The organism is Hafnia alvei (genome assembly GCF_964063325.1).
Classification (GTDB): domain Bacteria; phylum Pseudomonadota; class Gammaproteobacteria; order Enterobacterales; family Enterobacteriaceae; genus Hafnia; species Hafnia alvei_B.
Window position 1 is genome coordinate 1 of record NZ_OZ061316.1, and the last position, 109,260, is coordinate 109,260.

The window sequence follows — 109,260 nt, forward strand, 5'->3', positions numbered from 1 at the left end:
AGGCGAACTGGTTGATCCGGATGCTTACGAGCGTTGGCAAGCTGAGCATGAGGCTAACGGCCAGCGCACGATGCAACGCCGTGAAGAGGTCAATATCAATCACGGTCAGTCGTCTCTCGATGACGTTGAAGTAGGAGATACATTTTGAGGGTAACTAGATCCAATCTTCCAGCCGCAGACCAGAAACACGCTCAAACTCACGTGTATTGTTAGTGACAACGATAAGTCCACAACTCCGAGCATGACCAGCAATCATCAGGTCATAGGGGCCAATAGGTTTACCAAAGCGCGCTAGCTCAGCCCTAATTTGACCAGAATGTGCGGCTGCATAGCAGTCGTAATTAAGTACGGATAAACGTGCCGTAAAACCTTCAATGATGGCTAAGTTACGCTCAGGTGCGGTGCTTTTTTCCGCACCATAAATGAGCTCCATTAAAGTCACTGAACTAATACAAAGTTGATGACTGTGGCAATTGAATTTTTCGCGTACAGACTCCGGTTTATTTTTAATGGTGAAAATACAAATGTTGGTATCAAGCATGTATTTGAGCATTACAGGGCCTCACGCTCTTGCATTTCAGGTTGTTCGCGCTCAGACATAAAGTCATCTGTAACCGAATTTCCCTCAAACCAACTATCCCATGATTCTCCGGCTGGCGTAATTAAGCGAGTTCGACCTATAGCAATGATCTCTACACGTTTGACATCTTCGGGTAGTGCCACGGCTTTGGGTAAACGAACAGCCTGACTGCGATTGCTGAGGAATACGCTAGTTTCCATGTGTGTCTCCTTTGGATATACGAGATGTATATCCAGTGTAGTTTACTTGTTGGATATGTCAATGGGATATCCCTCTTCTATTTAAGATACAACAAACAAAAGGTTATCTGCGATGATGAGTTTTAGCCAGGTGAAGTCGGCAGGCGGAGCAGCAGGCTACTACACCGACAAAGACAATTATTACGTCTTGGGCAGTATGGATGACCGTTGGCATGGCGAGGGCGCCAAGCTGTTGGGTTTAGAGGGCTGCATCGATAAAGACACCTTCACCCGTGCGCTTAAGGGATTACTGCCTGACGGTTCCGATTTGTCCCGTCTGCAGGGTGGCAGTAATAAGCACCGTCCGGGCTATGACCTGACTTTCTCTGCACCCAAGAGTGTTTCGGTGATGGCGATGCTGGGCGGTGATAAACGCCTGATTGAAGCCCATAACCGCGCCGTTGATGTCGCGCTCAAGCAGGTGGAAGCATTAGCATCGACCCGTACGATGCGTGACGGCGTCTCAGAAACGGTGCTTACCGGTAATCTGGTGATTGCCCGCTTTAACCACGATACCTCGCGTGACCAAGACCCCCAATTACACACCCACAGCGTGGTGCTTAATGCCACACGCAATGAGGATAAGTGGCAGGCACTGAGCAGCGATACGGTGGGTAAGACCGGTTTTTCAGATAACGTTCTGGCCAACCAAATCGCGTTCGGAAAGATATATCGCCAAGCCTTACGCACTGACGTTGAAGCGATGGGCTATGAAGTCGATGTGGTTGGCAGGCATGGCATGTGGGAAATGCGTGATGTGCCGGTCGATGTTTTTTCCAATCGTCGCAAAGCGATTGAGTCTGCGGTGGGCGCGGATGCGTCCCTTAAATCGCGCGATGTTGCTGCTCTCGATACCCGCAAGTCGAAAGAAGTCCTTGAACCTACACAGAAGATGGCCGAGTGGCTGACAACGCTGAAAACGACCGGCTTTGATATGGAAGCGTATCGCAAGTTTGCGGATACGCGTGTTCAAGACGGTTTGACGCCAGCGCCACTGTCGCAGGAACCGGCCGATGTCGGGCTGGCGGTGACGCAGGCCATTTCACTACTCAGTGAGCGCAAAACCCAGTTTACCTATGCCGATGTGTTGGCCAAGACGGTCGGTCAGTTGCCTGCGCTCGATGGCGTTATTCAGCAGGCCCGAGAGGGGATAGATGAAGCCATTGCCCGTCAGCAGCTTATCCCGCTGGATAAAGAAAAGGGGATTTTTACCTCCGATGTCCATGTGCTCGATGAGCTGTCTATCGATGCATTGAGCAAGGAAGTGATGCGTCAAGGTCATGTCCAAGTGAGTCCGAACAGCAAAATAGACAGACCAGCGCCCTACAGCGACGCGGTTAGCGTACTGGCGCAGGACAAACCGCCGATGGCCATTTTGTCAGGGGGTGGCGGTGCATTGGTGCAATGCGACCGCGTGGCGGAGTTGGTGAATCTGGCACATGAGCAGGGCCGCGAGGTACAAATCTTAGCGGGCGATACCAAAGCGCGGGCCTATTTGCAGCAGGATGCACAGTTGGGCAAAGAGGCCGTGTTACCTAAGCGCAGTATGCTGGATGGCACGGCATTTGTGCCCAACAGCACCCTGATTGTGGAGCAGGGAGAAAAGCTGACGCTCAAAGAAGCGGTATCGCTGCTTGATGGCGCCGTGCGTAACAACGTGCAGCTGCTCGTGATGGATTCCCAGCAGCGAAGCGGGACCGGAAGTGCGCTCAGTGTTTTACGTGATGCTGGCGTGAACGACTACCGTTATCAGGGCGGAAAACAGATAGATGCGGTGGTTGTGGGCGAAGCGGATAAAAACCAGCGCTATGCCCAGCTGGCCCACGACTACGTGGCGCACCTTCAGGCGGGCGGAAAAGGCGTGGTGCAAACGTCGGGCGTGCGCGAGCAAGATATTCTGACGGATACCGTGCGTGCCGAGCTGAAGACTCAGGGCGTGTTGTCACAGCAGGACATCACCGTGCCGACATTGGTACCGGTATGGGTCGACAGCAAGAGTCGCACCGTACGCGACCATTACCGTGAGGGGATGGTGATGGAGAAGTGGGACGGTGAAACCAAAACCCATGAGCGCTTTGTGATTGAGCGCGTCACGGGAAAAACGCACTCGCTGACGCTGCGCAATGAAGCGGGAGAAAGCCAACAGATTAAACTGTCGGCATTAAATAGCCAGTGGTCGTTGTATCGCTCAGAGCAGATGCCGGTTGCCGTGGGGGAAAAGCTGAACGTGCTGGGGAAAATGCCGGAGCATAAACTGCGCGCCGGTGATGAGCTCAGCGTGGTGAGCCATGCCGAGGGCAAGATGGCCGTGGTACGTAATGGCAAAAGTGTCGCTCAGCCGCTACCCGTGGGCGATTCGCCGTTCTCTGCGATAAAGGTGGGGCATGCGTGGGTGGAAGGATTAGGCCGCTCGGTCAGCGATGATGCGACGGTCTTTGTGGCCGCAAGCAACCGCGACCTTGATAAGATGACCTTAAATCAGCTGTCGCGCAGCGGCGCACAGATACAGATGTACTCGGCGCAAAGCCCCGAAAAAACCGCTGAAAAACTCACGCGTCATCCGGCGTTTAAGGTCGTGACGCAGCAGATAAAAACCGTGGCGGGTGAGTCTGTTCTCGATGACGCCCTGCAGCACCAGAAAACGGCGCTGAATACACCGGTACAGCAGGCTATTCATTTAGCGGTCCCTTCGCTTGAAAACCAAAAGCTGGCGTTTTCACGCGTCTCTTTGCTGGCGGCGGCGCAGGAGTTTGGTGACGGTAAGCTCACGCCGCCAGAGATTGAGCAAGAAGTTCGAGAACAGGTCAAGTCAGGGGCGTTGATTGCCGTCGATGTCGCTCAGGGGCACGGCAATGATTTGCTAGTCTCGCGGGCGTCCTTTGAGGCAGAAAAAAGCATTATTCGCCATATTGCCGAGGGGAAAGAGGCGGTTACGCCGCTGATGAGTGACGTCCCCGAGAGTCTCTTGGCTGGGCTGACAATGGGCCAGCAGGCGGCGACGCGCATGATACTCGAAACGCCCGACCGTTTTGTGGTGGTGCAGGGCTATGCCGGCGTGGGGAAAACCACCCAGTTTCGTGCGGTGATGCAGGCCATCAATACCCTGCCTGAAGAGCGCCGTCCTCGCGTCATCGGGCTAGGGCCTACCCATCGTGCGGTGGGCGAGATGCGTGGCGCGGGGCTTGATGCCCAAACGCTGGCCTCTTTTCTCTATGACACCGCCCAGCAGCAGCGACAGGGTGAAACACCCGATTATCGCAATACGGTTTTTGTGGTGGATGAAAGCTCGATGCTGGGCAATACCGACATGGCCAAAACCTACGCGCTGATTGCGGCTGGCGGTGGACGGGCGGTCTTTAGCGGAGACCATGACCAGCTGCAGCCGATTGCACCGGGTCAACCGTTTAAGCTGCAGCAAACCCGCAGCGCCGCCGACGTGGCCATTATGCAGGAAATCGTACGCCAAACCCCTGTGCTTCGGCCTGCGGTATATCGCATGATTGAGCGTGATATCAGTGGCGCATTGACCACCGTGGAGAGTGTGGCACCGGTTCAGGTGCTGCGCCAACCCAACGCGTGGGTTCCTGACAGCTCGGTGATGGAATTTACCCGCGAGCAAGAAAATGCGATACGAGAAGCCATCCAAGAGGGGGGTGACGGTGTGCGTATTGATGAGGGCAAGCCAACGACTCTTTACGAGAGCATTGTCGCAGATTATATGGGGCGCACGCCTGACGCCCGCGCACAAACGTTGATTGTTACGCACTTGAACGACGACCGCCGCGCGGTGAACGCGATGATACATAACGCTCGTGAAAACGCCGGTGAACTTGGCGGTAATACCTCTATTCCGATTTTAGTCACGGCGAACGTACGCGACGGTGAACTCAGGCGACTGAGTACGTGGGAGGAACACCGTGGTGACCGTGTGCTCATGGACAATACCTACCATCAGATAGCCGATATTGATAAGCAGGCTGAGCTGATTACGTTGCGCGACAACGCCGGCAATACGCGGTTGCTCTCACCCCGCGAAGCCGCCAGTGAAGGGGTGACGCTGTATAAGCAAGACATGATAACGGTCGGTGTGGGCGACAAAATGCGGTTTTCCAAAAGTGACAATGAGCGCGGCTATATTGCCAACAGCGTGTGGACGGTCTCTGATATAGCGGGTGACAGTGTCACGCTAACAGACGGTCAACAGCAGCGCACGGTCACCCCTTATCGTGATGAAGCGCAGAGCCATATTGATTTAGCCTATGCGGTCACCGCACACGGTGCGCAGGGGGCCAGTGAGTCCTTTGCCATTGCGCTTGAAGGGACCGACGGTGGCCGCAAGCAGATGGTGAGCTTTGAGTCGGTGTATGTTGCCCTGTCGCGTTCTAAGCAGCATGTGCAGGTGTATACCGACAACCGCAAGGGGTGGGTTAATGCGATGGGCAAAACCCAAGCACGCAGTACCGCACACGATGTACTGGCACCGCGCGATGAGCGCACGGTCAACAACGCCGAGCGGTTGATGCGTCAGGCTACCCCGTTGCCCGAGGTGGCGGTGGGTCGAGCACTCCTCAAGCAATCGGGGCTGCAGGAGGGGCAATCACTGGCGCGCTTTATCGCACCAGGCCGTAAATATCCGCAGCCTCATGTGGCCCTGCCCGCCTTTGACCAAAACGGAAAGTCTTCCGGCGTCTGGCTTGCGCCGATGACACAGGGAGAGTCTCTGGACGCCCATGCCCTGAGCACCGAAGGGCGTGTCTTTGGCAGCGAGGAGGCGCAGTTTGTCGCCCTCCAAGCCAGCCGCAACGGCGAAAACCAGCTGGCCACCACGATGCGCGAGGGGGTGGCGTTGGCCGCTCGTCACCCTGAAAGCGGCGTGGTGGTGAGACTGTCCGGCGACGGTCGACCGTGGAATCCTGCTGCGATGACCGGTGGCAAGCTGTGGGTCGATAAGGTGGCTGAGGTGACAACGGGGACAGCAACGGATACGGCAGTGGACATCACACCGGCCGATGTGGGCGACAGTCGCCGTGCGGAAGACATCGCGCGTGAGGCGTTGGAAAAACAGGCAGAAAGAACAGCCCAAGAGATGTTGGGGACAGACAAGCCTGAGCAGGATGTGACCTTGCCTGATGAGAAGGTCAAAGCGTTGATTGGCGATGTTATCAAAGGATTAGCGGGCAACCGCGACGATAAGTCACCGCTGCCAGAACTGCCTGACGCGCGCGTGCAAACGGAGGCGGTGAATAAAGTGGTGGCAGAAAACCAACAGCGTGAACGCCTACAGCAGTTAGACAATGAGGTGGTGCGCGACCTGCAGCGTGAGAAAACGTTGGGTGGCGACTGACGCGCCGATGGCTTGTCGGCCCCGGCGTTTCCCACGATGGAACATCGTGACAACCGCCGGGGCTGGGATAAAGGGAATAACACCATGCATAAGATGAATTCAAAACGTACTGAGAATCTAGACATCTTAAGTCTTATGGGGCAAGGGTTAGCCCCTTACCTCTCCTGGACATCGGGTCAGTTGGATGTGATAAAAACCGTGGCGATGCTGCTGATGGTTATCGACCATGCCAACAGCATTTTGGGGCTCCATCACCCGTGGATGATGTGGCTGGGGCGCGGTGCCTTTCCGTTGTTTGGCGTGGTATGGGCATATAACCTGATGCGACATCCTGCCCTGCGACAGCCCTCCCTCAACCACCTGTGGGTGTGGGCGCTCTTTGCACAGCTGGGGTATGCGCTTGCCGGGCTCCCGTGGTGGCAGGGCAATATCTTGTTTGCTTTCGCAGTCGCCGGTCAGGCTATCCGCTTATGTGAAATGAAATCCCGCCTATCGGTATCGCTTGGGTTACTGCTCGTCGTTTTCTGGCTTCCCTTTGCCCAAACCAGCTACGGGTTGGCGGGAATAATGATGTTGGCCAGCGCGCGGTATCTATTTGCGGCGACATCCTCCGCTGAGTTGGCAGCGTGCTTCCTTTTGTGGTGCAGCATGGTGCTGATGCTCAATATCGAGGTTTCACCCATAGCGGCTATCGCCGGCTTAATACTCACAGGTATGGCGCTCGTATCGGTTCGCGCTATTAATGCGGGCATGCAGCGGTTCTGGCCCCGCGATTTTTTTGTGCTGTTTTACGTGGGGCATCTGGTGCTATTGGGTATGCTTGCTGAGGTTGCCTTATGAAAATACGTATAATGGTCTTTCTCGCGAGCCTGTTATGTACTATTGGGAGTCATGCGCATGTAATCGTGGGATTTTCGCCCGAGGGCAGTGCGCAGAAATTGGTGATGAACACGCTCAACATCGCTCGCCACTCTATTAACCTGATGGGATATTCATTTACCTCCCCGGAGGTGGTAAAAGCGCTTATAGGGGCGTTGATGTACGCGTGGTGCTCGATAGCAAAGCCAACCAGGGCAGAGCGAGCGTGACGGCTATCAACCTGCTGGTGAATGCGGGGATTGAGGTAAGAACGGTCGATAACTACAAGATAATGCATGACAAAGTGGCCATTATCGATGACGTCACAGTACAAACCGGTTCTTTTAACTATACGCGTGCAGCGCAGCGATCGAACTCCGAAAACGTGGTGGTGATGTGGCAGATGCCCGAGGTGGCACAGGTTTATCTTGAACACTGGCAAAGCCGCTGGTCACAGGGGCAAGCTTGGCAGTCCCGCTATTAATTCAATGAGGGAATATCAAAACAATGAGTGATGAAAAACGGAAAACCTTAACGCTAAAACGTAAATCACCTGAGACAACGGAGGGCGGGTCCGGCAGCTCAAATGGTATCCCTCCTACCTCGACGCTACAGGGAACTCGCGTGGTAGGACGTAAGAAGGTCATCACTGTCACTACGCCGCCGGCGTGGAAAGTGAAGAAGCAGGCACTCGCGGCAAAGGTCGCGCCTAAGCGTGAAACGCCGCCCGCGTCGCCGCCAAATAGCGTCAAAAAAGCTATAAAAGAAGCAGTGCCACGTCAACGGAAAGCCCCCAAGGGCGTAACGCTTATCCCCTTGGATGAGGCTATCAACGAGATGAAAACCTACTGGCCGGGCATATTTGACGGAGATGCCCCGAAACTGATGGCAGTGGGGACTTTCGAAAAGTTGGTGGCGGATAAGCAGCTTAACGCTTACCCGATATCGAATAAGCGCATTAAACGCTGCTTGAAAAGCATTACGCGTTCGAAAGTGTACCTCAGTCAAACCGTTGTCGGTGCGCCGCGGTATGACATCAAGGGTAATGCGGTGGCTACGGTCGAAGCGAATGAACAGCAGTACGCCATTGAGCGGCTAGGCCGCACAGTAAAAACCAAGCTATAGCCTCATCCTCAGGTGGGTTGTTTCACTATCCAACTCACCACCCTGTAAGTCCTCGTAAGTCTTAATGATCCGTGCGCCAACACGGATGCAATTTTTCATTGTAAAAAAACAACGTAAGCTATTGATTTGCAGTATTTGTGATACTTGTAGTATCCTTATCCTCAACGATCCTTTTTAGATCCTTGAGGAGGTAGAGATGTCACAATCCACAGATGCAGTAACCTCCTCATCAAAACGAGCTTACCGCAAAGGTACACCTCTTAGTGTAAGTGAGAGAAAAATGCGTTCAGTTTCTCGCAAAAGGGAGACTCATAAACCTGTTAATGTGTTCATCCAGAATGAACACAAAGCTAAACTGGACGCATTTTGTCAGGAAAATGGATTAACTCAGGCGGAAGCGATTGAACTGCTCATACAGCGAGAATTTTTATGTGAGTAGTCACATTTCTTGCTTGAACTGCTTTTGAGTGCTAAATTCCTGTTCGTGTGAAGAATTCTTGGTCGGCCACGCCGAAAGGTGGCAGGGAATAGGTTCGGTTGAGGGTGTTTGACTGAATCTAAAAAGCAAAAACCCCGATAATCTTCCTCTATCTTGGCGGACTGGAGAAGATTAACGGGGCCTTCATAAACTGCATAGAAGCTGTTGCTCTATGCAGGGAGTATAGTTTTATGCGTCGAGAATTTCAAGACCTCTCGTGCTTACTCCTTCTGCGCAACGTAAGCGTAGGATGGTGTGGTTGATGTAAGCACCGTTGAACAGCCTAAAAAAGAAGACCAACGCCACCGTGGGGAACATTCAACGGCGTGCAAATGTCCTTCTCCGCTTTATGTGCGCCCTGCGCACTATAAACCCTTGAGCAAACAGCACGGCCGTGCGCTGCGTAATCTGATGAGCGTGGATAAAACCACTGGCGAATGGGTGATACGACGTCGTGTGTCTGCCGATCCCTTATTTACTTTCCTTCGTCCTTACTGCGACCGCAAGCGTGCGTTTCGCGAGGTGCGTCGACGTCTGCTGGATTCACTTTTTGTGCTATTGATAAGTAAAGTGGACTTGGCCACGGGCATTGTGACCATCAATATCACGCGATTGGCTGAAGAACTCAGCCCGCACGATGACGATGGCCATGTGATTGCTGACAGTGCCGTGACCACCTCCCGTGTCTCTCGCCTTATTGATGAATTGGCCAAATTCAACGTGATCCTGTCTCCTGAAACCGAATGGGATTTTGTGAACGGTTGCCGTTTCCCTAAGCACATCATCATCACGGATATCGGCTGGCAGATGACGGGCGTCGACATGGATAAGCTGCGCGCCGAGCGTGACGAACGTCTACGTGCTATCAAGGACGGCGTCTTGCAGTCTGGGGAATTTCTGACGGTCAGAGAAGCGCGTAAGCGCTGGTATGAGCGCTGTCGTCAACAAACTATCCTCAGTCGCCGTACGCGTGCCATTGAGGGTAAACAGCGCCGTCAGCTGGAAGACCTGCCGTTTGATGAACGCAAACGCCAAGTCGCAGAGCAGATATTCCGCTCAATGAAAGGTCAGACACAGAACCTGACGCCACAACAATTCGAGAAAATGGTCTGGACGAAGCTTTACCAGTTGGAGCTGGTGAACCTCCAGCCGCCGGGTTCACCACCGCCACATTAACCCTGCCTACTTTTAAACCATCCGCTCCCTGCGGAGGCATCCTCACGTCTGCTGTCTTATTCTGGACAAAAAACACTCCCCCCCAACCCCGTAAAGGCTTCATCGATGCCTGAAATACGTCAGAAATGTCATCGCTATGATTTTATCCACATTTATCTGCAAACAGGCAGAAGAGGTTACCTGCAACCGACCCGTAATAACCTGCAATTCATTCAGGGTTTCACCCTTACGTATTCTCTTTAATAAATACGTTATTATTCACTGGATAAAATCAGTGGATAACGGAGACAACTAAAGACCAATAATGCCTTCGCTTACAACGGACAAGCCGTGCCGCTCAGAAGTTTAAGTTCCTCCTATCGCCATGCGACGGGCCCCATACAGAACCTCTTTAGTTACAACACACAAGACATCTACATCTGTCACCGTGCACATCGGCAACCACAGAGCGAAACTTATCCCACTGCAAAGCGGCTCGCCCCCGGCCCAAAGGGCCGGAAATGAGTCGCTTTTAAAGTGGATGTTGTAACTAGGGGGTTTGTGGTGCTGTAAGTAATGTAGCGGGTTGTTTCGGATACATGCTCGTAAGCGGCTCTACGCCCCGCTAACGCGGAGATACACCCCGACTACGGCTTAGCCTTGTCGTGGTCACTCCGACCGCATAATGAAAGTTCTACTTCGCTTTTGGTGGAGTTAGCTTTGCAGGGGGGGGGTGGTTGGTGATACCTATCAAAGCAGGGCGGCTACGCCGCGTCACCGGCGCCGTTTAACGTTAGTGTCATATCTAACAACAGCTGGCGCCTCCATGCCGCAAAGCGGCATCAGTCAGATGAAATATTCCACCGAATGTGCTACTATCCGTGTAAGTTACACACCTATATCTGGGGTATTTCTATCATGAACATTAAGCGTAATACACAGAATGTCACCGTGACTCTGGAGCGTAGCCTGCTGTCACGGGCTCGTGAAGCAGGCCTAAATATGAGCGCCACGTTAGCAGCTGCACTTGATACAGAACTCAAAAAAAATGCAGCGATGCGCTGGCTCGAAGATAACGCAGAATCTGTTGCTGTACTAAATCGTATTGGAGAAGAAACGGGATGTTTTTCTGACGAGTACCGGAGTTTTTAACAATGCAATTTACTGTATATCGAGGTGCCGGTAAAAACGCGGTTTTCCCGTTGTTAATCGATATTACCAGTGACATCATTGGCGATATTAATCGCCGTCTGGTTATTCCTTTAATGCCTGTAGAACGTTTTGGGCATCATCGGCCACCAGAAAGACTTAACCCGGTACTAGATATGACTGACGGTAAAAAATACGTATTGATGACTCATGAAGCAGCGACTATTCCGGTAAAAGCGCTTGGTGTAGAATTTTGTGATGCAACAGCATATAGGATAGTCATCAAAGGTGCTGTTGACTTCATGCTTGATGGAATCTGAAGCTTAGTTATCAAACGATATGCCTCCGCTTGATGGTTAAGACTCCATTTAGGAAACAGAATCTATGGTCACTCCCGTTTTTGCAACACCGATTTTGACGATAAGTTGGCTTGCTAGAATCTATCCTGCGTCTGAATGGAATTTTATTCACGAGCCTCGATGGTTAGTATTTTCAATTAGTTATTATTAACGTTATAAAGCCAAATCTCTGCCTGCAAGGTAGCGTTTTCTTTCATAAACAACGACAAAAATGCCTCGATAATTGACGGCTGATTAGAAAATGTTCAGCTTTGGGTATAAATCCAAATTTAAGGCAGATCTTTCCTACGCTGCGAATAACCATCGCTTCTTTTCTAGCTGCTGATGGCGTTGGGCCAGCAATGCTTCTGCTCGCGAACCGACTTCCGCACTCGAAAATACCATCCGAGCACCGCATAACACGCACTAACAGGGATCTACATTCGTAAATTGTTTCATCAACACGGCATAGTCAGGTTTAGCGGGTTTTGTTTTTACTTCCATCTCTAAAGTGGCATAGATTTTTGGCAGTAATTGGGGTTTGGGGAGCAACGGAACCATAACAACAGTTAACGGGTTAAATAGAATGGCTAAGATTTGTTAAATCAGTAGGTTACTCCAAAAAAACCAAAACCTAACCCCATCGGCGTAAACGCCTCAGGAGTAGTACCACTCGGCTAAAGCCTCGGGCAGTTAATATGGCATCGCAAAAATTTAAAATTTTAATTTTGAGATTTCACGATGCTGACAAGCGGAGCGCGTTCAGCAATACGCATTTCAACGTAATAGCTTTACGTCCTAAGGCGCTAAGTTTACGTCAGATTTATCCGCGAATTGTTGAGGAACCTGCTATTGCGTCCAAATTGCTAATGACGCTAGTATAATTCATTAGTTTTCATGGCTTGCATACTCTTGAAAACGACTCCCCCTAGATTAACGGGCGTTATCGGGGGGAGTAATCCAAAACGTTACGAGGAAAGGGATAAAAATGAAAAAAATATGGGTAGTAGGATTTTTTTTATTTCTGCATGTTTGCTAGCGGCGTGTGTAGATAATGGCGCTGCGTTGGCTGGGACGTTCGTAGGCGTTAAGAAAGGGAATGTATGGGTTTTTAGCTATGATAAAAGCCGTGATGAGTACAATCTGAAAAATTATTTCTACTCAGATAATAATTATGATTTTTCAAAAGATACCAATCATCTTAGACGTCATGGTGATTGGATCGAGAATGAAGAAAACCCTTATTACATCAAAGTGATTGATAAAAATACGTTGCAATATCTTGATATTCCAGACAATCTCTATAAAAGATTTGAAAAATAAATCTTGCTTAATGAACTTCAAAATTTAGAGCTGACATAGATATGCCAGCTCTAACAGTTGGGGTAAATCACCACCTTTTTTCCCTTATTGACTATATGGCATACCTACATAATAACGGTCTGAATAAAGTTTGTTATTAATCCAAAGTTTACCATCAAATTTATCTAATTTAGTTGAGTAAAAACCGCCAAATATAGCGGTTGTTTCTTTAGATTTAAAATCGAATTGACCTTTAGTACCATCCTGATATAAAACTATAACACTAAACGGTGATATTGGCTTAGTATACAGAACCATATCTTCACGTGAATTTTCAGAATCAACCATGTGTGGTGTAGCATATAAAACACGTTCTATCTTTCCTGTGTAATTATAAATAAAACCTTTGATAGGTTTTATTATAATTCCTGCATTTCTCAAATCTTGCCCAGAGTGCAATCCTACAAGAAGTTCATTGCTGGTAAATCCCATAGTATGTATGGTTAAGTCAGGATTAATTTTCGCCAGAAAAAAATCAGCTGGTAGTTCGTTTACAGGAAGTTTTTCAATATTTTTTATTTTTTGGAGATCTATTTTATTTTCATTAATGTCGAGTAATTCCTGAGATTCCTTTAGCGCGGTGATTACCATTTTTTGGGAGGGCGTAGGGTGCTTCAATCTTACATTTGCACAACCTACAATTGTGAAAATCATGAATATAAGGATGAAATTTTTTTTATTGAAAAACACTTTTGCCTCGACGGTGTATTCATAAGGTTTTCAATGATAATTAATCATTATAAAATTAGATATGGAAAAATGGGCTCTTTACCTTATGGTGTTTCAATCTTTGTAGATTCTAGTAACCCGTGATTTCGTTGGTTTTCATCCATGCCATCCCATGCCGCTTTCGTAGAGCTGGCATATCTATGCCAGCTCTACGACGAGTCAGATGTGAAAAATGCGACCACTACCTTCTCATCGCTCAGTGGCTTTCATACCGCAGGCGCTACAGCCTTTCCCTTTCAGCTGTAGCAAATGTATTTGGCATGTGTGCAATGAGGAGATGCGCAGCAGTATCGGTGTAATCCCATGCCAGGGGTACCACAGGCGAGCATGCGCTCGACGACCAATTGAGTCCATTCAGGTATGGCGTCACCGTATTTAGTGAGTAGCTTGCCCCAGCCATAATCTATCTGAAAGAAGAGTTTTTGAACTGACCCCTTAAAATTGCACAGGATTATAACGAGCTAGGAAAACTGAAAAAAGCACCTTAGTAACAGAGTCTTAGTTCCCGCCGTAGGCGGGCTATCGTTCACTGGTGAACTTTGGTATTACCCCTGTGCGCGCGGCGCTTGTGATCCTAGTAGATGATCGTGGCAGATTTCTTCCGCAGGGTAGCAAAGCCACCTTAAACGGTGGCATGCAAAGCTCTTCGTTTGTTGGTTTTGAAGGAATGGCATACTTTGATACGCTGGAAACACATAATCGGTTGCAGGTCTCTACAGAAACGGGGACTTGCAGTGTCCATTTTTATCTCCCTGAGAAAACAGAAGATATTCCGCAAATTGGCCCGTTGGTATGCCAATAAAGGGGTAAGTAAATGTATCAATCAAAGAGGTATAACCCATGAGGATTAAACTCTGGTTATTAATGGGATCTCTGCTGCTTTGTCAGGCTGCCAGCCACGCGGTAACATGCTCGTTGAGTAACGTCTCCACAGTCAATTTTTCCTCGGTAAACCCGCTTGCAAGTACCGGGCCGTCAACTTCTATGACCTTTAATTATTCTTGTACAAAAGAACTTGGTGATGTACTCGCGGGTATTAACCTATGCTTTAACATTGGTAACTCATCTGTCAGTGGCCAGATTGCTACGCGGACGATGTCTTCAGCAGGCCCTCCGGCCAACACCTTGAACTATCAACTGTATCAGAACGCAGGCAATACCATCATTTGGGGCAGTCAATACCAGCCTGGCACTACTTTTCCCATGGTTCAGATCCCCCTTTTAAACTTAACACCAGTGACCGGAAGTTTGACTGTCTATGGACAAATACCAACACCGCAACTCTCCAGCGTGCCTGGACGCTTTCAGGACAACTATACAGCTGCAACTAGCATCGTTACTCTTAATGTCGGATTACTTGCTCCGCCCACGACTTGTGGTAACACCATCGTTGCTACTTTCCCGTTTAACGTTACGGCTATGGTCCTGAAACAGTGCGATATCATCTACGCCAACAACATTAGCTTTGGCAGCGTGAATGCAAACCAAATTAACTTGGCGGCATTTAACACTCTAGGTGTCGCTTGTACTAACAACACGCCTTACACTATAGGGCTAGTGCCATCCAACAGTAATACAGCGGGCAGTGGAATAATGAAAGGCACTGGTAGTAATATTGATGCGGTTCCGTATCAGCTTAGATCCTCCTCGGGCTCAACAGGTACTGTGTGGGGGAACACGACGCAAAATACTGTGTCGGGTACTGGTAATGGCTTCACCATTCCTTATGTTATCTATGGCACCGTACCCAGCGCCAATTACATACCAGACAGTTATTCTGATACTGTGACAATTAATGTAACATATTAATAATATTTATATTGAGGCTACAAGTTAAAGGGGCCAACCGTAATGCTAGAGCGAAATTATCATCTGAAAAATAGATTAGAAGAAAACATTGCCAGATAAATATCTTTTAAAAGTCCCCTTTAAAAGGCGCTTCCATATCTATTATATTTCAATATCTCAGATAGTTACTTCACTGAGGTACGTTTTCTTAAAATTGGATTTCAGCCCCTAATATTAAGAGGCAACTATCCACAGTAATTTCAGATAACTGTGCGAGCCTGTAACAAGCAATATGCCCCTTTCCTTCATTACTGCATCTGTTTTGTTTGAGTCCTCTCGTCTGACGATCACTTCAGGATGGACAACCAGATCATGCTGTAGGGGGCAGTTTGTTTCCGTTAAATAGTGCTCTGTGGGGGCTGAAGCTCAACCGTGCAAAAAGCGGTTCCGTGCGCACTTCCTCTAAAAGTTCAATTTAATGTCTAAAAAACATTAATTATCATATTTTTAATCTATAAAGTCAGTATGTATTAGGTAAGCGAACTGTGAACTCGCCTTATTCGATTAAAATAATGTAATAAGATGGATACTATTATCTGAAGCGGTTTTCGACGTAAGGTAATAGTTCATTGATCCGGCTGTTGGGCTAGCTCGGCAAGCGAGTCAACACATCACGCAACCAAATATAGCGGGTTGATGACCAACAGAGCAAATACGTACGTTAAGAAGTCAATTAATTGTTTAAATTGAAATTTATCATCTCAATTTACTATCAGAGATATTCCAAACATTCTGAGACTAAAAAACACGTAAACCGTCAACAATTTGATTGGCTTTATTCTTGTGCCAAGACCTATGAGAGGTCAGGGAAACTGTGCCATTCACCTTTACATGCCTCAAAACATAGGCCGAGTAATTTTTCAGCTTAGCTTCCCAATTTTCACATCAATTTATGTGTTGTTTTATGTCGACTAATGTAGTTCTATGGTCCCTCGCATTTCAACTCGTCTTTTACGGTGCACATTCTTTGTGCTGTCTGGTTTATTCGTTTCGCCTATGTCACAACCGTGCTAGCTGTGCTCAGCAATTAGTAGGGCGTGACTAGCGCCATGACTTAATTGGATAACCTGCCGGACAGCCGCTCACCAAGCAGATTAAACGTGCCTTTGAACAAGGTAGCTTCACCACAATCATCGATCTAAGGGCCGTGAGTAATTGACATTGCTACGAACTATCGCCGGATTGCCCCTGCTTTTCTCGCGAACTTATTAGCTATGCTTTGATCTCTCGTACAAGCTAAATAGATTAATGTGAATCGCTTGAATCGTTGCTTTTCTTGTCATGGAATACTTGGGCACAATACTAATGAAATTCATTTCCCGTCGTATGCTGCTAATCGGTGCAGTCTTACTCATTATCATCATCGCCACAGTGAGCATTTATCTGCAGCGTCCACAGTTGTCGAACTACGTTACCGCTACGGCACGCCTGGGCGACATCGAAAATACCGTTCTGGCCACAGGGCGAATAGACGCGATTGAACGCGTCAATGTCGGTGCTCAGGTTTCCGGTCAGGTGAAGTCGCTTAAAGTAAAACTTGGCGATCATGTAACCAAAGGGCAGTTGATAGCTGACATTGATGATGTGCCGCAGCGTAATGATTTGCGTACCGCCTCGGCGGCGCTGAACGTTGTAAAAGCCGACTTGCAGGCTAAACAGGCGCTACTGAAGCAGGCTGATCTGCGCTTCAAACGTCAGCGAAGCATGCTGAGCGAAGATGCCAGCTCACGTGAAGATTTTGAATCTGCCGAGGCTACCCTAGCGACTACACGTGCAGAGCTGTTGTCCCTTAACGCTCGTCTGGTGCAGGCGCAGATTGAAGTCGACAAGAAAAATGTCGATCTGGGCTATACCCGAGTACTAGCGCCGATGGAAGGTATCGTGATTGCGGTGGTGACTCAGCAGGGGCAGACTGTGAACTCAAGCCAGAGTGCGCCAACCATCATCAAGCTGGCTCGGCTGGATATGATGACCATCAAGGCCCAAATTTCTGAGGCCGACATTACTCGTATTGCCGCAGGGCAAAAGGCATACTTCACCATTTTCTCCGACCCAGACCGCCGCTATGACACCACGCTGCGGAGCGTGGAGCTAGCACCTGAGTCGGTGATGAAAGATGATCTCCTTGCCAGCAATAACTCCGGCTCCGGAACATCGAATGCTTCCGTGTACTACAACGCGCTATTAAACGTGTCAAACCTTGAAAATAGACTACGCATCGCCATGACGGCGCAGGTAACGTTAGTGGTAGGTGAAGCCAAAAATACGCTGCTGGTGCCGATTCAGGCCGTGCATAAAGTTGAAGGGAATAAACAGCAGGTACAAGTATTGACCGGCGATAACAAGCGGGAACCCCGTGAGGTGAAAATCGGGATTAGCAACAGCGTCGATATTCAGATCCTCGAAGGCTTAAAGGCCGGGGAAACAGTGGTACTGTCGCAACCGGGTGAGAAACCGGCAGGGGAAGGACTCATCCTGTGAGCAATATTATCGAGCTAAAGGGCATCAGCCGCAGCTATACCAACGGCGGACATGCACTGACGGTGCTGAAGGATATCACCCTGACCATCGCCGCCGGGGAACTGGTCGCGATCATCGGCGCTTCAGGTTCTGGCAAGTCCACGCTAATGAATATTATGGGCTGCCTTGATGTGCCGGATAGCGGTGACTATTTCGTCAGCGGCAAGAATGCGGCTTATTTCTCCCCGGATGAGCTGGCAAGAGTGCGCCGCGAACATGTTGGATTTATCTTCCAGCGCTACCATCTGATGCCAGATTTGAGCGCACTCGGCAACGTTGAGATCCCTGCTATTTACGCAAACAGCCAGCGTGACCTTCGCCGACAGCGAGCCGCTATGCTGCTTGCCAGACTGGGGCTGGAAGGGCGTGAACACCATAAGCCAGGAGAACTCTCCGGCGGACAGCAGCAGCGTGTCAGTATTGCGCGATCGTTAATCAACGGGGGCGAGATTATTCTCGCAGATGAACCTACCGGCGCGCTGGATTCCCAATCTGGGCAGGAAGTACTTTCCATTCTCAGTGAGCTCAATCAGCGCGGGCACACGGTGGTGATGGTTACCCACGATATGAAAGTAGCGCAGCACGCACTGCGCATTATCGAGCTACGGGACGGAGAGATCATCTCTGACAGCGGCAGCCGAGTGACTATCACGGGATCTTTATCGCCGCCAAACCGCACCCGACAAAGTCGCTGGCAAAGCCTGCTTGATCGCACCAGAGAATCGTTGCATATGGCGCTGAAAGCGATGAACGCGCACCGTCTGCGCACGACGTTAACCATGACAGGCATTATCTTCGGCATCGCCGCAGTAGTGACGGTGGTGGCGCTGGGCGAGGGTGCCAAGCAGCAGACGCTGGAGAACATCAAGGATCTTGGCACTAACATGATCAAGATCTATCCCGGCAGTGACCTATTTGATGACAGCATCGACAATGATAGTATCCGTACTTTGGTCCCTGCAGATACGGATGCGTTGGCGAAGCAGCGCTTTGTTGACAGTGTGAGCCCTGAGGTTAGCGCTTCAGATAAAATCCGCTTTCGCGGAAAATCCGCCACCGCCTCAATCAACGGGGTTGGGCGTAATCACTTTCGCGTCAATGGCATTGAACTTTTGCAGGGGGCAACCTTCCGGGATGACCGCAATGGGTTGCAAGAAGTGATTATCGACGAAAACGCACGTAAGGCGTTATTCGATGAAGCAGGGCTGAAAGCGCTGGGACAAATTGTCCTTCTTGGCTCCGTGCCGGCGCGGGTTGTAGGCATCGCCAAAAGCAATAACTATGAGGCAAACCGCATTAACGTATGGATGCCCTACAGCACGGTAATGTACCGCATCATGGGCAAGCCGATACTGAGCAGCATTAGCATCCGGCTGAAGGACGATGTCGCTAATGAAGCTGCGGTCAGTGTGATTACTCAACTGCTCACCCAACGCCACGGTGTTAAGGACTTCCAGATTTACAATTTTGAGCAGATTCGAAAATCTATCGAGCGTACCTCGATGACCTTCAGCATTCTGATCCTGATGGTGGCGTCTATATCCCTTATGATCGGCAGTATCGGCGTGATGAACATTATGCTGGTTTCCGTCACCGAACGTACCCATGAAATCGGCATACGCATGGCCGTTGGTGCGCGGTGCAGCGATATTATGCAGCAATTCATGATTGAGGCTGTACTGGTGTGCCTGATCGGTGGCGCTTTAGGTATCGCACTGTCGTATGCTATCGCGCCGCTGCTTAACATGTTGGCGGGAGGGATGCTAACGGCTATCTACTCCTGGCAGGCCGCTGCCACCGCGCTTTTTTGCTCAACGTTAATCGGCATGATTTTCGGTTATCTCCCCGCCCGCAAAGCGGCAAAAATGAATCCGGTTGTTTCACTGGCCAGTGAGTAACCCATGAAAATTTTATCACCTTTAGCAGTCTGCCTCGCTGCTACGCTCAGCACCGGTTGCGGAAACAGCCTGAAAAGCGACTACCATACACCCCATGTTAATTATCCGGTCAGTTGGCTCAAGGATGACAATGCCAGCACGACGGTGCCGTTTGACTGGAAGGCGTTTCACGATACTCAGCTTGATAACTGGATCCGGCAGGTTATGGCAAGCAACAATGACGTTGCTGGCGCCGTGTTGCGTGTCTACCGTGCCAGGCTTAATGCGGAGCGAGTTGGCATCGTTAACGATCCCAGTTTGAACGCTGTGATGAATGCCAATAGTAATAACGAACTAAACCATTCCTCATCATGGACGAAAAGCAGTTCTGCTAGCCTTGGTACCAGCTATGAAGTCGACCTATGGGGAAAAATCGCGCGCCAGCGGGATGCTGTGGAATGGGAAAGCCAGGCGACGGAAGAGGATTTAAGAGCAGCGCGTCTAACGCTGCTCTCTGACGCCAGCAACAACTACTGGCGGATCGGCTTCATAAACCAGCAAATGAACGTGCTTCAGCAGAGTATTAGCTATGCCAAAGAGACCTTGCGGCTGGCTAACGTTCGCTACAGCGCGGGCGGCGCTTCGTCGCTGGATGTGGCCGACGCCGAACAGAGTCTGTTGATGCAGGAAAATCGCCTTATAGCACTCAAGCACGAGCGCCTTCAGGCACTTAATGAGTGCACTCTACTACTGGGTGCGCCGCCAGGTAGCTCGGTCGTTGAACCTGCACGGCTGCCAGCGGGACCCATGCCGCAGATAAGCGCGAGTATCCCGGCAAGCGTGTTGAGCCACCGACCAGATATTAGTGCCAAAGAGTGGCGGGTGCGCGAGGCGCTTGTGAACGTCGATATAAAACGAACAGAGTATTACCCGGCGGTTAGTCTGACGGGTTCTCTGGGAACCTCCAGCACCTCACTGCTGACGTTCCTACATAATCCTGTCGGCTCTGTAGGGACAAGTCTGACACTGCCGTTCCTAGAGTGGCGGCAAAGAAGGGTAGATATCAAGATCGTTCGCAACGATTACGAGCAACGCGTACTGGAGTTTAAGCAGGCACTGTACAAAGCCATGACCGGTATCGACGATGCGCTTTCATACCGCACCCAACTGTTGGCGCAGGAGACACATCTGCGTAATGTGCTTGAACTTGCGAGAAAGTCAGAACGGTTAAATGAAGTCCGCTACCGACAGGGTGCCGTGCCCATTACCTTCTGGCTGGATGCGCAGGAAAAACGCCGCCAGTCCGAGCTTTTACTTGATGAAAACCGCTTTAATCAGTACCAGAACCTGGCAAACATCTATCTGGAGTTTGGCGGTTCACAGCAATAGTTGGGTTTTTTGGCGCATTTCGCTGGAGATTGCATCTTTGTACTGGAAGGGCTTCTGGAGCAGCAGACTGGGCTGAATCCGGTAGAAATTATGACGGACACGGCAGGATCCAGCGATATCATTTTTGGCCTGTTCTGGTTACTGGGCTACCAGTTTTCCCCTCGTCTGGCCGATGCAGGCGGGGCGATATTCTGGCGGGCAGATAAAACGGCACATTATGGTGCCCTGAATGAGCTGGCCCGGGGATGTGTTGAACTGTCAAAAATCGAATCCCAATGGGATGAAATGATGCGAATGGCGGGCTCACTGAAGCTTGGGACCATCCATGCATCAGAGCTTATTCGTTCACTGTTGAGAAGTAGCCGACCATCTGGTCTGGCTCAGGCGATTATGGAAGTGGGCCGGGTCAACAAGACGTTATATCTTCTCAACTATATCGATGATGAGGATTACCGGCGTCGGATCCTCACTCAGCTCAACCGGGGAGAAGGACGCCATGCAGTGGCTCGAGCCATTTGCTACGGACAACGTGGTGAAATTAGAAAACGCTACCGTGAAGGGCAGGAAGATCAACTCGGTGCTCTGGGTCTGGTGACCAATGCGGTTGTGCTGTGGAACACACTTTACATGCAGGAGGCGTTGTCACATCTTCGCAAATCGGGGGAAACACCTGAAGAGGAGCATCTGGCAAGATTATCGCCGCTGATACATGGCCATATAAATATGCTGGGGCATTATACGTTTTCGTTACCGGAAGATATTCTGAAGGGCGAGTTAAGACCGTTAAATTTCAATACAAACAATGAATTAACCTCTTAGCGTGGTTTTTTACATCATTGGACCTCGACCCCCGTATACGCAAAAGACAACTTCAGCATCACTGCCAGTGACAGATTTTCACCGGCGGAACACGTTGATCTATTGGTGCCTAAAAACGGGCTGCGTACCTTTTCGCAACCTCTGTTGTGAATACGACAGGGATACACTTCCCCCCTACATCATCATGGTTTTTTTCCTGAGCTTGTGGTTTTTTTGGCCTGAAAATTCGTCTGACTAGATCTTTATTTTGTGATTTTAGTTTATACGATCTATTGATCTAATAATTTTTAATTTTTAGCATAATATGCTTTTTGATGTTGTTTTTTTGTGCTTGCAAGGCTTTATTTGTGAGAATATTCTTAATTTTAAGGAGTTTGTCGTTTTTTTAACACCCACGACATATTTGTGTTTATTTTTCATTCTATGTTCACTATATTTTAACTTATGAAACTTACATTATCTTACTCATTAATTTATAATTTTTATTCACTATGTTTGTAAGTCAAAATATCTTATTTTTTATCCAGAAAGTTTCTGGTGTTAAAGGGCTTTGTTATATGTATACATTTTTATGAATTAGATACCTATATGAAAAAGTTACCTCTACTGCATATTTAAAATAATTTGAATTATTTTATTCATACTATAAATTATCATGAAAGCTCAGGATGTTATTTTGTTATACTTTTTATTTATTACGTCTGCCTGTATTTTTTTATCTCTAGATAATAAAGGTTTAACCTAATGCCAAAAAAAATTATATTTTCAGTCGCTCTTATTACGACCTTTCTGTTCGGCTGTGATATGCATCAAAAAGCTGATGCAAGTACGGTAACCTCTACCTCGTTCAGTATTAATGTTTTACCTGTTATCATAAATGCAGTGGTCAACGAAATACCTGAAATAAAAAGTGAGAGGCGTGATGCCGTGCTTAATGGTATTTGTCGTGTAGCTTATGGTGAAATTAAACCAGCGGCACTCAGGGATGATATCAATCAAGCGGGGTTGACTCAAAAAATTAGTGGTAGCGCTGATGCCTTGACCAAGCTCATACAAAGTGAGGATGTAAAATCTTATCAGACAGCATGCGCTGCCTACATGATTACGTCAATTGAGGCTATCCCTGATGTGAATCAGTATGTGAGTCAGCGTAAAGATAAGAAAGGACAACCCGTTATTGAAGTTAACGAAGAGGCGGTTATCAATCTGATGCCTTTCAGGCTGGGCGTCGCAAGAGCTACAGCGGAGTTATATGGGAAACTCGCGGCGGACCTGCCAGATAAAAAGCCTCTGTCAGTAGACATATATAACCAGAAAATCCATCGTTTATTTGCACAATCTGCTGCAGCATTTTTGTATGCCGTCAGGAAATATAATCAGGAAGAGATGAATCATCATTATCAGTTGTTACTCTTACAAAAAGATAAGTTTAAATTTAAAAGTTCAACCGGATATTTAATGGATGTTGGTTTTGAAGGGGTAAGTCTATATCTATATGGTACGCCGTGGCTGGCAAATGGATATATTATGGGCGTCACGCAAAGCATTGACATGACACTCAAGTGATATTTAGTAAACACTCAGCTTGTTAATAATCATCTCTATATTATTAATTACTCTCTTATATTAAGGGTATGGTTGCTATGTCTATATCAAAGAGACTGACGAACTCCCGCCGTGCGGGAGTTGTTTCACTTTTTTCAGTGAAAAAAAATAAATTAAGCTTGTTGGTTAATGAAGTTATTTTACTTTCGCTCTGTGGTTGCGGGAACGCTTTTGCTGAAGCCACATTAAGTGATGGGTCTATTAAAGTGATTTCCATACAGGCATCTAGCGGGGTAGCTAGTTCTTCTGGACCCGGCTCGATAGCAATAGGTAGTTCCGCAACAGCAAATGCATCAGGTCAGGCAGCTCTTGCTGTGGGATATTTGGCTTCAGCCAATGGGTCAGGCGCTACCGCTATTGGGCGTGATGCTAGTGCGGCCGCAACTAATGCGTTAGCCCTCGGGAATGGCGCTTCATCGACGCTAGCGAACAGCGTTGCCCTCGGCAGTAACTCGACGGCCTCTGCTGTATCTAATACCACCGCAAATACCGTTGCAAACTCATTTATCAGCGGTAAAACCCTCTCCGTAGTACAGGCTCCCACCAATGGTGTGGTGGCTATTGGTAATCGGCAGATACAGGGGGTCGCGGATGGGCAGTTATCCAGCACCTCCACAGATGCCGTGAATGGGGCACAGCTTTACCAGGTAACGTCCGGGCTAAACAGCAATATTAATGCGTTTGGTTCTAGTACGGCCAGCGCACTGGGCGGTGGGGCAGCCTACAACAGCACGACCGGTGCGTGGACCGCCCCGAGCTACACCGTGCAGGGAAGCAGCTACAGCAATGTCGGTAGCGCGCTGGGGGGAGTAGACAGCAGCTTGACGAGCCTGAGCAATAGCATAGCATCCGGCGGCACCGGCGTGGTGCAGCGCACTGCCACCAGTAACGTAGCGACGCTGACGGCCATCGGAGGCACCGCGACAACGCCGGGCACGGCGCAGAAGCTGACCAATTTGGCTGCAGGCAATCTGGCGGCAGACTCCACTGACGCGGTAAACGGCAGTCAGCTGTTTGCCACCAATACCAATGTGGGCACGAATGCCACGAACTTAGCCAATCTAGGCACCAGTACGGCCAGCGCACTGGGCGGCGGGGCAGCTTACAACAGCACGACCGGTGCGTGGACCGCCCCGAGCTACACCGTGCAGGGAAGCAACTACAGCAACATCGGTGATGCCTTTGGCGGCGTTGACGGTAGCCTGACGGCGTTAACCAGCAGCATTTCAGAGGGAACCACCGGCGTGGTGCAGCGTACCGATACGGCGAATAAAGCCGTCCTGACCGCGGCCAACGGCACCGCCGCCGCCCCCGGAGAGACGCAGACGCTGGGCAATCTGACGGCAGGCAATCTGGCGGCAGACTCCACCGACGCGGTAAACGGCAGTCAGCTGTTTGCCACCAATACTAAAGTGGGTACGAATGCCACGAACTTAGCCAATCTAGGCACCAGTACGGCCAGCGCACTGGGCGGCGGGGCAGCTTACAACAGCACGACCGGTGCGTGGACCGCCCCGAGCTACACCGTGCAGGGAAGCAACTACAGCAACATCGGTGATGCCTTTGGCGGCGTTGACGGTAGCCTGACGGCGTTAACCAGCAGCATTTCAGAGGGAACCACCGGCGTGGTGCAGCGTACCGATACGGCGAATAAAGCCGTCCTGACCGCGGCCAACGGCACCGCCGCCGCCCCCGGAGAGACGCAGACGCTGGGCAATCTGACGGCAGGCAATCTGGCGGCAGACTCCACCGACGCGGTAAACGGCAGTCAGCTGTTTGCCACCAATACCAAAGTGGGTACGAATGCCACGAACTTAGCCAATCTAGGCACCAGTACGGCCAGCGCACTGGGCGGCGGGGCAGCCTACAACAGCACGACCGGTGCGTGGACCGCCCCGAGCTACACCGTGCAGGGAAGCAACTACAGCAACATCGGTGATGCCTTTGGCGGCGTTGACGGTAGCCTGACGGCGTTAACCAGCAGCATTTCAGAGGGAACCACCGGCGTGGTGCAGCGTACCGATACGGCGAATAAAGCCGTCCTGACCGCGGCCAACGGCACCGCCGCCGCCCCCGGAGAGACGCAGACGCTGGGCAATCTGACGGCAGGCAATCTGGCGGCAGACTCCACCGACGCGGTAAACGGCAGTCAGCTGTTTGCCACCAATACTAAAGTGGGTACGAATGCCACGAACTTAGCCAATCTAGGCACCAGTACGGCCAGCGCACTGGGCGGCGGGGCAGCCTACAACAGCACGACCGGTGCGTGGACCGCCCCGAGCTACACCGTGCAGGGAAGCAACTACAGCAACATCGGTGATGCCTTTGGCGGCGTTGACGGTAGCCTGACGGCGTTAACCAGCAGCATTTCAGAGGGAACCACCGGCGTGGTGCAGCGTACCGATACGGCGAATAAAGCCGTCCTGACCGCGGCCAACGGCACCGCCGCCGCCCCCGGAGAGACGCAGACGCTGGGCAATCTGACGGCAGGCAATCTGGCGGCAGACTCCACCGACGCGGTAAACGGCAGTCAGCTGTTTGCCACCAATACTAAAGTGGGTACGAATGCCACGAACTTAGCCAATCTAGGCACCAGTACGGCCAGCGCACTGGGCGGCGGGGCAGCTTACAACAGCACGACCGGTGCGTGGACCGCCCCGAGCTACACCGTGCAGGGAAGCAACTACAGCAACATCGGTGATGCCTTTGGCGGCGTTGACGGTAGCCTGACGGCGTTAACCAGCAGCATTTCAGAGGGAACCACCGGCGTGGTGCAGCGTACCGATACGGCGAATAAAGCCGTCCTGACCGCGGCCAACGGCACCGCCGCCGCCCCCGGAGAGACGCAGACGCTGGGCAATCTGACGGCAGGCAATCTGGCGGCAGACTCCACCGACGCGGTAAACGGCAGTCAGCTGTTTGCCACCAATACCAATGTGGGCACGAATGCCACGAACTTAGCCAATCTAGGCACCAGTACCGCCAGCGCACTGGGCGGCGGGGCAGCTTACAACAGCACGACCGGTGCGTGGACCGCCCCGAGCTACACCGTGCAGGGAAGCAACTACAGCAACATCGGTGATGCCTTTGGCGGCGTTGACGGCAGCCTGACGGCGTTAACCAGCAGCATTTCAGAGGGAACCACCGGCGTGGTGCAGCGTACCGATACGGCGAATAAAGCCGTCCTGACCGCGGCCAACGGCACCGCCGCCGCCCCCGGAGAGACGCAGACGCTGGGCAATCTGACGGCAGGCAATCTGGCGGCAGACTCCACCGACGCGGTAAACGGCAGTCAGCTGTTTGCCACCAATACCAATGTGGGCACGAATGCCACGAACTTAGCCAATCTAGGCACCAGTACCGCCAGCGCACTGGGCGGCGGGGCAGCTTACAACAGCACGACCGGTGCGTGGACCGCCCCGAGCTACACCGTGCAGGGAAGCAACTACAGCAACATCGGTGATGCCTTTGGCGGCGTTGACGGCAGCCTGACGGCGTTAACCAGCAGCATTTCAGAGGGAACCACCGGCGTGGTGCAGCGTACCGATACGGCGAATAAAGCCGTCCTGACCGCGGCCAACGGCACCGCCGCCGCCCCCGGAGAGACGCAGACGCTGGGCAATCTGACGGCAGGCAATCTGGCGGCAGACTCCACTGACGCGGTAAACGGCAGTCAGCTGTTTGCCACCAATACTAATGTGGGCACGAATGCCACGAACTTAGCCAATCTAGGCACCAGTACCGCCAGCGCACTGGGCGGCGGGGCAGCTTACAACAGCACGACCGGTGCGTGGACCGCCCCGAGCTACACCGTGCAGGGAAGCAACTACAGCAACATCGGTGATGCCTTTGGCGGCGTTGACCGCAACCTGACGGCGCTTAACAATAGCGTGTCGTCCGGAAGCACTGGGGTAGTGCAGCGTACCGGTACGGCTAACGTCGCGACCTTAACCGCAGCCGGTGGAACAGCCTCTGCGCCGGGAGAGGCCCAGACGCTAACTAATCTGGCTGAGGGGAAACTGACCGCGGATTCAACGGATGCCGTTAACGGCAGCCAGTTATATGCTGTAGCTGACCAAGTGTCTAAAAACACTACCGACATTGCTGGCCTAACCACCATTGTTAACAATGCGACCGAGAGCAATTTGGTGAAACAGAGCAGTGACGATAACAGCATTACTATCGGCTCCAGCAAGGCGGGTACAACCGTGTCAGTCGCGGGTACAGAGGGTAACCGAACCCTAAGCGGCGTGGCCGACGGAGTTGCAGCCAATGATGCCGCCACGGTGGGACAATTGCAGGGGGTAATGGGCAATATCAGTAGCCGAGATGATACTGGTTTGGGCGTGGCGAAAGCGACTGGTCAAAACGGATTAGCAGTCGGTGCGGGTTCGGTGGCTTCGGGTGATTTCAGCACGGCTAGTGGTGCGGGCGCGCAGGCTACGGCAGCTAACAGTAGCGCCAGTGGTAGTGGTGCCAAAGCAACGGCTGTGAATGCGACCGCGCTCGGCCAGGGGGCTACAGCCTCAGGGGCGAGTACGCTAGCGGCAGGACAGGGTAGTAGCGCTACGGGTTCACAGACTGTCGCATTAGGTGCGGGTAGTCATGCTAGCGGTGCTCAGTCTGTGGCGTTGGGCTATGGTTCAGTGGCGGATAGGGACAACAGCGTTTCAGTTGGTAGCGTAGGTCACGAACGTCAGGTAACCAATGTCGCCGCGGGTACGGCTAGAACCGACGCTGCCAACGTGGGTCAGGTCAATGACGCTTTCCAGAGTTTAGGCAAAAGCGTTAACAAAAAGATTAATGATCTGGATGATAAGCTGACCGGCGGGATAGCCTCGGCGATGGCGATGTCGGGTATTCCTCAGGCGTATCAACCTAACTCAAGTTTGGTTGGTGCCTCGGCTTCGACGTATAACGGTCAGTCAGCTATTTCGGTCGGTGTCTCTAAAACATCTGAAGATGGAACGTGGATTTTTAAAGTCAACGGCAGTGGTAATACCCAGAGTGACTTTGGTGCCTCAGTGGGGGTTGGGTACCAGTGGTAAGACGGTTCACCCACTCGCCATGACACCTGACATATTCACTTTGGGTTAGACGAACGGGCGGCTCATAGGTCGCCCGTTATCTCATTAACGCTGTGCCACTCGCATTAAAGTGTCGATAAAAAGGGTGTGCAAGGCCGACCGAGAGGAGCGCTTGGTACATCAGAGGATATCCTGACCATGAAGAACGTTACGATGGATAAATTAAATATCACCACGCTTGTGCCTGAGGGCAATTATGCACCTTACTTTCAAGAGGTCTCGGTCATTTCATCATGTACCTATACGTCTCAAGGTTTGGTTTATTTGTGTCAGAGCGTTAAGTGCGTCGCTCGCCCTTACCTGATTGACTTTTTTTCCGCTAACTATTTACCTAAAGACAGCGCCACACTGACGAGTAAAAAGTTCTTTACTCCCTATCATCACTATGTCGTCCATGTATCCATGGGACAGGAAACGATGTTTGCTGACTTGATGGCACTTATTGTCATTACTAATAATCTACCGTTAACTAGCACGATTACGGTATTGAGCGAGCTGCCGCCAGATTTTATTTATCACACGCTCCACCTCAATCTGCATAAGCGGATTACCCTTACAAAATGTCGATGGATGTGTGCCAAAAGCCCGCTGTCGTATATCAGCGCAACGATACCCTGCCCATCTCGTCACTCTACGGCGGTTATGTTGGAAAGGGGGGGGAGGAAGACGGCCGAAAACAGCCGTCATGCCGGTCTAACATGCATTGAAATCAATGTGTTAAAACTGTTTTTTCGCCACCCTCATCCGGGAAGAAGGAATGTGAAAATGAGAAGTAAACAATTCCACCATCATAAACTCTCTGGGCTCAGAAAACTGTCACAGCTTCCAGGCAAAGAAGGGCAAGTGTTTGCTGGATTAATTCATTCAAAAAAAAAGTCTCCATGCATCCTTTAGTTAGCGAGTCAGAGGCTTTTAAGGCATTAGCGGATGGCGCTATCTTTCCATTTTATCAACCAGTCGTGAACAGAGATAAACATATCCTAGGTTATGAGTTGTTGATGCGCTGGCAGATAGGGGATGACATTCTTTCACCTGCAGCGTTTATGGCGAACTTTCATTCTAGCCGGCTGTGGCAGCAACTCACGGAAATGATGGTGCATTCAGCGATTAATACAATTCTCCACTTTCGAGGTAGCATCACTTTTGCTGTCAACCTACCGGATTGCCTACTTTACGAGGATTGGATTGAACATATTATGGGGAAGGCACGATATCGTTTAGTGGACAAAGCTTTGATGTCACGCTTAGTGTTTGAGATTAGCGAGCAATCCATACTTACCGATCTATCCGAGGGCGCGAGGGCAATCGCCCTGCTGCGGGAGAATGGATGCCGTGTATATCTGGATGATTGCTTTGGGGAGACGAGCGTTATCTTTCCCGTGAAAAATATCCCGCTCGACGGATTTAAGATAGATAAAAGCATTGCCGACACTTTTCAGAACAACACTTATCATGAACATTTGATACGGTCGCTGATTTATTTCTGCTGTCTGAACCAGACAATTTGCATTGCAGAAGGCGTCGATGTTCAGGATAAATTTGAGGCGCTGGCGGCGCTCGGTATCAACGCTTTTCAGGGGTATCTGATAGGAAAGCCGGAGATGCTGAGTTTTGATTAGAAGCCCTGAGATTGACGAAAAATGGCGTTGTCGCATTCACAGCAGAGGTCGCCAAAAGGTATACCGCTCATTCGTATTTATTTCTATATATGAATGGATCTAAAGTCCAAGTGTTATTTTTTTTGCAAAAATCAATGTGGTTTTTACAATTGAACTTAATGATTATTTTGCTTCTAAACCTATAAGCATTTTTTGGATGTATATCTAAAATAGATGATATTGTATGTATGTCTTTCCCTTCAGATAACTTGTGCCTCACGATATGTCAGGAGGGTAATGGGAAAGTCAAATTTATCACTTGAGTACATAAAAATATTATTAACGGAAATTAAAAAAATCAGGTAACGATTGAAAGTAAGCGGCTCATCTGAACCGTATTGACGTTTATTCAGCAGTCAGGTCGATTTTCCATGGCAGCAGATCACGAACCCGATTAACTGGCCAGTCCTGGATATGGCCAATGACATACCGAAGCCATGCCTCCGGATCCACGTTGTTTAGCCGACAGGTACCGATCAGCGAGTACAGGATTGCTGCCCGTTCACCACCGCTGTCTGACCCTGCGAACAACCAGTTTTTTCGCCCCAGAGCGACACCACGCAGCGCGTTCTCTGCGATGTTATTGTCGATTTCCGCCCAGCCGTTACTGCAGTACTGGTTCAGCGCATCCCACTGTTTCAGCAGATAGGCGAACGCCTTCGCCGTATCTGAGTGGCGCGACAGCACCTTCATCTGTGCCTGTATCCAGTCGTACAGCGACTGCATCACCGGCACGGTTCTGGCTTTTCTGACCGCCAGCCTTGCATCCGCCGGGCTGCCGCGGATCTCCGCTTCGATGGCGTACAGCTCACCGATACGTTTCAGTGCTTCAGTCGTCATATCGGTGGGGATGCGGGCGTGGACGTCGTGGATTTTCCGGCGGGCGTGTGCCATACACGCCGCTTCGGTTATGCGCCCATCCTCGTAAAGCGCATTGTAGCCACCATACGCATCGGCCTGCAGGATACCGCTGTATCTAGCCAGATGTTGTTGTGGATGAACACCTTTGCGGTCCGGTGAGTACGCGAACCAGACCGCCGGTGGCATCTGTGAACCCGCATTGCGGTCATTGCGCACGTACACCCACAACCGGGCCGTCCGGGTTTTGCCGCTGCCCGGCTCCTGTACCGGCACCGGGATGTCATCGGTATGTACCTTCCCCGGCATCAGTACATACTGGCGCAGCAGATCCCAGAGCGGCTCCAGCAGTTCGCTCACCGCACCGGACCAACGTCCCAGCGTGGCACGACTCCGCTCCACGCCCTGTCGGCGGTATATTTCCGACTGCCGATAGTGAGGTGTGTGTTCCGCGAACTTCGCTGTGACGATGCGCGCCAGCAGACCGGGGCCGGCGTAGCTGCGCTCAATGGGTTTTGACGGCATGGAGGCCTGAACGATGTGGTCACACCGGCAGCAGGCCAGTTTTGGCCGCTGCGTTTCGATAACCTTAAAGGCGCTGCTGATGAGCTCCAGTTGCTGCGATATATCGCAGCCCAGCGGGCTGAGCTCCCCACCGCATGACGGGCAGGCCGTTTCCGCTGGCGGCAGCATGCAGGTTTCACGCGGAAGTGATGCTGGCAACGGTTTGCGGGCAGAAGACTGGCGCAGCGGCTGTGGTATAACCGGATCATGCTGCTCACCCAGCACCTCCGCCATCTCTTCCTGCAGGGCAGTGATACGCTCCTGCGCCTCACACACCTGACGTTCCGTTTTCTGGCGCAGTTTTTCCGAGCTTTTGCCGAACTGCATACGCTGCAGTTTGACGACCAGGGCTTTCAGCCGGTTGATTTCACTGGCATAAGCCGCCACCCGCTGTGAGAGCACGCGGTTATACTCCGCCATCTGGTGAAGGCTTTGCTGCTGAGCGTCCAGCAGTGCCCGAAGTCGGGCATTTTCGTCGAAGAGTGAGCGATCCATTCCCCTACATTACAGCAGGTTATATGCGTATTCCAGGGCGTTCTGTCCGTTGCGGATGTTTCCAGTTTATGCCTTCCAGCAGCATGGACAGCTGCGCCGGTGTCAGATGAACTTTGCCGTCACGGGTCACCGGCCAGACGAAGCGTCCGCGCTCCAGGCGTTTGATGAACAGGCACAGGCCATCCTCATCGGCCCACAACACTTTAATCATGTCGCCACGGCGGCCACGAAAGATAAAGAGATGACCACTGAAAGGGTTGTCTTTCAGGATATTTTGCACTTTTGAGGCCAGTCCATTGAAGCCATTACGCATATCCGTTATACCCGCGACTATCCAGATGCGTGTTCCTGCAGGCGGCGCGATCACAGAAGCGTTCCTTTCATTTCGGTGATGAGCATGCGAAGCAGTGCAGGCGTCAGCGAGCCGGAGATCCTTAGCGTACCGGCAGGCAATACCAGTTCACAACAATGACCTTCACCGGATGGCGACAACTGAATGGGAGGCCGGCACTCAGCGACTATGGCATTGCTGGTTTCAGACACCACGACAGGCAATATTGCTGCGGTATCTGTCGTGGCGACCAGTAAGCCTTTGCGGTAAAGATGACGCCAGTTGAACAGCAGATTGGCATTAATACCGTTCTCACGCGCCAGCAGTGCCACACTAACATCAGGTTGCAGAGAGCGTTCAACCAGGGCGATTTTGAATTCACGTGGGAAATTGGGCCGCCGCCGGTGTTTGCCAGAGGAGAGTGTTTCTGAGGGAACGGGAACGGCAATATCCGGGGCCAACGGTGAGGCAAGTAAACGTTGTGGATACAGGATTTTTTCAAGTTTCCGGCAGGTCATGCTGCCTGGTACTGGCCAGGTCAGATCGTGCCTTCTAAAACGAATAAAGAGATCACAGACCGTACTTTTTGGGATCCCAAGTCGTCGCCCGGCTTCAATTCGGGATAGATGCTCATCAAAATGTAATTGCAGTGCGTCGATTAACCATGTCCGGCGTTTCACAGGATAGTGTCCATTAAAAAAATGATGGGCACTATTTTTCCTGAACCGGAGGCTCCCGAACAGACGGTCTAGATGAGTCGCTTACGTTAAAAATAGTTACCCTTCATTCTTTGATAAAATCTCAATGCTGTCTCTGTATTTGCTTCTGGTGTTTATGGGGGCCACGGTTGGTGGGATCCCTGATATTAAGGGGCAACTCTCCGTCGCGGGCTTTAATGATCTGATCATTGCGTCAGATACATCGGTGATAACCTTTATTACCCTGGTCGCTGTAGGCAAGCTGAGTGGAGAAAAACGGCCTCCCCGTAATGCTTCACACCTGCAGAACAGTCTTTCAAATCTGCTGTCAATTTTTCTTCCCACGCTCTCTCAGTTCATCACGGTGGCGGCCGGCTTTATACTGGGGTTAAAAGGGTTAATGCCCGACCTGGACGCAGACCACATTATCTCTTTGCTTCTGTATCTGTTGATATTTTCCGTCGCGGTAAAATTATCGTATTCGAATATTAGTATAAAACGCGTGCTGTTAAATAAAACCAACCTGTGGCTAACGTTGGTCACGATATTGTCATCATTTATGGGAGCCGCGCTGGCATCATTGTTTATCAACGTACCGCTCCATGAAGTTCTGGCGATCGGATCCGGTTTTGTATGGTATACCCTTTCTGGAACGCTGTTCACAAAAATGGGCAATCCTCTGTTAGGAACCGTGGCTTTCTTAAGCGAACTGTTTCGCGGGATATCTGCGCTGATGCTCATTCCGCTGATTTCGCGGTTCGGTTACAGCACCGCTACCATCGCTATATCCGGTTCAACGGCTCTTGATGTGACGCTGCCGGTTGCGCGACTTATATCCCTTTCTTCTATTACCTTTAAAGAGGCCTTTTGGCAGCGGAGAAAGGACAGTAGAAAAACTTAACCACGGCGATTGACCTGATTTCATCGACTAATGACCTGTGAGCATGTCACGGCCCATCCCTTCCTCCTCTTATAGTAAAGCTACTCGCAGCCACCCAGCCTGATTATGCTAAACGCAGTAGCTGGGCTTCAAATCTAATGAATCACTGGAGCAAATAATGAAATTAACGCAAATCCGCAATGCCACTCTCTTGCTGCAATATGCCGGTAAAAAATTCCTTATCGATCCAATGCTCGCAGAAAAGGAAGCCTGGGATGGTTTTGCCGGAAGTGCCCGCCCGCACCTGCGTAATCCCATGGTTGCCTTGCCTGTGCCTGTAGAAGATTTACTGGCTGTTGATGCCGTTATCCTGACCCACACTCATACCGATCATTGGGACGAAGCAGCACAGCAGTCTGTTCCTAAAGACATGCTTATTTATACGCAGGATGAAAAAGATGCGGCGCTGATCCGTTCTCAGGGCTTTCTTAACGTCCGCGTTCTGAAAGATGAAAATCATTTTGTTGACGGACTGACGATTTATAAAACTGACGGCCAGCACGGCAGTAACGAACTATACGCCGATACCCAATTGGGTGATTTACTGGGTGACGCATGCGGTCTGGTCTTCACGCATCATGATGAAAAAACGCTTTATATCGCCGGTGATACCGTCTGGGTCAAGCCTTATATAAAAAGCCTTCAGCGCTTCAAGCCGGAGATTGTGGTACTCAATACCGGCTATGCGGTCAACGACCTGTACGGTCCGATCATCATGGGAAAAGAAGATACCTTACGCACACTTAAGATGTTGCCGACTGCGACCATCGTGGCGTCTCACATGGAATCAATCAATCATTGCCTCCTTACCCGCGCAGAATTACGCGAGTTCTCACTTGAACATGGCATTGAAGATAAAGTCCTTATTCCTGCAGACGGTGAAACAATGTCTTTCTGATAAGCCAATAAGATTTATTTGGGCGAAAAATGTATTCCGACAGGTCACCTGTTATCCTCTGGTCAATCGGAATCAGCAATACTGCCGCCGGTGATCTGGTGGCTCTCCTTTACGGCAAGGTTAACGTTATGTCTGTATTGACGGTCGCCGTGATTGCCACGGCCGGATTCAGCCCTTTTCACTTTTCAGTCCCCTGTATTATTTTCGGACAGTCTATGCCGCAGTCGGATTTATTCCGCGTGGAAATTTGTGCTGAAAAACCGGGCGTCGTCCTGTCAGATATTGGCCTGTCAATCAATGTGAAACATGGCCTCGAGCTACTTGACGTCGCAGACATTGTTATCGTGCCCTACTGGAATCATCCGGAAGAGCGACCTTCTCAGGCGCTACTTGACAAGCTGATAAGCGCATGGCAGCGTGGCGCAGAAGTGGTTGGGCTTTGTCTCGGTGCATACGTGCTGGCCTATTCTGGGTTACTGGATCAGCGCCGGGCGGTAACACACTGGGAGTTCGAACAGGACTTCGTTGAACGATTTCCAGCCGTTTGTCTGGACAGCAACTCGCTGTATACCAGCGATGAACGCCTTATTACCTCTGCCGGCACCGCCGCCGGTATTGACTGCTGTCTTAATATTATCCGGGATCATTACGGTTCAGCGGTTGCTAACCGTGTAGCAAGAAGAATGGTGGTTCCTCCTTATCGGGAAGGCGGCCAGGCACAGTTTATTGAACGCCCGGTCCCTGTATCTACGCGGGACGGAAAAATGAACGAGCTGATGGACTACCTGCGTCGCAATCTGGACAAGCCGCACGACCTCGACTCGCTGGCGGGATTTGCCAGCATGAGCAGGCGGACACTTACCCGTCATTTTTTTAAGGCAACCGGGACAACGCTGGGTGGCTGGCTAAACGCTGAGCGTCTTCAGAGAAGCCAGGAGCTGCTGGAAACTACGGACAGCAGTATTGAAAACGTGTCTGATATTGCCGGGTTTCAGTCGCCAATCTCTTTCCGCCAGAGTTTTAAGGCGAAATTCAGCGTCAGCCCAAGCGAATGGCGCCGGGCATTTCGCGGTCCTGTACCAGTTGATCACGGAAAGGCCTGAGCGGAAGCTAAGAAATCATAATAATTTTAGAAAACTGGCAGCCTGATACCGGAATAAAAATTTGTTCCTGAAATGAGTGAACTGGCTCATTCTTTAAGGGGGCCGCTTGGAAAACGAATCTATGGCCACTCCCGTTTTTGCAACACCGATTTTGACAATAAGTTGGCTTGCTTGAATCTATCCGGCGTCTGAATGGGATTTTATTTCCGCGCCTGATGAACCTCAGAAAATATACGGCTTCAATGAGCCTTTCCGTTTTACAGGTTCCTCAACAGGCCGATAGGCCGTTAGTATCATCAATATTAATATTCGCAAAACCAGATCAGTGATTCTTTAAACCGGTGTATTTCTGCCGTTATGCTACATAAGTTTGCTGTCGTGCAGTTAAGGCCTAGGCTATTCTGGCTAGCTTGTTTGCTAGAGCACAAGTGACGACAAAGTTCCTTTTCCGGCACAGTAAATCCCTGACCCAATCGGCCAATTTTCCAGACTGGTGTTCCAGTTTTTGTATGAATACCCTGGCACATTGAACCAACAAAGTTCGGATCTTTTTGTTACCTCGCTTACTAATTCCCAGCAATGTCGTCCGACCTCCCGTCGCCAATCTCAGTTGAAATAGTATTCGCTGTCAGTGTTCCGACGCCGGGAATGCTCAGCAAGCGCTGTCCAATCTCATCTTCGTCCAACTTTCGTTTCAACTGGGATTCAAAATCTTTAATCTGCTCAATAAGATAGTGATAATGCTGTTATAATTTCAGCAATAACTGGCTGAGGTAAAAAGGCAAACTATTGTCCTCAGTTGGCTAATAACGGCAGCTCCTCGGGGGAACGCTAATGCCAAATTCCAGCAGAAAAGCATGCATTTGATTACCTTATCCTGAACCAGGGATTAACGGATAGGGTGCAGAGCCCGCATTGCCTGCTGAGATTCCGTTCTAGGTTGCACAAAACGCATAGATGGACGCGATGCAGCTTCACAAATAGCTTCGGCGTCGAAAAAGTCGTTTTTGTTACTTTTAACGAATGGACGGACAAATTGTGGTGATATCAGCTTTGGAAAATGCCCCAATTCTTCCAACTTGCGAGCCATAAAGTGAGAGCCTTAGCAGGCTTCCATTGCGATGGTTGTAGCAGGGCATGTCGCCAAAAATTCGATTAACCTTGGCCGGGTAAATTTTTTACGGTAAACAGCCTTGCCGCGACGATCCTAGCAATGAATATGGAAAGAGTTTTTACCCAGATCAATACCAATGAGCGCAATGTTTTCCATGATAGTTCTCCGAATGAAAGCCTGTCCTCAGCATAGTAGCGGGAAGGAGGGAGTGGCCATCTCATTAAATATCCTACTCTAAGGCGATTTCTTAAGCAGACATGACAGGCAGCTCTGAGCGAGGAGCGGACGCTGCCCGACAGACCTGATGTGCAACTGAGCCGGTTAGAAAGCACCAGTTTGGTTAAAACACATACTTAGCGTACGTTTCCGTACGGTTGGGCTTCAGACCCCTACTAGCGTTATTTAAATCGTGAGTCCCAGTTTTTTTCCGATAACTATTGGCCCTTGTTACCATCGTGCAGAAATAACAATAATATCTGAATACTAAAAGAGTAACTATAAACCTAGAGTTCATAAAAAAAGCGACTTGATATGGACGTAGTAATATCAAGTCGCAAATGTTATATACACGTATATAACAATGAGTTTTCACATTCTCTGTAGTGCAAGGAAACTATACATAAATCAATACCAGGTTTCCTTAATGAATATTGTTTTATTTATGAAATATTGAAGTAAAAACTTAAAAATAAAAATCCAATAACAAACACATAACATTAATAATATATTTGGTTATTTTAACATTAGTAACTCTATGAAAGACTCGATCTTGCCTTAAAAGTTACATATTCCATATTTCACGACTCACACCTCGACAGGACATTTATTTAATTAAATGCTTCTAGGTATTATAAACATAAATACTATTTTTATAAAAACAGGATACAGTAAAGATGCGGTAATGTTATTTTTATCTCTGAGGGAAGAGGATTGCATAGGGTTTTACTTATAGCAATTAAATATCTAAGCTTCTAGGAGAGGGGGCTATTAAAAGTGGGTGTCTTTATTTATAATTTATGTAATGAGTTAAGCGCATTATTTAATGTAATTTAAAGTCATTATTTTGTAATGGTTTTTAAATATTATTTCTTTTACATGCATTGTATTAACTTAAAACATGAACGAAATTATTTATTGAGCTACGACATCACGAATGCCGTATGGTAATTTGAATCATGATTAAATACTATTGGTTTATAATCAAACACATTTCTGATAATTAAGTTGAGCGTATTGGTTAAAAATACACTGAGCGTTGATATAGCTAAATCGTATTGTATTCGTAGAAATACTATATATATCTAGAACTTATGGATATTTTATTTTTTAAGGTAATATATAATACAATGGTGAGTCGTTTTATCTTATTAATAATAAATCATTACTCTTGGAGTCTATATGCACCAGGTGAAATTAGATTAGATGACATATGGAATTATCTATCATCATACTAATACACGCGTTATTTTACTTGAGTGTTACTATCAGATTATTGTGAGTCTACCTAATATAAGGATTTAAAAAATAAGGTTATTTACAATGACTCTGCATCACAAGAGTCATTGTTATTTAAGGTTATCATCACCACTTAGTTGTATTTTACTTATTTATATCATAATTATATAAAGCAATCCATCAGATGGTTAATTACAAGGATTTTAGTGGGGTTTATTGTGACTAAATATAAGATAAATACTTATCTACTTTTTAAAAAGTATATTATTTACTGATAACTTTAAGACTTCAAACTGCTTAGCTAGCTCCAAACTTAGCCATATATAGCCATATACTGAAGCTTCATAATTATTAACATCAGTGTTATCATATAGCAAAGACTGATGGAGATTGCTTACACTATCACTTAGTTTTATATTAGTCATATCAATAGATGATAGCTGGCCAAGTTCTAATGTATCCTCTATATCCTGTAGTGCATTTACTGTCATATAAATAGACTCATGTAACTCTGATGAGTTAATTATTAAGAAATGACTTTTCCTTGATTCCCAGTGTGCATGGGCCTGTGACTCAAGAATACATATGATATTGGTGCATGTTTTTTGTATTAGTTCAAACTCCTCTTTACTTCTATGGCACTCCTTACATGCAGCTACAATCAAAGATCTTAAACTCACAATATCCAAAACAATTTTTTGGATTTCTTTATCTAAACAAGGCTGTTCAATTAGATTTCGGGAGTTGACTGTTTGATAAAGTTTAGAAAGTCGATTAATAATACATCCAAGTTTTAAACGCCAGTGAACGTATGCTCTCTGTGGATACAATCCAGTGAAAATTATAGCAAGAAAAGCGCCAAGTATTATATTAGCGCTGCGCCAAAAAGCCGTCATAACATCACCAGCAGGAGCACTAGATACAACGGATAATGTAATTCCAATTAGTAATGCTAAATATGGTTTTTTACCTAATGTTAGATAGCCACAAATGAACATACATATTGCACACCAAATTAACATATATGCAAATGAAAACATCTCGATTTTTAGTGCTATAATTCCTAGTATTGCACCAGCAAGTGTTCCACCTATACGTTCTAGCGCTCTTGGCACCGCACTACCTAGGAATGAGATAGGCCCCATGACAACAACAAGTGTAATTAATGGCCATGTATGATCTGGTAGATTAGCAAAATGCAATATTACAAATGTTAAGACAAATGAAATTGAAATACGAATGGCATGTACAAATCTGAAATGTTTATAAAGAAATTTCTCTCTTTTGGTTATTTTAACACATCCGCTCACTTAATCTCCAATTTCTATTAATAGAATATATGGAATTATTATATAAAAAACCAACCCACTCACAAACTATTAATTTTCTTATTATTGCAATCTAACAGTTAAAAACATTTAGTAATAAAGTTTTCGGGATTCCGCGCTAGTGATTGAGTGCCAATCCGAAATGTCGAATTTTTTAATGGGTGGTATCATTGACTTAAGAATAGAATGATATTTTAAAATTAATTATTGGTATTGTTAAAATCTAAAATATGAATGAGATCAGCTAAAAAAAATAGCGTATACGCCCTTATTATCTAAAGACAAGGACCTGGCACAGGCCTGCAGGGATTTAGGTGGGACTGCTGTCCCATCGACTATGGGTAATGATTCCAATTAGTAGAACATGTGTTTTTCAATGAAGGTCCCGGTGACCTTTTCATGTAGTTCAATTGAGCGTGAGAAGCAGATTGTTTTTCGGGCCAAACGCTTGATGCGGGTTCTTAGCGTCAGATTGTTACGCTCAATACGCTGAGTGAATATTTTGCCAGCCAGATGCTTCTCTTTCGGCACTTCTCTGGCATAACCTCCCCAGTCATCGCTTGTTATCATGCCGATATTAAACGGAGTGAGCAGGGTCAGCAGTTCACGACAGGTATCATCTGTCCGTGGTCCGAATGTATAAGCCAGAATGCCACTTGTTCTGGTGTTGTATGCGTACCAAAGCCAGTGCTGCCGGGCTTTACTGCCGACAAAGCTCCATTGCTCATCGAGTTTGCAGATAAGCGCCACATCTGCATGAGCGACCGGAGAGGATGCTATTCGCTTCAGCACGAGCTTTTTAAAGTATGAATGACGGTATTAATGCCGATTTTGAGCGTCCTTGCAGTATCCCGGACACCGACACCGTTGAATACCATTTAGGTAATTTGTCCTATGACGCCGAGCTTGCGGGCTTCATAAGTATAGATGAGCAGAAACACACGGGGCACTCACGACAGCGAAACCGGTCACGGCCTTTAGTAGGATTCTACCCATGACGGTAAACCTGAGCAGACTGACAATGGGGACAATGAACAGTAACGCTGGCCATGAGAAAACCTCAAAGCGGGCATTATATCTCAATTCAACTAATTAGATGCATAACCAACCTTTGGCGATTTCACACGTAACAGGATTATCCATATATTGGACGAAGCCGAACAAGGTCAAAATGGATTTAACTACCGTGCGGAACGTACCGATGATGAGGGAAAATCATTCCCTATTACAACGATAAATAGATGCGCATATACATCGTATTGACTCGATCGTAGGTATATAAATAAACACCAAAGTGGTAACTAGGTAACCTACTCTATTAGAATGGCTGGCGCATGCGACCTTCTAATAGGAAGCAGTTACCCGTCTCATTATTATAGTTGCAATATTAGTACAAGCCTAAAACCTTCCACCACATTAAGCCAAATATTAGGAATACTGCTTGATTAATGAGACTAATAATAAATCCTGTTCGCCACCACACACCGGTCGGAACATATCCGGCACCAAATAGAATAGGGCCACGAGCATGTGTGTATTGAGTCAGTGAACAGTAGAGGCTGCTGGAAAAGGCTAGCATAAGCGCAGTTGGTACAGTTGGAATACCTAAATTAATACTAACACTGAGGAATACCCCATATAGAGCAGCTATCTGAGCATTACCGCTGGCAAAGAAATAGTGTGTGTAAAAATATGCAGCATTTAATAATATTAGAATGATTATCCAGTTAGTTCCATGCATAGTATGACCAATGCTGTTACCTATAAGATTGCCAAACCAAGTTGTAAAGCCTAATCTTTTTAACTGGTTTGCCATCATAAGTAATGCTGCAAACCATATTAATGTATCCCAAGCATCCTTTTCATTTTTCACATCATCCCAATTGAGCACACCAGATAAAAGCAGAGCTGATAGGCCAACAAATGCAGCAATCGTTGGATCGATACCCCATCTGCTACCAAAGATCCATAGCACTAACAACAATAGAACGGTTCCAATCATCATATATTCACTGAGTGAAATCGAACCCATTTTCGATAATTCAGCACGTGCAATGCTCGGAGCATCAGGCGTTTTACGAATTTCTGGTTTTGTTAACCAATAAACCAAGGGAGGGATAAGAATCAAAGAAATTAGACATGGAATTATAGATGCCATTAACCATCCGCCCCAACTCAAGGTAACACCAGCGTTGGCTGCCAATTTTACCGCGAGCAGATTCCCAGTATAACCGGTCATGAACATGGCAGCAGTGACATCATTGACATTACCGATACAGGTAACTAAAAATGTTCCAATCTTACTTCGAGAAGCATCGTCAGGTCTCGAATCGAAACTGCGTGCTAGTGAATCTGCAATCGGATAAATGACACCACCGCATCGTGCCGTATTACTAGGCATAGCAGGAGATAAAATTAAGTCTGCAAAAGCTAAACCGTACGCCAAACCTAACGTGCGCTTTCCCAGTAAACGAATCATTAACAGTGCAATACGCCGACCTAATCCCGTTTTTATGAATCCTCTAGCAATCATAAAAGCAACAACAATTAACCAAATTAACGAACTATTAAGATCACTTAACGCTATTTTAACGTTATCAGCAGAGCTTGTATCTCCTGACGAATGCACCAAAGCAAAGACAGTTATTCCGATAAATCCAACTGCGCCAATAGGCAAAACTTTAACGACAATACACGCGATAGTGGCTATAAAAATAATTGTTGAATGCCAAGCGGGTACGCTCAATCCATTAGGTTGTCTTAGATACCAAAATATTGCAGCAATCATGATTATGATAATTAAAGGTAGCCATCGCACATTATTCTGCTGTTGACATGTCATAAGGCATCTCTTCTCATATGTATTATACGTTGGGCTCCCCCAACGTAATTTTTTTGGAAAACTTAATAATAAATATTTAATTAGAAAGAAATACGTTTGTAATTTTGATACTCAGGCTTCCAAAAGGTATTTTCTAATTCATCCTTAAGTTCAAAAACAGTCATTTGTTTTGCGACACCATCCTCTACGCCAGCTAATGCAACAGCAATGGCTATTTTTTTAGATATATCATGAATATTTGTCAATTCTGGTAATAGAGTACCCTCAGGATTTTCAATCATTGGAGATGATTCAGCAAGAACCTTACTAGCAGCAAGGAACATATTTTCCGTCACTCGTTTTGCTTTAGAGATCAAAACACCAAGGCCAAGTCCAGGAAAAATATATGAGTTATTACATTGGGATATAATATATTTTTTTCCATTATAGATTACTGGTTGAAATGGACTACCTGTAGCAATAATTACATTTCCATCGGTCCACTCAATAATATCTTTTGGTACAGCCTCCACACGAGATGTAGGGTTAGATAGTGGGAGTATAATCGGCATTGTGAAACTGGAATACATGGACTTAACAACCTCCTCGGTAAATAACCCAGGTACACCTGAAACACCAATCAAAATTGATGGCTGGATATGGGTTACCAGTTCTGCTAGATCCTTCCCATCAGGTGAGAATGAGAGGCTTTCCCTTGTGTGGGCTAATCTATATTGAAAGTCCGTTAGCACTGGGGTATCTTTTAATATCAAGCCATCTTTGTCGACTAGAAATATATGACTTCTGGCTACATCCTCATCTAACCCATCATTCCTAAGTGCTGCAATGATTAGTTCAGCAATACCGCAGCCAGCAGAGCCCGCTCCGACGAACATAATTCTCTGTTCAGATAGTCGTATGTTATTATGAAGGCATGCAGCAAGAATCGACCCTAACGCTACAGTTGCAGTTCCTTGAATATCGTCATTAAAACAACATAGTTTATCCTTATACATTTGAAGCAAAGGAGTTGCATGCTTTAGAGCAAAATCTTCAAACTGTAGCAGTACCCCTGGCCAACGACGCTCAATAGAGGAGATAACCGTATCGATAAACTCATAATATTCAGAATCTAAAATACGCGGATGACGAGCTCCCATATATAGAGGGTTATTTAATAGTTCTTGGTTGTTTGTTCCGACATCTAGCATGATAGGCAAGCATTGGTGCGGAGGTATACCACCGCAAGCTGTATATAAAGATAATTTTCCGATAGGGATGCCCATGCCACCGATGCCCTGATCACCTAAGCCAAGAATACGTTCACCATCTGTGATCACGATAATTTTTATTTCATCGCCAATAACATTACGAAGAATACTTTCAATTTTATTTCTATCTTCCCAAGAAATAAATAGCCCTCGATTCTTACGCCATATTTCTGAAAAATGTTGGCAGGCATAGCCGACAGTTGGAGTGTAAATTAATGGGAGTGAGTCATCTATGTTTGATGTTATATAGTGATAAAATAGAACTTCATTAGTATCTTGTAGATTCCTCAGAAAAATATGCCTAGCCTCATCAGTAGTAAACCGATTCAACTGAAATCGGATACGTTCACTTTGTTCATCTATCGATTCAACTACAGCAGGTACAAGTCCGTGAAGGTTGAATTCATCGCGCTCACTATTACTAAACGCGCTTCCCTTATTAAATGAAGTACAGCTTAGCAATGATTGGCCTGAAAGATGAGTGTATCGCATTATAACTCCTACCATATAAATTAATTAAATAGCTTATTTTCTAAAAGGTATATTCACGATTTTCTTTTAGCAAGTAGTTTATAGTGGCTACTAATTAACCTATATAGTAGAATTGCATTCAAATTATGATTAATATGCGCAAGTGAAATAATAGCTGTGTAAAGTTAACAAAATATCTCATGGAAAAACTATTTCTTATCATTTTTGATGTATGAATAAACAATTTCTTAGCATGTGTGTTATTTAAGGAGTAAGTGAAACCAAAAATGTATTTTTCTTGGTATATGGGATCGAGGGACAGTGATGTAAAAAAGCAAGTTATGGAGATAACTTATTGTTTGTAATGAAATTAATTGATGTTGACTCTCCATTCAGAATGTCATCCGATAACGAAAACGTATAGTGGTCTAACATATTTATATAACTATGTTTAAGCGGGGATAACCTCGCCAGATGTACCTCCTACGGTATTTCACCCCACCGTTCACTATTCTCCAGTCAGAGATCTCGACGGAACAAAGAATCCTGAAAACGTTCCAGCAGGCACAACGAATAAACCCGCGCGTAGAATCCGGCCATCTCTGCCATAGATTAGGCGTTCTAGGGGCCAGAAGTGATTTGCTCTGGAACATCGTCGAGCATGCGTATTTTTGAGCCTTTCAGCTCGGTCAGATAATGGATTATGGACAATGATTGTTGGCCCGCAGGGCCGGCTGAAAGTGTAAGTCACGCAACATCGCGGACAAGTGCTGGCAAAATGCCATATCTGATAACCCAGAAAACCTAGTTATGAAGCCTTGATTGGCCAACATGAATGTGGCGCCTAGAAGCCATATCTTCTCAGAACAATGACCTCGACTGATTAATGCGTTGGTTTGAAGGTGTTTCTGGCGAGAGGCAATGTTAAGCAACATCACCCTAAAAAGGACATTATTTGAATATTAGTCTAATGCGACAGAGTACAACGTATGTATTCTAATATCTGAGTAATGAATTTAAGCTATGAATTAGGAGTACTCTCATTTATACCACCTATGCTTAATTAAATTGTATCTTAAAAATTATTGAATTAAGTTTAACAAATGTTCATGATTAAATGTTAGATGTATGATATGAAAGGCTGAGATGGAATAGTTTACATTATTTTACAAATGGATCTTAACGTTAAAATATTCGTTATATATTGTTTTGTTAATGTGTGTTTTTTATTTATTTTTATGATTTTCTACTTTTCAGATCAGATAAAAAATAAACAAATGAAAAACGACTGTAATTGATTTTAAAACTCAGACAAACAAATAGAATATAACTTTCTTTTTTTTACAAAATCCTGTTACTTATCTAAAAACAAAAAAAAATAGCATCTTATCCTGTTTTTATCAAATTAATGGTCTGTATATTTGTTTTTTGTTTTTAATCATTATAATAAGCTAGACATGTGTCCCTTATGTCTATTGCATATATAGGTTCGAGAAAACAACAATGACAATACTGAGCTATATCCTCCCATGATATAGTGATATAAATATCAGATTGTTTTTCATTACAGAAACTTGCTATAGGGATATATATTTTTATCTATATTCATACTCTGGTGAGTGTATATGTAAATCGTAACTTCAATGTCAAAGAATGGGGCAGATGGTTTTAATTTTAAAATGCATTTTTCTTACTTAATATTCATTATTCTACATTATTAGCTATAGAGTTTTATATGAAAAAAGCCCCCCCTCCTTTTACCTCTGAAATCAAAATGGGTAGAAGATATATCCGCGCCATTGCACACCTGAATATCGGTATGCAGGTCGTATTTCCCTTGGCCCTGTCATTTACTCCGGTAATGGTTGCTCGAGCCGAAACAGAAGACAAAAAATTCCTCACGACCAGCGCCCCAGCGAAAACTATTCCCTATGTGTTACAACCTGGGGATTCGATTGCTCAGATAGCAGAAAAATTTCACCTCACCGTGGCACAGCTTAAAACGCTGAATCAATATCGAACCTTTGCCCACGGCTTTGAATCAGTGCGCGCTGGGGATGAGATCGACGTTCCCGTTCAATCCAAAAGCATCGCCACTGATGCTGGCAGTGATGACAGCGCAGCACTGGCTCAGCGTGCCCAGCAGGCCGGTCACTTTTTACAAAACAATCCCAACAGCGACAGCGCGAAAGATTTGGCGCGCAGCCAAGCGTTGGGTGCAGCGAACAGCAAAGCGAATCAAGAAGTGGCCAGTTGGCTGAACGGCAAGGGAAAAGCGCGGGTAAAATTGGATGCCGACCGTGATTTCTCACTAAAAAACTCTGAGCTGGATGTGCTGTATCCGCTGTGGGAAAACAACGCCCATCAGGTGTTTACGCAGGGTTCGGTGCATCATACCGACAGCCGCAACCAGTCCAATCTGGGGTTGGGCTACCGCTATTTTGAAGGCACCTATTTGCTGGGCGCCAACACCTTCTTTGACCACGACTGGTCACGCAGCCACTCGCGTTTAGGCCTCGGTGCCGAATATCAGCGCGATTTCCTCAAAGTGGCCGCCAACGCCTACATGCGTCTGACTAACTGGAAAAATTCACCGGACTTCGATAACTACGAAGAACGCCCAGCCAACGGGTGGGACATTCGTACCGAAGGCTATTTACCTGCCTATCCGGGCATCGGCGGCAAGCTGGTGTATGAACAGTATTACGGCGACCGCGTCGGACTGTTTGGTAAAGATAATCAGCAAAAAGATCCGGTAGCGGTGACGGCCGGCGTTAACTATTCGCCTTTCCCGCTGATGAAGTTCAACGTCGATCACCGCATGGGTAAAAGCAATCAAAACGACACCCGTTTCGGTATCGATCTGAACTATGTGTTTGGTGCGCCGTTAGGTCAGCAGTTGGATAGCAGCCTGTTGGCGGCGAGCCGCAGCTTGGCCGCGAATCGTTACGACTTTGTCGAACGTAACAACAACATCGTGTTGGAATACCGCAAAAAAGACACCATCAGCCTCCGGTTGGCCTCGCAAATCAGCGGCTACAGCGGTGAAAGTAAATCGCTGGGCGTGTCGGTCAACAGCACCAACGGCGTTGAGCGCATTGAGTGGACCGCGCCAGAACTGCTGAGTCAGGGCGGGCAGATTGTTCAGGTTTCTGAACAGCAGTTCAACGTGATCATTCCTGAATATCAATACGGCAACGATGCCAACAACAGCTATGTGGTGAGCGGCGTTGCCTATGATAAATCCGGCAATGCATCGCCAAAAGCGGAAAGCTTAGTGGTTGTTGCCTCGGCTGCGGTGAGTACGGTTAACAGCATGCTAACCCCGATGGAGCTTCAGTTACCGAACGACGGTACCTCTACGGCTAAATTGACGCTGGTATTGCGTGATGCGAACAATCATCTCATCAGCGGTGTCGCCGATGACATCAAAACCACACTAAGTCCCGTGGGTCGCGGCCAGCCAGATGTCACGGTGAGTGCTTTTAGTGAAGACATGACCCGCATGGGCACCTATAACGCCACCGTCACGGCGGGCGAAAATATGGGTGAATATAAAATTACGCCTGAAATCCATAATGCCAAACTTGCGTCAGCGACGCTGTATGTCGGCAGAGCACCGGTGATCAGCGGTTTAATCATGAGCGGCAAGCTGGCGTTAGGCGAGCAGCTATCGGGTCATTATCAGTTCGATAGTAACAGCGGCAATGCACAAGATGCCTCTCTTTACCAATGGGGCAATAAAGGGCAAACCACAGGGCTGAATGGCGCTGAGACCATCGTTACTTCAGGTAGCGTGCCGGGCTATACGCTGGTCGCCAGCGATGTTGGGCAGGTAAAAGAGCTGTCGGTTCAGGCGCGTAACGGGGTGGAAACCTTAGGGAATACGCTGACGGTCACTACGGCTCCGGGCGATAGCGGCAACAACACCGAAGGTGGCGGAGAAGGCGGTGCGATCGTGGATGAAACCGCAGCACCAAGCATCAGCGATGTGACGATAAGCGGTAAGCTTTCGCTAGGTGAAGCGCTGAGCGGTCGTTACACCTTTGTGCCGCACACCGGCAACACAACCGATACGTCGGAATACCAGTGGGGCGTGGAAGGCACGACCGCAAGCGTAGTGGATAACGGCGGTGGAAAAGCGATCACTCAAAGCGGCGTGGTACCAAGCTATACCCTGCAAAGCAGCGATGCGGGTCAGGTGTTGGAAGTTTCTGTGCGGGCTAAAAACGCTGCCGATGTGTATGGCAACAGCGCCACGGTGACCACCGCGCAAACTGGCGGCGGCAACAACACCGAGGGCGGTGGTGAAGGCGGCGTGATTGTTGATGAAACGGCAGCGCCAAGCATCAGCAGCGTGGCTATCAGCGGCAAGCTGGCGGTTGGCGAAGCACTGAGCGGCAGCTACACCTTTGATGCCAAGACCGGTAACCCAACGGATACTTCCGAGTATCAGTGGGGCGCGAAAGGCTCAACCGCAAGCGTAGTGGAAAGCGGTGAAGGCAAAGCAATCAGCCAAAGCGGCGTAGTGCCAAGCTACACCTTACAAAGCAGCGATGCGGGTCAGGTATTGGAAGTTTCTGTGCGGGCTAAAAACGCTGCCGATGTGTATGGCAACAGCGCGACGGTGACCACCGCACAAACAGGCGGTGGCAACAACACCGAAGGCGGCGATGGCAACGGCAGTATCACCGATGAGCAGGCTGCACCAAGCATCAGCAACGTGGCTATCAGCGGCAAGCTGGCGGTTGGCGAAGCACTGAGCGGCAGCTACACCTTTGATGCCAAGACCGGTAACCCAACGGATACTTCCGAGTATCAGTGGGGCGCGAAAGGCTCAACCGCAAGCGTAGTGGAAAGCGGTGAAGGCAAAGCAATCAGCCAAAGCGGCGTAGTGCCAAGCTACACCTTACAAAGCAGCGATGCGGGTCAGGTATTGGAAGTTTCTGTGCGGGCTAAAAACGGTGCCGATGTGTATGGCAACAGCGCCACGGTAGACACCGCGCAAACGGGTGGCGGCAACAACACCGAGGGCGGTGGCGAAGAAGGTGCGATCGTTGATGAAACTGTAGCGCCAACCATCAGCAACGTGGCTATCAGCGGTAAATTGGCGGTCGGCGAAGCACTGAGCGGCAGCTACACCTTTGATGCCAAGACCGGCAACCCAGCGGATACTTCCGAGTATCAGTGGGGCGCCAAAGGCTCAACGGCGAGCGTAGTGGAAAGCGGTGAAGGCAAAGTAATCAGCCAAAGCGGCGTAGTGCCAAGCTACACCATCGACAGCAGCGATGTAGGTCAGGTGCTGGAAGTATCTGTGCGGGCTAAAAACGGTGCCGATGTGTATGGCAACAGCGCCACGGTAGACACCGCGCAAACGGGTGGCGGCAACAACACCGAGGGCGGTGGCGAAGAAGGTGCGATCGTTGATGAAACTGTAGCGCCAACCATCAGCAACGTGGCTATCAGCGGTAAGCTGGCGGTCGGCGAAGCACTGAGCGGCAGCTACACCTTTGATGCCAAGACCGGTAACCCAACGGATACTTCCGAGTATCAGTGGGGCGCGAAAGGCTCAACCGCAAGCGTAGTGGAAAGCGGTGAAGGCAAAGCAATCAGCCAAAGCGGCGTGGTGCCAAGTTACACCATTGACAGCAGCGATGTGGGTCAGGTGTTGGAGATGTCCGTACGGGCTAAAAACGGGGCTGATGTGTACGGTAACAGCGCTACGGTAGACACCGCACAAACAGGTGGCGGCAACAACACCGAGGGCGGTGGCGAAGAAGGTGCGATCGTTGATGAAACTGTAGCGCCAACCATCAGCAACGTGGCTATCAGCGGTAAGCTGGCGGTCGGCGAAGCACTGAGCGGCAGCTACACCTTTGATGCTAAGACCGGCAATCCTGCAGACACGTCTGAGTACCAATGGGGCGTGGAAGGCACGACCGCTAACGCAGTCGAAAACGGTGAGGGCAAAGCGATTAGCCAAAGCGGCGTGGTACCGAGCTACACCTTACAAAGTAGCGATGCGGGTCAGGTGCTGGAAGTCTCAGTGCGAGCTAAAAACGCTGCCGATGTGTATGGCAACAGCGCCACGGTGAACACCGCACAAACAGGCGGCGGCAATAACACCGAGGGCGGTGGTGAAGGTGGTGCGATCGTTGATGAAACCGCAGCGCCAAGCATCAGTGACGTGGCGATTAGCGGTAAGTTGGCGGTCGGCGAAGCGCTGAGCGGCAGCTACACCTTTGATGCCAAGACCGGTAACCCAACGGATACTTCCGAGTATCAGTGGGGCGCCAAAGGCTCAACGGCAAGCGTAGTGGAAAGCGGTGAAGGCAAAGCAATCAGCCAAAGCGGCGTAGTGCCAAGCTACACCATCGACAGCAGCGATGCGGGTCAGGTGTTAGAAATGTCGGTGCGGGCTAAAAATGGTGCAGGCATAGCTGGTAATGCTAAAACTATTAATACGGCTCAAGCTGGCGATGGTAATAACACCAATGGTGGTAAAGATGGTACGGTGGTAGAACCATATAAATTTACTGTAAATCCTAGTAGCAGAACTATTGGTGAAACACTGCAATATCAGTATTCGTTAACTGCTACTGCATATGGGGAACAAGTGAATGTACCTAACAGTGCTATTACATGGTCCTCTAGTAAAAATAATGTTGCGACAATTGATTCATCAGGGCTAGTTAGCGCTAAAACTGAGGGAAGTACAGTAATTACAGCTGTTGGCACATATAATTCCGAGCCTTTCAATGTCTCGTCAGATCTAACTGTGGCTCCACTAGAATATTCATCCCTATATGGGACTAGTGGTACAAACAATGCTACTGTTGTGGTGACTCCTCCAGACTACAGTATTGAAATGCAATGTGGTGAAATAGTCGATGGCATGGGCTCTATTGGAGGAACAGGTGGAGCACGAGAAATTATCGATAGTACAGATAATGTAACAAAAATTACGACAACTACAGGTAAGTGGGATAATAAATATATTGTTGGAAAGATTGTATTTACTTATAAAAATGGCTCAACCAAAACTTGCGGTCGTGCAGAGAACGTTATTGAAAATATCGAAAATGTTTACCAGATACCAGATAACTACAGACTACAAGGATACAAGGCACATGGTGATGCGTATGTTAATGGGGTTCAATATATTATTGTGTTGAAATAAGATAACTTCATTCTAGTCTGTTTTAAATCAAAGTAATGCCTAAAGAGTGGCCCTCCCTATGCTGATGTACAAAATTGCTTGGGAGGGCTATGAAAAAATGGCCTAATCGAAATTTTTTATTACACCACTTAAATAAGTAGGTGTTAAATGATTCAGAAATGAGTGTTAGTGTGAAAAATAAAATTATTTCGTTCCTGTTTATGGCAGCTCATTTCTCGTGCTTTGCCCAATCCGATGTTAATCTAGCCTTTCATATGGGACTCGGTGCCAATGGGCATTATGAAATTGGCGGAACTATGGAAAATAACAGCTCAGAAACGTTGCCATATAGCGCGGTGACTTATATCACAATTGATAAAAACTGTGTGCCAAGCGGTGCGAAAATAGCGAATCTTGGCCCAATAAAAGCCAATGGCTCGTTGGAATTTAGGATCCCCGTTAAGGGCATATTATCCTCATACCGCATTTTAAGCGTATCGGCTTGGAATGATATGGGGGTTCCCGTCGATGTTGATGACAAAACGGCGGAGGTCATTAAAAGCCGAGATGCGGAGTTTATGAAGAGCTGCAAGATAAAACGAAAATAATAGCTAATTGAATTGCAATATTATTCTTATAAGGGATAAGTACACTACATTGAAAATATAGCATTATTTAAGATTGTTAATGGGAGTGATTTTTTAATGCTAAAAAAGTAATTTTCAGCAAGATTAACTATTAAATATTCACTTATGGAAAGAAGGTGTGAATGCTGTCATAACTGATAGTTATATAACAATGAGTGGATGAGATAATATTGAAAATAGAACATATAATATGTAATAATGTGGTCTATAATGTTTTTGACAAATTAACGTCTCACGACCACTAGAGGAGCTAACTATAAAATAGTTAGTACGTAAAAACGATCATTTATAGAACTTGATAATGATACAATCAATTGAAAGCAATGAGTTTTTTCAATATATAAACACTACGTTTCTAGATGGTGATATACCAGTCATCCGCGTAGTGATCATTTTTATTGTATTGCATTACTTTGCGCATTATATAGTCTTCCCATACTTAAATAGAAAAGCGGAGCAACATCAATCATCGCACCTTAAATTTGTTACTCATCATCATCTATTTCATTACGCGGTGCTAACTTTTCAGGGTGGGATTTTATCGGCTCAGCTATCACTGGTTCAAGTATCTGGGGGGAAAATTCTTGGTATCATTATAGCGGGTTCTCATATATGGATGCTGACATTTGCACTACTTACGTTTTACTCTTTTATAGATCTTAGCTTCGATTTATTAAATAACAACAAAAAAATTAGAGTATTACCTTATCGTGGTATTGAGCAGACTCTGAAGTTAGTTGGTGCGCTTCTTTATATTATTTTCTTGGTTTCAATTCTATTGAATAAGTCACCATTTATTCTTCTTAGTGGATTAAGTGCTGTCGCTGCAGTATTGTTATTAGTATTTAAGGATCCCCTCCTTGGTTTAGTTGCGGGTATACAACTCTCCGCCAACAATATGCTAATTACGGGGGATTGGATTGAACTTGATAGACTTGGGGCAAATGGGGTTGTCCAAGATATTGGATTGACTACGGTCAAAGTTCTTAATTTCGACAATACAATTACAACAATTCCAACTTACACATTGGTCTCGGAAGCTTTCAAAAATTGGCGTTATATGGACGAAAACAGGGCTAGGCGGATACAGCGATACATAAATATAGACATTAAAACCATAAAATTTTTGAGTCCTGAAGAAAAAAATTCCATCATCAATAAAGCAGAGTTAACACTGCTAAATGATATTGATTTAAATATCTATAATACCAATATTGAACTATTTCAGAAATATACAAATGAATATTTGACCCAACATAAGTCTATCCATCAGAATATGACCCTAATGGTTCGTCAGTTACAGCCGACGATATATGGACTTCCAGTTGAACTATATGCTTTCACCGAATTGACAGAATGGGTGGCTTACGAAAAATTGCAGACAGAAATCCTATCCCATATAATTAGTGCAATAACATTATTTAACCTAAAAGTTCATGATATTTCATAGCTGGAAATAATGAAAAAACGGTACTCTCTATTACCTCGGTGGAAAATAGCTCGGTCATTTTTTTTGTATAATTGAGCATATAATAACTCATGTTTTTTTAGTCAGTATCCTTCTTTGCATAATAAAAAGTAGAGATTTAATTGACAATGACGAAGCCACTAAGCATGCAAATTGCTGAGTAATCTTAAACGCATGATATGTGAGTTCACCACTATCTTTTCGATAAAGACATGCTCAGCTTATGTGATTTATATGTATACATAATTATTAGAGCAGTTATTTCAATGATATATAGCATTATCTTGGGTATCGTGGTAATTCTCAAGAGAAAAATAACACCAACTATCAATCAATTACGAAATGGGTTTTACTCCTTGCTATCAGTTTCATCGTTAATATATAGCATCAATGCAATATTTACATACTATTTTGTCAGTACGGATGCATGCGCTGGACAACTGACATCCTTTCACTGAATCGAATAGCTCATGTTCAATAGCCTCAATCTACAAATATATATATGGATGAACTTAGACTCCGAGTGTTACTTTTTTGCAAAAATCAATGTAGTTCTTACAACCAAACTTAGTTATGATATTACTTCTAAATCTATACGTAGTTTTTGGATTTATCTGCAAGATAGATGATATCGAATATATACTTTTACCTTCCATTATTAAGGAAATAACTTGAGCTTCACGGTATGTCAGATAGTCAGATGGTGTCTCTAATTTATCATTTGTGAACACATCTATATTTTTAACAGAACTGAAAAAATTAGATAGCGGTTGGCGTGAAATAATAGTATGCATAAATGGTACATTCGTAATAGCTCTTTCAGAGAAAGAAATTCTAATTAACTTATCCTTTGATCTAAAATAGGTGCTTATAGCTAATACATTCACGTTTGCGATTCTGTCATCTACAAAAACGATCATTTCATCAAAAGACATGCATCTTAAATAAAACCCTATTTCATTTGACTTTATCCATGTTGGATTATCACAAATATGAGTGAACGCCTGAAATAATAAAATATCATCAGTTAGAACTAAATGTTTCATATCATACCTTGGGAAACATAATTTTTATAGAAAGAAACTCATATGATTTCATGCCATAAATTATTAATTTATCTTCAATTAAGAAATAGCACTTCTAACTATCTTAGTAGTATTAAATCTTGAGGAGAGTACAGAGCATCATCGTTACAGCATGAAATACACTTTGTAGCTCTTATTTTTGAAGTCGGAATATTATCATCATCAATTTTCTTTATCGTAAGCAGTTTGCATGTTCCATTTAAGATGACATTATCTCCGACATGCAACAAATTTCTATTTCTATCATAAGCATTCAACATAAAATCCCACCAAATAATTTATTAGTCATTCTCTATTGATACACGAAGCTTTCTTAACGCCTTATTTTCTAATTGCCTTATTCTTTCAGCTGAGACACCATATTCTTTTGCTAGCTCATGCAGCGTAAGTTTCTTGTCATTTAGCCAGCGAGAATGAATGATATGCTGACTTCGTTTGTCTAAATCATTCATTGCTGATCCTAGTTTATGTAATAAGTATTTTTTCCAATCATTAGCTTCGATATCACTAGCAAAATCTGAGTTCCTATCGTGTAAGTATGGAGACAAAATTAATACGTTGTCATCATGGCTACCTGTTTCAAATGCCATATCTGCTGCTGATAATCGCAATTCCATATCAATAACATCTTGTTCAGGTACTTCTAGTTTTTTTGAAATTATGTCTACTTCATCTTTAGTCATCCAACCTAGATGCTGTTGTGATTTCCGTAAGTTGAAAAATAATTTCCGGTGAGATCTTTTAGTTACAACTTTAATAATTCGCCAGTTCCGAAGAACATATTCATGAATAGCTGCTTTTATCCAATGAATAGCGAATGAGGCTAGACGAATACCTAGTTTTGGATCAAAGCGATCAATCGCTTTCATTAGTCCTAAATTTCCCTCTTGAATCAAGTCTATCAGCGGAAGATGATACCCTTTATAATCCTTTGCAATATATACGACAAAGCGTAGATGTGATAACACAAGCCTTTTAATTGCGTATGAATCGCCATGTGAATAGGCCTCTTCGACTAACGCTCTCTCTTCATCGGCACTTAATCTAGGATAGTATTTTATCGTGTTCATATATAAATAAAGAGAGTCGTGGTTTTTAACAAATAACTCACCATTCAGTATACACATTAAAAAATCCTATATGGTTATGCTTGTACCATGCACTAAGATTATGAGTGCTAATAATTATTAACTTTTAAGGAATGAATCATATTCATGGTTTATTCATCGCGTTTTATTCATGTAAAATTCAACTCTTAATCTATATGGTGCTGGCATTATATTAATTGCTCCTATGAATACAAACTTGTAATGCTCATATTTATGATGTGCTAACACTTGAACATAATTATAAATATATATTCGGGATTCCGTTCTTTTATTTTACCGGTAATTCGAAATGCCGGAAATATTGATATCTGTTTTATAGGTAGTACGGTTTTTTTGATTCCGATCAATAACTTTAATATTTACATCAATATTATTGGCGCGCAATTAGTGTATGCGATGACAATTGTTTTTTTAATTTAAAAATTAAAACCACTCTAAAACTTCTGGTATTTGAGTGGTTAATTTACTGATGCAGGCTGAGATGAACAATAAAACTATCGATAAAACAAAAATTAATGAAACATCTATGTGGTATAAGACATGCAGAGATCTGTTGTCTCAAGCTGGGATAAAGATTAATGGAGATAGGGACTATGACATCCAAGTATATAATGATGATTTTTTCAAAAGAGTAATTCAGGAAGGCTCACTAGGATTAGGTGAGAGCTATATGGATGGTTGGTGGGATAGTGATAAACTCGATGAATTCATGTGTAGAATAATAAAAAGTAAAGCTGATGAGTCAATAAAAATCAATATGAAAGATTTATTTAGAATCTTTGCTGCAAAAATTTTTAACATGCAATCTCGCAAAAGGGCCTGGATAGTAGGGAAAGAACACTATGATTTGGGTAATGATTTATTTAACAAAATGCTAGATCCTTATATGCAATACTCGTGTGGTTATTGGAATAATGCCAATAATCTCAAAGATGCGCAGTCGGATAAGTTAAAGTTGATTTGTGAAAAATTAAAGCTAAAGAAAGGAATGACATTACTCGACATCGGTTGTGGCTGGGGGGGGCTTGCTGCCTATGCCTCACAAAACTATGGAGTAAAAGTCTTTGGTATTACTATTTCAAAAGAGCAAAGAGACTTGGCAATTGAGCGCTGTAAATGTCTAGACGTTTCTATTGAGCTTATAGATTATAGAGAGCTAGATATGGAGTTTGACAGAATAGTTTCTGTTGGCATGTTTGAACATGTAGGGCCAAAAAACTATGATGAATATTTCACCATGGTAAATAAAAACCTAAAACCAAATGGAATTTTTTTATTACATACAATTGGTTCGAATGAAACTAAAATTAATGTAGATCCTTGGATTAATAAGTATATTTTCCCTAATGGATGTTTACCTTCAGTAAAGCAAATAGCTGAAGCAAGTGAGCCATTTTTTGTTATGGAAGATCTGCACAATTTCGGCTCTGACTATGATAAAACGCTGATGGCATGGTATGAAAATTTTGAATTTATATGGCCTGATATAAAGGATGAATATAGTGATAGATTTAGACGCATGTTCACATATTATCTTAAGTCATGTGCAGGAGCATTTAGGGCTCGAAATATTCAGCTATGGCAAGTTGTTTTTACCCGAGGTATTGATGGTGGATTACGTGTCCCAAGATAAATACTTTTTAAAATAAAGCTTAATAACATCATTACAGTGATGATTGACCGGAGTAACTGCTCACCGCCGTTTATAGCGCTGAGTGGTTATTGTCCGTGAGTGCCACTACATGACAGTACGGAATTTAGTTTCAGGTATACTTCAGATGGGGACTCTTACAAGACGTACGGCGGAATTTTTAAAATATCTAGTTATTCTGCTTGAAACGTGAATTCTTGTGCTAAGTGCTCTTGTAGTGGCACAGTAAATTTGGGAACCTGAGTAAAGGTGATATTCTTACCTCAACATAAAACAGATGATTTAATGAACAAGAAAACTAAGCGTACTATTGTCATTCCCGTTTTTGCAACACCGAATATGACGATAAGTTGGCTTGCTTGAATCTATCCGGCGTCTGAATGAGATTTAATTCCCACGCTTCGATGAATTCCACGCCTGATAAACCTCCAGAAAAAGAACCGCCACAGACTTCCATTGCGATGGTTATAGCGGAACATACCACCAAAATTCGATTAACTTTGGCCGGGTAAATTTTTTACGGTAAATAGCCTTTCCACGACGGTCTTGGCAATGAATCCGGATCCATACCAATGAGCGCAATGTTTTCCATGATAGTTCTCCGAATGAAAGCCTGTCCTCAGCATAGTACTGGGAAGGAGGGAGTGACCATCTCATTAGTATTAATAAACATCGCAAGCCATCTAACCGCATGCGGCTTTGCTGTTTTACTTTGCTATTTGTGAAGGCCAGAATTTCTTCCAGACAAAAGTATTTCACCTCACGACGGAGTTGTCTCCCGTCTAGCGGCTCATTTAAAACTTCAGTATGATCTTTGGGCTGAGTACACATCAAGAGAGGTCACACGCTGGGAGCATCTGGCTGAACTCTACCGCTGTCCGGAATGATCTCCCTTTAACTGGGGGCAGCAAAAAAACTGTATTCGCCACCTGTATCCCCACGCCATGCGGATAGACAGATTTTTTTACTCGCGGAGGAAATGCTCCCCTGGCTCCACAATAGTAAGGTTATTTTTCCCTCTATTGAGGTGATTGAACGAACCCTAGCTGAAGCAACAACGCTTGCCGACAGGGCTGTTTTTTCAGCGCTGACCGCGCAGGGCAGCGGCACCGGACCGTCTGCAGGTATCTGAGGTGGAACAACCTTCACGGGTGGTCTGACTGCTTCATCCTAGGGGAAAATAAACGGTAAAAATGTTCTGCAACATATCGACCGGCTAAATACGATAGAGTCGCTGGCACTACCTGACGGTATTGCGCTTTCCGTGCACCAGAATCGGCTCCTGAAACTCGCACGCGAAGGCAGGAAAATGAGTCGTCGGGATCTGGCAAAATTCACGAATGTTCGCCGTTATGCCTCACTGGTTTGTATCATATTTGAAGCCAGAGCCACATTGACTGACGAAGTTATTGATCTACACGAGCATATTCTGGGCAGTCTGTTCAGCAGGGCAAAACGCACTCAGGCCGAACGACTCCAGCAAAATGGAAAGCTGATTCAGAGCAAACTGAAATAATACGTTACCGTCGGGCAGGCAATAGGGCTCTGTCGCATTACCGTAGGCAAGTCAGCAAAAGTTACGCTGCCTTTTTTATGCAGCCAACAGATCAAATTGTTCCGCGGGTGATAAACTCCCTCCAGTGGAATATTGACGATGCTTTTTGCGTATCATGTGGACTAACTCAATGCCCGCTAATATCGTCTGTGCTCGACGAAATGATTTGAATTCCAACATTGATCGGATTCGACATTTTATATTCGGTGATCCTGTTCAACCAGATTATTCAGGTATTTGCTCTGCCTGACGGTAATCATCCCTTTCGCCGGTGTACGATATTGAGTGTGGCCAGTGCTAACGTCGATTTTCTTCCTGTTGTATCAAAAATGTTGATAGTGAACTCAAACAAGGAGGTGGAATTACCTACTATTGTAATATGTTCGCATTATCTCTGGGAAATCAGAAATGAAAGTCTATGTGAAGTGGAATACTAAATCTGGCCACCTGAATAGAGGTGATATCATCGCCTCATAGTCAAAACAGGTGACATTATGACCGGACGTAACAGACGCAATTTTAGCCCCGAGTTTCGCCTCGAAGCTGCCCAGCTTGTACTCGATCAGCACTACAGCGTTGCCGCCGCTGCAACAGCAATGAATGTCGGTAAATCCACGATGGATAAATGGGTTCGCCAGCTTAAAGAAGAACGCGCAGGGAAATCCCCAAAGGCCTCTCCGATGACGCCTGAGCAACTTCGCATTCGTGAATTAGAAAAACGACTACAACGTGTTGAAATGGAAAACGATATATTAAAAAAGGCTACCGCGCTCTTGATGTCAGACTCCCTGAACAATTCTCGTTAGTTGAGAAACTCAGGACGCGGTTTCCTGTTGCCTTTATTTGCAATGTGTTCGGGATCCATCGCAGTAGCTATCGGTACTGGCTAAGCCGACCGCAGAAACCTGATGCAAAACACATCGTTATACTTAGCCTGGTTCGTGAAGTTCATCATGCCAGTAATGGCTCTGCGGGGGCCCGGAGCATTGCCGATATGGTCAGCGCAAAAGGTGTTCCGTTGAGTCGCTGGCGGGCCAGTAAGATAATGAAAGAGCTGAATATTATTAGTTGCCAGCAACCGGAGCATCGCTACAAAAAAGCCACAAAAGAGCATGTGGATATCCCTAATCATCTGGATCGCCAGTTTGCAGTAACGGAACCTAATCAGACCTGGTGCGGCGACGTGACCTACATCTGGACGGGCAAACGCTGGGCTTATCTGGCGGTTGTTCTGGATTTATTTTCTCGCAAGCCAATAGGCTGGGCGATGTCGTTTTCTCCGGACTCAGTTCTGACAGGAAAAGCATTAACGATGGCCTGGGAAACCAGGGGAAAACCGGCTGACGTTATGTATCATTCTGACCAGGGAAGTCACTATACCAGCAGGGAATTCAGACGGTTATTGTGGCGTTATCGTATAAAGCAAAGCATGAGTCGACGAGGGAACTGCTGGGACAACAGCCCAATGGAACGATTTTTCCGCAGCCTGAAATCAGAATGGGTCCCGAACTGTGGATACGTTAATTTTAGCGAAGCAAATAGATCAATAACGAATTACATCATTGGTTATTACAGCCAGCTCAGACCCCACCAATATAACGGTGGCTTAACACCCAATGAATCAGAGCGATTGTTCTGGAAAAACTCTAAAACTGTGGCCAGTTTTTGTTGACCACTTCACCCCATTGTCAGTCTGCTCAGGTTTACCGTCATGGGTAGAATCCTACTAAAGGCCGTGACCGGTTTCGCTGTCGTGAGTGCCACCGTGTGTTTCTGCTCATCTATACTTATGAAGCCCGCAAGCTCGGCGTCATAGGACAAATTACCTAAATGGTATTCAACGGTGTCGGTGTCCGGGATACTGCAAGGACGCTCAAAATCGGCATTAATACCGTCATTCATACTTTAAAAAGCTCGTGCTGAAGCGAATAACATCCTCTCCGGTCGCTCATGCAGATGTGGCGCTTATCTGCAAACTCGATGAGCAATGGAGCTTTGTCGGCAGTAAAGCCCGGCAGCACTGGCTTTGGTACGCATACAACACCAAAACAGGAGGCATTCTGGCTTATACATTCGGACCACGGACAGATGATACCTGTCGTGAACTGCTGACCCTGCTCACTCCGTTTAATATCGGCATGATAACAAGCGATGACTGGGGAGGTTATGCCAGAGAAGTGCCGAAAGAGAAGCATCTGGCTGGCAAAATATTCACTCAGCGTATTGAGCGTAACAATCTGACGCTAAGAACCCGCATCAAGCGTTTGGCCCGAAAAACAATCTGCTTCTCACGCTCAATTGAACTACATGAAAAGGTCACCGGGGCCTTCATTGAAAAACACATATTCTACTAATTGAAATCATTACCCTTTTGCTGACTTACCTACGGTAATGCGACAGAGTCGATGAACACATATCTTTATTTTAAAGAATATTTTTTTATTTTATCTGAGAGTGTGCTTTTAGGTATTTTTAACGCTTCAGCAGTTTTAGTTAAACTTCCTCTTTGACGATTTATTTCAAGAATAATGAGACTGCGTTCAAAATGTTCAACCATTTGAATAAGTGAATTAGCACTTTCATCAAATGAAGTGTTATGCTCATCCTTGATCCCAAGCACAAACCGCTCGGCATAATTTCGTAGTTCACGTATATTCCCAGGCCACTGAGCTGCCATTAACTTATGAAGCAATACAGCCTTAATTTCAGGTGCAGGACGATCAAAACATGCTGATGCTTGAGAAACAAAAAGATTGAAAAGCAAAGGAATATCTTCAATTCTATCACGTAGTGCTGGTAAATGAAGATTAATAACACTCAACCGGAAATGAAGATCAGCACGAAAAAGGTTATTTTCGCTAAGTTCAACTAAATTAGTTTTACTTGCACTAATAATACGAATATCAATAGGTATAGTTTTATTTGAGCCTAACCTCTCAAAACGCCGCTCTTGCAAAACACGCAAAAATTTTACTTGCATACTGAAAGGCATACTCTCTACCTCATCGAGAAATAGCGTCCCCTTATCTGCATATTCCAGCTTCCCAATCCGGGTTTCCGTTGCACCGAGAAATGCACCAACCTCATGACCAAAAATTTCGCTATCAAACAATGATTCAGGTAGTCCGCCACAATTAAGTGCAACGAAGGGGCCTGATCTACCACTAAGGTCGTGTATACAGCGCGCCGCAAGTTCCTTACCGGATCCTGTTTCGCCATAAATCAAAATATTTGTCGGCGTCATCGCAATATCTTTTATTGTCTCACGAACCTCAGTGATAGCCGATGAATTCCCAATAAGACGGCTCTCAAGTGCGCTTGCATCAGCAAGTTTACGACGTAATTGGTTGTTTTCATAGATGAGACGTCGCTTATCAAGCGCTCGGCGTACTATATTCAGCAATTGTTGAGGAGTGAAAGGTTTTTGCAAAAAATCATATGCACCATTATGCATAGCTTCTACGGCAGTTTCTACATCACCATGACCAGTAATAATAATGATAGGAACATCAGGATTTATGGCGTTGAACTCTTTCTGGAATGTAAGTCCACTCATGCCAGGTAGTTTCATGTCCGTCACAATTATACCGTGCTGCTTCAGCTCAGGCAGTAAAAAACGTGCGTCTTCGACAGAGCCAACTCCAATAGCGCGTTTATTATCTAATTTCAGCGCCTGAACGCAGCCATGTTGAATATCTTTATCATCTTCAATGATTAAGATGTCTATATCGTTCATAAATGTTCTCCAATTAATTATCTTTATGCAATGGTAGACGAATGATAAAGCGTGCCCCTGTTTCGACATTAACCGCTGATAATGAACCTTTAAAAGATTTTATGATATCAGCAGAAATAGCGAGGCCCAATCCTAATCCATGTGATATTTTTGTTGTAAAAAAAGGTTCGAAAATATGTTCAATAACGTTGAGCGGAATGCCTGGGCCATTATCTTCAATTTCAATAACAGCGGAATCACCATCCTTATACCATTTGGCCGTTATATTACCCGCCGAATTTTCATGCGAAATAGCATCAAGGGCATTACTGATTAAATTGACTAATACTTGCTCAAGTCTAAGGTTATTACATAAGCAATAAATCTCACTCGATGGTGGTATGCGAGTAAATGTAAAGTTATTTTTTTTAAATTTATGACTCAATAACAACATTGCATTGTCTATACTGATTTTTAACGAAACTGAGCTTATTGAATCATCACCCACACGAGAGAAAGTACGTAACTGATTGCTTAACTGACCGATAAAATCAACTAATCGAGCGATTCGCGCTAAATTTGATCGAGCTTCTTCCCATTCTCCTATTTCGATAAAACGCATCGTATTTGCTGAAATCATGCTAATTGCTGCTAATGGCTGATTAATTTCATGTGCTAATCCGGCAGAAAGCTGCCCAATAGCTGCGAGTTTTTCATTATGAAGCAACTCTTTTTGCATATTTCGAAGAATATTTTCACTATTGACTCGCTCTTTTATTTCCGCCTCAAGATTAATTGTTTTTTTTGCAAGTTCATACGTTCTTAGCATGACAAGATTTTCAAGCGATCTATTTTTTTTCTTTAATGCTTGCTGTTTTTCAATTTTCAGAGATAAAATTTTATTACGTTGGACAATTATTTTGAATAGTATTGCACAAAAAGCAAACGTAGCGATGATTCCCCCTATTTTAGGCCATATTGCCTTAAAAATAGCACTCATGGGTAAAAGCCTTACTAATGTCATATTGATATCGCTAACATAACTCTCACTTGCCATATAGTACTTTTTGGCTACGCTAACAATCCATGAGTCGTCATTTTCTTTTATTATATTCCTATAATCTAGCATAGGAATATCATTGACCCGATATCTCTGTTCTTCCGATATTTTCTGATACTGTAACTTAGGTAATGGTGAGATTGAATGATAAAACCAATTCGGATTGCTAGAACTTGCGATAATGTCATGTTGATCTAAAAGAATTATCTCACCTTCACCGCCTCTAGTATTGATAAGATCATCTAAATTAACTTTAACTGAAATAGCCCCTATCTTCTCGCCATTCCAACTTATTGAGTTAACTAAAAAGTAACCTGGGATACCGTTTGAGACCCCAACACCAAAGTATCCAATAGTATTATCTGTATCTGCATTTATAAAGTAAGGTCTATGTGAAACATTGCAGCCAATAGCGCTTTCGCATTGTCCAAAGTCACTTGATGAGATTATGTTACCGCCCAGGTCAATGATATAGATAGAGAGGGCGCCTGTGCGCACTTGGATAGACTTTAAATATCTATTCATTTCTTTTGTTTGCTTTTTAGCGTCTTTTTCTCTGAGTAAGTTAATTATTTTTTCGTCACGAGATAATGAGTACGGCATAAATTCGTAGCGTTGTACACTTAAATTCAGTGCTAAGCCTATCTCATTGAGTTGTTGCCTCAAGAGTATTTTTTGGTTTTTAACCTCGTTTACAATAACATAGCAACTATAAATCAGCACCAAAGAAAATATGATAACGATTAAGACAAACTGTTGTAGCTTAGGGTCACGCAAAATCTGGTTGTGCTGATGATGTTGTGGCATTTTGTTTATCTCGCAGAGTCACTGACGTCCAACATAACAGCATGAAGTTAAAACACATAAAGGTAATCCAGTCAATAATAATACATCGATGTTAAACAGAATACTAACGGATATTTAGTCATTACCCATAAAATTAATGCGTGTATTTGTCTTTGGTCAGAAATAAAAAATAAATAAGATATGAAATCCGAATTACCGTAGATAATAAAACCCATTATTTCGGGTTTTCGAAAAAGTTATTTTACTAGTGGTTTTTTAAATTTAATAACATCTAATTAAATTGACTCAGATCATAAATTAAAGCACGTCTTACTGAATATACTCAGCGCCGTTGAAGATCACTGAGTTAATGTTCGCATATGTACTTGTAAAAAATACTCTATGGAAATGATATTTTTTTAATTTATAACTTCTTTCTCTTATGAAGAGGGTTGTCGTGTGTTTCTAATTCATTCAATTTTTCAAATGTCACCTGAGATAGCGCTATTTCTTTCTCTAGCTATTGGTACATGGATAGGGAAATTCAAATTCGGTAAATTTCAGCTTGGTGGTGTTGCCGGAGCACTTGTTATCTCTGTTGCTTTAAGTCAATTCGGTGTAACCATTGATGACGGCATTAAAGCTGTTCTTTTTGCTCTATTTATTTATGCAGTTGGCTTTGAAAGTGGGCCTCAGTTCTTTAAATCTCTAGGTTTGAAGTCGATAAGAGAAATCATACTTGCTATTGTCATGGCCGTGAGCGGACTCCTCACCGTTGTCATTCTTGCAAGAATGTATGACCTAGATAAGGGCACTGCAGCAGGCATTGCAGCCGGTGCATTGACGCAATCAGCTATTATTGGAACAGCTAGTTCTGCCATCGAAAAGCTAGGCCTTTCACCTGAATTATCCCAGCATTTACAGGCTAATGTTGCTATCGGATATGCTGTCACCTACATATTTGGCTCGTTGGGCGCGATTATTATATGTGTCAATATTCTCCCTTGGTTTATGCGCCGAGGTTTACGTGAGGATGCCATAAAAGCAGAAGCAACACTATTAAATGGCGCTAGAAATTATGGATTTGGCGAAACGCCTGCACTTCCTAATATTGTAGGCCGAGTTTTCAAAGTCACATCTGCTGCTGGGTTGACAATTTCTCAACTAGAGAAATCTGCGACTGAAGGAAAGATTACCGTTGAAAGGCTTAAACGCTCAGGTGATATCATTGGTTTAAGTGGTGAAACGACCTTAGAGCTGGGCGATATTATCCTCATTGTTGGTCGTCGCAGTAGCGTAGTCCAGTTGGATGAAATAGTTGGCCCTGAAACTAAAGATAATGATGGGATGGAAGTCGTTATTTCCACCCGAGATATCATTATTACCAATAAAGCCTATACGAATAAAAAGATTGCATACATTTCCAGCACAGCCACTCAGGAGCTACGTCACGGTATTTATTTCCTACAGCTCAAGCGCGGGGAAGGTTCACTTCCTTTAGTCGGAGAAACGCTCATCAAGTCTGGTGATGTTGTCACTGTTTATGGCGTGAATGAAGATATCCAGCGCTTTGCAAAAGAGGTTGGTCCTGTTATCAGCGTTAGTGAAAAAACAGATCTCTTATTCCATGGGATTGGTGTTTCTGTTGGCCTGCTCATTGGTCTCGCCGTCGTTCATATTGGCTCTATTCCTCTCACATTAGGAGCCGGTGGTGGCGCGCTATTTTCTGGGCTTATTTTTGGCTGGTACCGTTCACGCCATATGGTGATGGGAAATATGCCAACGCCAGCATCTACGCTGCTAAAAGACTTAGGGCTTGCTGGATTTGTTGCTGTAGTAGGACTTCAGTCTGGTCAACAAGCCATTAGTACTATTGCCCAAAGTGGAATATCCATCTTTATGATCGGTGTCGCAGTCACCATCATTCCGCTATTTATTACCATGCTTGTTGGTCGATACATTTTGCATTACGACAATACCGCGATATTTGCAGGCGCCCTCTCAGGAACAAGGAGTGCAAATCCTGCTTTTGGCGAGGTATTAGAAAAATCCGGTAATTCTGTACCAACAGTTTCTTTTGCTATCACATACGCGCTTGCAAATGTATTCCTTACATTGCTTGGGCCATTAGTTGTTGCTTTTGTTTAACTATTAATAGAGATAATCATGACTGACTTTAAAGAACTTGCTCAACTTAGTCCATTTGAATTAAAAGATGAATTGATTAAACATGCATCAGGAAATAAAAATAAAACCATGTTAAATGCAGGACGTGGTAATCCAAACTTCTTGGCTACACTACCACGCCTCGCGTTCTTTCAATTAGGTCTATTTGCTTGTAGCGAATCTGAATTATCGTATTCATATATGAAGCAAGATATCGGTGGTATCCCTGATAATGAGGGTATGCTGGAGCGCTTCGAGCGTTTCATCAGCGATAATTTGCAACTGCCTGAAGTTTGCTTCTTACGTAATTCATTTAGCTATGTAAAAGATCAGTTAGGCCTTTCTGGTAAAGATTTCATTCAAGAAATGGTAGAGGGTATTCTTGGATGCAATTATCCAGTTCCTTCTCGCATGCTGACTATCAGCGAGCAAATTGTTCGCCATTACTTATTGCGCGAAATGTCCGGCAGCGATGCGTCTACCGACGACATTGAAGTTTTCGCTGTTGAAGGCGGTACTGCGGCAATGGCATATATTTTCGATACCTTAAAAGAAAACCGCCTGCTTTCAAAGGGCGATAAAGTAGCAATCGGCATGCCTGTTTTCACACCTTACATTGAGATCCCACAGTTAGAAGAGTATGGACTGGAGATCGTACCAATCAATGCTGAACCAGAAAACAACTGGCAGTACAGTGATGAAGAACTTGATAAACTGAAAGATCCAGATATTAAAATCTTCTTCTGTATTAATCCAAGTAATCCTGCATCGGTTAAATTAGATGACCGTTGCCTACAGAAAATTAGCTCTATTGTTAGCAATGAGCGAAAAGATCTGATTATTTTAACCGACGATGTTTACGGTACATTTGCAGATGATTTCAAGTCCTTATTTGCTGTATGCCCTTATAACACCATTCTGGTTTACTCATTCTCGAAATACTTTGGTGCAACAGGATGGCGCTTAGGAGCTATCGCGACACATAAAAATAATGTCCTTGATGATAAGCTCTCCGCGATGCCTAAAGATATCAAAGAGGAGCTACATAAACGTTACTCATCCATTATTACCAATGTAGAAGATCTGCATTTCATTGATCGTCTTGTTGCTGATAGTCGTGCTGTAGCGTTAAATCATACTGCCGGCTTGTCGTTGCCACAACAGATTCAGATGGTTATGTTTAGTCTGTTTGCTTTAATGGATGAACACGATGAATACAAAAAAATTCTCAAGAAAGTTATCCGCCAGCGTCAATGTGCACTTTATCGCGAGCTAGGCGTTGAAGTTCCACAGGATGGTCAGTCTGTTGATTATTATACGCTGCTGGATTTAGAGTCGATTGCCACTCAGCTTTATAACGCTGATTTTGCCCTGTGGCTTCGCAAAAACTTCTCTCATAATGAGCTTCTTTTCCGCATCGCAACTGAAACGGGCGTTATTCTGCTGCCAGGTAAAGGATTCGGCAGTCAACACCCATCTGCTCGAGCCTCTCTGGCAAATCTGAACGAATATCAATATGCTCAGATTGGTAAGATGTTACGCGAGATGGCTAAAGAATATTATGATAAATATTGTGCAATTAGCTAATTCTGTTTAATAAGTAAAATAGCACCTCCAGTGGAGGTGCTATTCGCCAATGCCGTAATATACCTAACCATTGAAGTGGAATACTAAATCTGGCCACCTGAATAGAGGTGATATCATCACCTCATAGTCAACACAGGTGACATTATGACCGGACGTAACAGACGTAATTTTAGCCCCGAGTTTCGCCTCGAAGCTGCCCAGCTTGTACTCGATCAGCATTACACCGTTGCCGCCGCTGCCACGACAATGAATATCGGCAAATCCACGATGGATAAGTGGGTCCGCCAGTTGAAAGAAGAAAGAGCGGGAAAATCACCCATAGCTTCACCAATGACACCCGAGCAGATTGAAATACGTGAGCTGAAGAAAAGAATTCAACGCGTTGAAATGGAAAGAGATATATTAAAAAAGGCTACCGCGCTCTTGATGTCAGACTCCCTGAACAGTTCTCATTAGTTGAGAAACTCAGAGCGCGGTTTCCCGTTGCCGTTGTGTGCAATGTGTTTGGGGTTCATCGCAGCAGCTATAAATACTGGCGGCAGCCAAAGAAGCCTGATGCCACACGTGTGACATTACTCAGTCTTATTCGTGAAAGTTATCGCGAAAGTAAAGGCTCCGCAGGTGCACGTAATATTGCCGCAATGGTCACCACTAAGGGCGTAAAACTGAGCCGCTGGCGGGCAACAAAGCTAATGAAAGAACTTAATCTCATCAGCTGTCAGCAGCCTGGCCATCGATATAAGAAGGCGTCTAAGGAACACGTTGAGATCCCCAATTATTTGGAACGCCAGTTTGCAGTAACAGAGCCTAATCAGGTTTGGTGCGGTGATGTGACTTATATCTGGACGGGTAAACGCTGGGCTTATTTAGCCGTTGTGCTTGATCTGTTTTCCCGTAAACCGGTTGGCTGGGCGATGTCATTTTTCCCGGACTCTGCATTGACAGGTAAAGCGCTGTCCATGGCCTGGGAAGCACAAGGAAAACCCGCTAATTTGCTGTATCACTCGGATCAAGGTAGCCACTATACCAGCAGGAATTTCAGACTGTTACTGTGGCGATATCAGATAAAACAAAGCCTGAGTCGCAGGGGGAATTGTTGGGATAATAGTCCAATGGAACGGTTCTTCAGAAGCCTGAAAACAGAATGGGTGCCGGAATATGGATACGTAAACTTCAGCGAAGCCAGCACAGCGATAACAAATTACATCACGGGATATTACAGCCAGCTCAGGCCTCATCAATATAATGGTGGTTTGACGCCGAATGAATCAGAACGATTGTTCTGGAAAAACTCTAAAGACGTGGCCAGTTTTGCTTGACCACTACACATCTACTAGATATGAATAGATGTGACTTAACCTATTCAAAGAATCAATAAAACCTTTCAAGGTAAATTTTGGCCTGATGGTAAATATTATGGTTTAAGTAAATTGAGTCATTTGATTTAAAGTTTCATCTATTTCACACAACAAGACATATAATATCATCTTATTGTATGGAATATTTTATTTATCACTATTAGTGGATATTTATGCCGAATAACTTTTATGTTTTCTTTAAATTACTGTGCTTTACCCAAACCCTAAATGTTATTAACAATAGAATGAAAAATGCCAGATATAATCCAAGGAAATCAAATTCTTGACTCAATTTGACGGTGATAAATGCTCCTAAAAAGAAATGGATAATGACCATAATGTAATGTCTTCCTTCATCAAGATCTTGTTTCCGTTGGGATATGTCATTCTTTTTGTTGCATGCCTTAATTATATGAGTGATCATCAAAATATAAACAGTCGTGACTACAGATGTAGTAGTTGGATAACTCGTCCCTCCACTTTTTATTATATAGTTTTGTATGTACATAAATACTAATCCAATAGTCACTAGTGGCATTACGGATGCATTTGGTGTTAAGTGTAGTAAGTTATTAGTATACATGTAATGACCTAGCTGCATGAATAATATAAGGAAAAAGCACGCAGTACTGAGGCCTATGGCATACCCATATAGAGGGCTACTTTTTTTAAAGGTATAACGGTCCGCAACAAATTGATGACCAGCACCTATTATCATCCATATAACAACGATGAGAATATGATATATAGATGAAAAATCAAATGAATTCTCAGCTAAGGAATTAATACCAAAAACCATATTTGATGTCATGTATCCAATAAGTGCTTTATAAAGGAATTTAAAACTAATGATTTCAATGCTGCCACCAATGAAACTCATCGCGTAATGGATTTCATGATTAACTGTTTTATATATGCTAATCTTATTCATTATTTTCTCGAAGTCATGGGATTATACTTATTTGAATTTATCATTATATATAGCTTAGTCAACTAATATAGCGAAAGGCTTTTTTTCAAAATATTTCAGTTCAATTTCATTTAATGTTTTAGTGAGCATAAAACAAAATAAAGAGAATATCATCAACAAAATAATAAAATAATCCAATTTTATTATTTAATACCAAAAATTTTAAATCCAGGGCTTACATTTAATTTCAAAGTGTCAAATTATATTTGATGCCTAGATATATTCGCTTAAGCACACTGTTTGCTGTTGATTGGCCACTTACGTCGTAATGTATCTTAACTTAACTTTTTCTCCATCATCTCTTACTGACTACTCACCTAGGTATCTCATTATCGGGTTATTCACATGCTTGCTCTTTGCACTACCTTGCTTTTATCTCACTGTTGGGTATTTCCGCCAGAATCCCCAAAGGCCATACGTAGCCTTGCAATTTGGCTGCAGGCCTTGCTGGCTGTGGGTTCGCAAACCTCATAGACTGCGTTAGCGCTGTTCTGGGCGTGCTACGGATATCGCTGCTGTTTTGTTTTTTACGCTTATTTCGTTTTTTCCCCAATCCTAGCACTGACCGATCACCGATTTATTCCCCTTCCCTGTTATCATCAAGCTCGGCAAAATAGTCACTAAGAAACTGTCTTTTGAATTTTGGCCACCTGCCAACGCGACACCATGGCAAGTATTGTGTGTTTTTTGTACCAAAATACACGAGATTGCGGAGATTAAAAAATTGAGCCTGATACCCCACAATCTAGAACAGATTTCACGTAGCGCGATCGGTTTGCCGGGTGACTATGCGCGCGCTGTTCGCTTACGTGAAATGGCCATCGCCGCCGATCTGGATGTGCCCCGCTATTTATTGGCGCCGGAAATTTCAGTGCTCCTTAGCTATCTTCCTGATTTGCGTCAGCGGGTATTGATTGAAACATTATGGAACACTGGTGCTCGGATCAACGAAGCATTGGCGCTCACGCCGAGTGACTTTTTTTTCAACGCGGATATGCCCTTCGTCAGACTGCGGACCTTGAAACAACGGGCTCCGCGAACTCGAGGACGTCCGACGAAAGAAGAACAGCAAGAAGTACCGTTTCGGGCGGTGCCTTTGCCCGATGAAGATTACGTTCGCCGACTGCAGGAATATTTTGCGACCTTTAGACTGCTGACGCGCCGAGCGACACCGATGTGGGATGTGGCCAGCCAAGAGACCCCCCGTAACTGGCTAAAAGCGGCGGTGGAAAGAGCAGAACGTGACGGCGTTACATTCTCAGTGCGGCCTATTACGCCACACACATTTAGGCACAGCTATGCCGTGCATCTGCTGATGAATGGCATACATATCAAACAGGTACAGGCATTAATGGGGCATAAGAGAATGGAGAACACGGAAGTGTATACGAAGATTTTTGCGCTCGATGTGACGCCTGATTTGAGTTTTTCGATGTCGCCGGCACAGGCCAAATTAATGTTGCGCTAGTCCGTCATACGAAGATGAAAAACGGAAAAGCCTTCATGCTCAGGTTGCTGTTGGGCGCGGAGGTGGCTCTGTTCTAATAGGGGGAAAATACCGGAGATATCCCCAGTGAATCGTACCGCGAGTGTTTTGATAAGTTTTCCATTCTCATCAAAAGAGGGCTGTAGATCCTCTTTGGGTGTATAGATTGCGCTGGCAGTATTAGAGCCCTTCCAATGCTGATCCCACTCTTTACGTGAGACCATAAAATCTAGCCAACCCATTGTTTTTAATGTCTCAACGAAGTACGTAAATCGAAATAAATCACTTTGGGCAGCTAATTCTTCAGCACTTGAACGGTATATATACTCTACTTTTTTGAGTAAGTTGGCCCCGAACCCATATTTTTTACCCTGAGCGAGCAGCCATATAATGTCTGGCGCAACGCTTTTTGGAAACAGCTTGCGCTTTTGGGCTGTTAGCAGCCATTGCATGACAAACACATGCTGCTCCAGCGATGAATGCGCTTTTCCTTCTTTTTGGGCTAGGCGTACTGATGTTAGAAGACACCAAGCCAGATGTGCTAATTCTGATGTGGGACGCGTGTGGTAAGGAACCGTCATATCAGTGCTTTGTGTTGAATGTAATGATGTGGAGAATATTAGCATAAGGATATAAACGTCGTGTAAATATAAGGGTTTATTTATATAAATCAGCCTATTGAGCATTCATCCATCTATTGGAGAGTCAGTATGGGGAAACAGAGTAGTGGCTTATTTGACGTCGAAGTGCTTAGTGGGGAATTTGTGCCAGCTGGTCTTCGGAAAGGCCGGTCATTTTCATAACGGTATTACGATCGAGACCGTTTTGCAGCATAGTACGAGCTATTTTAGGGTGGCTTCACGCTCACCTTTTTCAATACCGCGTTGTTCACCGAGTTGGATACCTTTCTCTATACCCTGCTCAATACCTTTTTCGATACCTTTTTCGATACCTTTTTGTTCAAGCTGTTGTGCGATGGTCATGAGTGCGTCTCCATGTTGTGGTACACGCTGTGCCTGTCGCGAAAAAAGGCTTCGGTGTCTCTATATACAAGCGATACAACCTGTGTGAATCGACGGAGGTATGAATGGTGATAACGCCAAGAAAAGAGAACGACTAGCGAACGCTAGTCGTTAAAATATTTAGTGACGGATCTGAGACAGATCATCCTCGGAAAGGCCGGTCATTTTCATAACCGTATTAAGGTCAAGACCGTTTTGCAGCATGGTACGGGCTATTTTTAGGGTGGCTTCACGCTCACCTTTTTCAATACCGCGTTGTTCACCGAGTTGGATACCTTTCTCTATACCCTGCTCAATACCTTGCTCGATACCTTTTTCGATACCTTTTTCGATACCTTTTTGTTCAAGCTGTTGTGCGATGGTCATGAGTGCGTCTCCGTGTTGCGGCACACGCTGTGCCAGTTCGCGAACAAAGGCTTCGGCGTCTGAAGCATTGCCTGCCTGTAATATATAGTGTACCAGCGATACCACCTGTGTTGAAGAGAGATATCCTGCTAACAGAGTTGTAGCCAGTTTGTCGATTAACTCCGCAAGATCCCGCTGATGGATATGTTTTTGCAGTAATGTCAGTGCGGCCATACGACGATGGTCAATAATCTCATCATCAGGAATAACAGTGACATCAACCAGTGGGAAAGCGGTGCTATAAAGTTTTGTTGCAAGCTCAGGGTTATCAAATTCATCCAGCCAACGAGTGGAGTACGGGTAAGGGCTACGCTTACCGACATAAAACAGCACGGGTATCACCAGCGGCAACTTTTTATGGCCTGCTTCAAGGTGGCGTTGCATAGCCGCGACAGAGTAACGCAATAACCTGAACGCCATATGTTTATCTGGTGATGACTGATGCTCAATCAACACATGCACATAGCCATCCCCTTCCATCGTTTTCACACTATAGAGCACGTCGCTGAAATACTGACGAAGATCATCCTCGACAAAAGAACCAGATTCCAACTTCAGCGTACTGAGGTCACAGATGGCCCGTAGCTCAGTGGGAAGGTGCAACTCCATAAAATCACGGGCAATATCAGGTTGTGCGAGAAATTGCCTGAATGTCGCATCATGAGGCGTTGGGGTCGTGCTTTTCTTTTTCATCGTTTCTGACTCTGAGAATGACGCCTGTATTTTACCATAAAGGCAGATGATGTCCTTTATCCCTCATACAAGCATGATGAGTTAACCTATGCGTTTTGCTTTCTCTTCTCTCAAGTTTAAAGGGAGAAGGTATGGGAAATAGCCCAACTTTGCCTATTCTTATCAAGAACAATAATCAGGGATTTTGGGGTAAGTTTGCGAGAATAGGATATGGAACGATCGAGCAACTTTTCAGCTAGTAACATCAGAAGCTATGACTAAATTAAAAACGGGGAATCTCTAGATGCCATTTTTTGTAAGCAGACTGCTGAGCCGAAGAGGACATAAAGAAAGAGTGTGGGAAACAGGCCAACTTTAGCCGTTCCTGTCAACAATAGTGAAAATCAGTTTTCCATCTTCATTTTGTGTCATAGCTGCTTTTAACGGTGTGTTTTCGTTGATTTTCTTCAGCGCAGGGTTGAGGAATGTTCGCTTCATTTCTGCAAAATTGTTGCGCTGAGATTCTGGGAGAAGGAATCTATCGGACAACCAATCTGGTGTTGTGATCCAAATACCAGATGAGCGGAATTGGCATAGACTTTCATATAAACGAATAACCCTTACACTATTGATTTTTCCGCAGTCATAAAGCGAATAAGTCGTGAACTGGCTCGTTAACCCCATCAAATAAGGCATGACTTTATAGTTAAATTCAATTTGCCATTTTCCCCTTCCCCGCTTCAACCCAGCTTCAGCCAACCATGGTCGTTTAACCTCTTCGAATTCACCTTCGCGAGGATAGAAAGTCACATTGCTGTCTGCTAGAGCACTTACACCTTTTTTAACGTCAGTGGAGGCGGTATCAACGCCAACCTTAAAAAATTTTTGGTAATCAGCCACCGTGATTGTGAATAACGGTGAAACAGATTCCGGCTCATCTTTTAAGTGGTAGCACTGCATCAAGCAAAGCCAAAGGACGCGCTTAGCTTGCAGAGGCAGGTAATACGCAGCTTCAGTCAATTCATTTGACTGACTGATATTTATCGGTTTTTTAGCAAGACGAGTGTTTTCAGTCATCGGCGTATGGGGTGAATTTGTAGTACCCATATACTGGCATGCCTTGTCGCTAGCGACAAGCAAAATGAAAGGTTATCCACTGCAGATTCAGAAAAATCAAACTTGGGGTATTTCCCATAGTAACTTGGGGCATTACCCATAATTACTTTGTGTATTACCCACATAAACTTGTGCTATCTCCCATATGTACTAGGTGTGTTTCCCATAGATAAAGCCTGTAAGCCCAGTAGGGACGCGCCTCGCAGGCTTCCTAAAAAGCTTTAAAAAGAGAAAAAGATTAAAAATGTTATAAAAACAAGATTGTGGATAAGTGGATAACCTTAGGCAAATAAACTTGGGGTATTTCCCATAGTGGCCATATCGGCAAAAATGTGAACGTGCCCAGTTGAGCATCGAGACTTTTACGCTTCCTCGCCGGCTCGCTCGCAACGCTCGGTCACTGGCTGCGGCGAGCGTTGATATTCAATTTCAATATATTTGCGTTATTTAAGTTGTTTTGCGTGTTTTTTGGTGTTTTACTATAAAAACGCAAATAACATAGAGATAATACTTATGGATCTAAAGTCAACTCTTGACCGCTGTATTGAGCGTGGGCAGTTCATGACTCAAGAAATTGCTAAATCGCAGTTTGGTAATGACAGCCCTGCCGCTCGAACAATTACTCGGCGCTGGCGTATTACTGAAGCTGCTGAACTTGTCGGAGTGACACCTCAAACGATCCGTAACTATGAAGACTCAGGCAAACTGCCGCCTCCTGAGACAGCTATGATTGGCCGTGTTGAGCAACGAACTGGGTATTCCATTCAGCAAATTAATGATATGCGGGATGTGTTTAAAACAAGATTATCCAAACCAGAAGGCGAAAACCCTGTTGTTCTTGCGATTGCAGCTCATAAAGGTGGTGCATACAAGACATCAACGTCTGTTCACATTGCTCAATGGATGGCGTTGCAAGGGCTGCGAGTTTTATTGATTGATGCGACCGATCCCCAAGCGACGGCCTCCTTATATCATGGCTATGTTCCAGACTTGCATATACATGAAGAAGACACTTTATTGCCTTATTACCTTGGACAACGAGATGATGCTGCCTATGCGATAAAGCCAACTTGTTGGCCAAATCTTGAAATCATACCGTCTTGTCTTGCTGTGCATCGTATTGAATCGGAAATTTATAGCTTGCACGACCAGGGGAAATTACCTGTCGCTCCTCATCTTTTATTACGAGCGGCCATTGAGTCAGTCTGGGATAGCTATGATGTTGTGGTGTTAGACAGTGCACCAAATTTAGGAATCGGAACTATCAATGTTGTGTGCGCTGCTGACGTTATCGTAGTGCCTACTCCGGCGGAACTTTATGACTATGTTTCCACGTTACAATTTTTCACCATGCTTAGAGATTTAATGTCGAATATTGATCTCAATGGTTTTGAGCCTGATGTACGCGTTTTAATTACTAAATTTAGTAATGCGATCGGTAGTCAGTCCCAATGGATGGACGATCAGATAAGGAATGCATGGGGAGGAATGGTGCTGAAAGAAGTTGTACGCGTGACGGACGAAGTCGGGAAAGGCCAAGTACGAATGCGTACTGTATTTGAACAGGCCGCTAACCAGCGATCAACACCCGCGGCGTGGCGTAATGCGGTTTCTATTTGGGAGCCTGTTTGCGCAGAAATTTTCAACCGGTTAGTTAAACCTCGTTGGGAGAATGCATAATGAAAAGGCAGCCCGTATTACGCAACGCACCTTCTATAAATTTTGATGATGCTAAACCGGCGATCGGCAATGTAGAATCTCCGGTATCTGCCCCAGCCGTTAGTCAGCTTGCTTCTCGAGTGAGTGGCATGAAAGGCAATACGATAGTATTGCCGGTAGCGGGTAAGGATGTCACGTTCGCGCTGAAAATTGTTTCTGCTTCTGATGTTGAAGACAAGACTACCGTTTTTGGTGGGAATGAACGTAATCAAGCATTGTTATGTGAATCATCATTAGACGACCTGATCCCTTCATTTTTAACAGCCGGTCAGCAGATCCCCGCGTTTGCCCGCGAGCATAACGGCAATATTGAGGTGGCTGATGGAAGTCGTCGTCGTAAGGCTGCAATACTTACAGGAAGCGACTATAAAGTTTTAGTCGGTAACCTTACAGATGAACAAATGTTATGGTTATCTCAAATTGCTAATGATTATCGCCCAACGAGTGCTTATGAACGCGGTCTGCGTTACGCTCAACGGCTAACATCTGAATATGAAGGTAATATTAGTAAGTTGGCTGAGGCTGAGCATATCTCACGCAAAATTATTCAGCGTTGTATTAAAACAGCTGATCTGCCACTTAAAACTATTCAGCTGTTTGCGAATCCGAATGAGTTGAGTGCACGCAGTGGCGAAGCATTAAATAGAGCTTATGAGAAGAACATTGATGCGCTGAAGTTGGTTACTCATAAGCTTATGAAGCAAAAACAGGAAGGTCGTCAGTTTACTACGGAAGAATTGATCGCCGCGTTGATGCCTGAGAGAAAACAGTCAGAGAAAATTCACAAAAAGAACTTTGGCAAAAATATAGAAGCGAAATATTCAAAAGACAGTGTATCTTTCCATCTCAAATCTGCACCAGAGCCTTTGGTTAAACAAATTGAAGCGCTCTTGTATACCTATGCGAAAGAAGATTCTTTGTAGTGCCTGAATGAGATCAAAATAAGGCGGGATATGCGTCCGCCTTTGCTCAGTACATGTCTATTGTTTCTAGCCCATCCTTCATATATCCCCTCCCCTTTCCAAATCTGGGCTATGGTCCAAACCTCTCATGTTGGCATTGGATATTCAAGTGGGACCGTGGTCCCAATCACCGACATCGGCGTTGAATATTTAAGTGGGACCGTGGTCCCAATCACCGACATCGGCGTTGAATATTTAAGTGGGACCGTGGTCCCAATCACCGACATCGGCGTTGAATATTTAAGTGGGACCGTGGTCCCAATCACCGACATCGGCGTTGAATATTTAAGTGGGACCGTGGTCCCAATCACCGAGATACCAACTTAACCTGCAAGTTAATATTGAAACTGAAACCGCTTTGTTTGAGGTAAGGAGGGCACATAAAAGTATGTCAAAGATGATTTCGGACCTAAACAATGATGTGGTAGCTATACTGAAAGGCAACAAAGGTTGATGAGTTCTTATCGAATTAAAGCTAACGGTAGCTCGGACCACTTTGTTGTATATGAGGGTGAAAGTAATTCCCGCTTCATCCTCCAGCCTTTCTCAATACCCTGTCCGCCAAACCATATTTTTCCGACACCTGTGCTATTAATGCGATCGACAACTTTCATCAGTTGTCCACCGTTCGCGCGCGGCAGCGTCTCATCAAACATGTCTATCTGGCCTGGACGACTGCAGAAATCATTGAGCATGATGCCCGCCTTTTGATAGCGATATCCATCCCGCCAGATTTGAGACAGCGCTTTCATCGCTGCAGCGACAATATCGCGCGTATCCTGTGTTGCCAACATCATGACCTGATTGGCACTGTTGCCGTACTGCGGCTCGTTGGCATACGGGCTGGTACGCAGAAACATGCTAACGTGGCGGCAATACTGCTTTTCCTCACGCAGCTTCTCAGCAGCACGTTCGGCGTACTGACATACCGCTTGTTTCATGTCCTGCAGCTGCGTGATGCGATCTCCAAAACTACGGCTGCAGATGATTTGCTGTTTTGCCGGCAGCGCCTCAATCGATATACACGGTATACCGTTTAACTCTCGAATGGTTCTCTCAACAACGACGCCAAAGGTTTTTTTCATCAACTGCAAGTTAGCGTCAGCCAGCTGCAGGACTATTTCAATGCCCATCATGCGAAGTTTTGCTGACAGCTTGCGGCCGCTCCCCCACACCTCGATGGTTAGGAAACTGAAAGTTGTTTTTACCCTGTTTTCCGGGCGTTAGCTTCTTATGCTGATGAGCGATCCTCTGTTTTATCCGGCTGCGGTTGTATAAATTCACAGTGCTTCGGTGGTTTATTATTCAATTTTATGAATTTTAAGCAGATCTTCCCTATGCCGCCTGTTGTAACCATCGTCGTTTCTTAAATTCCTGACGCCGCATCTCCAGTAATTTGTCTGCCCTGATACCCGCTTCCGCACAGTTGAAGACCATTCTGCTGCCACACAGCACACACTGGTACGGATCTATCCGGGTAAACTGCTTCATCAAAGACGCAAAGCCTGGTTTTGGCGGTTTCTCCTTCTCCTTTATGTCCAGTGCCGCATACACCTCCGACAGTAAAGTCCCCCGTTTCCGGTTGGCCAGAAAGCCGTAATACCGCACCATTTTAAAATGTCGTGAGGGGATATGGCTGATATAGCGCATCAGCATCTCCTCCTGGCTCAGATATTGGATTTTATGCTGACCTGTCCGGTGGTCATAGTAATGATGAACCACTGTCCCGCCACTGTAGTGGCGTAATTTGGAGGCTGCAACAGGTGGCCGTTTCAGGTAACGGCCGAGATAATTGACGTTTTGCCGTGCGTGCTTTGTCTTCTTGGCAAAGTGAATTTTCCATCGCCGCTGATATTGTGATTCTAAAAACAGGCACCATTCCCTGTAGTCGCGGATATGCCTGTAGCCTGCGGCGGCTAAATCCAGCGAAGCATAGTGCTGACGAAGCAGGGCAATGACAGCCTGACGCCAGTAACGCTCAGCCACCTTTTTTTTAAAGAAAACTGAGCGCCAGACGCCGTGTTTGCGGCATAACCCGCCACGGGTGACGGATAAATGGATATGCGGATGCTGGTTAAGCTGGCGTCCGTAAGTGTGCAGGGCGGCAAATAGCCCGATTTCAATGCCCATTTTTTCCGCCCATTTCAGGAGGGTATAGGCAGCACAAGCAAACAACTGATTGAGTAACGGCCAGTTAAGATTAAACGCCGGCCAGAGTTTATCGGGCAAGGTAAAGGTGATGTGCTGCCATTCGCAGTCGGGGAGGATGTGTTGCTGCTCTGCTATCCATTGCTCGGTGGCTTTCATGCCGCAGGCGCTGCAGCCTTTACTTTTGCAGCTCTGACAGAAATATTTGGTGTGGGTGCAGTGAGCAGACTCACAGCAATAACGGCGTATCCCCATGGCACCGGTGCCGCAGGCAAGCATGCGCTCAATGACCAGTTTGGTCCATTCGGGGATAGTATGACCGCGATTGATGAGAAGACGATCCCAGCCGTCATCAATCTGAAAGAGGAGTTTTGCGGGGCGAGGAATATACATGCACCGGATTATAACGGGAGATGGTTACTGAAAACAGCCATTGACTTACAGAGTCTTAGCTCCGCCGCAGGCGGCTATTGTTCTTTAGCATTTGATGATGATGGTTGGCAGGTTAATCCACTGATGGCACGTCTAAGTGGTCGTGTGGCTGACCTTGAAGGACTGCTAAATCTTTGTGGTTGGCAGGCGGAAACAGTGTGTGATATTTCCCTGCCTCATCAGTATGTGTTGATGGTCAGGCGGGGAGAAAAGAGTGGTAAATTGAATAATTAATAGTCAAAATAATGTCATTACATGGAAACCTTCAGCGGTTCGTCGTCGTTAGTGGTGATAGACAACTTGAAAGTTGGACGTTTCTCTGATGTTGATACCGTTATTAAGCCAATTACGAAAATTTCGCGGGGGATTTTGTGACAAAAAAATATTATATAAATAATATGTTTTGGGGATACTTTATGGCTGCTTGTATTCTTTACGCCAGTTATGGAGATGATGAGCCTAAAATGATTGCACTAAGAATCTTTGGTTTGGCTAGTGCTATTCTATTTCCTGTCTCTCGGTTTCTAATAGAGAAAGCAGCGCTTAGATATACGAAAAAAGAATTTTGGGAAACAGGTTTTTTTAAGGATGGTGTGCCAAAAACATATTTAATGACTTTGTATTTTATTTTTATTTTTATGACATCAATTCCTATTTGTGTTCTTTCTGTTTTTTTTGAAATAAAAAAATTGACCGCTAAAATATAGCGGTCATACAATCAAATTAAAGCCCAATGAACTTATTTGCCTCGTCAACTATTGTCTCGTTAACTAACGCCCCAACCCCAGCCATAATCAAACCATAACCTAAAATACCTATAGGCCCACCCAATACAGCACTGAATGCTAAGGCGGTAACATGGGTTGCAGCTAGCCCTACTGCAATAGCTTCAGTTTTAACATAAAGAGATCTCCAATTATCAGTTTTCACTGCTTTGTATAATTCCGTAAACCAATCAGTTATATCGATAGCTGGGCCAACCCAACCTAGTCCTTTGCTGAACTTGGCTATATTTTTTGCGGCTTTTCCTACATCCATAGACTCCAAAGCCTTGGCGATAGCTTCGCGATCTTTCGCATTGATTTTTTTGTTAATGTTAGCCTTGTGTTTTTCATAAGATTTCAATGCATCTTCTACATTGCGGATCTTTTTACCTTTAGCTTGATCAGCTAATAACTTAGCGAGCTTCTCGGCTTTTTCTCCGTAAACCTTAAAAACCTCTTTATAGAAATCTGCAGTAAATTTAACAGCGTCCTTAACTGCTTCTTTTTCATTGTTAATGGCATCCCTAACCTGTTTTTCCGCGGTTCCTTTATTATATTTAAAACTTTTAAGCGGGCTCCAACGAGTATCATCACTAGGTTCATAATTAACATACGCGGTATCAATGAGCTTACCCGTACCATCAAAAGTCAATTTGTAAACATGACCTTGAACATGAGTAATATAAGAGTGCCATGCTGAGTTTTCTGATTTAACCTCAATAACGGTCCATTTTGGAGGGTTTAACTGCCAGCTAGCATCTCCAATAGGTGGGAATCCTCCCGTGTTAGGATATTTACCCGTGTTATATTCTGGGATGGCAACTGAGCCCCCGCCGTTACCATGACCAGAACCACCACCCCAGTTGATACCAGCTCCCCCTTGACCTACTTCCTGTCCACCGGTGATTGTAATATGTGGATGGTTGTCCCAATATCCACCACCAGAATCAGGTCCACCTTTTCCTGACGTTCCATTAATGCTGCCGCCGGAATCATGTGCCCCACTGTTGTGGTCTTTACCGTCTCCACCGCTCATAGTCTTTTCCTCTTTGACTGAACTTAATTAAATAACTGTATATAAACACATTGGTATATATACAGTTATCGAGCATATTGTAAGCAGGTGGTATCGTCAATACAATTTGTGTGGTAATTTTATATACAGTGCAAAAGAGTAATAAAATGATTTAATATCAAGGATTTAACTTGAAACGTAGCTTTTTTATTCTCGCAGGTGGCTTCCTAACTCTCATGTTAGTGCTTGGTGGCTGTACCTCTACGCTTTCGAGCCCGGAACGACATGCTAAACATTTTGTTTATGCGTCAAATAGTGACTCTGACCCTAACTTTCGTACTCGGATGCAGGAGAGTGTCAGGACGTCTGTTCCCTTCTTTGAGCAGATTTACCAGCTAGGACAGAAAGACAACGCGGCGGGCATCAATCACGACCAAGCGAAGAAGCGGGCTGAGTATTTCTATGGGGATGATTTTTTGGATGGTATTCAACGGAAGGAAGACTTTGCCGGCAAATCTTATAGTCAATTACAAACGCAGAAATGGCGTATGTTGATGTCTCAGGAGGCCGCAGGTGCCTACATGGACGGCTATAATGGCGTGAAGTAAGCATTATCACCCATAGAAAATGGTATCAACGTGGAGGACGTATCAATGTCGCGTCGTGGTTTACGTTTATCGCAGCTGCCGCCGGTACGTTCGGTAAAGCCAAAGCCGGCCAAAACATCCGCGCAGCTCATGGCGGAAGATACGCTGCGTGAGTTAATCGCTGCCCGTTTTGCCGTGGGCAAGCCGGTTATCCACATTGATGCAAACTGGAATGATGCGCTACTATTGCGGGTGATGAAAGAAGCGATACGCCAAGCAAAAGGCCAGCCGTTTGTGGTAGTACCACCACTGGAGAAAGAGAACGACTAGCGAGCGCTAGTCGTTTAAAAGCTTAGTGGCGGATTTGCGCCAAATCGTCTTCAGAAAGGCCGGTGGCTTCTTGGACAGACTCAATTGGCATGCCCATTTTTAAAAGGCTACGTGCCACTTCGAGTTTGCCTTTCTGTTCACCGAGTTGAATTCCTTCCGTACGGCCTTCCATACGACCTTTTTCGATGCCCTTCTCGATGCCTTTCTGTTCAAGCTGTTGTGCGATGGTCATGAGTGCGTCTCCATGCTGCGGCACACGCTGTGCCAGTTCGCGAACAAAGGCTTCGGAGTCAGCAGACTCACCAGCCTGTAATAAATAGTGTATCAGCGCCATCACCTGCGGTGAAGAGAGATAGTCTGCCATCAGCAATGTGGCCAGTCTGTCCGTCAAGGTGGCGATATCACGTTGATGAATGTGCTTTTGCAGCAGCGTCAGTGCCGCCATGCTGCGGTGCTCCATAATATCATCGTCGGGAATAACCGTCACATCAACCAGTGGAAACGCACCGCTATAGAGTTTATGTGCCAACTCAGGGTCGTCAAACTCATCTAACCACCGCGTGGAGTACGGATAAGGACTGCGTTTACCCACGTAAAAGAGCACCGGTATTACCAGCGGCAGCTTCGTATGACCCGCTTCGAGATGGCGCTGCATAGCGGCGACCGCATAACGAATTAAGCGAAAAGCCATATGCTTATCGGGTGAGCTTTGATGTTCGATCAACACATGAACATAACCCTCGCCCTCCACGGTATCGAGGCTATAAAGCACATCACTAAAGTACTGACGCAAATCATCTTCAACAAAGGAGCCTGACTCCAGCTTTAACGTGCTGAGATCGCAGATTGCCCGAAGCTCTGCAGGAAGGTGTAATTCCATGAAGTCACGTGCAATTTCTGGCTGGGTGAGAAACTGCCTAAATGTGGCATCATGGGGCGTGGGTGTACTGTTTTTCTTCTTCATCAGTTCTGAATAGACCCGGGTTTCGTAGACACTTTTTTGCCTCATAATGGAGGCCTAATGAAGTAGTGTTTATGTCAGTCAAAACGTTCACTGAAGAATTCAAAATTGAAGCTGTAAAACAGATCACTGAGCAGGGGTACCCTGTATCTGAGGTCTCCTCTCGACTTGGTGTATCCACTAATAGTCTTTACGCCTGGGTTAAGCGCTACCAGAAGCCCGAGCCGCAGCGTAAGCAGGACGATGCACTTCAGCATGAAGTAAAGCGCCTCAGGCAAGAACTTAAGCGAGTAACTGAAGAGCGGGATATCTTAAAAAAGGCCGCCGCGTACTTTGCAAGAACGTCAGGCTGAAGTACGCCTTCATTAAAAAAATGTCGTCCTTTTATGCTGTACGCCGGTTATGCCTGGTTCTTGGCCTCCATCACAGCGGTTATTACCAGTGGCTAAAGCGGCCTAAATCTTTGCGTACCCGGCAAGATGAACGGCAAACAGGCTTGATTAAACAACTGTGGCTTGAAAGCGGTACGGTTTACGGCTATCGAAAAATCTGGCTCGATATGAAAGATCTGGGTGAATGCGTCGGACGTAACAGGATCGCGCGCCTGATGAGGCTCGCTGAACTAGCATCTCAGACTGGATACCGAAAACGACGCTATTACGGTGGCGGAAAGCCTTCTTTTGCCAGTCCAAATTACCTTGAACGCCAGTTCGTTGTCCCAACCCCAAATACGCATTGGGTGAGTGACATGACTTATATAAGGACGCATGAGGGTTGGCTGTATCTGGCTGTTGTTCTTGATCTCTTCTCACGCAGGGTTATCGGCTGGAGCATGGGCGGACGAATGACCGCTGAGTTAGTAATGGATGCATTATTGATGGCGGTATGGCGACGTAAACCAATGGCAGAAGTATTAATCCATTCAGATCAGGGCTCTCAATATACGAGCGAAAGATGTCAGCATTTTATGACAGCTCACAATTTAAAAAGCAGCATGAGTCGTCGGGGTAATTGCCATGACAACGCAGTGGCAGAAAGCTTTTTCCAGTTGCTAAAACGGGAACGCATAAAGAAACGGATCTATAAAAATAGGGAAGAAGCGAAGGCGGATATCTTCGATTATGTCGAGATGTTTTATAATGCTAAACGCCGCCACAGTGCCTGTGAGGATCAACCCCCTGCAGTTTATGAAAGTGCCTGGTTCATGAGGCACGGAACAGTCTAGGAAACTAGGGTCTATTCATTCGTATATCGGGGGGAGTTTAGAGAACGGAAATTATTGCTCGGTTAGAGCATTATTTGGGATGCTAATCCAAATTAGATGTGGAACGCCACACGTTTACCGCTTGGTAATGTCACATCGAGACTGAGTTCTCCGCCCAGCGCGGCTACATAGCGTTTTAGCGTCGAAAGGCGCGGATCATTGTCTGGCTGTTCCATCTTAGCTAAAGACGGCTGTTTGATGCCCATCGCCATTGCTAGCTCCGTCTGTGACACATTGAGTTCTGCACGTAGTTGAGACAAACCAACCTCGCGGCGCAGTTCTTCAACGCGCTCAGCTACCTGAGCTTGTACTGCTGGGGTTTCTTTCGCGAGTAATTCTCTATAGCTACTCATTTTCCGCTCTCCTGTTTAGCTAGGTGTTTTCTGTATTCAGTATCAGCAAGTTGGATCATGTCTCTGTAGAACCGCTTTTCTTTCAGTCCTGTTTTATCACCGGCACACAAAACAATGGCGTGACGAGCTGGATCGAAAGCGAAAAAGGCTCTTATTGGATTTCCCGCATACTGGATACGCAATTCTTTCATGTTCGGAAAATCAGATCCGTTCAGGGTGTCAACGTGCGGGCGTCCCAACTGCGGCCCAATTTCTTCAAGAATGCCCATCGCAGCATATATTGCTGTTCTTAGTTCATCGCTTTGTTTGAGAAATCACTCATCAAAACAATCTGTTGTTAATACTTCCCACATATCCATATAGCTTATAAGCTATGAATAATATAGCCTATTGGCTATAATTTCAATATACATAGCCTGATTTGGTCGATTTAAGCACTTTTTAACATAATGACCATTTAGCGCCCTACCTTTACAACTGTAGCAAATGTATTTGGTGTGGGCGCTGGGGTGAAGCGCAGGAGTATCGGCGTAATCTCATGGCAGGGGTACCGCAGACTAGCATGCGCTCGACGACCAGTTGAGTCCATTCAGGGATGGCGTCACCGTATTTAGTGAGTAGTTTTCCCCAGCCATCATCAATCTGGAAAAGAATTTTTGCCGGTCGATCTATATGGATGCAGGGATTATAGCGAGCGACGAAGCCTGAAGAAACTCATCTCTAACAGAGTATTAGCTCCCGCTACATGTGGGTTACTGTTCTATGGGGATATCGATTTATTTGCGCCAAAAAAAGCCCCGTAAACGGGGCTAAAGTCATCATGAGACGGTCTTTACAATGGAAGTCTGTCTGGTTTGATTGTTTTTTAATTAATCTAATCTCTGAGATTATACAAAACTCAGTTGTACAATTTGCACTTCGGCGCTTATCTCCGAACGTCTAACGTGTCAGCTCTTCAACAGTGGCAAAATGTAAAACCAGTTAACGTATCAGGTTTGTTTATTTTTTCGTTTCTTACTTATATTTTGATCGTCACTAGGATGTCTGGCTTCATACTTTTAACTCTTTATAGTTAACATCTTTCTTCATGACATCAGGTTCAGTCTTTTAATATTTTTGTCGATATATGGATTAATGATTACCTTTTCTTAACGATAGTAGGGTGTTGTTATGATGAAGGCAGCACTCATGCCTATATTGATTTTTTATCTATACGTGTTAGTAATTAGCAATACGTGCTTTGATTAAAAGTTGTTGGTTGCTGGAAACATTCAATTTTTTCATCATACTTCTCTTTTGCGAACTGATCGTTTTGACACTGAGGCCCAGTCGTTTTGCAATTGAAGCGGCCGGCATACCTGAAGATATATATCTCAAGACAAAACGTTCGCAGGGCGAAAGGATGATTTTCTCTGTTTGTATAGGGTACGTATTAATTTCTCGCCCCCCTTTAAGCATAAAATAAAGTTCATACTTGAGCTCATTGAGTGACTTTGATATATCAATAAATCCCTCCAGTTTCATTATTCCTGTACCATTTATCATATCCCAGGCAGCCGCAGTGCCAATAACAAAGTAAGTTTTTTTGTGGTCTAAATCATGGCAAAAGTGAGCGATGTTTAATAATGAAATGTTAGAAATAAGCAGGATGTTCAGCTTGTTATCTTTGAACGAGATATTCATGCTTAAGATTGAATCCAATAGCGATGAAATACCTACGGTAAGAAAAGCATCCTGGCTGTAAATACGGTAACTCGCCGTCATACCACTCCATTGTATTTCAGTCTAATAAATAGCCACACATTCTTTATGGTGCATGATAATAAAGTGTTTTAAAACATGTTTGTAACGATCAATACTCCTTTTATTGATAGTTTGCACCTATCGTATTGTGATCTTTGATCGTGTTTACCGATCAAGAATGTTCTGATATGCTTCGCTAAAAGTAACGTCTATGTACTCACCGATATTGACTCTGCGCCAACAGATTTAATTTAAATCGGGGAAGGAAAATCTGAAATCTTATTAAGAAAGGTATGTTTTGATTGCATGTTTCTTTTTAGCGCATGTGATTTCTAACTATGCATTTTCATGTTCTATCTAAATTTCAATGTGCCATGTGCACGCTGAGTGCGGTAGCTATTGCTTTATCGAATACCTCTTTGTGGGTATTAATTCGTATCCGTTGGGGTGCGAATAATCATATTAATCGCCTTGTTTTACAATGGAGTTATCATGTTATTACGTTCTATTCCTCTTTTATCTTTCATTTTCCTAGCAGCATGTTCGGCGAATTCCGTAAAACATGCTTCAGTGAAGCAGTCACCGAAGCCTACTATTAAGTATGCGCAAAATAACAGTCGTATTGTGCCGGTGAACGCGGTGGCCTCCAGTAATAATCTGTGTGTCGACCACTTTAATTTCCTGCGTCAGGCAGGGGATGATAAATACCAAAAATACTCGCGTGACTACATCCAGATTGGCGACGGTTACAGCTTCTTGAATACCAATAAAAACATCATGAACGGTGATGCAAAACGTCTCTATTCCAACACGCTCGATATGAAACTCAATACGCTGTGTTCGGAAGTGAACTACGCCGGATTCAAGGTTATCCAACAAAAGATTAATGCGCTCAGCAATATCTAATAAGTTCAATCTGTATCACTTAAGAAGGGAATGAAAGGATTTTCCTAAATTTACCCCTTCTTGAGTTTTTTTCTTTTTGTCGATGGAATCGAGTGAAAGTTATGTTCTCTAAATTACGCTTACGTAAGGGTATTGCCTACCTGCTTATCTGGCTGCAGCTATTGACGCCGGGATTATCCTTGCTCCCCATGGTGGCCCGCGCCAGCGAGCCGGCCGATATGCAGAGTACCATCCAGGGACTTAACGCACTCATTCTTGGCGCTGAGGCACCGGCAACATCGGCGCCAAAAGCGCCTGCGCCTTCGGTGACGCGGTCACAGGCACCGACAACATCGGCGCCGACGGCCTCATCCCGCTTGAGCGACTATTTCCACGTCCAAGCCCCGGTGGCTACGCCTGTGCCTGAGGCGGGATTACCTTCGCTGAGCTCACCGAAATCTTCCACCGACAAAACTGGCTCAGATGAAAGCGCTGCCTCATCGCCCCGTGGCGATGAGGGGGACAATCGTCTGGCGTCCGGCGCCATGCAAATGGGCTCGCTGTTATCGCAGGACAATACCTCCGATGCCGCCATTAACTATGCGCGTAGCATCGGCGAAGGCCTGATTAATCAGCAGGTGAATGATTGGCTGAACCAGTATGGCAACGCCAAAGTGTCACTAGGGACGCACCAAAACGTATCCGGTGATCTGTTAGTTCCCTTGACGGAGACGGATAAAAGCCTGGTGTTCTCTCAGGTGGGGGCACGCACTAATCAAGACCGAAACACCGTTAACCTCGGTTTTGGCTATCGCCAATATCTCAACGACTGGATGTTGGGTATCAACACCTTCTATGACTATGACTACACGGGAAAAAACAAGCGTATCGGTGTGGGTACCGAAGCCTGGACAGACTATTTAAAGCTGGCGGCTAACGGGTATATCCGTCAGACCAACTGGCATCAGTCCAAGCTCGATGACATGGAAGACTATGATGAGCGTCCTGCTAATGGGTTTGATTTACGCGCTAACGCGTATTTGCCTTCATGGCCGAACTGGGGCGGTAGCCTTAAGTATGAGCAGTACTTTGGCAAAGGGGTCTCTGTTGCCGAAAGTGCCAACCCTGACTCACTGAAAGATAACCCGGTTGTGGTCACGGCCGGCGTTGACTATACGCCATTCCCGTTAATGACGCTGTCAGCGAAACGTTCCATTGGGGATTCCAATGAGACCAACGTCGGGCTCGATTTCACCTACCGCTTTGGCGTGCCGTGGGAGCAACAGATTGACCCCGATTCGGTGGGCTTGATGCGCAGTCTGGTCGGCAGCAAGTATGATTTTGTCGACCGTAATTACAACATTGTCATGCAGTATCGCAAGCAGGAACTGCTGACGATTTCGCTTCCTGCCGCCACCACCGCACAGGCGGCGGAGACGGTGCCGGTCATTTTAACCGTTTCGAAAGCCAAATACGGACTCAAGAGCGTGAGCTGGAATGTTGATGCCACGTTGATGGCCCGCGGTGGCCGTTATCAGCAGGTGTCTCCGACAGAGTTGCGGGTGACGCTGCCGGCCTATGTCTTTGGTCAGCGGACGAACGCCGCACAAAACTACAAAATCAGCGCTGTAGCCACGGATAACAACGGGAACCAGTCCAATACGGCAGAAACGTTGATTGGGGTTGTGCCTTCAGAAAATACGGTCAGCAATCTGACTGTCTCGCCAAGTGAGAAGAACTTACCGGCGAATGACTCGGAGAGTTATACCCTTACCGGTACGGTCACTGACGGGAAGGGGGCGCCACTCACCAATCAAAAAGTCACCTTCGCGATAGAGGGTTTGATAAACGCGGCCGGTCAAGCGGGAACCACATTAGCCCCTATAGGGGGAGGAAAAGGCGACAGTCGTCAGTTGACGGTCACCACTGGAATGGACGGTAAGGCCACCATCACCCTACGCAGTAAGGTTGCCGGTGAAGGGAAAATTACCGCGACCATGGATAACGGTAATAGCAGTACGGCGAAAGTCACGTTTGTGGCTGATAGCGCCACGGCGACGGTACGTAAAGTGACATTGATGGATGACACGACCGCTAAGCCGGCGGATGGTAAAAATACCTTTACCTATACCGCGCTCGTCCAGGATAAATATGACAATACGCTGGCGAATGCGCCTGTCTCTTGGGCCGTTGATGCCACCGGTGTCACGCTGTCTTCCCCAATAACGCAGACCGACAGTAACGGTAAAACGACCGTTAAATTGCTCAGTGGTACCCGCGTTGTGACCAATATTACGGTCAGTGCGCACAGTGCTGCACAGGCTGCTGATATTGATGCCGATAAAAAGGTTAGCTTCACGGCCGGTGATATTGCGGCGGATAAATCCACTTTGGTGGCATCTCCTGATGGCATTACAGCCAATGGGCAAGCCTCATCGGCGTTGATGTTGAAGCTGGTTGATGCCAACAACAACCCGATCACAGGGGCGGCAAGTTCACTGCGTGCCTCAATTGCGGGATTAGATAACGTCAGTGTGAGCAACTTTGCTGAACAGGGCTCGACGGGAGTCTATGTTGCGTCGCTTACGGGAACCCGGGCGGGGATTGCCACGATCACCGCGTTTTCGGGCAGTAAAAAAGCGAGCACCCAAATGCCGAAGGTGACATTAAGTGCGGATAAAACGACGGCGCAGATAACGGATAATAATCTGGTTATTGCGCCTGACGGCGCGGCCGCTGATGGTAAGGCCGCGAACGGTGTTAAGGCCACGGTCACCGATAAGCAGGGGAACCCTGTTTCCGGCATGACCGTGACGTTTAGCGTCAATAACGGCGCCACATTGACCACGGTAAATGGGGTGAGTGATGCTAACGGGGTTGCCACTGCGACGGTCATCAGTACGAAAGTAGGGCGTTATACCGTTACTGCCTCTGTTAATGGTCAGGCGACCACGAAAGAGACGACGTTTGTTGCGGACGTTGCGACAGCCCATGTGAGTAAAGTGACCCTTGTCGGGAATACGAATAGCTTACCGGCTAATGGACAAAGTCGCTTCAGCTACATCGTGACCGTGGTTGATAACCAGGGTAATACGGTGTCGGGCGTGAAGGTGATAGCGAAAGCGGATAAAGCCGGCGTCACGGCGGCCGCAACCAACGCGACAGATACCAATGGTCAGACGACGATAACGTTGGCAAGTGGCACTGCGGCAGTGGCCGATATCACTGTGAGTGCGCAGGTCGGTACGACGACCAGTCAGAACGCTGATAAAACAGTGAGTTTTATTGCGGATGCGACAACAGCCCAGGTCACCACAGTGACGCTGGTTGGCAGTGATATCAAAAAAGTGGCGGATGGTAAAAGCACCTTTACCTACACCGTGACGGTCAAAGACAGCAACGGTAACCAGGTCGCCGGCGCCACTGTATCGCCGAAGGCAGATAAAGCCGGTGCAACGGCAGCATCGAATGGGATAACCGATGCCAACGGTCAAACGACTATTACCTTAACCAGTACTACTAAGGCGGTAGCGGATATCACCGTGAGTGCGCAGGTCGGCACGACAACGAGCAAGAACGCTGATAAGACGGTGACCTTTACCGCTGACAGCGCCTCTGCGCAGGTGAGTGCGGTGACGTTAACGGACTCGGTCGTGAGTAAGGTAGCGGACGGCAAAAACACCTTCACCTACACCGTGACGGTGAAAGACAGCAACGGCAACCTGGTCTCCGGCGTGACTGTGGCATCGAAGGCAGATAAAGCCGGTGCAACGGCAGCGTCAAACGAGGTAACCGACGCCAACGGTCAAACGACCATCACCTTAACCAGCAGCACCACGGCGGTCGCGAATATTACCGTGAGTGCGCAGGTCGGCACGACGGCGAGCAAAAACGCCGATAAGACCGTGAGCTTTACCGCTAACAGCACCACGGCGCAGGTAAGCACCGTGACCTTGGTTGGCAGTGATGTGAGCAAAGTTGCTGATGGTAAAAACGTCTTTACCTACACCGTGACGGTGAAAGACAGCAACGGCAACTTAGTCTCTGGCGCTACCGTGAAACCGAAAGCGGATAAGACGGGGGCGACAGCGACCGTCAATGGCGTGACGGATGCTACAGGTCAGGCGACGATAACGTTGACCAGCAGCACCACGGCGGTGGCAAACATTACCGTGAGTGCGCAGGTGGGCACCACGGCGAGCAAGAACGCCGATAAGACGGTGAGTTTTATCGCCGACAGCTCCTCTGCGCAGGTAAGCGCCGTGACCTTGGTCGGCAGTGAAGTCAGTAAGGTGGCGGACGGCAAAAATACCTTCACCTACACCGCGACGGTCAAAGACAGCAACGGTAACCCGGTGTCGGGCGCCATTGTGTCACCGAAGGCGGATAAGTCAGGCGTGAGTGCGAAAGCAGCGGGCGCGACCGATGCCAACGGTCAAACCACTATCATCTTAACCAGCACCACCACGGCGGTGGCGAATATCACCGTGAGTGCCCAGGTCGGTACAACGGGGAGTGTGAATGCCGATAAGACGGTGAGCTTTATTGCTGACAGCGCTTCCGCGCAGGTAAGCACCGTGACCTTGGTCGGCAGTGAAGTCAGTAAGGTGGCCGACGGCAAAAACGCCTTCACCTACACCGTGACAGTCAAAGACAGCAACGGCAATCTGGTCTCCGGCGTGACGGTGTCGCCGAAGGCGGATAAGTCAGGCGTGAGCACAAAAATCTCAGGTGCGACCGATGCCAACGGCCAAACCACTATCACCTTAACCAGCACCACCACGGCGGTAGCGAACATTGCCGTGAGTGCGCAGGTCGGGAGTACCGCAGCGAAGAACGCTGATAAGACGGTGAGTTTTATCGCGGACAGCGCGTCGGCGCAGGTGAGTGCGGTGACGTTAACGGACTCGGTCGTGAGCAAGGTAGCGGACGGCAAAAACACCTTTACCTACACGGTGACGGTCAAAGACAGCCACGGCAACCCGATCTCGGGCGCCACGGTATCGCCGAAGGCGGATAAAACGAACGTGACCGCAAAAGCCGCGGGCGCGACCGATGCCAGTGGTCAAACTACCGTGACCTTAACCAGCAGCACCACGGCGGTGGCGAATATCACCGTGAGTGCCCAGGTGGGAACAACGGCCAGCAAGAACGCCGATAAGTCAGTGAGCTTTATCGCGGACAGCACCACGGCGCAGGTAAGCACCGTAACCTTGGTCGGCAGTGACGTGAGCAAAATTGCCGATGGTAAAAACACCTTTACCTACACCGTGACGGTCAAAGACAGCAACGGTAACCCGGTCTTAGGTGCCACTGTATCGCCGAAGGCCGATAAGTCAGGCGTGAGCACAAAAATCTCAGGTACGACCGATGCCAGTGGTCAAACGACCATCACCTTAACCAGCACCACCACGGCGGTAGCAAACATCACCGTGAGTGCGCAGGTGGGTGCGACGACGAGTCAAAACGCCGATAAGACGGTGAGCTTTATCGCTGACAGCGCCTCCGCGCAGGTGAGTGCGGTGACGTTAACGGACTCGGTCGTGAGTAAGGTGGCCGATGGTCAAAACACCTTTACCTACACGGTGACGGTGAAAGACAACAACGGCAACCCGGTCTCTGGCGTGAATGTATCGCCGAAAGCGGATAAAACCGGGGCGACAGCAACGGTCAATGGTGTGACAGACACGAATGGTCAAGCCACTATCACCTTAACCAGCAGCACCACGGCGGTGGCAAACATCACCGTGAGTGCGCAGGTGGGCAGTACCGCAGCTAAGAGGGCCGATAAGACGGTAAGCTTTACCGCTAACAGCGCGACAGCGCAGGTGAGTAACGTCACTTTGGTTGGTACGAGTGAGAGTAAGGTGGCCGATGGCAAAAATACCTTTACCTACACCGTGACGGTGAAAGACAGCAACGGCAACCTGGTGGCCGGTGCTACTGTATCGCCGAAAGCGGATAAAACCGGGGCGACAGCAACGGTCAATGGTGTGACAGACACGAATGGTCAAGCCACTATCACCTTAACCAGCACTACCACGGCGGTCGCGAACATCACCGTGAGTGCGCAGGTCGGTACGACGGCGAGCAAGAACGCCGATAAGACGGTGAGCTTTATCGCGGACGTAGCGACGGCGAAAGTGGGTACCGTACTGTTAAACGACAGCGTGCAAATGAAGGTGGCCGACGGTAAGAATACCTTCAACTACACCGCTCAGGTCATTGATGCCCATGGTAACCCTGTTCAACAAGCTGGGTTAGCCGTGACATGGGGACAGAACAAAGCAGGAGATGTGTCGCTGCCGATAAGCAGTACAACCAATGCGCAGGGACAAGCGACTGTCACATTGACGAGTACCACCACCGCGGTGAACAACGTTCAAGTGAGTGCGCAGTACCTGACAACGCCGGCGGTGAATGCCGATAAGGTGGTGAGTTTTACTGCGGATAGTGCGGCGGCAAAAGTCAGCAGCGTCGTGCTAGAGGGCTCTGTGATAAGCAAGGTGGCGGACGGTAAAAATACCTTTACCTACACCGTGACAATTACGGACAACAACGGTAATCCGGTATCGGGCGTGGATGTGTCCTCCTCAGCAAATAAAGCGGGTGTTACGGTGGCAGCGAACGGGCTGACGGATGCCAATGGTCAAACAACCTTAACCTTGAGCAGTTCAACGACGGCGGCGATGAATATCACCGTGAGTGCACAGGTGGGCAGTACCGCCAGCCAGAACGCCGATAAGACGGTGAGCTTTATCGCTGACAGAACCACGGCGCAGGTGAGCACCGTGACCTTGGTTGGCAGTGATATCAGCAAAGTGGCAGACGGGAAGAATACCTTTACCTACACGGTGACGGTCAAAGACAGCAACGGCAACTTGGTCTCCGGCGTGACAGTGGCACCGAAGGCGGATAAAACTGGGGCGACAGCGACCGTCAATGGCGTGACGGATGCTACAGGTCAGGCGACGATAACCTTAACCAGCAGTACCACGGCGGTGGCAAACATTACCGTGAGTGCGCAGGTGGGCACGACGGCGAGCAAGAACGCCGATAAGACGGTGAGCTTTATCGCCGACAGTGCCTCTGCGCAGGTAAGCACCGTCACCTTGGCTGGCAGTGATGTGAGTAAGGTGGCGGACGGTAAAAATACCTTCACCTACACCGTGACGGTGAAAGACGTTAACGGCAACCTGGTCTCGGGTGCCACCGTGACACCGAAGTCGGATAAGACGGGGGCGACAGCGACTGCCAATAATGTGACCGATGCCAACGGTCAAACCACTATTACCTTAACCAGCACCACCACGGCGGTGGCGAATATCACCGTGAGTGCGCAAGTCGGCAGTACTGCGAGCCAGAACGCCGGTAAGACGGTGAGCTTTATCGCTGACAGCACCACGGCGCAGGTAAGCACCGTGACCTTGGTGGGTACAGATATCAGTAAGGTGGCCGACGGCAAAAACACCTTCACCTACACCGCGACGGTGAAAGACAGCAACGGCAACCCTGTATCGGGTGTGACTGTGTCGCCGAAGGCGGATAAGTCAGGCGTGAGCACTAAAATCTCAGGTGTGACCGATGCCAATGGTCAAACCACCGTTACCTTAACCAGCAGCACTCTGGCGGTAGCGGATATCACCGTGAGTGCACAGGTGGGCACGACGGCGAGCAAGAACGCCGATAAGACGGTGAGCTTTATCGCCGACAGTGCCTCTGCGCAGGTAAGCACCGTCACCTTGGTTGGCAGTGATGTGAGTAAGGTGGCGGACGGTAAAAATACCTTCACCTACACGGTGACGGTGAAAGACGTTAACGGCAACTTGGTCTCCGGCGCCACCGTGACACCGAAGGCAGATAAAACCGGTGCGACGGCAACGTCAAACGGGGTAACCGACGCCAGTGGTCAAAGCATCATTACCTTAACCAGCAGCACTCTGGCGGTAGCGGATATCACCGTGAGTGCACAGGTGGGCACGACGGCGAACCAGAACGCCGATAAGACGGTGAGCTTTATCGCCGACAGTGCCTCTGCGCAGGTAAGCACCGTCACCTTGGTTGGCAGTGATGTGAGTAAGGTGGCGGACGGTAAAAATACCTTCACCTACACCGTGACGGTGAAAGACGTTAACGGCAACCTGGTCTCGGGTGCCACCGTGACACCGAAGTCGGATAAGACGGGGGCGACAGCGACTGCCAATAATGTGACCGATGCCAACGGTCAAACCACTATTACCTTAACCAGCAGCACCACGGCGGTGGCGAATATCACCGTGAGTGCGCAGGTCGGTACGACAACGAGCAAGAACGCCGATAAGACGGTGAGCTTTATTGCGGACGTGACAACGGCTCAGGTCGATACGGTGACCTTGGTGGGGGCAGGCATCAGCAAGGTGGCCGATGGCAAAAACACCTTCACTTACACCGCGACGGTCAAAGACAGCAACGGCAACCCTGTATCGGGTGTGACTGTGTCGCCGAAGGCGGATAAGTCAGGCGTGAGCACTAAAATCTCAGGTGTGACCGATGCCAATGGTCAAACTACCGTCACCTTAACCAGCACCACCACGGCGGTAGCGGATATTACCGTGAGTGCGCAGGTGGGCACGACAACGAGTGTGAACGCTGATAAGACGGTTAGCTTTACCGCTGACAGCGCCTCTGCGCAGGTGAGTACTGTGACCTTGGTCGGCAGTGACGTCAGTAAGGTGGCGGATGGTAAAAACACCTTTACCTACACCGTGACGGTGAAAGACAGCAACGGCAACCTGGTCTCCGGCGTGACTGTGGCATCGAAGGCAGATAAAGCCGGTGCAACGGCAGCGTCAAACGAGGTAACCGACGCCAACGGTCAAACGGCTATCACCTTAACCAGCAGCACCACGGCGGTCGCGGACATCACCGTGAGTGCGCAAGTGGGCACGACGACGAGTGTGAACGCCGATAAGAGCGTGAGCTTTATTGCGGACGTGGCAACGGCTCAGGTCGATACGGTGACCTTAGTGGGGACAGACATCAGTAAGGTGGCTGATGGCAAAAATACCTTTACCTATACGGTGACGGTCAAAGACAGCAACGGCAACTTAGTTTCTGGCGCCACCGTGACCCCGAAAGCGGATAAGACGGGGGCGACAGCGACCGTCAATGGCGTGACGGATGCTACAGGTCAGGCGACGATAACGTTGACCAGTAGTACCACGGCGGTAGCGGATATTACCGTGAGTGCGCAGGTCGGTACGACAACGAGCAAGAACGCCGATAAGACGGTGAGCTTTATTGCGGACGTGACAACGGCTCAGGTCGATACGGTGACCTTGGTGGGGGCAGGCATCAGCAAGGTGGCCGATGGCAAAAACACCTTCACTTACACCGCGACGGTCAAAGACAGCAACGGCAACCCGGTATCAGGCGTGACGGTGTCGTCAAAGGCGGATAAGTCAGGCGTGAGCACAAAAATCTCAGGTGCGACCGACGCCAGTGGTCAAACTACCGTCACCTTAACCAGCAGCACTCTGGCGGTAGCGGATATCACCGTGAGTGCGCAGGTGGGCACGACGGCAAGCGTGAACGCCGATAAGACGGTGAGCTTTGTGGGTGATGTAGCTACGGCGCAGGTGGATACCGTAACCTTGGTGGGGACAGACATCAGCAAGGTGGCCGATGGTCAAAACACCTTCACCTACACCGTGACGGTCAAAGACAGCAACGGTAACTTGGTCTCCGGCGCTACTGTATCACCGAAGGCGGATAAGACCGGTGCGACGGCAACATCAAACGGGGTAACCGACGATAAGGGGCAAACCACCGTCACGTTGACCAGCAGTACTCTGGCGGTGGCGGACATCACCGTGAGTGCGCAGGTGGGTACGACGGCGAGCAAGAGCGCCGATAAGACCGTGAGCTTTATTGCGGGGGCAATCGCGAGTGCAAATTCACAGCTAGCCTTTGTCACGACATCATTTAGTACTGCTAAGGGCACTTCAGCAGTTACGCTGACGCTTAAAGACAGTAATAAAAATCCGATTACAGGAAAAAGCAGCGATGAAATAGCAAAATCATTTACCTTCACGAAAATGCTTGGCTCGGCGGCCACGAACCTGACCAACGATGATGCCGTAGGTTCACTGTCTGGCTGGAGTGAAAGTTCTGACGGTGTTTACACATCAACATATACACCGGGTAAATACAGTGGAACGATTGCTGCGAAAGTTGTTGTTGGAAGTTATACGTCTAACAGCGTGGGATTAACGACAAGCCCAGATATCAAATCAGCACAGGTCTTAAGCCAGACATCGTCATTGCAAAACACGGATTATAGCATCAGTGGCAATGCGATTGCGGGGTCAGGATATGGCTATGTAATAAATATGGCTATCGCCGATGCGAACGGAAATAAGTTCATCTATCCGGGTGATGGCGATTATGGTTTATCGCTCAATCTGGTTGGGGCATCGGGGATAAGCTTCTCGCCAAGTAGCCCGTTGGATATTGATAATACCTCCAGCGTCAGCGCTGTGGTGACATCAACGACCCTAGGCTCGCTAAGCGTGGCAACAAATGTGGTTCAGAGTACAGCAGCAGCGAAATCGACGAGCTATACATTTGTTGCTGATACCCGTAATCCGGTGATTACATGGAGTGGCGGAAATGTCGGTCAGGTTGATACTAATGTTACGAGTGTTGCGACATTAACTGATAAATACGGCAATAACCTCGAAAATGTAAATATTGGTTTTACAGCGGCACCTTCAGCAAGCAGCAAGATTGTTTCAATCAATGGCGCCGCTATCAATGCAGCACAAGGAAGTTTTGGGTTTACCACTGGAAATACTGTGACCGTGGTGACTCAGGGAAATGACGTAACAAATGGATATAGTGTTACACCAACCTTTAAAGGAAATGATATCGATAATGCATTGACCGTTTCTTTAGATGTCAACCCGACAGCACTGCGCTTTGACGCCTTATCAGCAACGGGCACGGCGATGGCGAACAATAGTGATGTGAATAAAATATCTGTTAGTGTTACCGATATATACGGCAATCCAATTGATGATGAGGCGATTATCAAGTTCAGTATTGCAAGTGGTGATGCATCCGAGTCTGGATTAAGCAAATCCAGTACGGCTGGGACGAATTCAGATGTTAGCATCCAAGTATCGAAGGGAAGTGCCGTTGCTTATCTCAATAGTTACTTGTTATCGCAGGTTATCACTGTGTCGATCTTGAACCCAGAAACCAGTGATGTGATTACAAGCAGAAATGTTACTGTTAAATTCAAGCGTTGGGTTGAGGTCGCACAAGGTACATTTAAAGCGGACAATAGTTCTAAAAATTATAATGTTTCATCAAAATGGCCAACACGTATTACAAATGGGAGTAATTATGTAGCACCAACGGCTGCAGGTGAAAATGCCAGCGACTATGATTATTATTTTGTAGATAACAATAATAATCAAACGAGTGTGTCATGGGCGACGTTAGATAGTTCGACGGGCTTGGTCACAATCACGGCAAAACCTTCATTGCCAACGACGTTGAAAACGTTTGCGAAATACAAAGGGAGTGACCATAAACCCGATCGCACCTATGCCCCGAATATATCTCAGTATTGGACTTTTGCAGGCTCCAGTTTCTATCTGATGTATTCCTGGTGTTCCGTCGATAGACCAGGATATAACTATCCTTATTCCGGTACTGTTCAAGGGTTTGTTAGTCAGCAGTCTAGTGTTATTCGATCAGTTAACGGGGGGTTGGTAAAATATTTTTATGGGGGAACTGGGAATAGAGATGGATTTGGGCGAGTTAATTGGGATGGAGGAAAAATTGGTCCAAACTATTCTAAGAATGGTGCCGTTTGGTGCTACACAAATAACTAAGTAATCATCCTTCTGTTGTAGATAATACTCAAAGCGCTCGATATACCATCGGGCGCTTTGTCGTTTTAAGGATAATGGCGCTCTTTCTGCCACGGGGGGAACGCGGGGCATCTACGGGGGGCGTTTCCAGGTGTTAATGTCTGGTGCGGCGATTTTATGGAATACGGGCAGGTAGCCCAGTATGACAAAATCATTATGAATCCGCCCTTTAACCATGCGCAGGATATTCGACATATACAGCGCGCCCTGTCGCTATTAAAGCCTGAAGGGCTGCTGACGGCTATTTGTCTCAATGGCCCCGCCAACAAAAAATACGCAAGCCGCTTTGCGATGTTTGGGAAGCGCTGCCGCGCAGCACGTTTTCATATACCGATGTGGCGACGGCGATAATCAGACTTCGTGCCTAACCGTCTTATTCGATATCAGGCAGGGGAAGTGTCCTCTGTCTGTCCGCACCGAAAAACCACGCGCCGTTGGCGCACGGGAATGCAGCGGTGCTAACGCACCGCTTATCTCCCCGTTTCGTGATGTCAGTGTAGTGTGTTGCGTTGTGTTTCTATACCGACTATAGCTGTTCTTCTTCCTCTCCATTCTCTTCTTCATCTTTTTCTTTATCTGCTTTGTCTTCATCTCGATATGCGTCGTCCTGCTGTAGTGCTTTTTCTCTTTATCTTTCAGAAAAATCAATAACGGCCTTTGGGGCACCCAAGGGCGTGCGCCGTTCCGACACACGACGACTGACACAACTAGTCGCGCCCAAACAAACGGGCACGCCAAGTTTTACGCAGCCACGCAACGTGTCTGCGCCCGTTCGGGGTAGAGCCGCTGCTTGGCAAGTCAACAGCACCGCTTGCTGTGACCAGTTGGTCACGCCGCTTTCACTGCCGGCGATGGAGCCGCCGGCGCTAAGGGGCAATGCCGTTTCGCGCCCGCGCGTTTCGTCATTGCGGCGGGTTCCTGCTCATCAACGCTGGCTGATTTCCCCCCTTTGAGTCCGAACGCCGGGGCTGAGATAACCACAGCGCGTCTTGCTGTCCAGGGACGCAAAAGCCTTTCGCAATAAATTTATGGCGGCCATTTCGCAAGCTTCATTAGACCGCAATAAATTTCACGCTCACCCCGGACAGCTTCACCACGCTGTGCTGATTGACGCCCTTGCGGCGTACGGCTCTCAAACGGGTGAAGGTAACAACCAGCGCGAGCGTGCAGCAGAACCCCGCAAAACGTCAAAACCGCGGCCCCGGCAACTCAGCGGGTGATGGTTTTTAAAGGCAAAAAATCAACGGATATCAGGAGAGACACTATGGCGAGCAAAGGCGTTAATAAAGTGATTTTAGTGGGGCATTTAGGCCAAGAACCCGAAGTACGCTATATGCCAAACGGGGGCGCGGTTGCCAATTTGTCACTGGCCACCTCAGAAACATGGCGTGATAAGCAATCGGGCGAACAAAAAGAAAAAACCGAATGGCATCGCGTTGTGGTGTTTGGCAAGTTGGCTGAAATCGCAGGGGAATACCTGCAAAAGGGCTCACAGGTCTATATCGAGGGGGCTTTGCAAACTCGTAAGTGGACAGACACGCAAGGGAACGAGCGTTACACCACCGAAATTATCGTCAACGTGGGCGGCACTCTACAGATGCTGGGCAACCGTCGTGAAGCCAACTCAACCCCAGCACCGCAGACCAGCGGTCAGCCACAACAACAGGCAGCAACTCCCACAGCTAAAAAGGCCAGCAAAGTCAAAAAATCCAAGACCGCCGTACAGCCAGAATCTCAGCCGCAGAGCGGGGACTTCCCGCCGATGGATTTTGACGACGATATCCCATTCTAGAGTTGACTTGCCCTGCGAGAGCGGGGCTTAAACAGGAGAAATACGATGTCAGACAATATCGAGGCCAAGCCCTTAAAATCCCTGTCCGATGGCACCTTCACCCGCGAACACGCAGTGGATGTAGCGGCGCAGTATGAGAACGTCGCTATCGAAGACGATCAGGGGACGCACTTTCGTCTCGTGGTTAGTCAGAATGGTGAAATGGTCTGGTGTACATGGAATTTTGAACCGGAGGGCGAGTATTGCCTTAACCGCTACATCGCAAATTATGACATTCGTAAAACGCAGTAAGCAGTAAGCGAGGTGCCGGATGCTAGGACATCCGGCAGACATTAATTAACACTATCGAGGTATCAACCATGTCAGAGAAGAATACTAAAGCAACCCGTAATGCGAGTAAAGCGAGCAAAAAATCTCCCCCAATGGCGCAGGCCGAAGCAGCCAACACCGCGCTGCGTGATATTCCCGTTTCTATGGTTAGCGTGAGTTCACTCGCCCATTCAACGCTGAACGTGCGCAAACAAGCCCCTGATGCTGCTAAATTGGCAGAGCTTGCCGAGAGCATTAGCGGTTAGCCTTTTGCAGAATCTGGTGGCGTTCGAACAGTCAGATAGCCTGTTAACGTCCATCAGTTTGCGGCAACGCAGGCCATCATAGATGTCGAGCATAAGCAGCTACGCGGCACATAACTCGGACAACATCCTTATGCGCGGGCTTTATTCCGCCACTTACGTGGTGGCGCGATGCGCATCACCGACAGAGATAGACGAAGAAGATATCTAATGTATTGGGGATGTCTGTGTCACCACAGGCTAACCTTCATTTCAAAATGGTGAGTGTGTTAGTAAAACTTAGCTCTTAAAATGAATACAGATGTAATACATGTGAATTATACATGTATTCATTTTCTGTTATAAAAGCCGCTTTTGAGCCATCTCATAGGCCTTCTCGGCTTCTCGTTTGCCGACAGCAATCACCCATATAACTATCTCATCATCGATAACCTTGTAAATTAGACGAAAGCCTGATGCTCTTAGCTTTATTTTAAAGCAGCCAGCGAGATCTCCATGCAATCTCGCTGATTCAACGTAAGGGTTTTGCTGCAGTTTTTTTAGCTTCTTTTTGAATTGTTCGCGGACAGTTTTTTCAAGCTTATTCCATTCCTTGAAAGCCCTTTCGTCAAATTCAATACTAAAAGTCATCAACGTTAACCCTGATCCGTTTGCCCGGATTTTTCATCCTTTCTCTGACGACCGCCAAGATATCAGCATCCTCATCATCTTCACTCACCATCACTGAGACTTCAGCAAAAGGCAGTTTTTCGTTCTCTGCGACATATCGCAGGAACAGACGAAGTGCATCAGAAGGAGACAGATTCAGTTTTTCAAAGGCCTGATAGGCATCTTTTTTCAGCTCGTCATCTACGCGGATTTGGATTGTGCTCATTGCAAATACTCCGATAGTTCATGTCCAATTATTATACACGCACTACATATGTAATGACAAATGTAGTGCTATATTATCTTGAATACGAATGGGGAATACCTCTTTAATGAATTACATTTGTATTACACGTGAAGTGGAATACTAAATCTGGCCACCTGAATAGAGGTGATATCATCGCCTCATAGTCAAAACAGGTGACATTATGACCGGACGTAACAGACGCAATTTTAGCCCCGAGTTTCGCCTCGAAGCTGCCCAGCTTGTACTCGATCAGCACTACAGCGTTGCCGCCGCTGCAACAGCAATGAATGTCGGTAAATCCACGATGGATAAATGGGTTCGCCAGCTTAAAGAAGAACGCGCAGGGAAATCCCCAAAGGCCTCTCCGATGACGCCTGAGCAACTTCGCATTCGTGAATTAGAAAAACGACTACAACGTGTTGAAATGGAAAACGATATATTAAAAAAGGCTACCGCGCTCTTGATGTCAGACTCCCTGAACAATTCTCGTTAGTTGAGAAACTCAGGACGCGGTTTCCTGTTGCCTTTATTTGCAATGTGTTCGGGATCCATCGCAGTAGCTATCGGTACTGGCTAAGCCGACCGCAGAAACCTGATGCAAAACACATCGTTATACTTAGCCTGGTTCGTGAAGTTCATCATGCCAGTAATGGCTCTGCGGGGGCCCGGAGCATTGCCGATATGGTCAGCGCAAAAGGTGTTCCGTTGAGTCGCTGGCGGGCCAGTAAGATAATGAAAGAGCTGAATATTATTAGTTGCCAGCAACCGGAGCATCGCTACAAAAAAGCCACAAAAGAGCATGTGGATATCCCTAATCATCTGGATCGCCAGTTTGCAGTAACGGAACCTAATCAGACCTGGTGCGGCGACGTGACCTACATCTGGACGGGCAAACGCTGGGCTTATCTGGCGGTTGTTCTGGATTTATTTTCTCGCAAGCCAATAGGCTGGGCGATGTCGTTTTCTCCGGACTCAGTTCTGACAGGAAAAGCATTAACGATGGCCTGGGAAACCAGGGGAAAACCGGCTGACGTTATGTATCATTCTGACCAGGGAAGTCACTATACCAGCAGGGAATTCAGACGGTTATTGTGGCGTTATCGTATAAAGCAAAGCATGAGTCGACGAGGGAACTGCTGGGACAACAGCCCAATGGAACGATTTTTCCGCAGCCTGAAATCAGAATGGGTCCCGAACTGTGGATACGCTAATTTTAGCGAAGCAAATAGATCAATAACGAATTACATCATTGGTTATTACAGCCAGCTCAGACCCCACCAATATAACGGTGGCTTAACACCCAATGAATCAGAGCGATTGTTCTGGAAAAACTCTAAAACTGTGGCCAGTTTTTGTTGACCACTTCAGTTGCCAGCGCCCAACAACAAATGGCCCGTGAGTCAGAATCGCAGGCGCAAACGGCGATGCACGGCTACAACAGCAGCGTCACCAGTGCTTGGAACTCACTGAGCCAGTTTGCCAGCAATCGGGGTAACAGCGCGTCAATGGTGAGCGGCGCTGACAATGCACAGAACTCGCAAGAGTCGATGATGCGCAGCAAGATGTGGAATGCGGTGACCAGCAACGCCAAAGCCAACAATATCAGCAATGAAGCGTCGTTCCAGAATCTGATGGATAAGACGTCTCGTGGGACGCTATCTGGAGAGGCTTACCTGCGAGGCAGTGTTAATTCCGACCGGGCTATTGTGGGTAAGGTAGCAAGCTTAGCTATAGGAGCCTCTGCTGAGGTGGGAGGTAAGGGAAGTGTAGGTAAATCATGGAGTAAAGGCTCAGCTGACAATGTAACAAACGGTCATCGTCAAACCAATGATAGCCGTCATGATACCAGCGCGCAGGCGGCGAAGGACTTTAAAGAAAGCAGTGATTATCTGACCAGCCACCGTACCAGCCAGTCGGGAAGCCTGACCGATAACAATGCCGTTTCGCGTACCGATCAGCTTGCCGCCTCACTCAGTACGGCGAAAAACAGCTACGACCAATACACCAATGCTAACACCCGCAGCCACGAGTATGCCGAAATGGCCTCGCGTACCGAGTCAATGAGCGGCCAGATGAGCCAAAATCTGAACCAGCAGTTTGCCAACTTTGTGCGTGAACGTGCACCGCAGGAGGCCGATAACCTGCTGACTGATTCGGGGGCACCGGATGTGGTTGCGAAACGTGAGGAGCTGGCGCGTGAATTTGTACGTGCACAAGTCACACCGAAGGTGGACGCGGAGCACACCACGGGCCAAAGCTCACTAGGCAGCGGTATGCCCGCTATTCCTCAAGGCGGTTCAAACGAGAGTGTACAAACCGATTATGCACGTAATAACGGTCATATTGAGGCGCGTACGCAGCAGGCGGGTATTAAAGACGATATGGGGAATTCGGTGCAGGGAATGATTAACGACAATCAGGCCAAACAAATCACCACCCAACATAATATTGAACAACAATCCCACGAGGTGAAAGGCCAGTATACCGATCTGGATAATCATCATAAATCAGAACAAAGCACACAAAATAAACAGTATAATAATGCCAAGGAAAAGGCAGATTCAATTCCCGGTGCTAAATCAAAAGAAGAGCTTTTGAAACAAGCTAGTCATCTTGAGGCAGATTTTAATAAGGGGAAGGATAAGTGATAACCAATAAAATTATTCAGGAAGAAATAGAAGAGATCAAGCAAATACTCAAGCAAGGTGATCTTGAAATCCCCTCCATGTGGACATGTTTATGGCCTGGTCTTGGTGTTGCTTTATGGTTGTTGATGTGTAGTTATCTAGGTAATTGCCTGAGTAGTTATAATGATTGGGATAAACTCACTTCGATTGTTTTCAGTATTTTTTTAGGTTTATTGATCACTATTGGATCTGCAAGTGGGAGGGCTAGTTTCCTTTCCATACCAAATAGTTTTCGAAAGAGATCTCAAGCTTATAAATTTTTTAGTAGTAAAATAAAAAAATACACGCTCAGCTACATGTTTGTGATGGGGGGTATTCTTATTTTAACATCAGCCTTAAGTATGGGTGATGCTTGGGGGGTTAGTCTGGGGTTTGTTTTCTCAATCGCTATTTATTTTATTTTTCATATCGATATGGGAAGGTATCAATTATCAATGTTGAGTTCGGTTATTAATGCCTGTAAAAGCGATAGCGTGACGCCGACGAAATAACACTCTCGTTTTATTCCTTACCTTTTCTCTTCACACTCTCAGTTAGCTTCCTTGCTAGCTGAGAGCGTTATCTCTGTCTTATAAAGAAAAAATACCTGCTTGTTATGGGTATTTGATTTCCTGTGCTCAGGAGAATGCCGATGAGCTTTAATGCAAAAGATATGACGCAGGGCGGTCAAATCGCCGCGATGCGTTTTCGTATGTTTGGGCAAATTGCCAATATTATATTCTATTGTTTATTTCTTCTATTTTTGGCCATAACGACGCTGACCTTAATGTTTCGTCTGTCATGGCAAACCTTTATTAACGGCATTATTTATTGGTGGTGCCGGACGCTGGGGCCGATGCGTGAACTGATGCGCTCACAGCCGGTCTATCAGATTGAGTATTACGGCAAAAAATTCCCCTATAACGCCCAGCAAATACTCAATGACAAATATACGCTGTGGTGCGGTGAGCAACTCTGGACCAGCTTTGTGATTGCCGCCGTGGTCGGGGGCGTTGTCTGTACGGTGACGTTCTTTGTTGCCTCATGGATATTAGGTCATCAAGGGAAGAAACAAAGCGAAGATGAAATTACCGGTGGTCGTAAACTGACCGATGACCCAAAAGAAGTCGCGGCGATGCTCAAAAGAGACGGCAATGCCTCTGATATTAAAATTGAAAAATTACCTCTGATTAAAAACAGCGAAATCCAAAACTTCTGTCTGCATGGTACGGTCGGTTCTGGTAAATCAGAGTTTATTCGCCGCCTAATGAATCATGCGCGCAAGCGTGGCGACATGGTGATTGTCTATGACCGCTCCTGTGAGTTTGTGAAAAGCTATTACGACCCCGCCAAAGATAAAATACTTAACCCGCTCGATGCGCGCTGTGCCAATTGGGATTTGTGGCGGGAATGCCTGACCCAGCCGGATTTTGATAACGTCGCGAATACGCTTATCCCGATGGGCTCGAGCGAAGACCCCTTTTGGCAAGGTTCGGGCCGCACCATCTTTGCTGAGGCTGGCTTCCGGATGCGTAAGGATGATGACCGCAGCTATGCCAAGTTGGTTGATACGCTCTTATCCATCAAAATCGATAAGCTGCGCGCCTATTTAAAATCCACGCCTGCCGCGAACTTGGTGGACGAGAAAATCGAGAAAACGGCGATTTCTATCCGTGCCGTGCTCACCAACTACGTCAAAGCTATCCGCTACCTGCACGGCATAGAGCGTAACGGCGAACCCTTCACCATCCGTGACTGGATGCGCGGGGTACGTGAAGATGGCAATAACGGTTGGTTGTTTATCTCATCGAATGCCGATACTCACGCGTCCCTTAAGCCGGTGATATCGATGTGGCTGTCGTTGGCCATTCGCGGCCTATTGGCGATGGGGGAGAATCGTCAGCGCCGCGTTTGGTTTTTTGCCGATGAGATACCAACCCTGCATAAACTGCCGGATTTGGTAGAAATCGTGCCCGAGGCGCGAAAGTTCGGTGGTTGCTACGTGTTGGGCTTCCAGTCCTACGCCCAGTTGGAAGATATCTATGGCGCCAAAGGCGCTGCCACGCTGTTCGATGTGCTTAATACCCGCGCCTTCTTCCGCTCGCCGAGTAAGCAGATTGCGGATTTTGCCGCCGGTGAAATCGGTGAAAAAGAGCAGCTCAAAGCTTCCGAGCAATATTCTTACGGTGTCGACCCTGTGCGTGATGGCACCTCGGTGGGCAAAGACATGGAGCGTGTGACGCTGGTGAGCTACAGCGACATTCAAACCCTGCCCGATTTAACCTGCTATATCACGCTGCCGGGGCCGTACCCGGCGGTGAAACTGCCGCTGAAGTACCAGACGCGTCCCAAGGTCGCACCGGAATTTATCGCCCGCACTATCGATACCGACGCCGAGACGCACCTGAGTGCCGTACTGGCCGCTCGTGAGGAAGAAGGACGTGGGATTGCCGAGCTCTTTACCCCTGATGCTGAGACAGCCGAACCCGCCTCGACGGAAAATGAGCCCGTTGCTGAGACAGCGACTCAAACTCAAACGACACCGCCTGTTACGCCTCTTCGCGAAGAGAGCGCACCGAAGCCAGCACCCAAAACGTCACCTAAGGCAGCTGCCGCATCGACAACGGCGGCCAGCGCCACCGCAGCGGCGGTGGTTGCACCGGTCGGCGGCGTAGAGCAAGAACTCGAGGAACATGAAGAGGCGTTACCGCCGGGTATTGATAGCCA

General features: G+C 46.7%; 71 protein-coding genes and 12 pseudogenes. 51 read left to right on the top strand and 32 right to left on the bottom strand.

The window, feature by feature from the left end:
- A partial coding sequence (locus AB3Y96_RS22595) for a hypothetical protein (RefSeq protein ID WP_367300401.1) occupies positions 1 to 148 on the top strand: 148 nt, incomplete at its 5' end.
- Between the two features lie 6 nt (positions 149 to 154).
- On the opposite strand, the gene vapC is transcribed toward AB3Y96_RS22595, so the two are convergent.
- A complete protein-coding gene (gene vapC / locus AB3Y96_RS22600) occupies positions 155 to 553 on the bottom strand; it encodes a tRNA(fMet)-specific endonuclease VapC (RefSeq protein WP_040047086.1) in 399 nt (132 codons plus the stop codon).
- Entirely contained in the window at positions 553 to 780 is a 228-nt protein-coding gene (vapB, locus tag AB3Y96_RS22605; protein WP_040047085.1) for a type II toxin-antitoxin system VapB family antitoxin, read from the bottom strand. The genes vapC and vapB overlap by 1 nt, the downstream gene beginning before the upstream one ends.
- Positions 781 to 892: 112 nt before the next feature.
- Here vapB and traI point away from each other — a divergent pair, with 112 nt between their 5' ends.
- From traI to AB3Y96_RS22650, 9 genes and pseudogenes are all read left to right on the top strand, one after another.
- Positions 893 to 6,163 (top strand): conjugative transfer relaxase/helicase TraI, encoded by a 5,271-nt coding sequence (gene traI / locus AB3Y96_RS22610; RefSeq protein ID WP_367300365.1) that lies wholly within the window; start codon positions 893 to 895, stop codon positions 6,161 to 6,163.
- Between the two features lie 84 nt (positions 6,164 to 6,247).
- Positions 6,248 to 7,003 carry a type-F conjugative transfer system pilin acetylase TraX gene (gene traX / locus AB3Y96_RS22615; protein WP_367300366.1) on the top strand — a complete coding sequence of 252 codons (756 nt, stop codon included), beginning with the start codon at positions 6,248 to 6,250 and terminating at the stop codon, positions 7,001 to 7,003.
- 11 nt (positions 7,004 to 7,014) lie between these two features.
- Positions 7,015 to 7,505: pseudogene (locus AB3Y96_RS22620) on the top strand (phospholipase D family protein).
- Positions 7,506 to 7,528: 23 nt separating this feature from the next.
- Positions 7,529 to 8,146, top strand: a complete 618-nt coding sequence (finO, locus tag AB3Y96_RS22625) for a fertility inhibition protein FinO (protein WP_367300367.1) — start codon at positions 7,529 to 7,531, stop codon at positions 8,144 to 8,146.
- A gap of 196 nt (positions 8,147 to 8,342) precedes the next feature.
- Entirely contained in the window at positions 8,343 to 8,585 is a 243-nt protein-coding gene (locus tag AB3Y96_RS22630) for a replication regulatory protein RepA (protein ID WP_367300368.1), read from the top strand.
- A 294-nt stretch (positions 8,586 to 8,879) separates the two neighbouring features.
- The gene (gene repA, locus AB3Y96_RS22635) at positions 8,880 to 9,800 is read left to right on the top strand and encodes a plasmid replication initiator RepA (protein ID WP_040047080.1); all 921 of its coding nucleotides are present in this window, start codon (positions 8,880 to 8,882) and stop codon (positions 9,798 to 9,800) included.
- A gap of 897 nt (positions 9,801 to 10,697) precedes the next feature.
- Positions 10,698 to 10,931: a type II toxin-antitoxin system CcdA family antitoxin gene (locus AB3Y96_RS22640; RefSeq protein ID WP_367300369.1), complete on the top strand. Its 234-nt coding sequence runs from the start codon at positions 10,698 to 10,700 to the stop codon at positions 10,929 to 10,931.
- Between the two features lie 2 nt (positions 10,932 to 10,933).
- Positions 10,934 to 11,248, top strand: coding sequence for a CcdB family protein (locus AB3Y96_RS22645; protein WP_367300370.1), 315 nt, complete (start codon positions 10,934 to 10,936; stop codon positions 11,246 to 11,248).
- 930 nt (positions 11,249 to 12,178) lie between these two features.
- Positions 12,179 to 12,589, top strand: coding sequence for a hypothetical protein (locus AB3Y96_RS22650; protein WP_367300371.1), 411 nt, complete (start codon positions 12,179 to 12,181; stop codon positions 12,587 to 12,589).
- 84 nt (positions 12,590 to 12,673) lie between these two features.
- Here the strand turns inward: AB3Y96_RS22650 and AB3Y96_RS22655 are convergent, their stop codons facing one another.
- Entirely contained in the window at positions 12,674 to 13,318 is a 645-nt protein-coding gene (locus AB3Y96_RS22655) for a hypothetical protein (protein WP_367300372.1), read from the bottom strand.
- A gap of 571 nt (positions 13,319 to 13,889) precedes the next feature.
- On the opposite strand from AB3Y96_RS22655, the gene AB3Y96_RS22660 reads away from it, so the two are divergent.
- The 10 genes and pseudogenes from AB3Y96_RS22660 to AB3Y96_RS22705 all read left to right on the top strand — a co-directional run bounded on the left by AB3Y96_RS22660 (position 13,890) and on the right by AB3Y96_RS22705 (position 30,121).
- Complete coding sequence (locus AB3Y96_RS22660) at positions 13,890 to 14,159, top strand: FimD/PapC C-terminal domain-containing protein (protein WP_367300373.1); 270 nt, start codon at positions 13,890 to 13,892, stop codon at positions 14,157 to 14,159.
- Between the two features lie 38 nt (positions 14,160 to 14,197).
- Positions 14,198 to 15,166 (top strand): spore coat protein U domain-containing protein, encoded by a 969-nt coding sequence (locus tag AB3Y96_RS22665; RefSeq protein ID WP_367300374.1) that lies wholly within the window; start codon positions 14,198 to 14,200, stop codon positions 15,164 to 15,166.
- Positions 15,167 to 16,510: 1,344 nt separating this feature from the next.
- Positions 16,511 to 17,686: an efflux RND transporter periplasmic adaptor subunit gene (locus AB3Y96_RS22670; protein ID WP_367300375.1), complete on the top strand. Its 1,176-nt coding sequence runs from the start codon at positions 16,511 to 16,513 to the stop codon at positions 17,684 to 17,686.
- The gene (locus AB3Y96_RS22675; protein WP_367300376.1) at positions 17,683 to 19,623 is read left to right on the top strand and encodes a MacB family efflux pump subunit; all 1,941 of its coding nucleotides are present in this window, start codon (positions 17,683 to 17,685) and stop codon (positions 19,621 to 19,623) included. The genes AB3Y96_RS22670 and AB3Y96_RS22675 overlap by 4 nt, the downstream gene beginning before the upstream one ends.
- A gap of 3 nt (positions 19,624 to 19,626) precedes the next feature.
- Positions 19,627 to 20,991, top strand: a complete 1,365-nt coding sequence (locus AB3Y96_RS22680) for a TolC family protein (protein WP_367300377.1) — start codon at positions 19,627 to 19,629, stop codon at positions 20,989 to 20,991.
- Between the two features lie 33 nt (positions 20,992 to 21,024).
- Positions 21,025 to 21,810 (top strand): annotated as a pseudogene (locus tag AB3Y96_RS22685) (Tn3 family transposase); the annotation flags it as partial.
- A gap of 744 nt (positions 21,811 to 22,554) precedes the next feature.
- Entirely contained in the window at positions 22,555 to 23,376 is an 822-nt protein-coding gene (locus AB3Y96_RS22690) for a hypothetical protein (protein ID WP_072308883.1), read from the top strand.
- Between the two features lie 77 nt (positions 23,377 to 23,453).
- On the top strand, positions 23,454 to 28,463 hold the full coding sequence (locus AB3Y96_RS22695; RefSeq protein ID WP_367300378.1) for a beta strand repeat-containing protein: 5,010 nt from the start codon (positions 23,454 to 23,456) through the stop codon (positions 28,461 to 28,463).
- 177 nt (positions 28,464 to 28,640) lie between these two features.
- Entirely contained in the window at positions 28,641 to 29,396 is a 756-nt protein-coding gene (locus tag AB3Y96_RS22700) for a hypothetical protein (protein ID WP_072308884.1), read from the top strand.
- Complete coding sequence (locus AB3Y96_RS22705; protein ID WP_367300379.1) at positions 29,384 to 30,121, top strand: EAL domain-containing protein; 738 nt, start codon at positions 29,384 to 29,386, stop codon at positions 30,119 to 30,121. Before AB3Y96_RS22700 ends, AB3Y96_RS22705 begins: the two co-directional genes overlap by 13 nt.
- Before the next feature lie 384 nt (positions 30,122 to 30,505).
- Here the strand turns inward: AB3Y96_RS22705 and AB3Y96_RS22710 are convergent, their stop codons facing one another.
- The 3 genes from AB3Y96_RS22710 to tnpA are packed head-to-tail and all read right to left on the bottom strand — an operon-like array spanning position 30,506 to position 33,088.
- Positions 30,506 to 32,077 (bottom strand): IS66 family transposase, encoded by a 1,572-nt coding sequence (locus tag AB3Y96_RS22710; protein ID WP_367300380.1) that lies wholly within the window; start codon positions 32,075 to 32,077, stop codon positions 30,506 to 30,508.
- Between the two features lie 19 nt (positions 32,078 to 32,096).
- The gene (gene tnpB / locus AB3Y96_RS22715; RefSeq protein ID WP_072307903.1) at positions 32,097 to 32,444 is read right to left on the bottom strand and encodes an IS66 family insertion sequence element accessory protein TnpB; all 348 of its coding nucleotides are present in this window, start codon (positions 32,442 to 32,444) and stop codon (positions 32,097 to 32,099) included.
- A complete protein-coding gene (gene tnpA / locus AB3Y96_RS22720; RefSeq protein ID WP_367300381.1) occupies positions 32,441 to 33,088 on the bottom strand; it encodes an IS66-like element accessory protein TnpA in 648 nt (215 codons plus the stop codon). The genes tnpB and tnpA overlap by 4 nt, the downstream gene beginning before the upstream one ends.
- Before the next feature lie 124 nt (positions 33,089 to 33,212).
- On the opposite strand from tnpA, the gene AB3Y96_RS22725 reads away from it, so the two are divergent.
- The 3 genes from AB3Y96_RS22725 (at position 33,213) to AB3Y96_RS22735 (ending at position 36,047) form a co-directional block, all read left to right on the top strand.
- The gene (locus tag AB3Y96_RS22725; RefSeq protein WP_316455452.1) at positions 33,213 to 34,007 is read left to right on the top strand and encodes a lysine exporter LysO family protein; all 795 of its coding nucleotides are present in this window, start codon (positions 33,213 to 33,215) and stop codon (positions 34,005 to 34,007) included.
- Positions 34,008 to 34,164: 157 nt separating this feature from the next.
- Complete coding sequence (locus tag AB3Y96_RS22730; protein ID WP_040047077.1) at positions 34,165 to 34,944, top strand: MBL fold metallo-hydrolase; 780 nt, start codon at positions 34,165 to 34,167, stop codon at positions 34,942 to 34,944.
- A 128-nt stretch (positions 34,945 to 35,072) separates the two neighbouring features.
- Positions 35,073 to 36,047, top strand: a complete 975-nt coding sequence (locus tag AB3Y96_RS22735) for a GlxA family transcriptional regulator (RefSeq protein WP_040047076.1) — start codon at positions 35,073 to 35,075, stop codon at positions 36,045 to 36,047.
- 391 nt (positions 36,048 to 36,438) lie between these two features.
- Here AB3Y96_RS22735 and AB3Y96_RS22740 read toward each other — a convergent pair.
- The 6 genes and pseudogenes from AB3Y96_RS22740 to AB3Y96_RS22765 form a co-directional block, all read right to left on the bottom strand.
- Positions 36,439 to 37,317: pseudogene (locus AB3Y96_RS22740) on the bottom strand (IS110 family transposase).
- A gap of 1,544 nt (positions 37,318 to 38,861) precedes the next feature.
- Positions 38,862 to 39,926, bottom strand: coding sequence for an FUSC family protein (locus tag AB3Y96_RS22745; protein WP_046448653.1), 1,065 nt, complete (start codon positions 39,924 to 39,926; stop codon positions 38,862 to 38,864).
- A 372-nt stretch (positions 39,927 to 40,298) separates the two neighbouring features.
- Positions 40,299 to 40,995 (bottom strand): annotated as a pseudogene (locus AB3Y96_RS22750) (IS1 family transposase).
- A 336-nt stretch (positions 40,996 to 41,331) separates the two neighbouring features.
- Positions 41,332 to 42,786 carry a DASS family sodium-coupled anion symporter gene (locus tag AB3Y96_RS22755; protein ID WP_282815319.1) on the bottom strand — a complete coding sequence of 485 codons (1,455 nt, stop codon included), beginning with the start codon at positions 42,784 to 42,786 and terminating at the stop codon, positions 41,332 to 41,334.
- A gap of 80 nt (positions 42,787 to 42,866) precedes the next feature.
- Complete coding sequence (locus AB3Y96_RS22760; RefSeq protein WP_139130910.1) at positions 42,867 to 44,528, bottom strand: NAD-dependent malic enzyme; 1,662 nt, start codon at positions 44,526 to 44,528, stop codon at positions 42,867 to 42,869.
- 501 nt (positions 44,529 to 45,029) lie between these two features.
- A pseudogene (locus tag AB3Y96_RS22765) lies at positions 45,030 to 45,284 on the bottom strand (hypothetical protein); the annotation flags it as partial.
- 958 nt (positions 45,285 to 46,242) lie between these two features.
- Here AB3Y96_RS22765 and AB3Y96_RS22770 point away from each other — a divergent pair.
- The 3 genes from AB3Y96_RS22770 (at position 46,243) to AB3Y96_RS22780 (ending at position 53,763) form a co-directional block, all read left to right on the top strand.
- The gene (locus AB3Y96_RS22770; RefSeq protein WP_367300382.1) at positions 46,243 to 51,687 is read left to right on the top strand and encodes an inverse autotransporter beta domain-containing protein; all 5,445 of its coding nucleotides are present in this window, start codon (positions 46,243 to 46,245) and stop codon (positions 51,685 to 51,687) included.
- A 170-nt stretch (positions 51,688 to 51,857) separates the two neighbouring features.
- Complete coding sequence (locus AB3Y96_RS22775; RefSeq protein WP_130986416.1) at positions 51,858 to 52,274, top strand: FxLYD domain-containing protein; 417 nt, start codon at positions 51,858 to 51,860, stop codon at positions 52,272 to 52,274.
- 340 nt (positions 52,275 to 52,614) lie between these two features.
- The gene (locus AB3Y96_RS22780; protein WP_046450520.1) at positions 52,615 to 53,763 is read left to right on the top strand and encodes a mechanosensitive ion channel family protein; all 1,149 of its coding nucleotides are present in this window, start codon (positions 52,615 to 52,617) and stop codon (positions 53,761 to 53,763) included.
- 530 nt (positions 53,764 to 54,293) lie between these two features.
- On the opposite strand, the gene AB3Y96_RS22785 is transcribed toward AB3Y96_RS22780, so the two are convergent.
- The 3 genes from AB3Y96_RS22785 to rpoH form a co-directional block, all read right to left on the bottom strand.
- Positions 54,294 to 54,827 (bottom strand): helix-turn-helix transcriptional regulator, encoded by a 534-nt coding sequence (locus AB3Y96_RS22785; protein ID WP_040046853.1) that lies wholly within the window; start codon positions 54,825 to 54,827, stop codon positions 54,294 to 54,296.
- A 98-nt stretch (positions 54,828 to 54,925) separates the two neighbouring features.
- Positions 54,926 to 55,126, bottom strand: a complete 201-nt coding sequence (locus AB3Y96_RS22790; protein ID WP_071892874.1) for a putative selenium delivery protein YdfZ — start codon at positions 55,124 to 55,126, stop codon at positions 54,926 to 54,928.
- Positions 55,127 to 55,147: 21 nt separating this feature from the next.
- Entirely contained in the window at positions 55,148 to 55,993 is an 846-nt protein-coding gene (rpoH, locus tag AB3Y96_RS22795; protein WP_072309841.1) for an RNA polymerase sigma factor RpoH, read from the bottom strand.
- 463 nt (positions 55,994 to 56,456) lie between these two features.
- Here rpoH and cfa point away from each other — a divergent pair, with 463 nt between their 5' ends.
- Complete coding sequence (gene cfa / locus AB3Y96_RS22800) at positions 56,457 to 57,608, top strand: cyclopropane fatty acyl phospholipid synthase (protein WP_072309844.1); 1,152 nt, start codon at positions 56,457 to 56,459, stop codon at positions 57,606 to 57,608.
- A gap of 679 nt (positions 57,609 to 58,287) precedes the next feature.
- Positions 58,288 to 59,139 (top strand): annotated as a pseudogene (locus AB3Y96_RS22805) (DUF4158 domain-containing protein); the annotation flags it as partial.
- Positions 59,140 to 59,217: 78 nt separating this feature from the next.
- On the opposite strand, the pseudogene AB3Y96_RS22810 reads toward AB3Y96_RS22805, so the two are convergent.
- Positions 59,218 to 59,438, bottom strand: a pseudogene (locus AB3Y96_RS22810) (DDE-type integrase/transposase/recombinase); the annotation flags it as partial.
- 237 nt (positions 59,439 to 59,675) lie between these two features.
- Between AB3Y96_RS22810 and AB3Y96_RS22815 the strand changes: the two are divergent.
- Both AB3Y96_RS22815 and AB3Y96_RS22820 read left to right on the top strand, forming a co-directional pair.
- Positions 59,676 to 60,853 (top strand): IS3 family transposase gene (locus tag AB3Y96_RS22815; protein WP_168780224.1). Its coding sequence is split into 2 segments (ribosomal slippage): positions 59,676 to 59,934 and positions 59,934 to 60,853, totalling 1,179 coding nucleotides; the frame shifts between segments, so codons are not numbered across the junction.
- A pseudogene (locus AB3Y96_RS22820) lies at positions 60,847 to 61,535 on the top strand (IS1 family transposase). The gene AB3Y96_RS22815 and the pseudogene AB3Y96_RS22820 overlap by 7 nt, the downstream one beginning before the upstream one ends.
- A gap of 65 nt (positions 61,536 to 61,600) precedes the next feature.
- On the opposite strand, the gene AB3Y96_RS22825 reads toward AB3Y96_RS22820, so the two are convergent.
- Positions 61,601 to 62,917, bottom strand: coding sequence for a sigma-54 dependent transcriptional regulator (locus AB3Y96_RS22825; RefSeq protein ID WP_040046662.1), 1,317 nt, complete (start codon positions 62,915 to 62,917; stop codon positions 61,601 to 61,603).
- Between the two features lie 13 nt (positions 62,918 to 62,930).
- Positions 62,931 to 64,763, bottom strand: coding sequence for an ATP-binding protein (locus tag AB3Y96_RS22830; RefSeq protein ID WP_072308039.1), 1,833 nt, complete (start codon positions 64,761 to 64,763; stop codon positions 62,931 to 62,933).
- A 438-nt stretch (positions 64,764 to 65,201) separates the two neighbouring features.
- Between AB3Y96_RS22830 and aspT the strand changes: the two genes are divergently transcribed.
- From aspT to AB3Y96_RS22845, 3 genes are all read left to right on the top strand, one after another.
- Positions 65,202 to 66,890, top strand: coding sequence for an aspartate-alanine antiporter (gene aspT / locus AB3Y96_RS22835; RefSeq protein ID WP_139130909.1), 1,689 nt, complete (start codon positions 65,202 to 65,204; stop codon positions 66,888 to 66,890).
- A gap of 15 nt (positions 66,891 to 66,905) precedes the next feature.
- Positions 66,906 to 68,495 carry a bifunctional aspartate transaminase/aspartate 4-decarboxylase gene (locus AB3Y96_RS22840; protein WP_130986922.1) on the top strand — a complete coding sequence of 530 codons (1,590 nt, stop codon included), beginning with the start codon at positions 66,906 to 66,908 and terminating at the stop codon, positions 68,493 to 68,495.
- A gap of 144 nt (positions 68,496 to 68,639) precedes the next feature.
- Positions 68,640 to 69,814 (top strand): IS3 family transposase gene (locus AB3Y96_RS22845; protein WP_367300383.1). Its coding sequence is split into 2 segments (ribosomal slippage): positions 68,640 to 68,907 and positions 68,907 to 69,814, totalling 1,176 coding nucleotides; the frame shifts between segments, so codons are not numbered across the junction.
- Between the two features lie 226 nt (positions 69,815 to 70,040).
- Here AB3Y96_RS22845 and AB3Y96_RS22850 read toward each other — a convergent pair.
- Positions 70,041 to 70,784, bottom strand: coding sequence for a DUF1275 family protein (locus AB3Y96_RS22850; RefSeq protein ID WP_046450513.1), 744 nt, complete (start codon positions 70,782 to 70,784; stop codon positions 70,041 to 70,043).
- Positions 70,785 to 71,547: 763 nt separating this feature from the next.
- Here AB3Y96_RS22850 and AB3Y96_RS22855 point away from each other — a divergent pair.
- Positions 71,548 to 72,291 (top strand): tyrosine-type recombinase/integrase, encoded by a 744-nt coding sequence (locus AB3Y96_RS22855; protein WP_040046659.1) that lies wholly within the window; start codon positions 71,548 to 71,550, stop codon positions 72,289 to 72,291.
- Here AB3Y96_RS22855 and AB3Y96_RS22860 read toward each other — a convergent pair.
- The 4 genes and pseudogenes from AB3Y96_RS22860 to AB3Y96_RS22875 form a co-directional block, all read right to left on the bottom strand.
- The gene (locus AB3Y96_RS22860) at positions 72,288 to 72,890 is read right to left on the bottom strand and encodes a DUF2913 family protein (RefSeq protein ID WP_072308041.1); all 603 of its coding nucleotides are present in this window, start codon (positions 72,888 to 72,890) and stop codon (positions 72,288 to 72,290) included. The two genes, AB3Y96_RS22855 and AB3Y96_RS22860, sit on opposite strands and share 4 nt — an antisense overlap.
- A gap of 169 nt (positions 72,891 to 73,059) precedes the next feature.
- Positions 73,060 to 73,351: pseudogene (locus tag AB3Y96_RS22865) on the bottom strand (Rpn family recombination-promoting nuclease/putative transposase); the annotation flags it as partial.
- Between the two features lie 100 nt (positions 73,352 to 73,451).
- Positions 73,452 to 74,429, bottom strand: a complete 978-nt coding sequence (locus AB3Y96_RS22870; RefSeq protein WP_367300384.1) for an Rpn family recombination-promoting nuclease/putative transposase — start codon at positions 74,427 to 74,429, stop codon at positions 73,452 to 73,454.
- A 354-nt stretch (positions 74,430 to 74,783) separates the two neighbouring features.
- A complete protein-coding gene (locus AB3Y96_RS22875) occupies positions 74,784 to 75,515 on the bottom strand; it encodes a replication initiation protein (RefSeq protein WP_227743354.1) in 732 nt (243 codons plus the stop codon).
- 522 nt (positions 75,516 to 76,037) lie between these two features.
- On the opposite strand from AB3Y96_RS22875, the gene sopA reads away from it, so the two are divergent.
- The 3 genes from sopA to AB3Y96_RS22890 all read left to right on the top strand — a co-directional run bounded on the left by sopA (position 76,038) and on the right by AB3Y96_RS22890 (position 78,532).
- On the top strand, positions 76,038 to 77,204 hold the full coding sequence (sopA, locus tag AB3Y96_RS22880; protein ID WP_046450603.1) for a plasmid-partitioning protein SopA: 1,167 nt from the start codon (positions 76,038 to 76,040) through the stop codon (positions 77,202 to 77,204).
- Positions 77,201 to 78,166 (top strand): ParB/RepB/Spo0J family plasmid partition protein, encoded by a 966-nt coding sequence (locus tag AB3Y96_RS22885; protein WP_367300402.1) that lies wholly within the window; start codon positions 77,201 to 77,203, stop codon positions 78,164 to 78,166. Before sopA ends, AB3Y96_RS22885 begins: the two co-directional genes overlap by 4 nt.
- Before the next feature lie 156 nt (positions 78,167 to 78,322).
- Positions 78,323 to 78,532, top strand: a complete 210-nt coding sequence (locus AB3Y96_RS22890; protein WP_367300385.1) for a hypothetical protein — start codon at positions 78,323 to 78,325, stop codon at positions 78,530 to 78,532.
- 134 nt (positions 78,533 to 78,666) lie between these two features.
- On the opposite strand, the pseudogene AB3Y96_RS22895 reads toward AB3Y96_RS22890, so the two are convergent.
- Together AB3Y96_RS22895 and AB3Y96_RS22900 are read right to left on the bottom strand one after the other, a co-directional pair.
- A pseudogene (locus AB3Y96_RS22895) lies at positions 78,667 to 79,383 on the bottom strand (DUF4113 domain-containing protein); the annotation flags it as partial.
- A gap of 157 nt (positions 79,384 to 79,540) precedes the next feature.
- Complete coding sequence (locus AB3Y96_RS22900) at positions 79,541 to 80,746, bottom strand: IS91 family transposase (protein WP_367300386.1); 1,206 nt, start codon at positions 80,744 to 80,746, stop codon at positions 79,541 to 79,543.
- Between the two features lie 410 nt (positions 80,747 to 81,156).
- On the opposite strand from AB3Y96_RS22900, the gene AB3Y96_RS22905 reads away from it, so the two are divergent.
- Complete coding sequence (locus tag AB3Y96_RS22905; RefSeq protein WP_367300387.1) at positions 81,157 to 81,492, top strand: colicin E1 family microcin immunity protein; 336 nt, start codon at positions 81,157 to 81,159, stop codon at positions 81,490 to 81,492.
- A gap of 16 nt (positions 81,493 to 81,508) precedes the next feature.
- On the opposite strand, the gene AB3Y96_RS22910 is transcribed toward AB3Y96_RS22905, so the two are convergent.
- Positions 81,509 to 82,585, bottom strand: a complete 1,077-nt coding sequence (locus AB3Y96_RS22910) for a colicin-like pore-forming protein (protein ID WP_367300388.1) — start codon at positions 82,583 to 82,585, stop codon at positions 81,509 to 81,511.
- Positions 82,586 to 82,755: 170 nt separating this feature from the next.
- On the opposite strand from AB3Y96_RS22910, the gene AB3Y96_RS22915 reads away from it, so the two are divergent.
- Positions 82,756 to 83,172 carry an Exc2 family lipoprotein gene (locus AB3Y96_RS22915; protein ID WP_367300389.1) on the top strand — a complete coding sequence of 139 codons (417 nt, stop codon included), beginning with the start codon at positions 82,756 to 82,758 and terminating at the stop codon, positions 83,170 to 83,172.
- A gap of 45 nt (positions 83,173 to 83,217) precedes the next feature.
- A complete protein-coding gene (locus tag AB3Y96_RS22920; protein ID WP_367300390.1) occupies positions 83,218 to 83,481 on the top strand; it encodes a hypothetical protein in 264 nt (87 codons plus the stop codon).
- A 22-nt stretch (positions 83,482 to 83,503) separates the two neighbouring features.
- Here AB3Y96_RS22920 and AB3Y96_RS22925 read toward each other — a convergent pair whose 3' ends face one another.
- On the bottom strand, positions 83,504 to 84,445 hold the full coding sequence (locus tag AB3Y96_RS22925; RefSeq protein WP_367300403.1) for an Rpn family recombination-promoting nuclease/putative transposase: 942 nt from the start codon (positions 84,443 to 84,445) through the stop codon (positions 83,504 to 83,506).
- A gap of 71 nt (positions 84,446 to 84,516) precedes the next feature.
- Between AB3Y96_RS22925 and AB3Y96_RS22930 the strand changes: the two genes are divergently transcribed.
- Positions 84,517 to 85,667 (top strand): IS3 family transposase gene (locus AB3Y96_RS22930; RefSeq protein WP_367300391.1). Its coding sequence is split into 2 segments (ribosomal slippage): positions 84,517 to 84,751 and positions 84,751 to 85,667, totalling 1,152 coding nucleotides; the frame shifts between segments, so codons are not numbered across the junction.
- A gap of 92 nt (positions 85,668 to 85,759) precedes the next feature.
- On the opposite strand, the gene AB3Y96_RS22935 is transcribed toward AB3Y96_RS22930, so the two are convergent.
- The 3 genes and pseudogenes from AB3Y96_RS22935 to AB3Y96_RS22945 all read right to left on the bottom strand — a co-directional run bounded on the left by AB3Y96_RS22935 (position 85,760) and on the right by AB3Y96_RS22945 (position 87,823).
- A complete protein-coding gene (locus AB3Y96_RS22935) occupies positions 85,760 to 86,059 on the bottom strand; it encodes a helix-turn-helix domain-containing protein (RefSeq protein WP_367300392.1) in 300 nt (99 codons plus the stop codon).
- A pseudogene (locus AB3Y96_RS22940) lies at positions 86,056 to 86,412 on the bottom strand (type II toxin-antitoxin system RelE/ParE family toxin). Before AB3Y96_RS22940 ends, AB3Y96_RS22935 begins: the two are co-directional and overlap by 4 nt.
- Positions 86,413 to 87,277: 865 nt before the next feature.
- On the bottom strand, positions 87,278 to 87,823 hold the full coding sequence (locus AB3Y96_RS22945; RefSeq protein WP_367300393.1) for a helix-turn-helix transcriptional regulator: 546 nt from the start codon (positions 87,821 to 87,823) through the stop codon (positions 87,278 to 87,280).
- Between the two features lie 471 nt (positions 87,824 to 88,294).
- Here AB3Y96_RS22945 and AB3Y96_RS22950 point away from each other — a divergent pair, with 471 nt between their 5' ends.
- The 6 genes and pseudogenes from AB3Y96_RS22950 to AB3Y96_RS22975 all read left to right on the top strand — a co-directional run bounded on the left by AB3Y96_RS22950 (position 88,295) and on the right by AB3Y96_RS22975 (position 102,975).
- Entirely contained in the window at positions 88,295 to 88,708 is a 414-nt protein-coding gene (locus AB3Y96_RS22950) for a hypothetical protein (RefSeq protein WP_367300394.1), read from the top strand.
- A gap of 101 nt (positions 88,709 to 88,809) precedes the next feature.
- On the top strand, positions 88,810 to 100,569 hold the full coding sequence (locus tag AB3Y96_RS22955; protein WP_367300395.1) for an Ig-like domain-containing protein: 11,760 nt from the start codon (positions 88,810 to 88,812) through the stop codon (positions 100,567 to 100,569).
- A gap of 90 nt (positions 100,570 to 100,659) precedes the next feature.
- A pseudogene (locus AB3Y96_RS22960) lies at positions 100,660 to 100,976 on the top strand (class I SAM-dependent methyltransferase); the annotation flags it as partial.
- An 896-nt stretch (positions 100,977 to 101,872) separates the two neighbouring features.
- Positions 101,873 to 102,400, top strand: a complete 528-nt coding sequence (locus AB3Y96_RS22965) for a single-stranded DNA-binding protein (protein WP_367300396.1) — start codon at positions 101,873 to 101,875, stop codon at positions 102,398 to 102,400.
- A gap of 45 nt (positions 102,401 to 102,445) precedes the next feature.
- Positions 102,446 to 102,691 (top strand): DUF905 domain-containing protein, encoded by a 246-nt coding sequence (locus AB3Y96_RS22970; protein ID WP_316455323.1) that lies wholly within the window; start codon positions 102,446 to 102,448, stop codon positions 102,689 to 102,691.
- Between the two features lie 68 nt (positions 102,692 to 102,759).
- Complete coding sequence (locus AB3Y96_RS22975; RefSeq protein WP_367300397.1) at positions 102,760 to 102,975, top strand: hypothetical protein; 216 nt, start codon at positions 102,760 to 102,762, stop codon at positions 102,973 to 102,975.
- A gap of 336 nt (positions 102,976 to 103,311) precedes the next feature.
- Here AB3Y96_RS22975 and AB3Y96_RS22980 read toward each other — a convergent pair whose 3' ends face one another.
- Together AB3Y96_RS22980 and AB3Y96_RS22985 are read right to left on the bottom strand one after the other, a co-directional pair.
- Positions 103,312 to 103,602, bottom strand: a complete 291-nt coding sequence (locus tag AB3Y96_RS22980; protein WP_046448644.1) for a type II toxin-antitoxin system RelE/ParE family toxin — start codon at positions 103,600 to 103,602, stop codon at positions 103,312 to 103,314.
- Positions 103,592 to 103,846, bottom strand: a complete 255-nt coding sequence (locus AB3Y96_RS22985) for a type II toxin-antitoxin system RelB/DinJ family antitoxin (protein WP_282815228.1) — start codon at positions 103,844 to 103,846, stop codon at positions 103,592 to 103,594. The genes AB3Y96_RS22980 and AB3Y96_RS22985 overlap by 11 nt, the downstream gene beginning before the upstream one ends.
- Before the next feature lie 202 nt (positions 103,847 to 104,048).
- Here AB3Y96_RS22985 and AB3Y96_RS22990 point away from each other — a divergent pair.
- From AB3Y96_RS22990 to traD, 4 genes are all read left to right on the top strand, one after another.
- Positions 104,049 to 105,226, top strand: a protein-coding gene (locus AB3Y96_RS22990) for an IS3 family transposase (protein ID WP_168780213.1) whose coding sequence is annotated in 2 segments (ribosomal slippage) — positions 104,049 to 104,307 and positions 104,307 to 105,226 — 1,179 coding nt in all. Because the reading frame shifts where the segments join, the coding sequence is not laid out codon by codon here.
- Positions 105,220 to 106,515, top strand: coding sequence for a hypothetical protein (locus AB3Y96_RS22995; protein ID WP_367300398.1), 1,296 nt, complete (start codon positions 105,220 to 105,222; stop codon positions 106,513 to 106,515). The genes AB3Y96_RS22990 and AB3Y96_RS22995 overlap by 7 nt, the downstream gene beginning before the upstream one ends.
- A complete protein-coding gene (locus AB3Y96_RS23000; RefSeq protein ID WP_367300399.1) occupies positions 106,512 to 107,045 on the top strand; it encodes a conjugal transfer protein TraS in 534 nt (177 codons plus the stop codon). Before AB3Y96_RS22995 ends, AB3Y96_RS23000 begins: the two co-directional genes overlap by 4 nt.
- A 140-nt stretch (positions 107,046 to 107,185) precedes the next feature.
- On the top strand, positions 107,186 to 109,260 hold a 2,075-nt coding region (gene traD / locus AB3Y96_RS23005), incomplete at its 3' end, for a type IV conjugative transfer system coupling protein TraD (RefSeq protein ID WP_367300400.1).

What these genes read in the sequence shown, in the direction of transcription:
- AB3Y96_RS22860 (WP_072308041.1), bottom strand. Translation starts at nt 72,890, where the DNA reads ATGACGGTTCCTTACCACACGCGTCCCACATCAGAATTAGCACATCTG.
- AB3Y96_RS22925 (WP_367300403.1), bottom strand. Translation starts at nt 84,445, where the DNA reads ATGAAGAAGAAAAACAGTACACCCACGCCCCATGATGCCACATTTAGG.
- AB3Y96_RS22630 (WP_367300368.1), top strand. Translation starts at nt 8,343, where the DNA reads ATGTCACAATCCACAGATGCAGTAACCTCCTCATCAAAACGAGCTTAC.
- AB3Y96_RS22670 (WP_367300375.1), top strand. Translation starts at nt 16,511, where the DNA reads ATGAAATTCATTTCCCGTCGTATGCTGCTAATCGGTGCAGTCTTACTC.
- AB3Y96_RS22920 (WP_367300390.1), top strand. Translation starts at nt 83,218, where the DNA reads ATGTCGCGTCGTGGTTTACGTTTATCGCAGCTGCCGCCGGTACGTTCG.
- AB3Y96_RS22950 (WP_367300394.1), top strand. Translation starts at nt 88,295, where the DNA reads ATGTTATTACGTTCTATTCCTCTTTTATCTTTCATTTTCCTAGCAGCA.
- AB3Y96_RS22850 (WP_046450513.1), bottom strand. Translation starts at nt 70,784, where the DNA reads ATGAATAAGATTAGCATATATAAAACAGTTAATCATGAAATCCATTAC.
- vapC (WP_040047086.1), bottom strand. Translation starts at nt 553, where the DNA reads ATGCTCAAATACATGCTTGATACCAACATTTGTATTTTCACCATTAAA.
- AB3Y96_RS22975 (WP_367300397.1), top strand. Translation starts at nt 102,760, where the DNA reads ATGTCAGAGAAGAATACTAAAGCAACCCGTAATGCGAGTAAAGCGAGC.
- AB3Y96_RS22980 (WP_046448644.1), bottom strand. Translation starts at nt 103,602, where the DNA reads ATGACTTTTAGTATTGAATTTGACGAAAGGGCTTTCAAGGAATGGAAT.
- AB3Y96_RS22875 (WP_227743354.1), bottom strand. Translation starts at nt 75,515, where the DNA reads ATGGGTACTACAAATTCACCCCATACGCCGATGACTGAAAACACTCGT.
- rpoH (WP_072309841.1), bottom strand. Translation starts at nt 55,993, where the DNA reads ATGTGTATACTGAATGGTGAGTTATTTGTTAAAAACCACGACTCTCTT.
- traX (WP_367300366.1), top strand. Translation starts at nt 6,248, where the DNA reads ATGCATAAGATGAATTCAAAACGTACTGAGAATCTAGACATCTTAAGT.
- AB3Y96_RS22710 (WP_367300380.1), bottom strand. Translation starts at nt 32,077, where the DNA reads ATGGATCGCTCACTCTTCGACGAAAATGCCCGACTTCGGGCACTGCTG.
- AB3Y96_RS22870 (WP_367300384.1), bottom strand. Translation starts at nt 74,429, where the DNA reads ATGAAAAAGAAAAGCACGACCCCAACGCCTCATGATGCGACATTCAGG.
- AB3Y96_RS22970 (WP_316455323.1), top strand. Translation starts at nt 102,446, where the DNA reads ATGTCAGACAATATCGAGGCCAAGCCCTTAAAATCCCTGTCCGATGGC.
- AB3Y96_RS22695 (WP_367300378.1), top strand. Translation starts at nt 23,454, where the DNA reads ATGTCTATATCAAAGAGACTGACGAACTCCCGCCGTGCGGGAGTTGTT.
- AB3Y96_RS22645 (WP_367300370.1), top strand. Translation starts at nt 10,934, where the DNA reads ATGCAATTTACTGTATATCGAGGTGCCGGTAAAAACGCGGTTTTCCCG.
- vapB (WP_040047085.1), bottom strand. Translation starts at nt 780, where the DNA reads ATGGAAACTAGCGTATTCCTCAGCAATCGCAGTCAGGCTGTTCGTTTA.
- cfa (WP_072309844.1), top strand. Translation starts at nt 56,457, where the DNA reads ATGAACAATAAAACTATCGATAAAACAAAAATTAATGAAACATCTATG.
- AB3Y96_RS22825 (WP_040046662.1), bottom strand. Translation starts at nt 62,917, where the DNA reads ATGAACGATATAGACATCTTAATCATTGAAGATGATAAAGATATTCAA.
- AB3Y96_RS22705 (WP_367300379.1), top strand. Translation starts at nt 29,384, where the DNA reads ATGCATCCTTTAGTTAGCGAGTCAGAGGCTTTTAAGGCATTAGCGGAT.
- AB3Y96_RS22945 (WP_367300393.1), bottom strand. Translation starts at nt 87,823, where the DNA reads ATGACGGCGAGTTACCGTATTTACAGCCAGGATGCTTTTCTTACCGTA.
- AB3Y96_RS22770 (WP_367300382.1), top strand. Translation starts at nt 46,243, where the DNA reads ATGAAAAAAGCCCCCCCTCCTTTTACCTCTGAAATCAAAATGGGTAGA.
- AB3Y96_RS22935 (WP_367300392.1), bottom strand. Translation starts at nt 86,059, where the DNA reads ATGAGTAGCTATAGAGAATTACTCGCGAAAGAAACCCCAGCAGTACAA.
- AB3Y96_RS22780 (WP_046450520.1), top strand. Translation starts at nt 52,615, where the DNA reads ATGATACAATCAATTGAAAGCAATGAGTTTTTTCAATATATAAACACT.
- AB3Y96_RS22830 (WP_072308039.1), bottom strand. Translation starts at nt 64,763, where the DNA reads ATGCCACAACATCATCAGCACAACCAGATTTTGCGTGACCCTAAGCTA.
- AB3Y96_RS22985 (WP_282815228.1), bottom strand. Translation starts at nt 103,846, where the DNA reads ATGAGCACAATCCAAATCCGCGTAGATGACGAGCTGAAAAAAGATGCC.
- AB3Y96_RS22965 (WP_367300396.1), top strand. Translation starts at nt 101,873, where the DNA reads ATGGCGAGCAAAGGCGTTAATAAAGTGATTTTAGTGGGGCATTTAGGC.
- traI (WP_367300365.1), top strand. Translation starts at nt 893, where the DNA reads ATGATGAGTTTTAGCCAGGTGAAGTCGGCAGGCGGAGCAGCAGGCTAC.
- AB3Y96_RS22955 (WP_367300395.1), top strand. Translation starts at nt 88,810, where the DNA reads ATGTTCTCTAAATTACGCTTACGTAAGGGTATTGCCTACCTGCTTATC.
- AB3Y96_RS22760 (WP_139130910.1), bottom strand. Translation starts at nt 44,528, where the DNA reads ATGCGATACACTCATCTTTCAGGCCAATCATTGCTAAGCTGTACTTCA.
- sopA (WP_046450603.1), top strand. Translation starts at nt 76,038, where the DNA reads ATGGATCTAAAGTCAACTCTTGACCGCTGTATTGAGCGTGGGCAGTTC.
- AB3Y96_RS22680 (WP_367300377.1), top strand. Translation starts at nt 19,627, where the DNA reads ATGAAAATTTTATCACCTTTAGCAGTCTGCCTCGCTGCTACGCTCAGC.
- AB3Y96_RS22900 (WP_367300386.1), bottom strand. Translation starts at nt 80,746, where the DNA reads ATGTATATTCCTCGCCCCGCAAAACTCCTCTTTCAGATTGATGACGGC.
- AB3Y96_RS22755 (WP_282815319.1), bottom strand. Translation starts at nt 42,786, where the DNA reads ATGACATGTCAACAGCAGAATAATGTGCGATGGCTACCTTTAATTATC.
- AB3Y96_RS22910 (WP_367300388.1), bottom strand. Translation starts at nt 82,585, where the DNA reads ATGAGCGGTGGAGACGGTAAAGACCACAACAGTGGGGCACATGATTCC.
- AB3Y96_RS22690 (WP_072308883.1), top strand. Translation starts at nt 22,555, where the DNA reads ATGCCAAAAAAAATTATATTTTCAGTCGCTCTTATTACGACCTTTCTG.
- AB3Y96_RS22665 (WP_367300374.1), top strand. Translation starts at nt 14,198, where the DNA reads ATGAGGATTAAACTCTGGTTATTAATGGGATCTCTGCTGCTTTGTCAG.
- AB3Y96_RS22785 (WP_040046853.1), bottom strand. Translation starts at nt 54,827, where the DNA reads ATGAAACATTTAGTTCTAACTGATGATATTTTATTATTTCAGGCGTTC.
- AB3Y96_RS22730 (WP_040047077.1), top strand. Translation starts at nt 34,165, where the DNA reads ATGAAATTAACGCAAATCCGCAATGCCACTCTCTTGCTGCAATATGCC.
- AB3Y96_RS22790 (WP_071892874.1), bottom strand. Translation starts at nt 55,126, where the DNA reads ATGTTGAATGCTTATGATAGAAATAGAAATTTGTTGCATGTCGGAGAT.
- AB3Y96_RS22700 (WP_072308884.1), top strand. Translation starts at nt 28,641, where the DNA reads ATGAAGAACGTTACGATGGATAAATTAAATATCACCACGCTTGTGCCT.
- AB3Y96_RS22725 (WP_316455452.1), top strand. Translation starts at nt 33,213, where the DNA reads ATGCTGTCTCTGTATTTGCTTCTGGTGTTTATGGGGGCCACGGTTGGT.
- AB3Y96_RS22735 (WP_040047076.1), top strand. Translation starts at nt 35,073, where the DNA reads ATGTCTGTATTGACGGTCGCCGTGATTGCCACGGCCGGATTCAGCCCT.
- AB3Y96_RS22640 (WP_367300369.1), top strand. Translation starts at nt 10,698, where the DNA reads ATGAACATTAAGCGTAATACACAGAATGTCACCGTGACTCTGGAGCGT.
- finO (WP_367300367.1), top strand. Translation starts at nt 7,529, where the DNA reads ATGAGTGATGAAAAACGGAAAACCTTAACGCTAAAACGTAAATCACCT.